Source organism: Streptomyces sp. NPDC094147 (genome assembly GCF_044764265.1).
Lineage (GTDB): Bacteria > Actinomycetota > Actinomycetes > Streptomycetales > Streptomycetaceae > Streptomyces.
The window spans coordinates 223,398-336,539 of record NZ_JBIWHT010000003.1; the positions used below are offsets into that span (position 1 = coordinate 223,398).

Consider the following 113,142-nt stretch of genomic DNA (forward strand, 5'->3'; position numbering starts at 1 on the left):
GTTCAAGGGCAAGCAGTCTCAGGCTGCCTCGCTCTTCCAGGCGCTGCCGTCGAAGTTCGTCCGCACCGCGGAAGCGCTTCGCGTCAAGCTCGCCGAGCAGGGCGGTGCCGAGTAACTCGGCTCGCGCATTGATCGCCGCCCGCTAGGGCGACGGTCGCAGCGGGCCGAACGTACGCCCGCCTACATGTACATCCGGCACCCGCCGAATTAGTGGAAGGATCGCCCATCATGGCGAAGCTCAGCCAGGAAGACCTGCTCGCCCAGTTCGAGGAGATGACCCTCATCGAGCTCTCCGAGTTCGTGAAGGCCTTCGAGGAGAAGTTCGACGTCACCGCCGCCGCGGCCGTCGCCGTTGCCGGCCCCGCCGCCGGTGGCCCGGCCGCCGAGGCCGTCGAGGAGCAGGACGAGTTCGACGTCATCCTCGAGGGTGCTGGCGAGAAGAAGATCCAGGTCATCAAGGTCGTGCGCGAGCTGACCTCCCTGGGTCTGAAGGAGGCCAAGGACCTCGTCGACGGCACCCCGAAGCCGGTCCTCGAGAAGGTCGCCAAGGAGGCCGCGGAGAAGGCTGCCGAGTCCCTCAAGGCCGCCGGCGCCTCCGTCACGGTCAAGTAACACCTCGCGGGTCCACCAAGACCCGCACCCGTCTCGCAGGCGCGCTCGCGCGCCGCTGGACACCGCCAAGGGCGATCACCCATCCGGGTGATCGCCCTTCGGCGTACCCGCGTCGTCTGCCTTGCACGCGGTCCCCCGGGGAGTATGGTGATCTTCGCCGTCTGCTCGGCGATGACGCAGGCACGCGCCCCGCAACGGCTCCCGCGGCGATCTCCGGGGAGCGGAGGGGTCTTGACGAACCGCACGCAGCGCGCAATTCTCAGGACGCGTCGTCACACCGATCCGGATCCGAGGCATGGATCGACGGCGAAGAGGGCAGTACTAATCTGCGTCTGCGCGGCGCACGGCTGACCGAGGTACCGAGGTACTTGAGAAGAGCAATGCGGGTCTCGAAAAATCCGCCCTGGACATCAGTGTGCCGAGTGGCTACACTGTCCCTTTGCGCTGCCTGTTAGCTGTCCCCTGCCCGTCACCAGGGGCATGCCCTCGCCTGAGCATCTTTGATGGAACCGCCCCGACCTGGCCGTCTTCGGTCAAGTCGGGAAACGTCTCTCTCTGTGCCCACGTGGGACCGGTACGCGCGTAGTGAGTCCGAGCCCTCGGAAGGACCCCCTCTTGGCCGCCTCGCGCAACGCCTCGACCGCCAATACGAACAACGGCGCCAGCACCGCCCCGCTGCGCATCTCCTTTGCAAAGATCAAGGAGCCCCTCGAGGTTCCGAACCTTCTTGCGCTGCAGACCGAGAGCTTTGACTGGCTGCTCGGCAATGCCGCTTGGAAGTCTCGGGTCGAGGCCGCTCTCGAGAGTGGACAGGACGTCCCCACCAAGTCCGGTCTGGAGGAGATCTTCGAAGAGATCTCCCCGATCGAGGACTTCTCCGGGTCGATGTCGCTGACCTTCCGCGACCACCGCTTCGAGCCGCCGAAGAACTCGATCGACGAGTGCAAGGAGCGCGACTTCACGTTCGCGGCCCCGCTCTTCGTCACCGCCGAGTTCACCAACAACGAGACCGGCGAGATCAAGTCCCAGACGGTCTTCATGGGCGACTTCCCGCTCATGACCAACAAGGGCACCTTCGTCATCAACGGCACCGAGCGTGTCGTCGTGTCGCAGCTGGTCCGCTCGCCGGGTGTCTACTTCGACTCCAACATCGACAAGACGTCCGACAAGGACATCTTCACGGCCAAGATCATCCCGTCCCGGGGTGCCTGGCTCGAGATGGAGATCGACAAGCGCGACATGGTCGGTGTCCGCATCGACCGCAAGCGCAAGCAGTCCGTCACCGTCCTCCTGAAGGCTCTCGGCTGGACCACCGAGCAGATCCTGGAGGAGTTCGGCGAGTACGAGTCGATGCGCGCCACCCTGGAGAAGGACCACACCCAGGGCCAGGACGACGCGCTGCTCGACATCTACCGCAAGCTGCGTCCGGGCGAGCCGCCGACGCGCGAGGCCGCTCAGACGCTGCTTGAGAACCTCTACTTCAACCCGAAGCGCTACGACCTCGCGAAGGTCGGCCGCTACAAGGTGAACAAGAAGCTCGGCGCGGACGAGCCGCTGGACGCCGGCGTGCTCACCACCGACGACGTCATCGCGACCATCAAGTACCTGGTCAAGCTGCACGCCGGTGAGACCGAGACGGTCGGCGAGTCGGGTCGGAACATCGTCGTCGAGACCGACGACATCGACCACTTCGGCAACCGCCGTCTGCGCAACGTCGGCGAGCTCATCCAGAACCAGGTCCGTACGGGTCTGGCTCGTATGGAGCGCGTCGTGCGTGAGCGCATGACGACCCAGGACGTCGAGGCGATCACGCCGCAGACCCTGATCAACATCCGGCCGGTCGTCGCCTCCATCAAGGAGTTCTTCGGCACCAGCCAGCTGTCGCAGTTCATGGACCAGAACAACCCGCTGTCGGGTCTCACCCACAAGCGCCGTCTGTCGGCGCTCGGCCCGGGTGGTCTCTCGCGTGAGCGGGCCGGCTTCGAGGTCCGTGACGTGCACCCGTCTCACTACGGCCGCATGTGCCCCATTGAGACCCCTGAAGGCCCGAACATCGGTCTGATCGGTTCGCTCGCCTCGTACGGCCGCGTCAACGCGTTCGGCTTCATCGAGACGCCGTACCGCAAGGTCGTCGACGGCCAGGTCACCGACGAGGTCGACTACGTCACCGCCGACGAGGAGGACCGCTTCGTCATCGCGCAGGCCAACGCCGCGCTCAACGACGAGATGCAGTTCACCGAGCCGCGCGTGCTGGTCCGCCGTCGTGGCGGCGAGGTCGACTACGTGCCCGGCACCGAGGTCGACTACATGGACGTCTCGCCGCGCCAGATGGTGTCGGTCGCGACCGCCATGATCCCGTTCCTTGAGCACGACGACGCCAACCGTGCCCTCATGGGCGCGAACATGATGCGTCAGGCCGTGCCGCTGATCACGTCCGAGGCGCCGCTCGTCGGCACCGGCATGGAGTACCGCTGCGCGGTCGACGCCGGTGACGTCATCAAGGCGGAGAAGGCGGGTGTCGTCCAGGAGGTCTCCGCGGACTACATCACCGTCGCCAACGACGACGGCACGTACACCACGTACCGGATCGCCAAGTTCTCCCGCTCCAACCAGGGCACCTCGGTCAACCAGAAGGTTGTCGTGGACGAGGGCGCCCGCGTGATCGAGGGCCAGGTCCTGGCCGACGGTCCCGCCACCCAGCAGGGTGAGATGGCGCTGGGCAAGAACCTGCTCGTGGCGTTCATGCCGTGGGAGGGTCACAACTACGAGGACGCGATCATCCTGTCGCAGCGCCTCGTGCAGGACGACGTCCTCTCCTCGATCCACATCGAGGAGCACGAGGTCGACGCCCGTGACACCAAGCTCGGCCCGGAGGAGATCACCCGGGACATCCCGAACGTCTCCGAGGAGGTCCTCGCCGACCTCGACGAGCGCGGCATCATCCGCATCGGTGCCGAGGTCGTCGCCGGCGACATCCTCGTCGGCAAGGTCACGCCCAAGGGTGAGACCGAGCTGACGCCGGAGGAGCGCCTGCTGCGCGCCATCTTCGGTGAGAAGGCCCGCGAGGTCCGTGACACCTCGCTGAAGGTGCCGCACGGCGAGACCGGCAAGGTCATCGGCGTCCGTGTCTTCGACCGTGAAGAGGGCGACGAGCTGCCGCCGGGTGTGAACCAGCTGGTTCGCGTCTACGTGGCGCAGAAGCGCAAGATCACGGACGGTGACAAGCTCGCCGGCCGCCACGGCAACAAGGGTGTCATCTCCAAGATCCTTCCGATCGAGGACATGCCGTTCCTCGAGGACGGCACCCCGGTCGACATCATCCTCAACCCGCTGGGTGTCCCGTCCCGAATGAACCCGGGACAGGTCCTGGAGATCCACCTCGGCTGGCTCGCCAGCCGCGGCTGGGACGTCTCCGGTCTGGCGGACGACTGGGCCCAGCGGCTCCAGGCGATCGGCGCCGACCAGGTCGCCGCCGGCACCAACGTCGCGACCCCGGTCTTCGACGGCGCCCGCGAGGACGAGATCTCCGGTCTCTTCGAGGCCACGATCCCCAACCGCGACGGCGACCGGCTGGTCCAGCCCTCCGGCAAGGCCCAGCTGTTCGACGGCCGCTCCGGCGAGCCGTTCCCGGACCCGATCTCGGTCGGGTACATGTACATCCTGAAGCTGCACCACCTGGTCGACGACAAGCTGCACGCCCGGTCGACCGGTCCGTACTCGATGATCACCCAGCAGCCGCTGGGTGGTAAGGCCCAGTTCGGTGGCCAGCGCTTCGGTGAGATGGAGGTGTGGGCGCTGGAGGCTTATGGCGCCGCGTACGCCCTCCAGGAGCTGCTGACCATCAAGTCCGACGACGTCACCGGCCGCGTGAAGGTCTACGAGGCGATCGTCAAGGGCGAGAACATCCCTGAGCCCGGCATTCCCGAGTCCTTCAAGGTGCTCATCAAGGAAATGCAGTCGCTCTGCCTCAACGTGGAGGTGCTGTCCTCGGACGGCATGTCCATCGAGATGCGCGACACGGACGAGGACGTCTTCCGCGCTGCGGAGGAGCTCGGTATCGACCTGTCCCGGCGCGAGCCGAGCAGCGTCGAAGAGGTCTGACGGGTCTGGCCGGGGCTCTGCCTGAGCCCCGGTCGTCCCAGGACCCCCCTCAGACCATCTTGAAGAATCGACCCCGAAAGAGGGATTGACGACAAGTGCTCGACGTCAACTTCTTCGACGAGCTGCGGATCGGCCTCGCCACTGCTGACGACATTCGTCAGTGGTCCCACGGTGAGGTCAAGAAGCCGGAGACCATCAACTACCGCACCCTCAAGCCCGAAAAGGACGGACTCTTCTGCGAGAAGATCTTCGGTCCGACCCGGGACTGGGAGTGCTACTGCGGCAAGTACAAGCGCGTCCGCTTCAAGGGCATCATCTGTGAGCGCTGTGGCGTAGAGGTCACGCGTGCCAAGGTGCGCCGCGAGCGGATGGGCCACATCGAGCTTGCCGCTCCCGTGACCCACATCTGGTACTTCAAGGGCGTTCCGTCGCGTCTTGGCTACCTGCTCGACCTCGCGCCGAAGGACCTTGAAAAGGTCATCTACTTCGCCGCGTACATGATCACGTTCGTGGACGAGGAGCGCCGTACGCGCGACCTGCCGTCGCTGGAGGCGCACGTCTCCGTCGAGCGTCAGCAGATCGAGAACCGTCGCGACTCGGACCTCGAAGCCCGCGCCAAGAAGCTTGAGACGGACCTCGCCGAGCTTGAGGCCGAGGGTGCCAAGGCCGACGTGCGCCGCAAGGTGCGCGAGGGTGCCGAGCGCGAGATGAAGCAGCTGCGCGACCGTTCGCAGCGCGAGATCGACCGTCTCGACGAGGTGTGGAGCCGCTTCAAGAACCTCAAGGTCCAGGACCTTGAGGGCGACGAGCTGCTCTACCGCGAGCTGCGTGACCGTTTCGGCACGTACTTCGACGGCTCGATGGGTGCCGCTGCCCTGCAGAAGCGCCTGGAGACCTTCGACCTGGACGAGGAGGCCGAGCGCCTCCGCGAGATCATCCGCACCGGCAAGGGCCAGAAGAAGACCCGTGCGCTCAAGCGCCTCAAGGTCGTCTCCGCGTTCCTGCAGACCAGCAACAGCCCCAAGGGCATGGTGCTCGACTGCGTGCCGGTCATCCCGCCGGACCTGCGTCCGATGGTGCAGCTGGACGGTGGCCGCTTCGCGACCTCCGACCTGAACGACCTGTACCGCCGCGTGATCAACCGCAACAACCGTCTGAAGCGGCTCCTCGACCTCGGCGCTCCCGAGATCATCGTCAACAACGAGAAGCGCATGCTTCAGGAGGCCGTTGACGCGCTCTTCGACAACGGTCGTCGCGGCCGCCCGGTCACGGGCCCCGGCAACCGCCCGCTGAAGTCCCTCAGCGACATGCTGAAGGGCAAGCAGGGTCGATTCCGTCAGAACCTTCTCGGCAAGCGTGTGGACTACTCCGCGCGTTCCGTGATCGTCGTCGGTCCGCAGCTCAAGCTGCACCAGTGCGGTCTGCCCAAGGCCATGGCCCTTGAGCTCTTCAAGCCGTTCGTGATGAAGCGCCTGGTGGACCTGAACCACGCGCAGAACATCAAGTCGGCCAAGCGCATGGTCGAGCGCGGCCGCACCGTGGTGTACGACGTCCTCGAAGAGGTCATCGCCGAGCACCCGGTGCTGCTGAACCGTGCGCCCACCCTGCACCGCCTCGGCATCCAGGCCTTCGAGCCCCAGCTGGTCGAGGGCAAGGCCATCCAGATCCACCCGCTCGTCTGCACCGCGTTCAACGCGGACTTCGACGGTGACCAGATGGCCGTCCACCTGCCGCTCTCCGCGGAGGCGCAGGCCGAGGCCCGCATCCTGATGCTGTCCTCGAACAACATCCTGAAGCCGGCCGACGGTCGTCCCGTCACCATGCCGACCCAGGACATGGTGCTCGGCCTCTTCTTCCTCACCACGGACGAAGAGGAGCGCGAGGTGAAGGGCGCCGGTCGTGCCTTCAACTCGACCGCCGAGGCGATCATGGCGTTCGACGCCCGGGAGCTCTCGCTCCAGGCGAAGGTCGACATCCGCTTCCCGATCGGCACCGTCCCGCCGCGTGGCTGGACCCCGCCGGCCGAGGAGGAGGGCGAGACGACCTGGCAGCAGGGCGACTCGTTCCGGCTGCGTACGTCGCTGGGCCGCGCGCTCTTCAACGAGCTGCTGCCCGAGGACTACCCGTTCGTCGACTACTCGGTGGGCAAGAAGCAGCTCTCCGAGATCGTCAACGACCTCGCCGAGCGCTACCCCAAGGTCATCGTGGCGGCGACGCTCGACAACCTGAAGGCGGCCGGCTTCTACTGGGCGACCCGTTCCGGTGTCACCGTGGCCATCTCCGACGTCGTGGTCCCCGAGGCCAAGAAGGCGATCGTCGCGGGCTACGAGGCGCAGGACGAGAAGGTCCAGAAGCAGTACGAGCGCGGTCTGATCACCAAGGACGAGCGCACGCAGGAGCTCATCGCGATCTGGACCAAGGCGACCAACGAGGTTGCCGAGGCGATGAACGCGAACTTCCCCAAGACGAACCCCATCTTCATGATGGTTGACTCGGGTGCCCGAGGAAACATGATGCAGATGCGTCAGATCGCGGGTATGCGTGGTCTGGTGTCGAACGCGAAGAACGAGACCATCCCGCGTCCGATCAAGGCCTCGTTCCGCGAGGGCCTGACCGTGCTTGAGTACTTCATCTCGACCCACGGTGCCCGTAAGGGTCTCGCCGACACCGCCCTGCGTACCGCCGACTCGGGTTACCTGACCCGTCGTCTGGTGGACGTCTCGCAGGACGTCATCATCCGCGAGGAGGACTGCGGCACCGACCGTGGCCTCAAGCTCAAGATCGCGGAGCGGGGCGCCGACGGCGTGCTGCGCAAGACCGAGGACGTCGAGACCTCCGTCTACGCCCGCATGCTCGCCGAGGACGTCGTCGTCGACGGCAAGGTCATCGCGCCGGCCAACGTGGACCTCGGTGACGTGCTCATCGACGCCCTCGTCGGCGCCGGTGTCGAGGAGGTCAAGACCCGCTCGGTCCTGACCTGCGAGTCCGCGGTCGGCACCTGTGCCTTCTGCTACGGCCGCTCCCTGGCCACCGGCAAGCTGGTCGACATCGGTGAGGCGGTCGGCATCATCGCCGCCCAGTCCATCGGTGAGCCGGGTACCCAGCTGACGATGCGTACCTTCCACACCGGTGGTGTGGCCGGTGACGACATCACGCAGGGTCTGCCGCGTGTCGTCGAGCTCTTCGAGGCCCGTACGCCCAAGGGTGTCGCCCCGATCTCGGAGGCCAAGGGCCGCGTCCGCATCGAGGAGACCGAGAAGACCAAGAAGATCGTCGTCACCCCGGACGACGGCAGCGAGGAGACGGCGTTCCCGATCTCCAAGCGTGCCCGTCTGCTCGTGGGCGAGGGCGACGCGGTCGAGGTGGGCCAGAAGCTCACCGTCGGTGCCACCAACCCGCACGACGTGCTGCGGATCCTCGGTCAGCGCGCGGTCCAGGTCCACCTGGTCGGCGAAGTCCAGAAGGTCTACAACTCGCAGGGCGTGTCGATCCACGACAAGCACATCGAGATCATCATCCGGCAGATGCTGCGCCGAGTGACGATCATCGAGTCCGGCGACGCGGAGCTGCTGCCGGGCGAGCTGGTCGAGCGGTCGAAGTTCGAGACCGAGAACCGTCGTGTGGTCACCGAGGGCGGTCACCCCGCCTCCGGCCGTCCGCAGCTGATGGGTATCACCAAGGCCTCGCTCGCCACCGAGTCGTGGCTGTCGGCGGCGTCCTTCCAGGAGACGACCAGGGTTCTGACGGACGCGGCGATCAACGCCAAGTCCGACTCCCTGATCGGCCTCAAGGAGAACGTCATCATCGGTAAGCTCATCCCGGCCGGTACGGGCCTGTCCCGCTACCGCAACATCCGGGTCGAGCCGACCGAGGAGGCCAAGGCCGCGATGTACTCGGCCGTCGGCTACGACGACATCGACTACTCGCCGTTCGGCACGGGCTCCGGCCAGGCCGTCCCGCTGGAGGACTACGACTACGGTCCGTACAACCAGTAAGGCGTACGTCCACCGAAGGGCGCCCACCCCGCAGCCGCGGGGTGGGCGCCCTTCGGGGTTCTCCGACCCGGCGAGAGGCCGAATGGCCGCCTGCTGAGACGGTTCGTCTCAGCGGCCGGGCCGGAAGGTTATGCGGTGACATGTCCCACTGGGTACGGGGCCCCGTGCGTGGCCATTTGTTTTGACCCAAGTCGATGAGGTAGGTACGCTCAGACCTTGTGCCTGGGGTGTGCCTGGGCTCCGCTGCGTGCCTACGTCCGCAGGGCGAGCTCCTAGACCGGCTACCGCAATCTGCGCCTCTTCTGCCCTCGGGCGGCAGTGTGCAGTATTCGACACACCCGACCGCGTGGGTCGGTGACGTGTTCCAGGTTAGTTTTACTACGGCACACAGAAACCGGAGAAGTAGTGCCTACGATCCAGCAGCTGGTCCGGAAGGGCCGGCAGGACAAGGTCGAGAAGAACAAGACGCCCGCGCTCGAGGGTTCGCCCCAGCGTCGCGGCGTCTGCACGCGTGTGTTCACGACCACCCCGAAGAAGCCGAACTCGGCGCTCCGTAAGGTCGCGCGTGTGCGTCTGACCTCCGGCATCGAGGTCACGGCCTACATCCCGGGTGAGGGACACAACCTGCAGGAGCACTCGATCGTGCTCGTGCGTGGTGGCCGTGTGAAGGACCTGCCGGGTGTTCGCTACAAGATCATCCGCGGTTCGCTCGACACCCAGGGTGTCAAGAACCGCAAGCAGGCCCGCAGCCGCTACGGCGCCAAGAAGGAGAAGTAAGAATGCCTCGTAAGGGCCCCGCCCCGAAGCGCCCGGTCATCATCGACCCGGTCTACAGCTCTCCTCTTGTCACCTCGCTGATCAACAAGATCCTCCTGGACGGCAAGCGCTCCACCGCCGAGCGCATCGTCTACGGCGCCATGGAAGGCCTCCGCGAGAAGACCGGCGCTGACCCGGTCATCACGCTGAAGCGCGCCCTCGAGAACGTCAAGCCGTCCCTCGAGGTCAAGTCCCGCCGTGTCGGTGGCGCCACCTACCAGGTGCCGATCGAGGTCAAGCCCGGTCGCGCCGCCACCCTCTCGCTCCGCTGGATCGTGGGTTACTCCCGCGCCCGCCGTGAGAAGACCATGACCGAACGCCTCATGAACGAGCTGCTCGACGCCTCCAACGGCCTCGGCGCTGCGGTCAAGAAGCGCGAGGACACCCACAAGATGGCCGAGTCCAACAAGGCCTTCGCGCACTACCGCTGGTAGTCGCAACCCACATCGAGACCGAGAGAAGACTGAGCCGATATGGCTACCACTTCACTTGACCTGGCCAAGGTCCGCAACATCGGGATCATGGCTCACATCGACGCGGGCAAGACGACCACCACCGAGCGGATCCTGTTCTACACCGGTGTCTCGTACAAGATCGGTGAGGTCCACGACGGCGCTGCCACGATGGACTGGATGGAGCAGGAGCAGGAGCGCGGCATCACCATCACGTCCGCCGCGACGACCTGCCACTGGCCGCTTGAGGACGTCGACCACACCATCAACATCATCGACACCCCGGGCCACGTGGACTTCACGGTCGAGGTGGAGCGTTCGCTCCGCGTCCTCGACGGTGCCGTCACCGTGTTCGACGGTGTCGCCGGTGTGGAGCCGCAGTCCGAGACGGTCTGGCGTCAGGCCGACCGTTACGGCGTTCCGCGTATCTGCTTCGTCAACAAGCTCGACCGCACCGGCGCCGAGTTCCACCGCTGCGTGGACATGATCGTGGACCGCCTCGGCGCGACCCCGATCGTCATGCAGCTGCCGATCGGTGCCGAGGCCAACTTCGAGGGCGTCGTCGACCTCGTTCGTATGAAGGCTCTTGTCTGGTCCGCCGAGGCCACCAAGGGCGAGATGTACGACGTCGTCGACATCCCGGCCACGCACACCGAGGCCGCTGAGGAGTGGCGCGGCAAGCTGGTCGAGACCGTCGCGGAGAACGACGAAGAGATCATGGAGCTCTTCCTTGAGGGCGTCGAGCCCACCGAGGAGCAGCTGTACGCCGCGGTGCGTCGAATCACCATCGCGTCCGGCAAGGGCGGCGACACCACCGTCACCCCCGTGTTCTGCGGCACCGCGTTCAAGAACAAGGGCGTTCAGCCCCTGCTCGACGCCGTGGTCCGTTACCTGCCTTCCCCCCTGGACGTCGAGGCCATCGAGGGCCACGACGTCAAGGACCCGGAGGCCGTCGTCAAGCGCAAGCCGTCCGACGACGAGCCGCTGGCCGCCCTCGCGTTCAAGATCGCGAGCGACCCGCACCTGGGCAAGCTCACCTTCATCCGGATCTACTCCGGTCGCCTGGAGGCCGGCACCTCGGTGCTGAACTCCGTCAAGGGCAAGAAGGAGCGCATCGGCAAGATCTACCGCATGCACGCGAACAAGCGTGAGGAGATCGAGTCGGTGGGCGCCGGTGACATCGTCGCCGTCATGGGCCTGAAGCAGACCACCACCGGTGAGACGCTGTGCGACGACAAGTCCCCGGTGATCCTGGAGTCCATGGACTTCCCGGCGCCGGTGATCCAGGTCGCCATCGAGCCCAAGTCCAAGGGTGACCAGGAGAAGCTGGGTGTCGCCATCCAGCGTCTCGCGGAGGAGGACCCCTCCTTCCAGGTGCACTCGGACGAGGAGACCGGCCAGACCATCATCGGTGGTATGGGCGAGCTTCACCTCGACGTCCTCGTCGACCGCATGCGTCGCGAGTTCAAGGTCGAGGCGAACGTCGGCAAGCCGCAGGTCGCGTACCGCGAGACGATCCGCAAGACCGTCGAGCGCGTGGACTACACCCACAAGAAGCAGACCGGTGGTACCGGTCAGTTCGCCAAGGTGCAGATCGCGATCGAGCCCATCGAGGGCGGCGAGGCGTCGTACGAGTTCGTGAACAAGGTCACCGGTGGCCGCATCCCCCGGGAGTACATCCCGTCGGTGGACGCGGGTGCGCAGGAGGCCATGCAGTTCGGCATCCTGGCCGGCTACGAGATGACTGGCGTCCGCGTCATCCTTCTCGACGGTGGCTACCACGAGGTCGACTCCTCCGAGCTCGCGTTCAAGATCGCCGGTTCGCAGGCCTTCAAGGAGGCCGCGCGCAAGGCTTCCCCCGTGCTCCTTGAGCCGATGATGGCCGTCGAGGTCGTCACGCCCGAGGACTACATGGGTGAAGTCATCGGTGACATCAACTCCCGCCGTGGCCAGATCCAGGCCATGGAGGAGCGCAGCGGCGCCCGCGTCGTGAAGGGCCTCGTGCCCCTCTCGGAGATGTTCGGCTACGTCGGCGACCTCCGCAGCAAGACCTCGGGTCGCGCAAGCTACTCGATGCAGTTCGACTCCTACGCCGAGGTTCCGCGGAACGTCGCCGAGGAGATCATCGCGAAGGCCAAGGGCGAGTAACTCTTCCGAGTTCACGCTTTAGGCTTGTCACCGGAGCCACTGGGGCATTCGGCGTAAACCATCAGGTTTACGGTGAATGCCCCGGGCCCCGGCATCCCAGCAAAGATCACCTGGCGCCGATGAAGCAAGGCGTACAGAACCACTCCACAGGAGGACTCAGTGGCGAAGGCGAAGTTCGAGCGGACTAAGCCGCACGTCAACATCGGCACCATCGGTCACATTGACCACGGTAAGACGACCCTCACGGCCGCCATTACCAAGGTGCTGCACGACGCGTACCCGGACCTGAACGAGGCCTCGGCCTTCGACCAGATCGACAAGGCTCCTGAGGAGCGCCAGCGCGGTATCACGATCTCGATCGCGCACGTCGAGTACCAGACCGAGTCGCGTCACTACGCCCACGTCGACTGCCCCGGTCACGCGGACTACATCAAGAACATGATCACGGGTGCCGCGCAGATGGACGGCGCGATCCTCGTGGTTGCCGCCACCGACGGCCCGATGCCGCAGACCAAGGAGCACGTGCTCCTGGCCCGCCAGGTCGGCGTTCCGTACATCGTCGTCGCCCTGAACAAGGCCGACATGGTGGACGACGAGGAGATCCTGGAGCTCGTCGAGCTCGAGGTCCGTGAGCTCCTCTCCGAGTACGAGTTCCCGGGCGACGACCTTCCGGTCGTCCAGGTCTCGGCGCTCAAGGCTCTTGAGGGCGACGCCAAGTGGGGCCAGACCGTTCTCGACCTGATGAAGGCCGTCGACGAGTCCATTCCGCAGCCCGAGCGTGACGTCGACAAGCCGTTCCTGATGCCGATCGAGGACGTCTTCACGATCACCGGTCGTGGCACCGTCGTCACTGGTCGTATCGAGCGTGGTGTCCTGAAGGTCAACGAGACCGTCGACATCGTCGGTATCAAGACCGAGAAGACCACCACCACGGTCACCGGCATCGAGATGTTCCGCAAGCTGCTCGACGAGGGCCAGGCCGGTGAGAACGTCGGTCTGCTGCTTCGTGGCATCAAGCGCGAGGACGTCGAGCGCGGCCAGGTCATCATCAAGCCCGGTTCGGTCACGCCGCACACCGAGTTTGAGGCCCAGGCCTACATCCTCTCCAAGGACGAGGGTGGCCGCCACACGCCGTTCTTCAACAACTACCGCCCGCAGTTCTACTTCCGTACCACGGACGTGACCGGCGTCGTTACCCTCCCCGAGGGCACCGAGATGGTCATGCCGGGCGACAACACCGCCATGAACGTCTCGCTGATTCAGCCGGTCGCCATGGAGGAGGGCCTGAAGTTCGCCATCCGTGAGGGTGGTCGGACCGTGGGCGCCGGCCAGGTCGTCAAGATCGTCAAGTAATTACTTGACCGTCTGACCTGGTTGCTCCGCACAGAGCACCAAGAAGAGCCCCGCACCGAAAGGTGCGGGGCTCTTCGTCTTGTACGGGGTCAGGGGCGCCAGGACCAGGGGGCGGCGTCCACCCCGAGTCCCACGGCGAGCGCCCGCCCGTCACGGACGTACAGCGTCGGCAGATCGACGGGCACGACACCCCGCGTCCGCTTCAACACCCGCCCGCCGCTTGCCAGTTGGACGAGCCCCTTCTCGTCCTTGCCCAGCACATGACCGCCGGCGGCACCGACCGGCCCGTACCCGTCGAGCGCGACGGGCGTGGCGGACCGCCCGTCCAGCTGGACGGAGAGGAGGTGCGGGGAGGCGGGGGAGCCGGGGTCCTGGCGGGCCTTCTTCGGGTCGGCCGAGGTGCGGTACAGGAGCTGTACGCCGTCGCCCAGCGGGACCGGGGCCACCGCGTCGACGGCGAGCGGCAGCCGGGACGGGGCGGGGGCGAGCGGCTTGCCGGGGGCGGGCTGGGCCCAGTGGTGCACCGTGTCGGCGCCGGCCGCGAAGACGTGCACGCGCCCGCGTCCGTCCACGACGGTGCTCAGCCCCTCCTGCACGGACTCCCCGCCGAGGTCGCGCCAGGGCGACCAGGCGCCGCCCGCTTCCCGGACGCGGGTGCTGACGCCCCGGTCCGCGTTGCGCACGAAGAGGTGGACGCGCCCGTCCGGCGCGGTGACGGCGACGGGCGGACCGATCCGCCGCCCCCGGTCGTCCCCCCGCTCGGGATTGCCCAGGCCCTTCCAGGCGCCGAACTCCCCACCGGTACGGGTCTGTTCGAGGAGGACGACCTCGCGGGTGTTGGCGCCGCCCCGCCCCTGGAGCGAGGAGAAGCGCAGCGCGAAGAGCAGTTGCCGCCCGTCGGGCAGCGTCGTACCGCCGAGGACCGGAGCGAGCGGCGAACCGCCGAGGTCCTGCGGGGCTCCCCAGCTGTCGTCGGGGTTCCGGCTCCACCGCACGGCCCGCAGCCCGAGCACGCCGTAGGCGGCGTCCTCGGAGACGACCAGCCGGGCGCCGGGATGGCGGTAGTGGGTCGAGCGGACCCACCCCTTCCAGTTGGTGAGCGGCCGGTCACCCCCGACGTTGTAGTCCCCGCAGCCCCCCGGATTCCCGCACTGCCACCCTTTGTCTCCCCCGTACGGAACGAGATGAGCGGCCTTCTCGGCGAGCACCTTCGGGGGGAGGTTCTTGGGCCAGTGCCGGTTGTAGTAGGCGCGGTAGGCGGTGGCGAGGAACGAGTTCCCCCGCTCGGCGTGCCGGATCATCGCGGCCCAGGCGAAGGAGGCGGCGGCGGTGTGGTCGGCGTGATCGGCGTACCCCGGCTGCTCGGAATCGTGCGAGCGCTCGGCGGGGGAGCTGTGCTGGATGTCGGGATCGGGGTCGAGGGTCTGGACGAGCGTGGGGGAGTAGTCCTCCAGGATCCCCGCCAGCACCTCGACCATGTCGTCGTACGTGTACGCCCTGGCCCGGGTGAGCGGGGACCCGGTGGCGATGACGACGGGCAGCTGGAGACTGCGGTCCTGCCAGAGGCTCGGCAGCCCCATCCGGCCGCCGAGCGGGGTGTGCATGGCGGTGTTCAGGAACACCAACTCCACGCTGCGGCCCCGGTGTTGGAGCCGGTTGACCTCGGCGCGGTGCCCGCCGCGCAGCTCGGCGACGGACTTCTGCCACGGGGTGTACTTGTCGAGCCCGAGGATGGTGGCGTACGCCTGCCGGAGCCCTTGGTGCCGGGCGGAGGAGTAGGCGGCCTTGTCGTACACGGGCGGGCTGGTGTCACTCACCACCCGGTTGTCCCCGTTGGCCTCGCCTCCGGTGACGTACACGCTGACGAGCGGAACGCCGGAGTCCAGGGTGTGCTGGGTGTCCGGGTTCATGAAGTACAGGTCGTCGTCGGGGTGCGCGAGGATCTGCAGCAGCAGGGGCTTGCGGGGGGCGGCGAGCGGGGCGACGGAGGCCGCCCGGTCCGCGCGGGCGGGCGAGGGCACGGAGCACCCCGCGACGCCGACGGCGAGGCCGGCGGCGGCCGCGGTCCCGAGAACCGCGCGACGGGTGGGCCTTGGCCTCGCGGGGCCGCTTACGTCGTGCACGTACGTTCCGTCCGCTTCTTTGACGTCCTGCTGGGGGCGGGGGGCATGGGCGATGCTACCGAGGGGGTTGCGGGGCGGGGCGGGGTGGAGGCGGATGCGGGGACTCGGCCGGGATCGTGTGCCCGGCCGGTGCGTGTGTGGTTGCCGTCGCCCGAGCGCGGGGCTGACGGGAGGGACTCCTTGGGCTTGCCGTGGCCAGGCAACTAGCTTGCATTCAGGGGGAGTTGGCGCATGCGAGTGCGGGTGGAGCGGGCGACGGCGCGGGCGATGACGCCGGGTTACTGGCAGGGAGCAGCAGGTAGGCACTGGCGGGGTTCGTCCACCGGGCGGGGGTGGAGGGCGAGGGGCTCCGGGGCGGTCGAGGGGGGCGCGTGGAGGGGCGGTCGAGGAGGCCCGTGGAGGCGTCTCTCTGCACCGTGCGCGGTCGTCCGGGCCGCTCGGGCGCTGGCGGCTGTCCGGGCGGCGGGGCGGGCGCGGGCGCCCTACGGGGGGTCGTGGGCAGGGTCCGTGAAGGTGCCCAGGCCCGGCCCGGATCGCGCATGCCCCGTACCGGATGCGTGAGCGCATGTGACGTGGGGTACGCTTCCCCGCTGCGATTGGCCAGGCCATGGCCCCGTATGGCAGACTGTCGGGGTTGCTCGGTTGAGTGCCGATGCTGCGCGCCTCCCGCCGGGAGGACCGGAAGCGAGTCCCACAGTACTCGTCGCCCCAACTGCCGCTCGCGGCAGCGCTGAGGCGGACGTACGGGAATCTTCCGGGAAGTGTCAGCGGGGTGCCGACCAGGCGCCCGGTGGGTGTTCTGCCCTCGGCTTCGCGGTCCACGGCCCGCATCCCCTTGGTTGGGAAATCCTGATGGGATTTCTGCGTAGAGGGAGTGCGACACGCCCGACCGCGTGGGTCGGAGACAGAGTCGGTAGAACCCCTGGGTTCCAGAGCGTTACGAGACAAAGGACTACTAGGTAGCCATGGCGGGACAGAAGATCCGCATCCGGCTCAAGGCCTACGACCACGAGGTCATCGACTCCTCGGCGAAGAAGATCGTCGAGACGGTGACCCGCACTGGTGCGTCGGTCGCGGGCCCGGTGCCGCTGCCCACTGAGAAGAACGTGTACTGCGTCATCAAGTCGCCGCACAAGTACAAGGACTCGCGCGAGCACTTCGAGATGCGCACGCACAAGCGCCTCATCGACATCCTCGACCCCACGCCGAAGACGGTTGACTCGCTCATGCGCCTCGACCTCCCGGCCGGTGTCGACATCGAGATCAAGCTCTGAGGTGACGACCAAGATGACCAAGAACATCAAGGGCGTCCTGGGCGAGAAGCTCGGCATGACCCAGGTCTGGGACGAGAACAACCGGGTCGTCCCGGTGACCGTCGTCAAGGCTGGGCCGTGTGTCGTGACGCAGGTGCGCACGAACGACGTCGACGGCTACGAGTCGGTTCAGATCGCCTTCGGCGAGATCGACCCGCGCAAGGTGAACAAGCCCCTCAAGGGTCACTTCGCCAAGGCCGACGTGACCCCGCGCCGCCACCTGGTGGAGCTCCGTACCCCTGACGCCAGCGAGTACACGCTGGGCCAGGAGATCACTGCCGACGTGTTCGAGTCCGGCGTCAAGGTCGACGTCACGGGCAAGAGCAAGGGCAAGGGCTTCGCCGGTGTCATGAAGCGTCACAACTTCAAGGGCCTGGGCGCCGGTCACGGCACCCAGCGCAAGCACCGCTCGCCCGGTTCCATCGGTGGCTGCGCCACCCCTGGCCGTGTGTTCAAGGGCCTCCGCATGGCGGGCCGCATGGGCAACGAGCGTGTGACCACCCAGAACCTGACCGTCCACGCTGTTGACGCGGAGAAGGGTCTGCTGCTCATCAAGGGCGCGGTCCCCGGTCCGAACGGCGGCCTCGTCCTGGTCCGTACCGCGGCCAAGGGGGCCTGAGGTAACCGATGAGCACCATTGACATCCTTTCGCCGGCTGGCGACAAGGCCGGGACCGTCGAGCTCCCCGCGGAGATCTTCGACGCGAAGACCAGCGTTCCGCTGATCCACCAGGTCGTTGTCGCACAGCTGGCCGCTGCCCGCCAGGGCACGCACAAGACCAAGACCCGTGGCGAAGTCCGCGGCGGTGGCAAGAAGCCTTACCGCCAGAAGGGCACCGGCCGCGCCCGTCAGGGTTCGACCCGTGCGCCGCAGTTCGCCGGCGGTGGCGTCGTCCACGGCCCGCAGCCGCGTGACTACTCGCAGCGGACCCCGAAGAAGATGAAGGTCGCCGCGCTGCGCGGTGCCCTCTCCGACCGGGCTCGCCACTCCCGCATCCACGTCGTCACCGGCGTGGTCGAGGGAACGGCTTCCACGAAGGCCGCCAAGACGCTGTTCGGCAAGATCTCGGAGCGCAAGAACCTGCTCCTGGTCGTCGACCGCGCCGACGAGGCCGCGTGGCTGTCCGCCCGCAACCTGCCCCAGGTTCACATCCTGGAGCCGGGCCAGCTGAACACGTACGACGTGCTCGTTTCGGACGACGTGGTCTTCACCCAGGCCGCTTTCGAGTCCTTCGTGTCTGGCCCCAAGGCCGCTGAGACCGAAGGGAACGAGGGCTGATGTCCGAGATCACCAGCAAGACCTTCACGGACCCGCGCGACATTCTCGTCAAGCCGGTTGTTTCCGAGAAGAGCTACGCGCTGCTCGACGAGAACAAGTACACGTTCATCGTCAAGCCGGGCTCCAACAAGACCCAGATCAAGCAGGCCGTGGAAGCGGTCTTCTCGGTCAAGGTCACCGGGGTCAACACGATCAACCGCCAGGGCAAGCGCAAGCGCACGAAGACCGGTTTCGGCAAGCGCGCCGACACCAAGCGCGCCATCGTGACCCTTGCTGAGGGCGACCGTATCGACATCTTCGGCCAGGCCTCCTAACGGAGCGCCCTGGTCCGAATATCGGACGAGGACTGAGAAATGGGTATCCGCAAGTACAAGCCGACGACTCCGGGCCGTCGTGGCTCCAGCGTCGCCGACTTCGTCGAGATCACGCGGTCCACGCCGGAGAAGTCGCTGGTCCGCCCCCTGCACAGCAAGGGCGGCCGTAACAACACCGGTCGTGTGACCGTCCGTCACCAGGGCGGTGGCCACAAGCGCGCCTACCGCGTGATCGACTTCCGTCGTCACGACAAGGACGGCGTGCCGGCCAAGGTCGCTCACATCGAGTACGACCCGAACCGCACCGCGCGCATCGCGCTCCTGCACTACGCAGACGGCGAGAAGCGCTACATCATCGCGCCCCGTGGCCTGAGCCAGGGTGACCGCGTTGAGAACGGCCCCGGGGCCGACATCAAGCCGGGCAACAACCTGGCGCTGCGCAACATCCCGGTCGGTACGACCATCCACGCCATCGAGCTGCGTCCCGGCGGCGGCGCGAAGTTCGCCCGCTCCGCGGGTGCTTCGGTGCAGCTGCTGGCGAAGGAGGGCACGATGGCCCACCTTCGTATGCCGTCCGGCGAAATTCGCCTGGTCGACGCCCGCTGCCGCGCCACCATCGGCGAGGTCGGCAACGCCGAGCAGTCGAACATCAACTGGGGCAAGGCCGGCCGCATGCGCTGGAAGGGCGTCCGCCCGACCGTCCGCGGTGTCGCGATGAACCCGGTTGACCACCCGCACGGTGGTGGTGAGGGCAAGACCAGTGGTGGTCGCCACCCGGTCTCCCCGTGGGGTCAGAAGGAGGGTCGTACTCGCTCGCCGAAGAAGGCATCGAGCAAGTACATCGTCCGCCGCCGCAAGACGAACAAGAAGCGCTAGGAGCGGGTTTAGATGCCGCGCAGTCTCAAGAAGGGACCCTTCGTCGACGGACACCTCATCAAGAAGGTGGACGCTCAGAACGAAGCTGGTACCAAGAACGTCATCAAGACCTGGTCCCGTCGCTCGATGATCATCCCGGCCATGCTCGGCCACACGATCGCGGTGCACAACGGCAAGACCCACGTCCCGGTGTTTGTCTCCGAGTCGATGGTCGGCCACAAGCTCGGCGAGTTCTCGCCGACTCGCACCTTCCGCGGCCACGTCAAGGACGACCGGAAGTCGAAGCGCCGCTAACGCGGGGTGGGAACGACTATGACTTACACCGAAGGGACAACCATGGAAGCCAGGGCCCAGGCGCGGTACATCCGCGTCACGCCCATGAAGGCCCGCCGAGTGGTGGACCTTATCCGTGGCATGGATGCCACGGAGGCTCAGGCGGTCCTGCGTTTCGCCCCGCAGGCCGCGAGCGTGCCGGTCGGCAAGGTGCTGGACAGCGCCATTGCCAACGCCGCGCACAACTACGACCACACGGACGCCTCTTCGCTGTTCATCAGCGAGGCGTTTGTGGACGAGGGTCCGACCCTGAAGCGGTTCCGTCCGCGTGCTCAGGGCCGTGCCTACCGGATCCGTAAGCGGACCAGCCACATCACCGTGGTCGTCAGCAGCAAGGAAGGAACCCGGTAATGGGCCAGAAGGTTAACCCGCATGGGTTCCGGCTCGGTATCACCACGGACTTCAAGTCCCGCTGGTACGCCGACAAGCTGTACAAGGACTACGTCAAGGAAGACGTCGCCATCCGTCGGATGATGACGTCCGGCATGGAGCGCGCCGGCATCTCGAAGGTTGAGATCGAGCGCACCCGTGACCGCGTGCGGGTGGACATCCACACCGCGCGTCCCGGCATCGTCATCGGCCGCCGTGGCGCCGAGGCCGACCGCATCCGCGGCGACCTCGAGAAGCTCACGGGCAAGCAGGTCCAGCTGAACATCCTCGAGGTCAAGAACCCCGAGATGGACGCTCAGCTGGTTGCTCAGGCCGTCGCCGAGCAGCTCTCCTCCCGCGTCTCCTTCCGTCGTGCCATGCGCAAGAGCATGCAGGGCACGATGAAGGCCGGCGCCAAGGGCATCAAGATCCAGTGCGGTGGCCGTCTCGGCGGCGCCGAGATGTCCCGCTCGGAGTTCTACCGCGAAGGCCGTGTGCCGCTGCACACCCTGCGCGCGAACATCGACTACGGCTTCTTCGAGGCCAAGACGACCTTCGGCCGCATCGGCGTGAAGGTCTGGATCTACAAGGGCGATGTCAAGAACATCGCCGAGGTTCGCGCCGAGAACGCAGCGGCCCGTGCGGGTAACCGCCCGGCCCGTGGTGGCGCCAACGACCGTCCGGCCGGTGGCCGCGGTGGCCGTGGCGGCGAGCGTGGCGGTCGCGGCCGCAAGCCGCAGCAGGCTGCGCCGGCTGCCGAGGCCCCCAAGGCCGAGGCTCCCGCCGCTGCCGCTCCGGCTGAGAGCACCGGAACGGAGGCCTGACCGACATGCTGATCCCCCGTAGGGTCAAGCACCGCAAGCAGCACCACCCCAAGCGCCGCGGTATGGCCAAGGGTGGTACGACGGTTGCGTTCGGCGAGTACGGCATTCAGGCCCTCACGCCGGCGTACGTGACCAACCGCCAGATCGAGGCGGCTCGTATCGCGATGACCCGCCACATCAAGCGTGGCGGCAAGGTCTGGATCAACATCTACCCGGACCGCCCGCTGACGAAGAAGCCTGCCGAGACCCGCATGGGTTCCGGTAAGGGTTCTCCGGAGTGGTGGGTCGCGAACGTTCACCCGGGCCGGGTGATGTTCGAGCTGTCCTACCCGAACGAGAAGATTGCTCGTGAGGCGCTCACCCGAGCCGCTCACAAGCTCCCGATGAAGTGCCGCATCGTCCGGCGCGAGGCAGGTGAGGCGTGATGTCGGCCGGAACCAAGGCGTCCGAACTGCGCGAGCTGGGTGACGAGGAGCTGCTCAACAAGCTCCGCGAAGCCAAGGAAGAGCTGTTCAACCTCCGCTTCCAGGCGGCGACGGGCCAGCTCGAGAACCACGGTCGGCTCAAGTCCGTCCGTAAGGACATCGCCCGGATCTACACCCTGATGCGCGAGCGCGAGCTGGGCATCGAGACGGTGGAGAGCGTCTGATGAGCGAGAAGAATGTGACTGAGACGACTGAGCAGCGCGGTTTCCGCAAGACCCGTGAGGGTCTGGTCGTCAGCGACAAGATGGACAAGACCGTCGTCGTCGCTGTCGAGGACCGTGTGAAGCACGCGCTGTACGGCAAGGTCATCCGCCGTACCAACAAGCTCAAGGCGCACGACGAGCAGAACGCTGCCGGTGTCGGCGACCGCGTCCTCATCATGGAGACGCGTCCGCTGTCGGCGAGCAAGCGCTGGCGCATCGTCGAGATCCTTGAGAAGGCCAAGTAATTTCTGAGCTTTTCGGCTCAGGACAGTTCCGCCAGGCTCGGTGAGGGGCGCCCCGCGAGGGGCCCCCTCACCGGGAACCGGCAGACGATCAGGAGATAGACGTGATCCAGCAGGAGTCGCGACTGCGCGTCGCCGACAACACTGGTGCGAAGGAAATCCTTTGCATCCGTGTGCTCGGTGGCTCCGGTCGCCGCTACGCGGGTATCGGTGACGTCATCGTCGCCACCGTCAAGGACGCGATCCCCGGTGGCAACGTGAAGAAGGGCGACGTCGTCAAGGCTGTCGTCGTGCGCACCGTCAAGGAGCGTCGTCGTCAGGACGGCTCGTACATCCGCTTCGACGAGAACGCGGCCGTCATCCTCAAGAACGATGGCGACCCCCGCGGCACCCGCATCTTCGGCCCGGTGGGCCGGGAGCTGCGCGAGAAGAAGTTCATGAAGATCATCTCGCTCGCGCCGGAGGTGCTGTAAGCATGAAGATCAAGAAGGGCGACCTGGTTCAGGTCATCACCGGTAAGGACAAGGGCAAGCAGGGCAAGGTCATCGCGGCCTTCCCCCGCGAGGACCGCGTCCTGGTCGAGGGTGTCAACCGGGTCAAGAAGCACACCAAGGCCGGCCAGACCGCTCGCGGTTCGCAGACCGGTGGCATTGTGACGACCGAGGCCCCGATCCACGTGAGCAACGTTCAGCTCGTCGTGGAGAAGGACGGCAACAAGGTCGTTACCCGCGTCGGTTTCCGCTTCGACGACGAGGGCAACAAGATCCGCGTTGCCAAGCGGACGGGTGAGGACATCTGATGGCTACCACCACCACTCCGCGTCTCAAGACGAAGTACCGCGAGGAAATCGCGGGCAAGCTGCGTGAGGAGTTCTCGTACGAGAACGTCATGCAGGTTCCCGGCCTCGTCAAGATCGTGGTCAACATGGGTGTGGGCGACGCCGCCCGCGACTCCAAGCTGATGGACGGCGCGGTTCGCGACCTCACCACGATCACCGGCCAGAAGCCGGCCGTCACCAAGGCCCGCAAGTCGATCGCGCAGTTCAAGCTGCGCGAGGGGCAGCCGATCGGCTGCCACGTCACCCTCCGTGGTGACCGCATGTGGGAGTTCCTGGACCGTACGCTGTCGCTCGCGCTGCCGCGTATCCGTGACTTCCGTGGTCTGTCGCCGAAGCAGTTCGACGGCCGTGGCAACTACACCTTCGGTCTCACCGAGCAGGTCATGTTCCACGAGATCGACCAGGACAAGATCGACCGTACCCGGGGTATGGACATCACCGTGGTCACCACGGCGACCAACGACGACGAGGGCCGCGCGCTCCTTCGTCACCTCGGCTTCCCCTTCAAGGAGGCGTAAGCGAGATGGCGAAGAAGGCTCTGATCGAGAAGGCCGCCCGCAAGCCGAAGTTCGGTGTACGTGCGTACACCCGCTGCCAGCGTTGCGGTCGCCCCCACTCCGTGTACCGCAAGTTCGGCCTGTGCCGCGTGTGCCTCCGTGAGATGGCTCACCGTGGCGAGCTGCCGGGCGTGACCAAGAGCTCCTGGTAATTCCCCGCTGTCCTTAGGGACTTGGGAATTTCCGGACGCTCTCGGTAAGTATCTGGTCGGCGGATGCCCTCCTCCATATGCCGTAGGCTTGTGGGGTTGGGCGTCCGCCGCCCATAACGACTTACTACGCCGTAGGTCCCCGCACCGCACCCGTCCCGCCACTGAGTGGGGAGAGGGATGGCGCATACAGGAAACCGCGGCGAGAGAGGCCGAAGGCCGATTCATGACCATGACTGACCCGATCGCAGACATGCTCACTCGTCTGCGCAACGCTAACTCGGCGTACCACGACACCGTCGTGATGCCGCACAGCAAGATCAAGTCGCACATCGCGGAGATCCTCCAGCAGGAGGGCTTCATCACCGGCTGGAAGGTCGAGGACGCCGAGGTCGGCAAGAACCTCGTCCTCGAGCTGAAGTTCGGGCCGAACCGTGAGCGCTCCATCGCGGGCATCAAGCGGATCTCGAAGCCCGGTCTGCGCGTGTACGCGAAGTCCACCAACCTGCCGAAGGTGCTCGGCGGCCTGGGCGTGGCGATCATCTCCACGTCGCACGGTCTGCTCACCGGTCAGCAGGCAGGCAAGAAGGGCGTAGGTGGGGAAGTCCTCGCCTACGTCTGGTAGTCGGGAACGGAGGAAAAGCTAATGTCGCGAATCGGCAAGCTCCCCATCCAGGTTCCCGCCGGTGTGGACGTCACCATCGATGGCCGTACGGTCCACGTGAAGGGCCCCAAGGGTTCCCTCACGCACGCTGTTGCGGCTCCCATCGAGATCGTGAAGGGTGAGGACGGCGTTCTGAACGTCACCCGCCCCAACGACGAGCGTCAGAACAAGGCCCTGCACGGCCTGTCCCGCACGCTGGTGGCCAACATGATCACCGGTGTGACCCAGGGATACAGCAAGGCGCTCGAGATCAGCGGTGTCGGTTACCGCGTCCAGGCGAAGGGCTCCAACCTGGAGTTCGCGCTGGGCTACAGCCACCCGATCACCGTCGAGGCCCCCGAAGGCATCACCTTCAAGGTCGAGTCGCCCACGAAGCTCAGCGTCGAGGGCATCGACAAGCAGAAGGTCGGCGAGGTCGCCGCCAACATCCGCAAGCTGCGGAAGCCCGACCCGTACAAGGCCAAGGGTGTCAAGTACGCGGGCGAAGTCATCCGCCGCAAGGTCGGAAAGGCTGGTAAGTAAGCCATGGCATACGGTGTGAAGATCGCCAAGGGCGACGCTTACAAGCGTGCGGCCAAGGCCCGCCGCCACATCCGCATCCGCAAGAACGTGTCGGGTACGGCGGAGCGTCCGCGCCTCGTCGTGACGCGTTCCAACCGCAACATCGTTGCTCAGGTCATCGACGACCTCCAGGGTCACACCCTGGTGTCGGCGTCGACCCTGGACGCTTCGATCCGCGGCGGCGAGGGCGACAAGTCCGCGCAGGCCAAGCAGGTCGGTGCCCTGGTCGCTGAGCGCGCCAAGGCCGCCGGCGTCGAGGCCGTCGTGTTCGACCGTGGTGGCAACAGGTACGCCGGGCGCATTGCCGCTCTGGCTGACGCCGCCCGCGAAGCCGGGCTGAAGTTCTAAGCCCCGGTTCCGGGACTAACGGACGTAACAGAGAGAGGTAAATCCAATGGCTGGACCCCAGCGCCGCGGAAGCGGTGCCGGTGGCGGCGAGCGGCGGGACCGGAAGGGTCGCGACGGTGGCGCTGCCGCCGAGAAGACCGCCTACGTTGAGCGCGTTGTCGCGATCAACCGCGTTGCCAAGGTTGTCAAGGGTGGTCGCCGCTTCAGCTTCACCGCGCTGGTCGTGGTGGGCGACGGTGACGGCACCGTAGGTGTCGGTTACGGCAAGGCCAAGGAAGTTCCCGCGGCCATCGCCAAGGGTGTCGAAGAGGCCAAGAAGAACTTCTTCAAGGTCCCGCGCATCCAGGGCACCATCCCGCACCCGATCCAGGGCGAGAAGGCGGCCGGCGTTGTCCTGCTGAAGCCTGCTTCCCCCGGTACCGGTGTTATCGCCGGTGGCCCGGTGCGTGCGGTGCTTGAGTGCGCCGGCGTTCACGACATCCTGTCGAAGTCGCTCGGCTCCGACAACGCGATCAACATCGTGCACGCGACCGTGGCGGCCCTCAAGGGCCTGCAGCGTCCCGAGGAGATCGCGGCTCGCCGTGGTCTGCCCCTCGAGGCCGTCGCCCCCGCGGCTCTGCTTCGTGCACGTGCTGGGGCGGGTGCGTAATGTCCCGTCTCAAGATCACGCAGACGAAGTCGTACATCGGCAGCAAGCAGAACCACCGCGACACCCTGCGTTCGCTCGGCCTCAAGCGCCTGAACGACACGGTTGTCAAGGAGGACCGTCCCGAGTTCCGCGGCATGGTGCACACCGTCCGCCACCTCGTGACGGTTGAGGAGGTCGACTGACATGGCGGAGCAGAACCCGCTGAAGGTCCACAACCTCCGGCCCGCCCCGGGCGCCAAGACCGCCAAGACCCGTGTGGGTCGTGGTGAGGCGTCCAAGGGTAAGACCGCAGGTCGTGGTACCAAGGGCACCAAGGCTCGTTACCAGGTGCCGGAGCGCTTCGAGGGTGGGCAGATGCCCCTCCACATGCGTCTCCCGAAGCTCAAGGGCTTCAAGAACCCGTTCCGCACCGAGTACCAGGTCGTGAACCTGGACAAGCTCGGCGCTCTCTACCCCGAGGGTGGAGAGGTCACGGTGGCCGACCTGGTCGCCAAGGGCGCGGTGCGCAAGAACAGCCTCGTCAAGGTCCTGGGCCAGGGCGAGATCTCCGTGGCGCTGCAGGTTTCGGTTGACGCCGTCTCCGGCTCCGCCAAGGAGAAGATTGCCGCCGCCGGCGGCACCGTCACCGAGCTTGTCTGAGACAGCTTGATGGCTTGAACATCCGACCGGGGGTGCCTCTCATATGGGGCATCCCCGGTTGGTCGTTCCAAGGGGGGCACGGTCGCCGGTAAGGTGGCGTGCACTGTCTAAGTTCCGTGCTGTGTGCCTGGACGGCTCCGGCACGGATTTTTGGCAGATCAAGACCTTCAATCCTTATTCGTCGAACCTCAAGACCGTCACCTCTGACGCACTGCGCGGGGGTCGCAGGAGGCACCGTGCTCACCGCGTTCGCCCAGGCGTTCAAGACGCCTGACCTGCGCAAGAAGCTGCTCTTCACACTCGGCATCATCGTGATCTACCGGCTCGGTACGCATGTGCCGATGCCCGGTGTGAGCTACAAGAACGTGCAGACCTGTGTGGACCAGGCTCAGCAGAACAGCGGTCTGTTCAGCCTGGTGAACATGTTCAGCGGCGGCGCGCTGCTGCAGATCACGATCTTCGCGCTCGGCATCATGCCGTACATCACGGCGAGCATCATTCTGCAGCTGCTGACCGTGGTGATCCCACGCCTTGAAGCCCTCAAGAAGGAGGGTCAGGCGGGTACGGCGAAGATCACGCAGTACACGCGTTATCTGACCGTCGCGCTGGCGATCCTGCAGGGCACCGGTCTTGTGGCCACCGCCCGCAGCGGCGCGCTCTTCAACGGCTGCCAGGTCGCCAGCGAGATCATCCCGAACCGCTCGATCTTCACCACGATCACGATGGTCATCACGATGACCGCCGGTACCGCCGCCGTCATGTGGCTCGGTGAGCTCATCACCGACAAGGGCATCGGCAACGGCATGTCCATCCTGATGTTCATCTCGATCGCCTCCAGCTTCCCGGCCTCCCTGTGGACCATCAAGAAGCAGGGTCACCTGGCAGGCGGTTGGATCGAGTTCGGCACCGTGATCATCGTCGGTCTCGTCATGGTCGGGCTCGTGGTCTTCGTCGAACAGGCCCAGCGGCGCATCCCGGTGCAGTACGCGAAGCGCATGATCGGCCGCCGGTCGTACGGCGGAACCTCGACCTACATCCCGCTGAAGGTCAATCAGGCCGGTGTGATCCCGGTCATCTTCGCCTCGTCGCTGCTCTACATCCCGGCGCTGATCGTCCAGTTCTCGAACTCGACGGCGGGCTGGGCGACCTGGATCAAGGACAACTTGACCAAGGGCGACCATCCTTACTACATCGTGAGCTACTTCCTTCTGATCGTGTTCTTCGCGTTCTTCTACGTGGCGATCTCGTTCAACCCCGAGGAAGTCGCCGACAACATGAAGAAGTATGGTGGCTTCATCCCGGGCATCCGGGCTGGCCGACCGACCGCTGAGTACCTGAGTTACGTACTCAACCGGATCACCTGGCCGGGGTCGCTGTATCTGGGGCTGATCGCGCTCGTACCGACAATGGCGTTGATCATCTTCGGCGGTGTCCAGAGCTTCCCGCTCGGCGGGACGAGCATCCTCATCATCGTGGGTGTGGGTCTGGAAACCGTTAAGCAGATCGAGAGCCAGCTTCAGCAGCGCAATTACGAAGGGTTCCTCCGCTGATGCGAATCGTCCTCGTCGGACCGCCCGGTGCAGGCAAGGGAACGCAGGCCGCGTTCCTTGCCCAGAACCTGGCGATCCCGCACATCTCCACGGGCGACCTCTTCCGTGCCAACATCAGCCAGGGCACGGACCTCGGCAAGCAGGCCAAGGCGTACATGGACGCCGGCAACCTGGTACCGGACGAGGTCACCATCGGGATGGCCAAGGACCGCATGGAAGCGCCGGACGCCGAGAACGGCTTCCTCCTCGACGGCTTCCCGCGCAACGTGGTGCAGGCCGAAGCGCTGGACGAGGTGCTCAAGGCGGACGGCGTGAAGCTGGACGCGGTGCTCGACCTGGAAGTCCCCGAGGACGAGGTCGTCAAGCGGATCGCCGGCCGGCGCATCTGCCGCAACGACAGCTCGCACGTCTTCCACGTGGCGTACAACGCTCCGAAGCAGGACGGCGTCTGCGACAAGTGCGGCGGCGAGCTGTACCAGCGCGGCGACGACACCGAGGACACCGTGCGCAAGCGGCTTGAGGTCTACCACAGCGAGACCGAGCCGATCATCGACTACTACCGTGCGCAGGGGCTGGTCATCACGATCTCCGCGCTCGGCAAGGTGGACGAGGTCACCCAGCGCGCGATGGACGCGCTGCGGCGCGACGCTGCCTAGTCTTACGCTGCTCTGCGGCCGCGGCGCCCCCTTGCGGGGGTGCTGCGGCCGTTTTGCTTGTCCGGGCTGCCGTCGGCCGGGGGCCCCGGACCCCAGCTCCTCAAACGCCGGAGGGGCTCGTACATGTTGCGGTTATCGTTGACGTGCACCCCGTATCCCGTCCCAGAAAGGCGTCAGCCGCAATGGTGGAGATCAAGACCCCGGAGCAGATCGCGAAGATGCGCGAGGCGGGGCTGGTCGTTGCCGCGATCCACGCCGCCACCCGCGAGGCCGCGGTGCCCGGGTCCACGACGAAGGACCTGGACGAGGTCGCCCGCAAGGTGATCGCCGAGCACGGCGCCAAGTCGAACTTCCTGGGGTACGGCGGTTTCCCCGCCACCATCTGCACCTCGGTCAACGAGGTCGTCGTGCACGGCATCCCGGACGACAAGACCGTCCTCAAGGACGGCGACATCATCTCCATCGACGCCGGCGCGATCATCGACGGCTGGCACGGCGACGCCGCGTACACCGCCTTCGTCGGCACCGGCCACGCGCCCGAGCTGATCGAGCTCTCCCGGGTGACCGAGGAGTCGATGTGGGCCGGCCTCGCCGCGGTGAAGAAGGGCAACAAGCTCCTCGACGTCTCGCGCGCGATCGAGTCGTACATCCGCCGTCAGCCGCGCCCCGCGACCGGCAAGTACGGGATCATCGAGGACTACGGGGGCCACGGCATCGGGTCCGAGATGCACATGGACCCGCACCTGCTGAACTACGTCGACAAGCGCCGGCTGCGCGGTCGGCACAACCCGAAGCTGATCCCCGGCTTCTGCCTGGCGATCGAGCCGATGGTCTCGCTGGGCACGCCCCGCACCGAGGTGCTGGAGGACGACTGGACGGTCATCACGACCGACGGGACCTGGTCCTCGCACTGGGAGCACTCCGTGGCGCTGACCGAGGACGGCCCGCTGGTCCTGACCATGCCGGACGGCGGCAAGGCCAAGCTGGCGGAGTTCGGCGTGACGACCGCGCCCGACCCGCTGGCTTAGACACCTGCATCAGGCCGCTTAAGGATCTACGATGGCGGGCAAACTCCCCGGATTCGTCTTTTCGAGTGGCCTGACGTAGACTGATGCGTCGGCTCTCGTGTACCCGTGTGTCCACACACGGCTGCGGGGGTCGATCAAGGTAGCCGATTCGAAAGGCGAAGCGTGGCCAAGAAGCAAGGTGCCATCGAAATCGAGGGCACCGTGATCGAGTCCCTCCCGAACGCCATGTTCAAGGTGGAACTCCAGAACGGTCACAAGGTCCTCGCGCACATCAGCGGCAAGATGCGGATGCACTACATCCGTATCCTCCCGGATGACCGGGTCGTGGTGGAGCTCTCTCCCTACGACCTGACGCGTGGCCGGATCGTCTACCGGTACAAGTAGATCTTGCCCGCGCCGCTTGTTCCAGGCGGCGGTGGCACTGACCCGGAGAACCTGACATCCCATGAAGGTCAAGCCGAGCGTCAAGAAGATCTGCGACAAGTGCAAGGTGATCCGCCGTCACGGCCGGGTCATGGTCATCTGCGACAACCTGCGCCACAAGCAGCGCCAGGGCTGACGCACGCCGACCGACCTGCACTTCGCAGTTCTTCCCGCGACGCGAGCAAAACGTACATACGCAGCACCCACCTGGCCGGTTTCCCCGGCTGGTGACACCTCCGGCGGGGGCCGGGGACCCGAAACGTACCTAGTACGGCGGTCGGGAGTGGTACTGCGGAAGACCCCCGAAAACAACTGGAGCCAGTAAATGGCACGCGTTTCCGGTGTTGACATCCCGCGCGAAAAGCGTGTGGAGATCGCACTCACCTACGTCTTCGGTATCGGGCGCACCCGGTCCAAGGAGATCCTCGCCTCGACGGGCGTGAACCCGAACACCCGCGTTCGTGACCTGGCCGAAGAGGACCTGGTCAAGATCCGCGAGTACGTGGACGCCAACCTCCGCACCGAGGGTGACCTTCGCCGTGAGGTCGCCGCCGACATCCGCCGCAAGGTCGAGATCGGCTGCTACCAGGGTCTGCGCCACCGTCGTGGTCTGCCGGTCCACGGTCAGCGCACCAGCACGAACGCTCGTACCCGCAAGGGCCCGCGTCGCGCCATCGCCGGTAAGAAGAAGCCGGGCAAGAAGTAGTCCACAGCGGACGCTTTTCAGCGGTCTTCGCTGTAGGACCGATCACCTCCCCTCTCCAGCTGGAGTAAGACATGCCCCCCAAGGGTCGTCAGGGCGCTGCCAAGAAGGTGCGCCGCAAGGAAAAGAAGAACGTCGCTCACGGCCACGCGCACATCAAGAGCACGTTCAACAACACCATCGTCTCGATCACGGACCCCTCGGGCAACGTGATCTCCTGGGCGTCCGCCGGCCACGTCGGCTTCAAGGGCTCCCGCAAGTCGACTCCGTTCGCCGCGCAGATGGCCGCCGAGTCGGCCGCCCGCCGCGCGCAGGAGCACGGCATGCGCAAGGTTGACGTCTTCGTCAAGGGCCCGGGTTCGGGTCGCGAGACCGCCATCCGTTCGCTTCAGGCGACCGGTCTTGAGGTCGGCTCCATCCAGGACGTCACCCCCACGCCGCACAACGGCTGCCGCCCGCCCAAGCGCCGCCGCGTCTGACGCACGGCTGCTTGTACAGGTTTTCGGGCGGTACGGCTCTCCGGAGGCGTGCCGCCCGTACCCTTGCAGTACGCAGTACCCAGCAGGGCATCAAATAGTGGGTGCCCATGACTGAAGGATCTCCACATGCTTATCGCTCAGCGCCCTTCGCTGACCGAAGAGGTTGTTGACGAGTACCGCTCGCGGTTCGTCATCGAGCCCCTGGAGCCGGGCTTCGGCTACACGCTCGGCAACTCCCTGCGTCGCACGCTCCTCTCCTCGATCCCCGGTGCCGCTGTCACCAGCATCCGGATCGACGGTGTCCTGCACGAGTTCACCACCGTGCCGGGCGTCAAGGAGGACGTCACCGACCTCATCCTGAACATCAAGCAGCTGGTCGTCTCCTCGGAGCACGACGAGCCGGTCGTGATGTACCTGCGCAAGCAGGGTCCCGGCCTGGTCACCGCTGCCGACATCGCCCCGCCGGCCGGCGTCGAGGTGCACAACCCCGACCTGGTGCTCGCCACGCTCAACGGCAAGGGCAAGCTGGAGATGGAGCTGACCGTCGAGCGCGGTCGCGGCTACGTCTCCGCCGTGCAGAACAAGCAGCTGGGCCAGGAGATCGGCCGTATCCCGGTCGACTCCATCTACTCCCCGGTGCTCAAGGTCACGTACAAGGTCGAGGCGACCCGTGTCGAGCAGCGCACCGACTTCGACAAGCTGATCGTCGACGTCGAGACCAAGCAGGCCATGCGTCCCCGTGACGCCATGGCGTCGGCCGGCAAGACCCTGGTCGAGCTGTTCGGTCTGGCCCGTGAGCTGAACATCGACGCCGAGGGCATCGACATGGGCCCGTCCCCCACGGACGCCGCCCTCGCCGCCGACCTGGCGCTGCCGATCGAGGAGCTTGAGCTCACCGTTCGTTCGTACAACTGCCTCAAGCGTGAGGGCATCCACTCCGTGGGTGAGCTCGTGGCGCGCTCCGAGGCCGACCTGCTCGACATCCGCAACTTCGGTGCGAAGTCGATCGACGAGGTCAAGGCGAAGCTGGCCGGCATGGGCCTGGCCCTCAAGGACAGCCCGCCCGGATTCGACCCGACCGCCGCGGCCGACGCCTTCGGCGCCGACGACGACGCGGACGCCGGGTTCGTCGAGACCGAGCAGTACTAAGAGAATTGCGGGGGGCTCACGCCCCCCGTACCCCCCTCTTGCGACCGCTTGAGGGAACTGACACCGGTACCTGATACGGCCGGTGCAGCACACAAGGAGAAACACCATGCCGCGTCCCGCAAAGGGTGCCCGTCTGGGCGGCAGCGCCGCGCACGAGAAGCTGCTCCTCGCCAACCTGGCGAAGTCGCTCTTCGAGCACGGCCGGATCACGACGACCGAGGCCAAGGCCCGCCGCCTGCGTCCGGTCGCCGAGCGCCTGATCACCAAGGCGAAGAAGGGCGACATCCACAACCGTCGCCTGGTGCTGCAGACGATCACCGACAAGGGCATCGTCCACACCCTCTTCACCGAGATCGCGCCGCGCTTCTCTGAGCGTCCGGGTGGTTACACCCGTATCACCAAGATCGGCAACCGCCGTGGTGACAACGCTCCGATGGCCGTGATCGAGCTGGTCGAGGGCGAGATCGCCAAGAAGGCGACCGTTGCCGAGGCCGAGGCCGCCACCGTGCGCGCCGTCAAGGAGTCCGACGCCAAGGCTGCTGAGGCCGAGGTCGTCGAGGACGCCAAGCCGGCCGACGAGGCGAAGGACGCGTAAGCGTTCTGCAGGCTGGTGAACGGGCCCGTTCCCTTCGGGGGGCGGGCCCGTTCTGCTGTGTGGGTGCTTTGAGAGGATCTGTTACGTGAGTGATGAGGTGGAGCCCGGCCTCGTCCGGGTGCGGCTTGACCTGTCGTATGACGGCAAGGACTTCTCCGGCTGGGCCAAGCAGCCCGGCGGGCGGCGGACCGTCCAGGGCGAGATCGAGGGCGCGCTGCGCACGGTGACGCGCTCGGAGGAGACGTACGACCTGACCGTGGCCGGGCGTACGGACTCCGGGGTGCACGCGCGCGGGCAGGTCGCGCACGTCGACCTCCCCGAGGACGTGTGGGCCGAGCACCGCGAGAAGCTGCTGCGGCGCCTTGCCGGGCGGCTGCCGCACGATGTGCGGATCTGGCGCGTCGCCAAGGCCCCGAACGGTTTCAACGCGCGCTTCTCGGCCGTCTGGCGGCGGTACGCGTACCGGGTGACCGACAACCCGGGCGGTGTCGACCCGCTGTTGCGCGGTCATGTCCTGTGGCACGACTGGGAGTTGGACGTCGAGGCGATGAACGCGGCCTCCGCCGACCTGCTCGGCGAGCACGACTTCGCGGCGTACTGCAAGAAGAGGGAAGGCGCCACCACCATCCGGACGCTCCAGGAGCTTTCCTGGGTGCGCGGGGACGACGGGATCGTCACCGCGACCGTGCGCGCGGACGCGTTCTGCCACAACATGGTGCGCTCGCTGGTCGGGGCGCTGCTGTACGTCGGTGACGGGCACCGGGGTCCCGAGTGGCCCGGCAAGGTCCTCGCGGCGGCGGTGCGCGACTCCTCGGTGCATGTGGTGAAGCCGCACGGGCTCACCCTGGAGGAAGTCGGCTACCCCGCCGACGAGTTCCTCGCCGAGCGCAGCAGGCAGGCGCGGAACATGCGGACCCTGCCGGTTGTTGACGGTGTGTCAGGCGGCGGGGACGGCGGCTGCTGCTGAGGCCTGGTTGCGGCCGCGGGCGACGATCTGGTCGAAGGCGAACTTCGCGAGGTCGTCGCCCGCGGTGAAGACGGCGGCGTCGCCCTGCGTCACGTTCTTTCCGTTGGCGAAGCCCCCGGTCGTGAAGTAGGCATAGCGGCCATAGGCGTTGGTGGTCTGGCGGCAGACCGAGCCGCCCCGGCAGAAGGTGTCCACGCCCGAGCCGGACAGCGAGGCGACGCCGCCCGACGCCTGGTCCTTCGCCTTCTTCGCCTGGACGTCGGTGTCGAAGACCGCGACGCCGACCGTGACGGCGACCCCGTCCTTCGTGTACGTGGCCCGGATGACCTGGCGGCAGCCGTTGTTGTTGAGGACCGGGCCGAGCGCGCCCTGGGTGACCGAGGAGCAGTCGGTGGCCCTGTCGGTGGGGCCCTTGGCGTACACGCCGCTGCCCAGCGTCAGGCTGCTGCCCGGGAAGAGGGTGTCGGCGCTGAGCGGCGCCTTGTCCTTCTTCGCGTCCGCGACGTAGTCGTACGGGTTGGGCGGGGGCGGCGGGGCCACCTTGGAGAACGAGGGCCCCGGCTGGGCGCTGTTGCTGGGCAGCGCCGGGGGAGAGGGCAGCTGGTCGGCGGACTTGCCGTCGTCCTTCGAACCCGCGTTGACGATGACGGCGGCCACCACCGCGACGACCACCGCCGTCGCCACCGTGCCGCCGCCCATGAACAGCCACTTCCGGCGCCGGCTGCGCGCGGCCGACTGGTCGGCGAGCGCCGCCCAGTCGGGTGTCTGCTGGTCCCCCGGGCCCCACGCGGGTCCCCCTTGCCCAAAGCTCATGCCGCGCATCCTAATTCGATTGTTCAGGGGGGCAGGGGCTGGGTGACAATCCGCCCATGGGACATCTAGAGGCTGCACACCTGGAGTACTACCTGCCGGACGGGCGGGTGCTGCTCGGCGACGCGTCGTTCCGGGTGGCGGAGGGCTCGGTGGTGGCCCTGGTCGGCGCCAACGGGGCCGGCAAGACGACGCTGCTGCGGATGATCTCCGGGGAGCTCCAGCCGCACGGCGGCTCGGTGTCCGTGAGCGGTGGACTCGGGGTGATGCCGCAGTTCGTCGGCTCCGTACGCGATGAGCGCACGGTGCGTGACCTGCTGGTCTCCGTCGCCCAGCCGCGGATCCGGGAGGCGGCGGCCGAGGTGGACGCGGCCGAGCACCTGATCATGACGGTGGACGACGAGGCCGCGCAGATGAAGTACGCGCAGGCGCTGAGCGACTGGGCGGAGGCGCGCGGGTACGAGGCCGAGACGGTCTGGGACATGTGCACCATGGCCGCGCTCGGCATGCCCTACGACAAGGCCCAGTTCCGCGAGGTGCGCACGCTCAGCGGCGGCGAGCAGAAGCGGCTGGTGCTGGAGGCGCTGCTGCGCGGGCCGGACGAGGTGCTGCTGCTTGACGAACCGGACAACTATCTGGACGTGCCGGGCAAGCGGTGGCTGGAGGAGCGGCTGCGGGAGACCCGCAAGACCGTGCTGTTCGTCTCGCACGACCGGGAGCTGCTGTCCCGGGCCGCCGAGCGCATCGTGAGCCTGGAGCCGAGCCCGGCCGGTACGGACGTGTGGGTGCACGGCGCCGGATTCGGCACGTACCACGAGGCCCGCCGGGAGCGGTTCGCGCGCTTCGAGGAGCTCAAGCGGCGCTGGGACGAGGAGCACGCGCGGCTGAAGGCGCTGGTGCTGCGGCTGCGCAACCAGGCAGCGATCAGTCCGGACATGGCGTCGCGCTACCACGCGATGCAGACCCGCTTCAAGAAGTTCGAGGAGGCGGGCCCGCCGCCGGAGCCGCCGCGCGAGCAGGAGATCACCATGCGGCTGCGCGGCGGCCGTACCGGTGTACGCGCCCTGACCTGCGAGAACCTTGAGCTGACCGGGCTGATGAAGCCGTTCTCGCTGGAGGTCTTCTACGGCGAGCGGGTCGCGGTCCTCGGCTCCAACGGCTCCGGGAAGTCGCACTTCCTGCGGCTGCTCGCGGGAGATCCGTCGGTCACGCACACCGGGAACTGGAAGCTGGGGGCGCGGGTCGTGCCCGGCCACTTCGCGCAGACCCACGCGCACCCCGAGCTGCTCGGGCGCACGCTGGTCGACATCCTGTGGACCGAGCACGCCAAGGACCGGGGCGCCGCGATGTCGGTGCTGCGGCGGTACGAGCTGGAGCGGCAGGGGGACCAGCCCTTCGAGAAGCTCTCCGGCGGCCAGCAGGCCCGCTTCCAGATCCTGCTCCTGGAGCTGGCCGGCACGACGGCGCTGCTCCTCGACGAGCCGACGGACAACCTGGACCTGGAGTCGGCGGAGGCGCTGCAGGACGGTCTGGAGTCGTACGACGGCACGGTGCTCGCGGTCACCCACGACCGCTGGTTCTCGAAGACGTTCGACCGCTATCTGGTGTTCGGCTCGGACGGCGTCGTACGCGAGACGCCGGAGCCGGTGTGGGACGAGCGCCGGGTGGAGCGGGCCAGGTAGGGCGCCCCGGCCCGTTCGCGGTCACTGCGTTTTGGCAGGTCAGGGCGTGGTGCGGCCGATTCCGGCCCGGTCGGTCCCAGGCGGTTTTGACCCGCCCGGGGGCGCCCGGGTATTCTTCCGTTTTGTTATGCGTATTGGCTTGGTCGTTCTCACGCGAGGGGCCCTTACGTAGGTTCTCTGGAGCAGTTACCAGTGGCTCGCATACGGGCAGCGTCCCCGGCATTGTGAGCCCCAGCTGCATGATCGCTTCAGGGTGCAATGTGTCTGGACCCCATCCACTAAGAAGCGAAGGCTACGAAGTGCGTACGTACAGCCCCAAGCCCGGCGACATCACTCGCCAGTGGCACGTCATTGATGCCCGGGACGTCGTCCTGGGTCGTCTGGCGACCACCGCCGCGAACCTCCTCCGGGGCAAGCACAAGCCCGTCTATGCGCCCCACATGGACATGGGTGACTTCGTCATCATCATCAACGCCGACAAGGTTCACCTGTCCGGCAACAAGAAGACCCAGAAGATGGCCTACCGCCACTCCGGCTACCCGGGCGGTCTCCGTTCGGTGCGCTACGACGACCTCCTGGCGAACAACCCGGAGAAGGCCGTCGAGAAGGCCATCAAGGGCATGATCCCCAAGAACACCCTGGGCCGTCAGATGCTCTCGAAGCTGAAGGTCTACTCGGGCGACCAGCACCCCCACGCTGCCCAGCAGCCGGTGCCGTTCGAGATCACCCAGGTCGCGCAGTAGTTCCGGCCACCCCCTAAGACGTAAAGAAATCTGAGGAGAATCGTGGCCGAGACCACCGTCGAGACCCCGCTTGAGGGCGACGAGACCTACGCCGAAGTGACCACCTTCGAGTCCGAGGTGCCCGTCGAGGGCGAGTACACCTCCGAGTCGCTGGCGTCCCGCTTCGGTGACCCGCAGCCGGCCGCCGGCCTGGGTCGCCGCAAGAACGCCATCGCCCGCGTCCGGATCGTTCCGGGCACCGGCAAGTGGAAGATCAACGGGCGTACGCTTGAGGACTACTTCCCGAACAAGGTCCACCAGCAGGAAGTCAACGAGCCCTTCAAGGTGCTCGAACTCGACAACCGCTACGACGTCATCGCCCGCATCTCGGGTGGCGGCGTGTCCGGTCAGGCCGGCGCCCTGCGCCTCGGCGTGGCCCGCGCGCTGAACGAGGCTGACGTGGACAACAACCGCGGCGCCCTCAAGAAGGCCGGCTTCCTCTCCCGCGACGACCGTGCGGTCGAGCGCAAGAAGGCCGGTCTCAAGAAGGCCCGTAAGGCTCCGCAGTACAGCAAGCGCTAAATCCGCGCCTGCCCGTACGGCTTTCGTTCGCCCCGGCAGCACTTTCCGTGCTGCCGGGGCGTTCGTCTATCACCTGGCACTTTGAGGTTTTCGGAGGACAGACGTGGGACGACTCTTCGGCACGGACGGCGTGCGCGGTGTCGCCAACTCGGATCTGACGGCTGAGCTCGCGCTCGGCCTGTCGGTCGCGGCGGCGCACGTGCTCGCCGAGGCGGGGACCTTTGAGGGGCATCGGCCGACCGCCGTGGTCGGTCGCGACCCCCGCGCGTCGGGAGAGTTCCTGGAGGCCGCGGTCGTCGCGGGCCTCGCGAGCGCGGGCGTGGACGTCCTGCGCGTCGGTGTGCTGCCCACCCCCGCGGTGGCGTACCTCACCGGTGCGCTGGGTGCCGACCTCGGTGTGATGCTCTCGGCCAGCCACAACGCCATGCCGGACAACGGTGTCAAGTTCTTCGCGCGCGGCGGCCACAAGCTCGCCGACGAGCTGGAGGACCGCATCGAGGCGATCTACGAGCAGCACCGCACGGGCGAGCCGTGGGAGCGCCCGACCGGCGCCGGCGTGGGCCGCGTCAGGTCGTACGACGAGGGCTTCGACCGGTACGTCGCCCACCTCATCGGGGTGCTGCCCAACCGCCTCGACGGTCTGAAGGTCGTCCTGGACGAGGCGCACGGCGCGGCCGCGCGGGTCTCGCCGGAGGCGTTCACGCGGGCCGGCGCCGAGATCATCACGATCGGTGCCGAGCCGGACGGGCTCAACATCAACGACGGCTGCGGCTCCACCCACCTCGGCCTCCTGAAGGCGGCCGTCGTGGAGCACGGCGCCGACCTCGGCATCGCGCACGACGGCGACGCCGACCGCTGCCTGGCCGTGGACGGCGCGGGCAACGAGGTCGACGGCGACCAGATCCTCGCGGTGCTCGCCCTCGCCATGCGCGAGGCGGGCACGCTGCGCGGCAACACCGTCGTCGGCACCGTCATGTCCAACCTGGGCTTCAAGATCGCCATGGAGCGCGAGGGCATCGAGCTCGTCCAGACGGGGGTCGGCGACCGCTACGTCCTGGAGTCGATGAAGGAGCACGGGTACGCGCTCGGCGGCGAGCAGTCCGGCCACGTGATCATCCTCGACCACGCGACGACCGGCGACGGCACGCTCACCGGTCTGATGCTGGCCGCCCGGGTCGCCGCGACCCGCCGCTCGCTCGGCGAGCTCGCCGCCGTCATGGAGCGGCTGCCGCAGGTCCTGGTCAACGTCCCCGACGTCGACAAGTCCCGGGTCACCACCTCCGCCGAGCTCGGCGCCGCGGTGGCCGAGGCCGAGCGTGAGCTGGGCGCCACCGGCCGGGTGCTGCTGCGCCCGTCGGGCACCGAGCCGCTGGTCCGCGTCATGGTGGAGGCCGCCGACATCGAGCAGGCCCGCTCGATCGCCGGCCGCCTCGCCGATGTGGTCAAGTCGGCGCTGGGCTGAGGCAGTTGACGCTTTCGCCGGCTCGTCCAGAGTTTCTGGGCGGGCCGGCGAAGGCGTTCCGGACTTCGCCGGGGTGAGCGAGAGCGTCCCCGCGACGGTTCAGAGCTTGCGCAGGGAGATCTTCTGGATCTTGTGATCGGGTCCCTTGCGCACGACGAGCGTCGCCCGCCCGCGGGTGGGCGCCACATTCTCCACCAGGTTGGGCCGGTTGATGGTCCGCCAGGTCGTGCGCGCGTAGTCCAGCGCCTCCTCCTCGGAGACCTGGGTGTACTTGCGGAAGTACGAGAACGGGTTCTGGAACGCGGTCTCGCGCAGCTTGCGGAAGCGGTTGAGGTACCAGGTCTCGATGTCCTCGGTGCGGGCATCGACGTACACGCTGAAGTCGAAGTAGTCGGCGAGGCCGACCCGGGTGCGGCCGTCCTGGCCCGGCAGCGCGGGCTGGAGGACGTTGAGGCCCTCCACGATCAGGATGTCCGGCCGGCGCACCACGAGCCGCTCGTCGGGCACGATGTCGTAGATGAGGTGCGAGTAGACGGGCGCGGTCACCTCGTCCTTGCCCGCCTTGATGTCCGCGACGAACCGGGTCAGGGCCCTGCGGTCGTAGGACTCGGGGAAGCCCTTGCGCGACATCAGGCCGCGGCGCTGGAGCTCGGCCATCGGGTACAGGAAGCCGTCGGTGGTGACCAGCTCCACCCTGGGGTGCTCGGGCCAGCGGGCGAGCAGCGCCTGGAGCAGTCGGGCCACGGTCGACTTGCCGACCGCGACGGAGCCCGCCACCCCTATGACGAACGGGGTGCCGCGCTGGGTGCCGTGCCCGTTGCCCGCGTCGCCCAGGAAGGTGTTGAGCGTGCCGCGCAGATTGGCGGTGGCCTCCACGTACAGGTTGAGCAGCCTCGACAGCGGCAGGTAGATGTCCCGCACCTCGTCGAGGTCGATGACGTCGCCGAGCCCGCGCAGCCGCTCGACCTCGTCGGCGGTCAGCGGCAACGGCGTCTTGTCGCGCAGCGCGCTCCACTCTGCGCGGGTCAGGTCCACGTAGGGAGTCGCCTCCGGCTTGCGGTGGGCGCTCCGTGGCGGCGAAGTGATCACCTCCCCATTGTGGGTGGTGCGGCTCCCGCGTGGGGGGTGGGGTGGGTCACGTGGGGCCAGGGGGCGTCCGGGCACGAAACCGGCCGAAGGGTTCCACGGGGTCCACGGGATGGCCCGGGAAAGCGGTGCCGCGGTCGTAGGCTGCCGCCATGTGCGGAATCGTGGGATATGTAGGCGGGCAGTCGGCGCTCGACGTCGTGGTCGCGGGGCTGAAACGGCTGGAGTACCGCGGATACGACTCGGCGGGTGTCGCGGTGCTCGCGGACGGCGGGCTGGCGGCGGCGAAGAAGGCGGGGAAGCTGGTCAATCTGGAGAAGGCGCTCCTGGAGGCGCCGCTGCCCGCCGGGGGGACCGGCATCGGGCACACCCGGTGGGCCACGCACGGCGGGCCCACCGACGCCAACGCGCATCCGCACCTGGACAACGCGGGGCGGGTCGCGGTCGTACACAACGGGATCATCGAGAACTTCGCCGCGCTGCGGACCGAGCTGGCGGAGCGCGGCCACACACTCGCCTCCGAGACGGACACCGAGGTCGTCGCGCACCTCCTCGCCGAGTGCTACTCCTCTTCCGAGGACCTGGCGGAGGCCATGCGGCAGGTGTGCCGGCGCCTTGAAGGCGCGTTCACGCTGGTCGCGGTGCACGCGGACGAGCCGGACGTCGTGGTGGGCGCGCGGCGCAACTCGCCGCTCGTCGTGGGCGTCGGCGAAGGGGAGTCCTTCCTCGCCTCCGACGTCGCCGCCTTCATCGCGTACACCCGGTCCGCGATCGAACTGGGCCAGGACCAGGTGGTCGAGCTGCGCCGGGACGGGGTGAACGTCACCGACTTCGACGGGGCGCCGGCCGAGACCCGGGCCTACCACGTGGACTGGGACGCCTCGGCCGCCGAGAAGGGCGGCTACGACTACTTCATGCTCAAGGAGATCGCCGAGCAGCCGAAGGCGGTCGCCGACACGCTCCTCGGGCGGATCGACGCGGCGGGCTCGCTGACCCTGGACGAGCTGCGGATCCCCGACGCGGTGCTGCGGGAGGTCGACAAGGTCGTCGTCGTGGCGTGCGGGACGGCGTACCACGCCGGAATGATCGCGAAGCTCGCGATCGAACACTGGACCAGGATTCCGTGCGAAACGGAGCTCGCGAGCGAATTCCGCTACCGCGATCCGATCCTCGATCAGCGCACGCTCGTCATCGCCATCTCGCAGTCCGGCGAGACCATGGACACCCTGATGGCGCTGCGGCACGCCCGCGAACAGGGCGCGAAGGTGCTCGCGATCTGCAACACCAACGGGTCGACGATCCCGCGGGAGTCGGACGCGGTGCTGTACACGCACGCGGGTCCCGAGGTCGCCGTCGCCTCGACCAAGGCCTTCCTCACCCAGCTGGTGGCCTGCTACCTCGTCGCCCTGTACCTGGGTCAGGTGCGCGGCACCAAGTGGGGCGACGAGATCCGGGCCGTCGTGCACGACCTCGCCGAGATCGCCTCCGAGGTCGACCGGGTCCTCGAAACCATGGAGCCCGTACGGGAGTTGGCGCGCTCGCTCGCCGACAAGGACACCGTGCTCTTCCTCGGTCGGCACGTCGGCTACCCGGTCGCGCTCGAAGGCGCGCTCAAGCTCAAGGAGCTGGCGTACATGCACGCCGAGGGGTTCGCGGCGGGCGAGCTCAAGCACGGGCCGATCGCGCTGATCGAGCAGGACCTGCCGGTGGTGGTCGTGGTTCCCTCGCCCCGGGGCCGGTCGGTCCTGCACGACAAGATCGTGTCCAACATCCAGGAGATCCGGGCGCGCGGGGCCCGGACGATCGTGATCGCGGAGGAGGGGGACGAGGCCGTGGTGCCGTACGCCGACCACCTGATCCGGATCCCGGCCACGCCCACGCTGCTCCAGCCGCTGGTGGCGACCGTGCCGCTCCAGGTCTTCGCCTGCGAGCTGGCGACCGCGCGCGGCAACGAGGTGGACCAGCCGCGCAACCTCGCGAAGTCGGTCACCGTCGAATGATCATCGGGGTGGGGATCGACGTGGCGGAGATCGTACGGTTCGAGGAGTCCCTTGAGCGGACCCCGGCGCTGCTCCAACGGCTGTTCGTGGAGCGGGAGTTGATGCTGCCGAGCGGGGAGCGGCGCGGGGCCGCCTCGCTGGCGGTGCGGTTCGCGGCGAAGGAGGCCCTCGCGAAGGCGCTGGGGGCGCCGGGAGGGCTGCACTGGACGGACGCGGAGGTGTACGTCGAGGAGAGCGGGCAGCCGCGGGTGCGGGTGCGGGGGACCGTGGCGGCGCGGGCGGCGGAGCTGGGGGTTCGGCAGTGGCATGTTTCGCTCAGCCATGACGCGGGGGTGGCGTCGGCGGTGGTGATCGCGGAGGGCTGATCTTTCCCCACCCCGCCCCTTCCCGGACAAGGGGCAACTTCCAGCCTCTCCGGCGTTTGAGGAGCGGGGTCTGGGGCGGAGCCCCCAGTTTCGGGAAGGGGCGGGGTGGGGGAGAGTTGGGCCCATGCGTACCGCTTACTCCGTCGGGACAATCCGGGCCGCCGAGGCCGAGCTCATGGGGCGGCTGCCGGAAGGCGCGCTCATGCAGCGGGCCGCCGCCGGGCTGGCCGCGGCCTGCGCCGCCATGCTGGGGCGGGTGTACGGCGCCCGGGTCGTGCTGCTCGTCGGCAGCGGGGACAACGGCGGCGACGCGCTGTACGCGGGGGCCCGCCTCGCCCGCCGCGGCGCCGGAGTCCACGCGGTGCTGCTCGCCCCCGACCGCGCCCACCGGGGCGGCCTCGCCGCGCTGACCCGGGCCGGCGGACGCGTCGCCGACGACCCGTACGAGGTGCTCGCCGTCGCCGACCTCGTACTCGACGGCATCACCGGCATCGGCGGCCACGGCGGCCTGCGTCCCGACGCGGTGCCGGTCGCACGGGCCGCCCGCGGGTCGAACGCGCTGGTGGTCGCCGTCGATCTGCCCAGCGGCGTGGACGCGGGCACCGGCGAGGTGGCCGGCGAGGCGCTGCGGGCCGATGCGACGGTCACGTTCGGGGCGTACAAGCCGGGGCTGCTCATCGACCCCGCGCGGGAGTACGCGGGGGCGGTGCGGCTGATCCCCATCGGGCTCGACCTGCCCTCGGTCCCCGATGTCGAGGCGCTCCAACACGCCGACGTGGCCGACCTGTTGCCGGTTCCGGCGGCCGGGAGCGACAAGTACCGGCGGGGGGTCCTCGGGGTCGTCGCCGGGTCGGCGCGGTATCCCGGCGCGGCGGTCCTCGCGGTGGCCGGGGCGCTGCGGGGCGGCGGCGGGGCCGTGCGGTACGTGGGGCCCGGCGCCGATGCGGTGATCGCGCGTTTCCCGGAGACCCTGGTGTCGGACGGCTCGCCCGCCAAGGCCGGGCGGGTGCAGGCGTGGGTGGTGGGGCCCGGTCTCGGCGAGGAGCCGGGCGTGGCCGAGGTGCTGGCCTCCGACGTGCCGGTGCTGGTGGACGCGGACGGGCTGCGCGGTCTCGATCCGGATGAGGTACGGGCCCGGTCGGCGGCCACCCTGCTCACCCCGCACGCGGGCGAGGCGGCGGCGCTGCTCGGCGTCCCGCGCGAGAAGGTCGAGGCCGAGCGCCTGGCCTCGGTGCGCGAACTGGCCGCCCGGTACGGCGCGACGGTCCTCCTGAAGGGCTCGACCACGCTGGTCGCGGACGCCGAAGGACCGGTCCGGGTCAATCCGACCGGCACCCCCTGGCTGGCCACGGCCGGCAGCGGCGACGTGCTGTCCGGCCTCGCGGGCTCGCTGCTCGCCGCCGGTCTCCACGCGCGGGACGCCGGCTCGGTCGCCGCCTACCTGCACGGCCTCGCGGGCCGCCACGCGGCCCAGGGCGCCCCGACGACGGCGTACGCGGTGGCAGAGGCGCTGCCGGGGGTGTGGCGGGATGTGACGGGGGTCTGACCGCCCCGGGCCCCCGGCCGCGCTCCCACGCTTGGCCCACAGCCGGGTGACATGTGCCGCGCGGCTTCCGCGACACGCCCGGAGCGCGGGGTTCGCTGGGCGCATGACCAAAGGACAAACACGTAAGAAACGTCAGAAATGGGGCGCGCGTGGGCTGGTGCTCGCGGCCGCGCTCGCACTCGGGGCCGCCGCCCCCGCGGCGGACTACCCACTGCCCCCGCCGCCCGGCATCCCCGCACCCCCCGCCCCGCCCGCGCCGGGGGCCGCCGAGACCGTGCCCGCCGATGTGCTGGTGCCCGGGGTGCCGCTCGATCCGAAGGCCGCCCCGCTCGACACCCCCGACCAGGTGCTGCCGCCGCTCGTGTATGAGCCTTCGAGCGCCGAGGACCGGGTCGAACCCGCCGCGGCGCCCGAGGGCGCGGACCGGCTCGTCGAGTACGTGCCGCGGGAGGAGCTCGCGGCCAAGGCCGGCAGCTGCACCACCAGGACCGGGCCCTACCAGCGGCAGGTCGAGCGCTGGCTGGGGCTCAGGGCGGACGGCAGGCAGTCCGCCGCGGACTGCGCCGCGATCCGCAAGTTCCAGCAGGCGCAGGGCATTCAGCCCACCATCGGCTTCGCGGGCCCGGTCACCTGGTCCCGGATGCAGTTCCTGTCGGCGCGCAAGAATCCCAACGCCGCGCACAAGTGCCCCGTCAAGGCGCAGCGGGTGGCCTGTGTGGATCTGACGCGGCAGCTGATGTGGGTGCAGACGGGCCAGAAGGTGACGTTCGGACCGGTCCCGATCCGCAGCGGGCGGGCCGGCCTGCCCACCCGGGCCGGCTGGCACAAGATCTACTGGCGGCACAAGAACCACTGGTCGACGATCTACCACCAGTCCATGCCGTACGCCCAGTTCTTCGACGGCGGCCAGGCCTTCCACGCCATCTACCACAGCGTCTACACCAGCGTCGGCAGCCAGGGCTGTGTGAACCTCAGCGTGTCGGACGCCCACAAGCTCTGGGACGTCCTGCGCAAGGGCGACTCCGTCTATGTGTGGGGGCACCGGGACGGCACCTGAGCGCGTGTGTCCCGCGGCACAATCCGGGTCCCCGTACGCTCTGAGAGACTTGGCGCGATGACCGCGAAGACACAGAACCCCGCCGTGCGCGCCCGCGCCGAGATCGACCTGGGCGCGCTGCGCGCCAACGTGCGTACGCTGCGCGCCTGTTCACCCGGCGCGCAGCTGATGGCCGTGGTGAAGGCGGACGCGTACGGACACGGCGCGGTGCGGTGTGCCAGGGCGGCGCGGCAGGCCGGTGCGGCCTGGACGGGCACCGCCACCCCCCTGGAGGCGCTCGCCCTGCGCGCCGCCGGCATCGACGGCCCGATGCTGTGCTGGCTGTGGACGCCGGGCGGGCCCTGGCGCGAGGCGATCGAGGCGGACATCGACGTCTCGGTCAGCGGGATGTGGGCGCTGCGCGAGGTCACCGACGCGGCCCGCGCCGCCGGGCGCACCGCCAGGATCCAGCTCAAGGCCGACACCGGGCTCGGCCGCAACGGCTGCCAGCCCGCCGACTGGCCGGAACTGGTCCATGCCGCGCTCGCCGCCCCCGAGGTGACGGTCACCGGCCTGTGGTCGCACTTCGCCTGCGCCGACGAGCCGGGGCACCCCTCGATCGCGGCCCAGCTCTCCGTCTTCCAGGAGATGCTCGCGTTCGCCGAGAAGGCGGGCGTCACGCCTCAGGTGCGGCACATCGCCAACTCCCCGGCGACGCTCACGCTCCCCGAGACGCACTTCGACCTCGTACGCACCGGCATCGCGATGTACGGTGTCTCGCCTGCCCCCGAGCTCGGCACCTCGCGGGAGCTCGGACTGCGGCCCGTCATGACGCTCGCGGCCTCGGTGGCGCTGGCCAAGCAGGTTCCGGCGGGTCACGGCGTCAGTTACGGGCATCACTACATCACCGGGAGCGAGACCACCCTCGGCCTCGTCCCGCTCGGATACGCCGACGGCATCCCGCGGCACGCCTCGGGGCGCGGTCCGGTTCTGGTCGGTGGGAAAGTACGTACTGCGGCGGGCCGGATTGCCATGGACCAGTTCGTGGTCGACCTTGAGGGGGACACGGTCGAGCCGGGCGCGGAGGCGATCCTGTTCGGACCGGGCGACCGGGGCGAGCCGACGGCCGAGGACTGGGCCGAAGCCGCGGGCACCATCGGCTACGAGATCGTGACCAGGATCGGTGCACGGGTGCCCCGCGTCTATCTGAATGAGTGTTCCGACGACGAGTAAGAGCGGAGCGGCACGGTGAGCGAGACCAGCACGGGGGACGCCGTCGCATCCGCGGTCCAGGATGCCCAGTCGGCGCTGGGCAACTGGCGCCTGGCGGGCATCGCGGGGGCCGCGATAGGTGTGGTGGCGGCGGGCGCGGCGGCGGGGGTCGCCATAGAGCGGCTCACCGTCGGGCGCGGCATGCGCATGAAGGCGCGCCTGGCGCTCGACGCGGCCGGGCCCTACGGGGCGCTGCGGGGCACGCCGGGCAAGGCGGTCGCCGACGACGGCACCGTCCTGTACTACGAGACCGACGAGGTGGAGCCGGAGGCGGGGTCCAACGGCTCGCGCAGGCGCAGGCTCTTCGGGCGCAAGCCCCCGGCCCCGGTCACCGTGGTGTTCTCGCACGGCTACTGCCTGAGCCAGGACTCCTGGCACTTCCAGCGGGCGGCGCTGCGCGGAGTGATCCGCACGGTGTACTGGGACCAGCGCAGCCACGGCCGCTCCGACCGCGGCAAGGCCCAGCGCGACGGCGTGCCGGTCGACATCGACCAGCTCGGCCGCGACCTGAAGGCCGTCATCGACGCGGCCGCACCGGACGGCCCGCTGGTCCTGGTCGGCCACTCCATGGGCGGCATGACGATCATGGCCCTGGCCGACCAGTACCCCGAGCTGATCCGGGAGCGCGTGGTCGGCGTCGCCTTCGTCGGTACGTCCTCGGGCAAGCTGGGCGAGGTCAACTACGGGCTTCCGGTGGCCGGGGTCAACGCGGTGCGCCGGGTGCTGCCGGGGGTGCTCAAGGCGCTCGGCTCGCAGGCCGAGCTGGTGGAGCGGGGGCGGCGGGCGACGGCCGACCTGTTCGCGGGCATGATCAAGCGCTACTCGTTCTCCTCGAAGGACGTCGACCCGGCGGTCGCCCGGTTCGCCGAGCGGTTGATCGAGAGCACGCCGATCGATGTCGTCGCGGAGTTCTACCCCGCCTTCGCCGAGCACGACAAAGCCGAGGCGCTGGCGGTCTTCGCGGAGGTTCCGGTCCTGGTCCTGGCCGGGGACCGCGATCTGGTCACGCCCAGCTCGCACAGCGAGACCATCGCCGATCTGCTGCCCGACGCGGAGCTGGTCATCGTGCCGGACGGCGGGCACCTGGTGATGCTGGAGCACCCCGAGACGGTCACCGACCGCCTCGCCGACCTCCTGGCCCGGGTCGGCGCGGTCCCGCAGGCCGCTAACGTTGGGACGTATGGAAGCACCGCACAGCAGCCCGGCGGCTGACGCCGGCACCCGCCTCACCCTCAACTCCCCTTCCGAAATGCAGGAGTTGGGCCACCGCATCGCCAAACTGCTCCGCCCCGGCGATCTGGTGATGCTCACCGGCGAGCTCGGCGCGGGCAAGACGACCCTCACCCGCGGCCTCGGCGAGGGCCTCGGCGTCCGGGGCGCCGTGACGTCGCCCACCTTCGTCATCGCCCGGGTCCACCCCTCGCTGGTCGGCGGGCCCGCGCTGGTGCACGTGGACGCGTACCGGCTCGGCGGGGGGCTCGACGAGATGGAGGACCTCGACCTCGACGTGTCGCTGCCCGAGTCCGTGGTGGTCGTGGAGTGGGGCGAGGGCAAGGTCGAGGAGCTCTCCGACGACCGGCTCCAGGTGCTGATCGACCGCGTGGTGGGCGAGACCGACGACGACCGCAGGATCGTCACGATCACCGGGATCGGAGCCCGCTGGACCGGCGCCGGGGTCGAGAGCCTCTGACGACGCGCCGGCGGCGCGACGGGAGGGTGCCGTACATTCCGACAAGACGTCGGCAAAATGTTGCGCGGGTCGCACCAGGCGTGGTCACATGGAGACAGAGACCTGGTTAGGTCTACCTAACCGCGCCTTCTTCCGCAGCCTCAGGAGGCCGCCATGACCGTGCCGGAACGCGAAGCGAAGCCGCAGGCCCCGCGGGGCGTACCGGTGCCGCCCAAGGTGTCGGTACACGATGTGCTCGCCTCGTGCGCCGCTGCCAGCGCGGTGTCGACCCCGCCGCGCGAGAGCGCCCCGCCCGCCGCCGAGGACGACGCCCGCAAGGACGCCGCCTAGCCCATTCGGGTGTACGTCGCCGGTGCCGGGTGCCCGGGGTTACGGGACGACGACGACCTTCGAGTTGACGGTCGCGAACGTCCACATCGCGTTGCCGTCCGCCCGCTTCATGCGGATCCCGCCGGTCTTCCTGTCCGTCTTGGGGCTCGCCGTCGAGCCGTCGACCGCCGCGCTGAAGCCGATCGCCACGTTCTGGACGCTCGCGAACCGCACCACGTGCTCGACCGCGACGCCGTCCGAGCCCGTGACGTTGCCCGAGCGCGAGGTCACGATGTAGGTGCCCGGCTTCGGGCTGATCGTGGACGGCGTGACCGCGAACGTCTTCGGCGTCTTCGTCACACCCATCAGCCACACCCGCTTCGCGCCGAGCGCGTACACGACCCGTACGCCGGTGCCCGAGTCCGCCGGCACCGAGAGGTCCTCCCGGGTGGCGGGCGCCCCCGGGAGTGGCGCGTTCGACGGCTTCGCGGAGGGGGACGCGCTGGTGCCGGGGGCCGCCAGTTCGGCGGCCGGGGGCGCGCTCGCCGAGGCCTGGAAGGCGAGGAAGCCGACCACCGCGAGAGCGGCCACGGTGAGCGCGGCCACGAATCCCGAGCTGCTCCTTGCCACCTGGGCTTCCCCTTTCATACGTACGTGCATGCCTACGGTCATACCTGCGGCTGACGGTAGCAGCAGGTGACGGCTCGGACGGGACGCCGTGCCCCCGGCGCCTTGGTCGTAGGCTGTTCGCGTGCTCTTGCTCGCCGTTGATACCGCCACCCCCGCCGTCACCGTCGCCCTGCACGACGGCACCGCCGTCGTCGCCGAGTCCAGTCAGGTCGACGCCCGCAGGCACGGGGAGCTCCTGCTGCCCGCCGTCGAGCGGGTGCTCACGGAGGCCGGGCTGAAACTCGACGCCGTGACGGACCTGGTCGTCGGGGTCGGCCCCGGCCCCTACACCGGGTTGCGGGTCGGCCTGGTCACCGCCGCGACCTTCGCCTCCGTGCTCGGCGTCCCCGTCCACGGCCTGTGCACCCTGGACGGACTCGCCTACGCCTCCGGCATCGAGGAGCCCTTCGCGGTCGCGACGGACGCGCGCCGCAAGGAGGTCTACTGGGCGAGATACGACGACTTCCGTACGCGCGCGGGCGAGCCCGGGGTCGACCGGCCCGCCGACATCGCGGCCGAGCTGAGCGGCCTGCCCGTCGTGGGCGCGGGCGCCGTGCTCTACCCGGAGGCGTTCCCCGACGCGCGCGGCCCCGAGCACCAGTCGGCGGCGGCGCTCGCGGACCTCGCGGCCCACAAGCTGGCCGAGGGCTCGGCGTTCCTGCCGCCCACCCCTCTCTACCTGCGCCGCCCGGACGCGCAGGTGCCCAAGAACTACAAGGTGGTCACCCCGAAGTGACCTCGTCCCACCCGTCGCCCGACCACCGCCCCTCAACGACGCCGCTTCGCGGCGACCCCCGTCCATCGCTGCGCGAGATGCGCTGGTGGGACATCGCGCCCGTGCTCGACCTCGAACATGACCTGTTCCCCGAGGACGCCTGGTCGGCGGGGATGTTCTGGTCCGAGCTCGCCCATGCGCGCGGGCCCGGCGCCACCCGCCGCTACGTGGTGGCCGAACAGGACGGCCGTCTCGTCGGCTACGCCGGACTCGCCGCGGCCGGCGGGCTCGGCGACGTCCAGACCATCGCCGCCGCCCGCGACCAGTGGGGCACCGGGCTCGGTGCCCGCCTCCTGACCGACCTGCTCAAGCACGCCACCGCCTTCGAGTGCGACGAGGTCCTCCTCGAAGTACGCGTGGACAACACCCGGGCCCAGAAGCTCTACGAGCGCTTCGGCTTCGAGCCCATCGGCTTCAGGCGCGGCTACTACCAGCCGGGCAACGTCGACGCGCTCGTGATGCGACTGACCGTCCAAGGAACAGAAGAGACTGACTGATGGCTGACGAACCGCTCGTACTCGGTATCGAGACCTCCTGCGACGAGACCGGCGTCGGCATCGTGCGCGGGACGACGCTGCTCGCCGACGCCGTGGCCTCCAGCGTGGACACGCACGCCCGGTTCGGCGGCGTGGTCCCCGAGATCGCCTCCCGGGCCCACCTCGAAGCGATGGTGCCGACCATCGAGCGCGCCCTGAAGACCGCCGGGGTCCGTGCGAAGGACCTCGACGGCATCGCGGTCACCGCGGGGCCCGGACTCGCGGGCGCGCTGCTCGTCGGCGTCTCGGCCGCCAAGGCGTACGCGTACGCCCTGAACAAGCCGCTCTACGGGGTCAACCACCTCGCCTCGCACATCTGCGTCGACCAGCTGGAGCACGGGCCGCTGCCCGAGCCGACGATGGCGCTGCTGGTGTCCGGCGGGCACTCCTCGCTGCTGCTCGCCCCCGACATCACCGCCGACGTCCGCCCCATGGGCGCCACCATCGACGACGCGGCGGGCGAGGCCTTCGACAAGATCGCCCGCGTCCTGAACCTCGGCTTCCCCGGCGGCCCGGTCATCGACCGGCTCGCCAAGGAGGGCGATCCGACGGCGATCGCGTTCCCGCGCGGCCTGACCGGCTCGCGCGACCCGGCGTACGACTTCTCCTTCTCCGGCCTGAAGACCTCCGTGGCCCGCTGGATCGAGGCCAAGCGGAACGCGGGCGAGGAGGTGCCGGTGCGCGATGTCGCCGCGTCCTTCCAGGAGGCCGTGGTGGACGTGCTGACCCGCAAGGCCGTACGGGCCTGCAAGGACGAGGGCGTCGACCACCTGATGATCGGCGGCGGGGTCGCCGCCAACTCCCGGCTGCGGGCACTCGCCCAGGAGCGCTGCGAGCGGGCCGGGATCCGGCTGCGGGTGCCGCGCCCCGGCCTGTGCACGGACAACGGCGCGATGGTCGCGGCCCTGGGCGCCGAGATGGTGGCCAGGAACCGGCCCGCGTCGGACTGGGAGCTGTCGGCGGACTCCTCGCTGCCGGTGACCGAGCCGCACGTGCCGGGCGAGGCGCACGCGTCGGGTGGGGCGCACGCGCACTCCCATTCACATGATCACGACCATGTGCACGAGGTCAGCAAGAAGAACCTGTACTCATGACCGTCGCGCTGATGTGGGAGGCGCGGGCCGCCGAGGGGCGCGGCGCCGACCTGCTCGCCTGGGTGCGGGCCCGGCCCGCCGCCGGTTCGCCGCTGCGCCGCGAGATCCTGCGCGCGCCCGGCGACCGGGTCCTCGTCATCACCTGGTGGGACGCGCCCTACGACGCGGAACTGCCCGAACTGCCCGATCCCGAGGGGGAGTTGGTGGCGAGGGCGGTGCACCGCTGGCGCTTCGAGTCGGTGCCCGACGCCGCGGGCGGTGGCTCGGCCGACGGGATGGCTGATCGGCGACTGACCACCGACTGATCATTCAAGGCAACCTTGTGACCGTTTCTGGCATCACACTCTGTGCAGGTGATGGCTGAAAAACGGACATGGGGTTGGCTCGTGCGCAAGAAGGCAGTCGGTGCCGCTCTCTTCGGTCTGCTGATGGTCGCGGGCTGCTCGTCCGGCGGCGGATCGGGCAGCACGCCGTCCGCGTCCGCCCCGTCCGCGGGCGGCAGCGGTACGTCCTCGACGGCATCCCCGGGCGCCGACCCGGCCGGAGCCGAGGCCGCGTACCGCAAGTGGGGGCTCAAGCCGTTCGCCGCACCGCCCGCGCCGCCGGCCGAGAAGCCGGTGAAGGCGAAGCCGGGCGAGGTGCCGGTGGTGAGCGACATCCCCACCCAGGACAAGATCGTCTTCGTGACGTTCGACGACGGGGCCGAGAAGGACCCCAAGTTCGTCGAGATGATGAAGGACCTGAAGGTCCCCTTCACGATGTTCCTGACCGACGACATAATCCGCAGCGACTACGGCTACTTCAAGCCCCTGCAGGAGCTCGGCAACTCCATCGAGAACCACACGCTCTCGCACCCGAACCTGCGCACCCTCGGCGAGGCCGCGCAGAAGAACGAGATCTGCACCCAGCAGAAGAAGCTGGAGAAGGAGTACGGCAAGGCGCCCCGGCTCTTCCGGCCGCCGTACGGCAACTGGAACGAGAACACGCGGACCGCCGCCAAGGCCTGCGACCTCCAGGCGATCGTGCTGTGGCGCGAGTCGATGCAGATCACCAACATGCAGTACCAGCGCGGCGACAAGAAGCTGCACCCCGGCGACATCATCCTGGCGCACTTCCGCGGCCCCAAGGAGCTCAAGGGCGCCTCCATGACGGAGATGACGGCGAACATGCTCCGCCACATCCAGGAGCAGGGCTTCACGGTGGCCCGGCTGGAGGACTACCTCTAGGGGGTGCCGGAGCCGGGCCCGTTCGGGACGGGCCCAGCGGTCGCGGCGCGGGCTCAGTCGAGGTGCGTGGGAGGGTAGACGATCTTGTCCACCTGGCTCGGGACGTAGCTCATGCAGTACCCGTTGCCGCCGTAGTACTGGTCCCCCCACTCAAGGATCTGCTCCCCGGTCTGGCGTCCGACGACGCCGTCGACCTGGACGGCGGAGTCCACGTTGTTCACCTGCTGCTGGAACCAGCGAACCTGGTTGTACGTCGCCTGTCCCCAGTAGCTGTCCTCGGAGACCGTCGGACCCCCGTACGTGCGCGCCACGTCGTTGAGCAGGTGCTGAACGCACCACACACCCGCGCCGGACTCGGTGTACCCGTAGCCGATGTACGAGGCGCCGGTGGAGGCCTGGGCGGTGCCGGTCGTGGCGATGACCGCCAGAGCGGCGGCCGCGCCGAGCGCGCCGATCCTGGCCACACTCTTCTTGATCACTCGTTACCCCTCAACGTAAAAAAACAGCGGCTTCGAGTGGTCGCCCCCGCGACCCCGTCAGCCATAGACATGTGTGCCGGTACCGGGCCCGGGTCCCCCTCCCGGGCCTCGACCACCATCGGGCAAGCGGCGCAGCAGGGGCAACAGTTGACGGCATCCCAGGGACGCGCGGGGACGTCCCACCGCCTTGACCTGCGAAACCGCCGGCGTCCCAGACGGCCGAGATTCCCGCGGGACAGCCGGGGCGCGGGGCCCGGCTCCTCGGGAAATGTTGCTGCCCGGTGTCCGCGGTGATGTGCTGGAACGGCCGGGCCGCAGCGGGCACGCGGCGCTCTCGGGACGGTACCGCGATGAGTTCCGCGGGCGGGGCCGGTCTACCTGTTGATGCCGGGCGCACCGGTCCGGCGACGGCAAGGAGGCCGACGATGTCCGCGAAGATCACCCAGAAGATCACCCCCTTCCTCTGGTTCGACAACCAGGCCGAGGAGGCCGCCCACCACTACGTCGCCATCTTCGGCGGCGACGCGCGGGTCCTGGCGGTCACCCACTACACCGAGTCGACCCCCGGCGAGACCGGCTCCGTCATGACCGTCGAGTTCGAGCTCGCGGGGCAGCGTTTCACCGCCCTCAACGGCGGCCCGCAGTTCTCGTTCACCGAGGCGGTCTCGTTCGCGGTGGCCTGCGACGGCCAGGCCGAGATCGACCGGTTCTGGGCGCGGCTCTCCGAGGGCGGCGAAGAGGGGCCCTGCGGCTGGCTGAAGGACAAGTACGGCCTGTCCTGGCAGATCGTCCCCGACGAGCTGCCCCAGCTGCTCGGCCAGGGTGCGGAGAAGTCCGAGCGGGTCGCCGCGGCCATCATGGGGATGAAGAAGCTGGACCTCCAGGCACTGCGGGACGCCTGAACCGAGTGGCCGGATCCCGCGGCATACCCTGAGGTCGCCGCGGGCGCCGGGCCCGCGCGGGGAGGGGACCATGACAGGGTTCAGCACGCACGTCGCCGGGGTGGAGATACCCGCGGGCCGGGCCGCGGAGGCCGCCCGGACGGTGTGCGCCGAGTACGCCGACGAGGCGCTGCGCCACCACTCGGTACGGTCGTACGTCTTCGGCGCCGCCTATGCGAAGGAGCGCCAACTCGCTTTCGACGCCGAGCTGTTGTACGTCTCGGCGCTCCTGCACGACCTCGCGCTGACCCCGCCCTTCGACAGCCACACCCTGCCCTTCGAGGAGGCCGGCGGCCATCTCGCCAGGGTGTTCACGGACGGGCTCGGCTGGGACACGGCCCGGCGGGACCGGGCGGCCGAGATCATCGTGCTGCACATGCGGGACGACGTGTCACCGGAGCAGGACGTGGAGAGCCACCTCCTCCAGATCGGCACGACCGCCGACGTCTCCGGCGGCGGACTCGGCGCATTCGACGCGGAGTTCACGGCCGAGCTGCTGCGCCACCACCCGCGGGTGGGGTTCTCCGCCGCCTTCGTCGCCCTCTTCCAGGACCAGGCGGTACGCAAGCCGAAGTGCGCGGCGGCCGCCCTGGTCGCGGGCGACTGGGCGGACCGCGTCGCGGCCCATCCGCTGGAACGGGGATGAGGGGGCCGGGCCGCTGGTGAGGGGTGCCTCGGCCTCTCCGGCGCCCGCCGGGGGATCGATCCCGGCCAACCGGCCCGAGCATGACCGAGGCTGGGCGGCGGGCCCCGTTCCGCCCCCGCTAATCTCTGCCGCATGTCGTCCCGCTCGCCGCTGCCGCCGCCCCCGCCTCCGGTAGAGATACGCGCCTGGCGCGACCGCAACGCGCTGCTCGCCGACCGGGCGCAGGTCCTGGACGCCCTGGTCAAGGGGTACTTGGGGGCCGGGCGGCTCGGGCTGCTCTGGCTGTGGGCGGCGCTTTTCGCGCTCGGCTGGTCGCTGGTCGGCACCGCGCTCACCTCCCTCACCGACTTCCTCACCGCGATCGTCGGCGGGGTGTTCCTGGTGCTCGGACTCGGCGTGATGGTCCCCACCGGTATGGCCGTCGGGTTCGGGCTGCGCAAGGACCGCCGGATCCATGAACTCCTGCGCCAATGGGCCGAGTTGGACCGCGATCCGATACTCGACCGCAACCTGCGCAGGCCCGGCCTGAGCCTGGCCTGGCTGCTGCCGTCGGCGGTGCTGTGCGCGGTCGGCCTCGCCGTCTGCCTGGTGCTGCCCGCGACCGCCGACCCGGGCCACGACACGTACGCCCTCGTCATCTACGGCATGGGCCTCGGCCTCATCTGCTGGCTCACCGGCCTGATCGGCGTCGTGAAGGCCGCCGCGCACCGGCGCTGGGTACTGCGCTCGCTGACCGGCGGCGCACCCCGCTGAACCCCGGCCTATCCTGGGGGTGCCGTCGCGGACAGGCGGTGGCGCAACCGGGGGAAGGACGGCCCACATGGCCTGGTACTGGTGGATCCTGATCGTTTTCTGGATGGGCGGCTTCGGCTGGGCGATCGACAACGCCCGCACCGCGCTGCGCACCCGGCACGAGCGGAAGATGGAACGCCTTGAGGCGGCCAAGCAGGAGCGGCTCGCCGTGGAGGCCGCGCACAAGCCGCCGGAGCCGGTCTGCGGCTGCACCCATCACCTCGCCAAGCACGACAAGCAGGGCAAGTGCCACGAGCGGGTCGAGGTCCCGGTCGCCTGGGACGAGAACAAGAAGCCGCTGCGCTTCGAATCGGCCCAGTGCAACTGCCAGCAGTACGTGGGCCCCCAGCCGCTCTCCCAGGTGTACGCGGACGAGCTGACCGACCTCGACTAGGCGCTCCGCGGGAAGCGGCGTTCGCCGGCCGCGGCTCCACCGGACACCCCCTGGTCGCGCGGCACCGGGCGCCCGATCAGCATCGTCGGGGCCCCCGCGACCCGGGTCAGGAAGACCGTGGCCGCGTTCGGGCCCTGGGGCTTCACCTTGCGGCGCACCTCCTCCGGCTCCACGGCCGAGCCGCGCTTCTTCACCGTCAGGACACCCACCTCGCGCTCCCGCAGCAGCGCCTTCAACTTCTTCATGTTGAACGGGAGTTGATCGGTGATCTCGTACGCCGAGGTGTACGGGGACGCGTACGGCTCGTCGCTCGTCACATACGCGATCGTCTCGTCGATCAGCCGGCCGCCGCTCCGTTCCACGATCTCGGCGACCAGATGCGCGCGGATGACGGCGCCGTCCGGCTCGTACAGATAGCGGCCGACCGGGCCCACCGGCGGGGCGGGGAGCGGGCCGGTCGCCGACAGGGCGGCGGCCCCGGGCAGCAGGGTGGCGCGGACCGCGCCCGGCCGCACACCGGTGCCGAACCACAGCACCGCTTCCTTCACATCGCCCCCGTCCGAGATCCACTCGGCCTCGGCCTGCGGCGGGATCGCCTCGTGCGGGATGCCGGGGGCGATCTTCAGGGCGGCGAAGGGGGCTGCGAGGGCCGCCGAAATCGCCCACGAGAGCGGGGGCGAGTACGCCTCCGGGTCGAAGATGCGCCCACCCGTCGCCCGACCACCGCCCCTCACCGACGCGCTTCGCGCGGCCCCTCCTTGTCTGCCGCCTCGCCTCGCCGGGTCCACGAAGACCGCGTCGTACGGGCTCGTGTCGATGTCGGTGACATCCGCGCAGCGCACCTCGATCAGGCCGCCGAGGCCCAGCGCCTCCGCGTTCGCGCGGGCGACGGCCGCCGTCAGCGGGTCGCGGTCGACCGCGAGGACGGAGATTCCGGCCCGCGCAAGGGCCAGCGCGTCGCCGCCGATGCCGCAGCACAGGTCCGCGACGCCGCGCACGCCGCGCGAGGCGAAGATCTCCGCGCGGTGGGCGGCGACCGAGGCGCGGGTCGACTGCTCGACGCCGTTGGGCGTGAAGAACATCCGGTGCGCGTCCACCGCGCCGAACTTCGCCACCGCCCGCTGCCGCAGCCGCGCCTGCCCGAGCGCCGCCGACACCAGCCCCGCGTCGTGCTCGCGGCGCAGCCGGGTGGCGACCGCCAGTTCCTGGGACGGGTCGTACTCCCGCAGCGATGCGAGCAGGGCGCGGCCCTCGCCGGTCAGCAGGAGGGAGAAGGTGTCGAGGTCGTTCACCCCGTCATTGTCGTCCAGCCGCCGTGCCGGTGTGGGCCAGGCGGGCGATGGTGCGCCCGCCTGGCGGTGTCGTACGGCTCGCGGGGGCCCGGCCCTGACAGGATGCGGCGCCATGCGACTAGTAGGACAAAAGGGTAAATCTCTCAGATCCCGCACCGCGGCCGCCTCTGCCGCCGCGGTGCTCGCCGCCGCTCTGCTCGCCTCCGGATGCTCCGCCGAGGACGGCGACACCGGACGGCCGGGAGCCCAGGGCGCCAAAGGCCCCGCCGGCTCCCTCGCCGACTACTCCGAGCAGCTCAGGCGCGCCGAGGACGCCCGGCTGGCGGCGGTCAGGAAGTGGGGGCTCGACAAGCCGCCCCTGCTCGCGCCCGCGCCGCCCGCCGTCAAGCCGAGGATCACCAACCGGAAGGGGTTCGAGACGGACGGGGGCGACTCGCTGCCGCCCGTCTTCACCACCGTGCCGACCAAGGAGAAGATCGTCTTCCTGACGATCGACGACGGCGCGGAGAAGGACCCCCAGTTCCTGAAGATGATGCAGGAACTCCGCATCCCCTACAGCGCGTTCCTCAGCGACTACCTCGTCAAGGACGACCACACGTACTTCCGGAAGATGCAGAGCCTCGGGGTCACGCTCAACAACCACACCCTCAACCACCGCTACATGCCCGCGCTCTCCTACGACGAGCAGCGGCACGAGATCTGCGACCAGCAGGACAAGATCGGCCAGTGGGCGGGCCAGCGGCCCAGGCTGTTCCGGCCGCCGTACGGCAACTACAACGAGGACACCCTGAGGGCCGCCCAGTCCTGCGGGATCCAGGCCGCGCCGCTGTGGGCGGAGGAGGCCTTCACCGACCACATGGAATGGCGCGAGTGGGACCGCGATCTGCACCCCGGCGACATCGTCCTGAGCCACTTCCGCGGGCGCCAGGACTGGAACGGCACGATGGCCGACATGGTCCGGCAGGTGATGAAGGTGATCACCGACAAGGGGTACGCGGTGGCCAGGCTGGAGGACTACGTATGACCGCGGCGGCGGCGCCCGGGAGCCCCGCGAGGATCCGCCGCGGAGGTAGGAGATTGGCACTCCGCTTGACCGAGTGCTAATCACCGTCCTAGTCTCGCTTCTGGCACTCCCCACCGGAGAGTGCCAACACAGCGACGGGCAGGTCCGGCACCCGCGACGACGGATCCACCTGGTCGCCACCCCAAACAGTTAACCCCGTGAGATCTCCGAAGGGGGAGACCGGATCGTGACGACCGCCAGCTCCAAGGTTGCCATCAAGCCGCTCGAGGACCGCATTGTGGTCCAGCCGCTCGACGCCGAGCAGACCACGGCCTCCGGCCTGGTCATTCCGGACACCGCGAAGGAGAAGCCCCAGGAGGGTGCTGTCCTCGCCGTGGGCCCGGGTCGCTTCGAGAACGGCGAGCGCCTGCCGCTCGACGTCCAGGTCGGCGACATCGTGCTGTACAGCAAGTACGGCGGCACCGAGGTGAAGTACAACGGCGACGAGTACCTCGTCCTCTCGGCTCGCGACGTGCTCGCGATCATCGAGAAGTAATTCACCTCGAAGCGAATGCTTTGAGTTCTGCGCCCCTGGTCACCCCGCTGATTGCCGGGCGGCGAGGGGCGCAGTTTCGTTAACCCGAGTTTTCCGAGAGGGCTGAACCGCTCCCATGGCGAAGATCCTGAAGTTCGACGAGGACGCCCGTCGCGCCCTTGAGCGCGGCGTCAACAAGCTTGCCGACACGGTGAAGGTGACGATCGGCCCCAAGGGCCGCAACGTCGTCATCGACAAGAAGTTCGGCGCTCCCACCATCACCAACGACGGTGTCACCATCGCGCGCGAGGTCGAGCTCGACGACCCGTACGAGAACCTGGGCGCCCAGCTCGTCAAGGAGGTGGCGACCAAGACCAACGACATCGCGGGTGACGGCACCACCACCGCGACCGTGCTGGCCCAGGCGCTGGTCCGCGAGGGCCTGCGCAACGTCGCCGCCGGCGCCTCCCCGGCCGCCCTGAAGAAGGGCATCGACGCCGCGGTCAAGGCCGTGTCCGACGAGCTCCTCGCGACCGCCCGTCCGATCGAGGACAAGACCGACATCGCCGCCGTCGCCGCGCTGTCCGCCCAGGACAAGCAGATCGGCGAGCTCATCGCCGAGGCCATGGACAAGGTCGGCAAGGACGGTGTCATCACCGTCGAGGAGTCCAACACCTTCGGTGTCGAGCTTGAGTTCACCGAGGGCATGGCCTTCGACAAGGGCTACCTGTCGCACTACATGGTCACCGACCAGGAGCGTATGGAGGCCGTCCTCGACGACCCGTACATCCTGATCAACCAGGGCAAGATCTCCTCGATCCAGGACCTGCTGCCGCTCCTGGAGAAGGTCATCCAGGCCGGCTCCTCCAAGCCGCTCCTGATCATCGCCGAGGACGTCGAGGGCGAGGCGCTCTCCACCCTGGTCGTCAACAAGATCCGCGGCACGTTCAACGCCGTGGCCGTCAAGGCCCCCGGTTTCGGCGACCGCCGCAAGGCGATGCTCCAGGACATGGCCACCCTCACCGGTGCCACCGTCATCGCCGAAGAGGTCGGCCTCAAGCTGGACCAGGCCGGCCTTGAGGTGCTCGGCACCGCCCGCCGCGTCACCATCACCAAGGACGACACCACCATCGTCGACGGTGGCGGCAACTCCGGTGACGTCGAGGGCCGCATCGTCCAGATCAAGGCCGAGATCGAGGCCACGGACTCCGACTGGGACCGCGAGAAGCTCCAGGAGCGCCTCGCGAAGCTGGCCGGCGGCGTGTGCGTGATCAAGGTCGGCGCCGCCACCGAGGTCGAGCTCAAGGAGCGCAAGCACCGTCTGGAGGACGCCATCTCCGCGACCCGCGCCGCGGTCGAGGAGGGCATCGTCTCCGGTGGTGGCTCCGCCCTGGTGCACGCCGCCAAGATCCTTGAGGGCAACCTCGACAAGACCGGCGACGAGGCCACCGGTGTCGCGGTCGTGCGCCGCGCCGTCGTCGAGCCGCTGCGCTGGATCGCCGAGAACGCCGGCCTGGAGGGCTACGTCATCACCTCCAAGGTGAGCGAGCTGGAGAAGGGCTTCGGCTTCAACGCCGCGACCGGCGAGTACGGCGACCTGGTCAAGGCCGGCGTCATCGACCCGGTCAAGGTCACCCGCTCCGCCCTGGAGAACGCCGCCTCCATCGCCTCGCTGCTCCTGACGACCGAGACCCTGGTCGTCGAGAAGCCGGCCGAGGAAGAGGCCGACGCGGGCCACGGCCACGGTCACGGCCACTCCCACTGACGCACCAAGTCAGCGGCAGTAGTACGTAGTTGAGGCCCGGCACCCCCTTCGGGGGGTGCCGGGCCTCGGCGTTGGTGGACACCCCCTAGGCCGACCGCCCCAGTGACATCGGATGGACCGGATCCGCGAACGGCAGCCCCGCCGCGAAGCGCTCCACCTCGTCCAGGGCCTGATCCGCCATCCGGTGCAGTTCGTTGCCGAGCGAGCCCGCGATGTGCGGGGTCAGCAGGACGTTGGGCAGGTCGTACAACGGGGATTCGCGGGGCGGCAGTTCGGGCTCTGTCACGTCCAGGACCGCGTACAGGCGGCCCGGGAGGAGTTCGCCGAGCAGGGCCGGCTCGTCCACCAGCGAGCCGCGGGCGGTGTTGATCAGCGTGGCACCCGTCGGCATCAGGGACAGCTGGCGGGCGCCGATCATGCGGTGGGTTTCGGGGAGTTGGGGCGCGTGCACGGAGACGACGCCGCTGCGGGCGCACAGCGCGTCCAGGGTCACCTGTTCAACGCCCAGCGCGGCCGCTTCGGTTCCGCTGACGTACGGGTCGTACAGAAGGACCTCGAAATCGAAGGGCCGCAGCAGCTCGATCACCCGGCGGCCGATGCGCGATGCGCCGACCAGGCCTACGGTGCGGCGGTAGTTGCCGGTGTCCTCGCTCTCGCTCAGCCACTCGGGGGCGGTGCGCAGCTCGGCGTAGCGCTGGGCGGAGCGCAGCACGCGCTTGCCCGCGAAGAGGATCGCGGCCAGCGTGTACTCGGCGACCGGCCGAGCGTTCGCCGCCGCCGCGGAGGTCACCGCGATGCCCCGCTCCCAGCAGGCGTCGGTGATGTGGTGCTTGACCGAACCCGCCGCGTGGACCACCGCCCGCAGCCGGGGGGCCGCGGCCAGCACGTCCGCGGTCAGCGGGGGAGCGCCCCAGCAGGTGAGCAGCACCTCGGCCCCGGCGAGGGCGGCGGCGACCGGCCCGGTCGGCGCCGCCAGGTCGTGGGCGACCAGGTACGGGTCGGTACGGGTGAGGGCGGCGAGCCGGGTGCGGTGGCGGTCGGCGAGGACCCGGTCCGCGATGCCGGGGCCCATCGCGAGCAGCAGGGCGGGTCGCCGCGCGACGGCGTTGTCAGTGGTGTGGTGCATGGTGGGACTCGGGCTCCTCACGAGGCGCTGGCGCAAGGGTAACGGGGTGTCCGGGCCGGTCATTTGAGGCTGCCCGCGGCGAGTCCGGCCTTCCAGTGCCGCTGGAGGCAGACGAAGGCGACGATCAGGGGGACGACGGCGAGGAGGGAGCCGGTGACGACGAGCGGGTAGTAGCCGGGCTCGGCGTGGGTGTTGCTGTTCCACGCGTACAGACCGAGGCTCAGCGGGAAGAGCTTCTGGTCGCTCAGCATGACCAGGGGGAGGAAGAAGTTGTTCCAGATCGCGGTGAACTGGAAGAGGAAGACGGTCACGAAGCCCGGCATGACCATGCGCAGACCGATCGACCAGAAGGTGCGCAGCTCGCTCGCGCCGTCGATACGGGCGGCCTCCAGTGCCTCGTCGGGGATGTAGCTCGCGCTGAACACCCGGGACAGATAGACGCCGAACGGGTTGACCAGCACGGGGATCAGCACCGACCAGTACGTGTTGACCAGGCCGACCTTGCCGGCGAGCAGATACATGGGCAGCGCGAGCGCCGTGGTGGGCACGAGCACGCCGAGCAGTACGACGCCGAAGAGCTTCTCCTTGCCCCGGAAGGCGTACTTGTCGAAGGCGTACCCCGCGGCGACGCTGACCAGCGCGCACACCGCGGCGCCACCGCCCGCGTAGAGAAGGGAGTTGAGGTACCAGCGGAAGTAGACGCCGTCGTTGTACGCGGCGAGCTGGGAGAGGTTGTGGCCGAGGTCGAAGCCCTTGAAGGAGAAGGCCTGGCCGGACAGCAGCCCGCCGGTGTCCTTGGCGGCGGCCGTGACCAGCCACACCAGGGGGAAGAGCGTGTAGAGGACGGAGAGCAGCAGCGCGCCGTTGACCGCGGTCCTCGACAGCCAGCGGCTGGGCGCCCGCCGGGCGGTGCCGGTACGCGACGGGGTGCCGGCCCCGGCACGCGCCGCGGTGTCCGGCCCGGCCATGGTCGGGGAGGTCATGCCGTGGCGCCCTTCCGGTTGGCGAGGCGGGTGACGACGAAGGAGAGCAGCGCCGCGGTGAGTGCGAGGAGCACGGCCGAGGCGGCGGCGAGGCCGTAGTCGTTGCGGTTGAACGCGGCGGTGTAGGCGTACATGTTGGGCGTCCAGGTGGTGGTGACCGTGGCGCTGCCGCCCTGGTTGAGGATCAGCGGCTCGGTGAAGAGCTGGAGCGAGCCGATGACGGTGAACAGCGAGACCATGGCCAACGAGGCGCGGATCAGGGGGAGTTTGATGCCGAGCGCGGTGCGCCACTCGCCCGCGCCGTCGACGGTGGCCGCCTCCAGGACGGAGCGGTCGATGGCCTGGAGCGCCGCGTAGAAGATGACCATGTTGTAGCCGAGCCATTCCCACAGCGCGATGTTGACGACGGAGGGGAGCGTGCCGCTGGACGAGAAGAAGCTGAATCCGATGCCGCCGGAGTCCATGGCCCGCACCACGGGGCTGAGTCCGGGGGTGTAGAGGTACACCCAGATCAGCGCGGCGATGATGCCGGGCACGGCGTGCGGCAGGAACAGCGCCAGCTGGAAGAAGCGGCGGGCGCGGGCCAGCGTGGAGTCGAGCAGCAGCGCGAGCGCGAGGGCGCCGCCGACCATCAGCGGGATGTAGACGACGCAGTAGCCGGCGAGCACCCAGAAGCCCTCGCGAAAGGCCCGGTCGCCAAGCGCCGCCGTGTAGTTGTCGAGCCCGCTGAAGACGGACTCGGCGCCGCCGAAGCCCAGCCCCGACTGCTTCTCGGTGAACAGGCTCAGCCAGACCGCGTATCCGATCGGCACCACCGTCACCGCGGTGAACAGTACGAAGAAGGGGGTCAGCAGCACGCCCGCGGCGGCGCCGGTGCGGCTCCGGGCCCCCAGCGGCGCCCCGGGGCCCTTCGTCCTCATCGCGGTCAGCCCTCGACCTTCAGGCCGCGCTTCTTCAGCTCGGTCACCGTGGCGTCGTGGGCGGCCCTGATGGCGTCCGTGATCTTCACCGAGCCGCCGGAGACCTTGCCGAGCTGGTCCTTGAGCGTGGTGTTGGTGGTGCCCATGCTCGGGCCCCAGCCCCAGTTGGAGTTGATCGAGGTGCCCGCGGCGTCGAAGAGCCGGTAGATGTCCTCGCCGGTGTAGAAGCTCGCGTCGAAGGCCTTCTTGGCGGCCGGGCGCAGCGCGATGTCGGCCGGGAAGGCGCTCGACGTACCGGACTTGATGCGGGCCTGGACGCCCTCCTCCGTGGTCGACATCCACTTCGCGAACTCAAGGGCCGCCTCGGTCTTCGTGCTGCCCTTGGTCACGGCCCAGGTGGAGCCGCCGAGCATGCCGCTGGCAGGCTTGCCGTCCCAGGTGGGCACGGGGGCGACGGCCCACTTGCCGCTCTGGTCGGGCAGGGTGCCCTTGAGGACGCCCGCGCCCCAGGAGGCGCCGAGGTAGCCGACGGTGGAGCCGTCCTTGAGGGAGGCCGTCCACTCGGGGCTGAAGGAGACCGCGGTCTGCACCAGCTTGTCGTCGATCAGGCCCTGCCAGTAGTCGGCGACCTTGTTGGTGGCGGCGTCGGTGGTGTTGAGCTTCCAGGTGTCGCCGTCGGCCTTGAACCACTGGGCGCCGGCCTGCCAGACCATCGCCTCGAAGGTGGTCGGGTCGTCCGGGAAGAAGGTGCCGATGCGTGCTTTCGGGTCGGCCGCCTTCGCCTTCTGCGCGGCAGCCTTGAACTCGCCCCAGGTCTTGGGGACTTCGATCCTGTTCTTCTCGAAGAAGTCCTTGCGGTAGAAGTACGCCTGGGGCGCGGCGTCGAAGGGGATCGCCCAGTTCTTGCCGCCGAGCGTGGTCTGCTCGATCGACTGCGGCAGGAACTGCTTCTTCACGTCGTCGGTGACGTACGTGCTGATGTCCTGGAACGAGCCCTGGCTGACGAACTCCGGGAGCATCGGGTACTCGACCGTGACGAGGTCCGGCGCGTTGCCGGCCTTCACCGCGTTGGAGATCTTGGCGTAGCCGCCGGCGTTGCCGGAGGGGATCTCCTCGAACGTCACCCGGATGTTCTTGTGGGACGCGTTGAAGGCGTCCACCACGTCCTTGGTGCCCTTCTGCCAGGCCCAGAACGTGATGGTGACGGGCTTGTCGGCGGTGCCCTTGCCCGCGTCGCCCGACTTGGCGTCCCCGCCACCGCAGGCCGTGAGCGCGGCGAGAGCGGTGGCGGTACCGACGAGGGCGGAGGTCGATCTGGTCCAACTGCGGTTCACGGAAGGGCTCCTGAACGTGAGGGGACGAGGCGATGGCCGCGATCCTTGGCCCAGTTCTGACCGAAGTCAAGAGCGAAAGTTCGATTGATCGAAAAAAGATCAGATCAAGACTGAACGGTCAGCGCCTTCGGTACGGTCTCGGCGGGTGCCCCGCACGAGGAGCGCACGCGCAGCCTCGGCAGCAGGTCGACATGGCGCCGCGGCCCCTCCTCGCGCCCGCCCGAGCCGCCCGCGAACCCCCCGCGCAGCCGCTCGATCAGCAGCTCGGCCGCGTACCGCCCGACCTCGTGCTTGGGCGGGGCGACGGCCGTCAGCGGGATGTCCGCGAGCGCCGCCACCTCGTCGTCGTACGCCACCAGCGCCAGGTCGTCCGGCACCCGTACGCCCAGTTCGGCCAGGCGCTGCACGATCCGGATGGCGTCCACGTCGTTGTGCACCAGCGCCGCCGTGGCCTGCCCGGCCAGGACCGCCGTGCGCAGCGCCTGCACGGCCCGCTCGAACCCGGCCGGGTCCGCCTCGGCCGACACCGAACCGATCGGCGGGAGCGGCGACTTGAGGCCCAGCGCGTCGAGCGCGTACCGGTATCCGGCGCGCACCGCGATCGCGGTGGGACTGTCCGCCCGCGCCACGAGCAGGGGTGTCCGGTGTCCGAGGCCGAGCAGATGGCGCACCGCGATGAGCACGCCGTGGCTGTGGTCGGAGCAGACCCGGTCCAGATCGTCCAGCTCCCGGCCGGGTACCCCGCGCCGTTCGAGCAGCACCGTGGGCACCGGGAGGCCGGCGATCCAGGCGCCGTGCTCGACCGGGTCGTCCGGCTCCTTCCAGCCCGGCGCGATGAGCAGGCCCTCGGCCCCGGCCGCGAGCAGCCCGGCCGCCCGGCCCGCGTCCTCCTGCGGCCGGTAGTCCGAGATCCGCAGGATCAGCCGCGCCCCCGCGGCCGCCGCCGCCTCGTGCGCACCCCTGATGACCTCGGCGAAGTAGTACGTGGCGTTGGGCGCGAGCATGCCGATGACCAGGTCACGGGGGCCGGTGCCGGGCGCTGGCGGGGGAGTGTCCGCGGCACCCGGCCAGGAGACCGAGCCGTGCACCCGGTCGAGGCGCCCCTCGTTGGCCAGCAGCTCCACGTCCCGCCGCACGGTGACGGGCGAGACCCCCAGCTGGGCGGCGAGCTCGGAGACCCGGGCCGAACCGCGCCCGCGCACCAGCTCCAGCAGTCGGTCATGACGTTCAGCAGCACTTTCACGCACGGCGGCAGCCCCTTCGCGGTGTGGTGGCCCGGTGGGCCATGACCCTAGTGCACCGTGATCGAACGATGAGAGTTTCGATCATTCGGTCCGATCCATTGACGTTCGATCAAACAGAGTTCTAAGTTCCCAGAGATTTCGCGGGACCAGGACCCGGCCGGGCCGGGCCGAGCCGGGAGCGGGACCAGGACCAAGCCGGGCCGGCCGACGCCGCCGTCTCCAGGGGAGCATCATGCCCATCGCCTCCGAGAACCGTGAGCTCAGCCCGTACACCGGCTGGACCCGCGAGCACTGGGAGCGGACGGCGGACCAACTCCTCCTGGCGGTACGGCCCCACGCATCGCCCGGCCGAGGACTGATCAACCTGCCGGGCGCCCGGCCCAGCTGGTCGGGCCCGCGCTCGGACGGCCTCGAAGGCTATGCCCGCACCTGGCTGCTTGCCGCGCTCCGTGTGGCCGGCGCCAACGGAGAGGACCCGCACGGCCACCTCGACCGCTACGCCGACGGCCTCGCGGCGGGCACCCAACACCCGCTGCCCACAGGGGAGTTGACGTCGGACGCCCCCGACGCCTGGCCGCTGACCACCCACGTCCGGCAGGCCGTCGTGGAGTCGGCGTCCGTCGCCCTCGGCCTCCGGCTCACCCGCCCCTGGCTGTGGGACAAGCTGGACGACCGCACCCGGCAGCGTGCCGTCGACTGGCTGCTGCCCGCCCTCGGCCCGTCCCCGGTCGACAACAACTGGTGGCTGTTCGGCCTCACCGTCGCCGGTTTCCTCCAGGACGCCGGCATCGAGACCGACCGCGCCGCAGCCACCATCGAACGCGCCCTGGAACGCGTCGACCAGTGGTACCTCGGCGACGGCTGGTACAGCGACGGCCCGAACCGCTCCTTCGACCACTACAACGCCTGGGCCCTGCACTTCTATCCCGTCCTGCACGCCCACCTCGGGGGCGACCAGGAACTCCTGAACCGCTACGGACCACGGCTGCACGCCCAACTCGACGCCCACACCCGCCTGTTCGGGACCGACGGCGCACCCCTGCCGTACGGCCGCTCGCTGACCTACCGCTTCGCCGCCGCGGCCGCGCCCTGGCTCGGCGCACTCACCGGGCACACCCCGCTCACCCCCGGCGCCACCCGCCGGCTGGCCTCGGGCACCCTGAAGTACTTCCTCGACCGGCCCGGGGGTGCCACCGGCCCCGACGGGCTGCTCACCCTGGGCTGGCACGGCCCGTACCCGCCGGTGATCCAGCACTACTCGGGCCCCGCCTCCCCGTACTGGGCGTCCAAGGGCTACCTCGGGCTGCTCCTGCCGCCCGACCATCCCGCGTGGACGGCCGTCGAGGAGCCGCTGCCCGCCGAGACCGAGGACGCCGCCGTCACCCTCGGACCGCCGAACATGCTGATCCAGTCGACGGCCGCGGACGGCCTGGTCCGCCTCCACAACCACGGCAGCAACCAGCACGTGGACGGCGGCGCGGACGAGGACCCCTGCTACTCCCGCTTCGCCTACTCGACCGCGACCGGACCCACCTCGGCGGGCGTGCCCGACAACCACTTCGGCCTGCTGTCACAGGGCGAGTCCACCACCCGGGGCCCCGCCGTCCCGCTCGGCCACGGCCCCGGCTGGGCGGCATCGCTGTCCGAGCCGCACCCGGGCCCGCCCGGTGTGCGGATCGTCTCGGCGACCCTGGTGCACGGACGTGCCGAACTCCGCGCGCACCTGGTCGTCGGGGCCACCCCCGGCACCCCCGTGCGCCAGACCGGCTGGGCCACCACCCCCGGCCGCACCGCACAGCTGCACCCCGTGCACGGCTACGCGGCAGCGGTGAGCCAACTGGCCGCCGGATCAACCCTGTTCGGGCCCGCGTCGGACATCCAGGCCCTCCAGGGAGCGACGAGTACCGAATCCTCGCTGTTCATCGCACTCGCCTCCCTCACCGCGGAACCGGATCCAAGCCCGGTCCGCACCCTCGCCGACATCCAGGTCACCGGTCACACCGTCCAGGTGACCTGGCAGAACGGACCCACCTGCCGGCTCGTGCTCGACTCCAGCTCCCCGACCGTGCGTACGGAGGACAGGTGAGACCTCGCCGCACCGCCGCAGCCCCCGATGTCGGCGCCTATGAGGGGCCGGGCCTCAACCGGCTCACTTGGGGCCGTACTTGCGGCCCGTCCTGGAGGTGATCCCGCCGAGCAGGCCGCGCGGCGCCAGCTTCACCGCGCCCATCAGCGCCTTGTAGCGCGGGTCGGGGATCGACAGCGACTTCCCGCGCGCGAGGTCGCTCAGGGCCGCCGCCACCAGCTTGTCGGCGTCCAGCCACAGCCAGCCCGGGATGTTGTCGGTTCCCATGCCGGCCCGCTGGTGGAACTCGGTGCGTACGAAACCGGGGCACAGCGCCATCAGCCGCACCCCGGACCCGGCGAGGTCCCGGGCCGCGCCCTGGGTGAACTGCACGACCCACGCCTTGGAGGCGCCATAGGTGCCGCGCGGTACGAAGGCGGCGACCGAGGCCACATTGACGACGCCGCCGCGCCCGCGCTCGCGCATCGAGGCGGCCGCCGCCGACGTCAGCCGGAGCACCGCCTCGATGTGCACCTTCACCATGGTCAGCTCGTCGGCCATGGACACGTCCAGATAGCTGCCCTTGTTGCCGAACCCGGCGTTGTTGACCAGGAGATCGACCGGCTGCCTGGGCTGCGAAAGGCGCGCCTCGACCGCGGCGATCCCGTCCTCCGTGGAGAGGTCGGCGGTCAGCACCTCGGCCTCGATGCCGTGCCGGTCGTGCAGCTCGGTGGCCTGCTCGCGCAGCCGCTTGGTGTCCCGGGCCACCAGCACCAGATCATGTCCATCGGCCGCAAGGCGCCGCGCGAACGCGGCGCCGATGCCCGCCGTCGCTCCCGTAATCAGTGCAGTCGTCATACGCGCACGTTAGTGCCCCGTCGGCGGTGCGGTGACCGCCCCCGACCTGCCCCTGACGGGTCTCGACCCCATGAACTGCCCCAATCCCGACAGTTCTTCCGTCGCCGGGCCCGGCGACGTCCGCTACGAGGCCTGCTTGGCCAGGTATTTACGTACGGTCTCGTGCGCCTGGGGCTCCATGGCCTCGCCCGCCGCGAGGGTGCGCGGCAGCAATTCCCGCTCGGTCGTGAACGCCCGGAACCAGAACGAGACCGAGACTTCGTGATCCGGTCGTTCGATCACCTCGATGGCGTCGCCCGCACGGATCTCACCGGGTTCGATCACCCGCAGGTACGCGCCCGGCACGGCCGCCTGTGTGAAGCGCTTGACCCAGCCCTTCTGATCCAGCCAGCCTGCAAACGTACGACAGGGAATACGTCCGGAGGCGACCTCAAGGACCACGTCCCGGCCGATCCGCCAACGCTCGCCGATCCGGGCGCCGTTCACATCGATGCCGTACGTCGTGAGGTTCTCGCCGAACGAGCCGTTCGGCAGTTCGCGGCCGAATTCCTTCGCCCAGACGTCGAGGTCCTCACGGGCGTAGGCGTAGACCGCCTGGTGGTCACCGCCGTGATGGCGCAGGTCGCAGACGTCGTCGCCCTCGACGCCGCTGCCGCCCACGCCCTTGGGTCCCGGAGCGAACACGCGGACCGGTGTGGTCACCGGCCGCTTGTCGATGCCGGTGACGCCGCCCTTGGTGTCGGTGTAGTCGACGGCCGTCGCGCGGCCCAGGTTCACAGACAGAAGCTCCATAAGGGAACGCTAACCGAGCCAAACCCAAAGCTGCGACTGGATTTTCCCTGCGAGATCCAAGATTCGCTTATGCTGAAGGAATGATCGAGGCCCGTCATCTCCGTGTCCTGCGCGCCGTCGCCGCCACCGGTTCCTTCTCGGCGGCCGCCCGCGAGCTGGGCTGCACCCAGCCCGCCGTCAGCCAGCAGATGAAGGCTCTCGAATCCTCCGCGGGCACCCCGCTGCTGATCCGTACCGGCCGCGAGATGCGGCTGACCCAGGCCGGCGAGGTGCTGGTCCGGCACGCCGCCGGCATCCTCGCCGGGCTGACCGCCGCGGAGGAGGAGGTCGCCGCCATCGCGGGCCTGCGGGCCGGCCGGGTGCGCCTGGTCTCCTTCCCCAGCGGATCGTCCACGCTCGTACCGACCGCGCTCGCCGCCCTGCGCGCCGAGCACCCCGGCACCCGGGTCTCGCTGGTCGAGGCCGAGCCGCCGCGCTCGGTGGAGATGCTCCGCGAGGGCGACTGCGACATCGCGCTGGCCTTCCGGTACGGCTCGAACGCCACGGAGTGGGACGACCTGGTGGTGCGTCCACTGCTCGTCGACCGCCTGGTCGGTCTGGTCCCCGAGGGGCACGCGCTGGCCGAGGCGGGCACCGTCGCCATCAAGGACCTGGCCGGTGAGCCGTGGATCGCGGGCTGCCCGCGCTGCCGCCGTCAGCTGGTGGAGGTCTGCGAGGAGTCCGGTTTCACCCCGCGCATCGACTTCGCGACCGACGACTACCCGGCGGTGATCGGCCTGGTCGGGGCCGGGCTCGGCGTCGCGGTGCTGCCGGAGCTCGCGATCGAATCCGTACGGCCCAAGGGTGCGCGGACGGTGAGCGTCGAGCCCGCCGTCGAGCGGGAGATCGTGGCGCTGACCCTGCCCGACCTGGCCCGGGTCCCGGCCGTCGCGGCCACGCTGGACCAGCTGGCCCGAGCCGCCACGCGCGACTAGAGGGCGTCCGATGGATCAGGGGCCGCCCCGGTCATGCTCCGGCGGACACCCCTGAAGGCGGCGCCGATCGGGCGCCGCTTTGCCGACGCCGCTGGCCCAAACGGCGCAGGAACGTTTCTTCTGATCCGGTCCGATCCGGGGCTCCTCAGGTGGGCCCCAGGGTGCCCCCGGTCGGTGCGGCAGCCGTCACCAGGCGGTTGCGCGCCCTGCCCATGAGCTCTTCGCGCTCGTCCTCGGTGAGCCCGCCCCACACCCCGTAGGGCTCTCGTACCGCCAGGGCGTGGGCCGCGCACTGCGCACGCACCGGGCAGCGCATGCACACCTCTTTCGCCGAGCTCTCGCGCGCACTCCGTGCCGCGCCGCGCTCGCCCTCCGGGTGGAAGAAGAGCGAGCTGTCGACCCCACGGCAGGCCGCGAGGAGCTGCCAGTCCCACAGATCGGCGTTCGGTCCGGGAAGGCGGGAGAAATCTGCCATTGCTCTTGTCCCCTTGAAACCGTGCTGAGGCGGATGGGCGGGCCGGTACGGGACGGGTGCGCACGAGGGCTCATCCGAAACGTACGTACCGACGAAGGTACATCTCCTGTGTAAGTAGATGTAAATATGACTCATTGGGAATCTAGTCACAGACACCAGCAAAAGGGAAGAAAAGCCAGCTAAATGGGGCATACCTCAAAAAGTCTGGACGTCTTGCCCGCGAAGCTCTCCTGCGTGCGCGCTTCCTCACGTAGAGTGCCGAAGGTGCCCGTCCGACCCGTAACTCTTTCGAGTGACCATCGTTGAGAGTGCGGAGGCGATTGAAAGAACAAGCGCTCGGGCAGGTGTCCGAGGGCGTCAATCGCACAGGTGACACATGTACCCAGCCTGGAGGCTCAAGGTGACGCGCATCAGCTGCGGAGGGCGGCCATGACATCAGTCCTCGTCTGCGACGACTCCCCGCTTGCCCGCGAGGCGCTCCGCCGCGCGGTTGCGACCGTGCCCGGCGTCGAGCGTGTGACGACGGCGGCCAACGGCGAGGAAGTCCTCCGCCGCTGGGGTGCCGACCGCTCGGACCTGATTCTGATGGACGTACGCATGCCCGGTCTGGGCGGCGTGGAGACCGTCCGCCGGCTGCTGTCCGCGGATCCGGGCGCCCGGATCATCATGCTCACGGTCGCCGAGGACCTCGACGGGGTCGCGCTCGCGGTCGCCGCCGGAGCCCGCGGCTATCTGCACAAGGACGCCTCGCGCGCCGAACTGCGGGCGACCGTCACCCAGGCGCTCGCCGACCCGACCTGGCGGCTCGCCCCGCGCAGACTGCGGTCGGCCGAGATGGGCGCCGCGCCGACCCTCACCGCGCGTGAGATCCAGGTGCTCGAAGGCATGAGCCACGGCCGTTCCAACGCCGAGATCGGCCGTGAGCTGTTCCTGTCCGAGGACACGGTCAAGACGCATGCCCGGCGGCTGTTCAAGAAGCTCGGCGCGTCGGACCGGGCGCATGCCGTGGCGCTCGGTTTCCGCTGGGGTCTGGTGCGCTGACGGCGCTTGCACAGCCGGTCGGAGCCCCGTCCGCCGTTGGGCGGACGGGCCCGGTCGCCCCGCGAACGGCAGCAGTAGGTGTTGCTTCCGCCGCGATGCCGCATCCTTGTAGGTGTGGAGTTCCTCGGGGACAGGTCGGTCGAGCGGGAGGGGGGTGCAGGGGATGAGTTCCGGCGCACCCGCTCATAACGCTTCGGTGCACAACTACGGACGCGGTGCCACGGACAGGACGACGCCGGGGCACCATGGATCGATGCGGGACGACGAGGCTGCGGCCCACGGGGTCATCGGTGGACTCGTTCACCGTGCGGTCGACGGCGACGAGCAGGCCACGCACGATCTCCTCGCGCATGTTCACCCGCTCGCGCTGCGCTACTGCCGCACCCGGCTGAACCGCCTTCCGGGTGATGCTCGCCACTTCGTCGAGGATCTCGCCCAGGAAGTCTGCGTCGCCGTGCTGATGGCGCTGCCGCGCTACCGCGACACCGGGCGGCCCTTCGAGGCCTTCGTCTTCGCCATCGCCTCGCACAAGGTCGCCGACCTCCAGCGGGCCGCGATGCGCCACCCCGGGTCGACGGCCGTGCCGTCCGACGAGATGCCGGAGCGGCCCGACGACTCGCTCGGCCCCGAGGAGCGCGCCCTGCTCAGCAGCGACGCGGCATGGGCCAAGAAGCTGCTCGCCAACCTGCCGGAGAACCAGCGCGAGCTCCTGGTGCTGCGGGTCGCCGTCGGCCTCACCGCCGAGGAGACCGGGCAGATGCTGGGGATGTCACCGGGTGCGGTCCGAGTGGCCCAGCACCGCGCGCTGAGCAGGCTGCGGGCACTCGCGGAGCAGTAGGCGCGCCCTATGTGCCCACGGGGAATGCGAAACCCGTGCGAACCTACAAAGAATCTCGATGATCTTGCTCGTGGAATGAGACACCCGCACAGCCCGTTAGCATGGACATCCGCACCGATCAAGGCCATGGGGAAGGTGTCATGACTGCAAACGTCGACGGAGTGCCCGAGAAATTCGCGACGCTCGGGCTGACATACGACGACGTGCTGCTGCTGCCGGGCGCGTCCGACATGGCGCCCGACCAGATCGACACCTCTTCGTACCTCTCGAAGAACGTCAAGGTGAACGTTCCGCTGCTCTCCGCGGCCATGGACAAGGTCACCGAGGCGCGGATGGCCATCGCCATGGCCCGCCAGGGCGGCGCGGGCGTACTGCACCGCAACCTCTCCATCGAGGACCAGGCCAACCAGGTCGACCTGGTGAAGCGCTCCGAGTCCGGCATGGTCACCGACCCGATCACGGTGCACCCGGACGCGACGCTGCGCGAGGCCGACGAGCTGTGCGCCAAGTTCCGCATCAGCGGTGTCCCGGTGACCGACCCGGCGGGCAAGCTGCTCGGCATCGTCACCAACCGCGACATGGCCTTCGAGTCGGACCGCAGCCGCCAGGTGCGCGAGGTCATGACTCCGATGCCGCTGGTCACCGGCAAGGTCGGCATCTCCGGCGTGGACGCCATGGAGCTGCTGCGCCGCCACAAGATCGAGAAGCTGCCGCTCGTCGACGACCAGGGCATCCTCAAGGGCCTCATCACGGTCAAGGACTTCGTCAAGGCCGAGAAGTACCCCAGCGCCGCCAAGGACAAGGACGGCCGGCTGCTCGTCGGCGCCGCCGTCGGTGTCGCGGGCGACGCCTACGAGCGCGCCCAGGCGCTGATCGCCGCCGGTGTCGACTTCATCGTCGTGGACACCGCGCACGGCCACTCCCGCCTGGTCGGCGACATGGTCGCCAAGATCAAGTCGAACTCCTCGGGCGTCGACGTCATCGGCGGCAACATCGCCACCCGTGACGGCGCCCAGGCGCTCATCGACTCGGGCGTCGACGGCATCAAGGTCGGCGTCGGCCCCGGCTCCATCTGCACGACCCGCGTCGTCGCCGGCATCGGCGTCCCGCAGGTCACCGCGATCTACGAGGCCTCGCTCGCCGCCAAGGCCGCGGGCGTCCCGGTCATCGGCGACGGCGGTCTGCAGTACTCCGGCGACATCGCCAAGGCCCTGGTCGCGGGCGCCGACACGGTGATGCTGGGCTCGCTGCTCGCGGGCTGCGAGGAGTCCCCGGGCGAGCTGCTCTTCATCAACGGCAAGCAGTTCAAGTCGTACCGCGGCATGGGCTCCCTCGGCGCCATGCAGTCCCGGGGCGAGCAGCGCTCGTTCTCCAAGGACCGGTACTTCCAGGAAGCCGTGTCCACCGACGACAAGCTGATCCCGGAAGGCATCGAGGGCCAGGTGCCCTACCGCGGCCCGCTCTCCGCGGTCGTCCACCAGCTCGTCGGCGGTCTGCGCCAGTCGATGTTCTACGTCGGCGGCCGCACCGTACCCGAGCTTCAGCAGAACGGCCGGTTCGTCCGGATCACCTCGGCGGGCCTCAAGGAGAGCCACCCGCACGACATCCAGATGACGGTCGAAGCGCCGAACTACAACAGGCGCTGACACCCGCAGAGCGCCCGAGGGCCGGTCCCGGAGTTCCCGGGGCCGCCCCTCGGACGTATGTCGGGGATACTGGGGCATGCAGACGTAGAGGGAAAGGCCCACACAACGTGACTGAGATCGAGATCGGGCGCGGCAAGCGCGGCCGCAGGGCGTACGCGTTCGACGACATCGCCATCGTCCCGAGCCGGCGCACCCGGGACCCGAAGGAGGTCTCGATCGCCTGGCAGATCGACGCCTACCGTTTTGAACTGCCCTTCCTGGCCGCCCCCATGGACTCCGTGGTCTCGCCGCAGACGGCGATCCGCATCGGCGAGCTCGGCGGCCTCGGCGTGCTGAACCTCGAAGGCCTGTGGACCCGGTACGAGGACCCGCAGCCGCTGCTCGACGAGGTCGCCGAGCTGGACGAGGCCGCCGCGACCCGGCGCCTCCAGGAGATCTACGCGGCCCCGATCAAGGAAGAACTGATCGGCCGGCGCATCAAGGAGGTGCGCGACTCCGGTGTCGTCACCGCCGCCGCGCTCTCCCCGCAGCGCACCGCCCAGTTTTCCAAGGCCGTCGTGGACGCGGGCGTCGACATCTTCGTCATCCGCGGCACCACCGTCTCGGCCGAGCACGTCTCCGGCGCGGCCGAGCCGCTCAACCTGAAGCAGTTCATCTACGAGCTGGACGTCCCGGTCATCGTCGGCGGCTGCGCCACGTACACCGCGGCCCTGCACCTGATGCGCACCGGTGCGGCCGGCGTCCTGGTGGGCTTCGGCGGCGGCGCCGCGCACACCACCCGCAACGTCCTGGGCATCCAGGTCCCGATGGCCACCGCCGTCGCCGATGTCGCCGCGGCCCGCCGCGACTACATGGACGAGTCCGGCGGCCGGTACGTGCACGTCATCGCGGACGGCGGTGTCGGCTGGTCCGGCGACATCCCCAAGGCCGTCGCCTGCGGCGCCGACGCGGTGATGATCGGCTCTCCGCTGGCCCGCGCCACCGACGCGCCGGGCCGCGGCCACCACTGGGGCATGGAGGCCGTCCACGAGGACGTGCCGCGCGGCAAGCTCGTCGACCTGGGCATCGTCGGCACCACGGAGGAGATCCTCACCGGTCCCTCGCACACCCCGGACGGTTCGATGAACCTGTTCGGCGCCCTGCGCCGCTCGATGGCGACGACCGGCTACAGCGAGCTCAAGGAGTTCCAGCGGGTCGAGGTCACGGTGGCGGACGCGCAGCACAAGCGCTGAGGTCAGGCACGCGGAAGAGGCCCGGATCGTGTGGCGATCCGGGCCCCTTCCGCGTGCGGTTTCGTGCGGTTTCGTACGGCTCCTCAGGCGGAGTTGGGGTGGACCGTCGATTGGCGGCGCCACGACGTCGGGCTCCAGGCGCGCCTGAAGTCCGGGCGCAGTTGGGGGAGATCATGCCGGGGATGACGTATCGCGGTGACGACATCGGACGCCGGCTGGCCCGTCGGCAACGCGACTTCGGCCGGCTCGACGAAGTGCAGCAGAAGCGACTCGCCGCGCTCGGCGTGCAACCGGCCGCACAGGCCCGTAAGGCGTCGGCGTCCGCCGGTGCGAAGACCGGGGCGGCGCGGAGTGTGGAGGCGCTCACGCGGGGCTTGGCGGCTCTTTGACCGGGGCTGGGGAGAGTCGTTGAGCCCGGGGCATATGGAGAGTGCACGAGGGGCCCGAGGTCTGACCATTCACAGCTCCGGGACCCGGGCACGCTCAAGAACGCGCAGGCCGGGCCGGGGCACCGGACCTGCGCGTCCATACCGGTGGCGTCCGCGGTCAAGACGTTCGCTTCTGTAGGTCCGTCGGTCTGTAGTCCGTCGGCGGACAGCGGGCGCACCAGCCCCCACCACTGCCCACAGCCCGGCCTCCTGCCCGGCCCTGGCGGGGCGCGCGGAGACGCTGCGGGGCGCGCTTCTGGCTGCTGCCCGGCCCCGTATCCGCCAGACAGGCCGGGGGCGCAGGGAGGTCCAGCCTGGACCCGTCAGCGGCTGGCTGCGCCTCGTCCCGTCAACGACTGCATGACCGAACGGTCACCCATGGCCGCAACAGCCACCGACGGCAACGATTTACATGGAGGCGCCTTCCGCATCGGGCTGCGAGCCCTCAAGGGGAAAGGGGCCGGGCGGGTGGCCGGCCATCAGCAGGCCAGCGAGGTGAGTGTTGGCCCGAATGAGGGCAATTGGTGACGTGTTGTGCATGTTCCTCGTTCCAAGGGGCGGCAGGTTTCCCCCATGGCGGGCCTGTCACCCCTCGCTGATCCACCGAATCGGAGCACAACCGTGATCAAGCAGATCCTCGCCGGAGCGGCATTCGCCACCGCTGCAACGATGGCCGTCGCCGCACCCGCCTCGGCCAACACGGCACCCCCGGCCCAGCCCCCCAAGACCCCCACCAACGCGCTCCAGAGCATCCTCGCCACCGCTACCGCCAAGGGCCCGACCACGAGCGGCACCGGCACCGGCTGCAACTGCGGCACCGGCAGCAGCACCGGCAACGGCGCCGTGAGCGGCATCACCGGCACCGTGAGCAGCGTCACTGGCACTGGCACTGGCACTGGCACCGGCACTGGTACGGGCGCTGGTACTGGCACCGGCACCGGCCCCGTGAGCGGCATCACCGGCACCGTGAGCAGCATCACCGGCACCGGCACCGGCACCGGCACCGGCACTGGCACTGGCGCCGTCACCGGCAACGGTGCCATGGGCGGCACCGGTGCCATGGGCGGCAGCGGCGCCTCGGACTTCAGTACCCGCAACGGCGACACCGTCATCACGGGCGAAGACGGAGACGGAGCGGGCGGCATCCTCAACACCTACGGCGCCTCGCTCGTGAACGTCGACGGACGCTGCCTGGTGCCGCTGCCCGAGGGCGAGGGCATCGGCGGACACGGCCTCGGTGGCCCCAAGGCCGCATGCAACCTCGCACCCGTCGACCAGTACCAGGCCCCGCAGAAGCTGCTCTGACATCCCATCGACCGCCCCTTGTACCGCCCGTAGCGTCCAGCGGGAGCAGCGCACCGTCGTCCCGCGCCGGCACACCGGACAGACCGTCATCGACGGCCAGGGCCATCACGTACGGCTTGTTGCGGTGGGTCTCCAACCAGAGGACCCACCGCGACGAACTGAACGAACAGTGGCTCGCACAGCTCGCCGAGCCCGGCATCGACTGGGCATAGGAAGCCGGGGGCCTGCGGAGCGTCGTTGAACCAGGCGATCGATGAAGTGCACGAAGGGCCCCGGGGCAGGACATCCCCCGGGGCCCTTTCGCGCGCAATGCCCCCGGTCGGACGGAATTTGCTGTGCGGCCCGTGCGGCGTGGCGGGCGGGCCGATACGGACGTCGTGCACGGCCTGGTGGACGATGGCTCGCATCGCGTCCGCATCCACAACCCGGCCGCCGCTCCGGGCCGGGACAGCCAGGCGCCGGGTAATACACGTCCGCGACCTGGTCAACACGGCCGGCAACAGCCAGAAGAGCCCGCTGGGACAGCCCGAAGCCGACCGCCACCGCCATGTCCGCGCTGTCGCCACTGCCGAGGGCTGTCTCGCGTGCGGGACGGCGCGCTCCGCGTCGAGCGGCAGCGCCTCCAGTCCGGCCCGGTCGGGCTTCCGGAGGCGGGCAAGTCGCGGCGCGTGGTCCCGGTCGGCGAGGTCGTCATCGACGCTGTCCTCGCGCATCTCGCCGTACGGGCCTCGAAGGAGTGGCTGTTCACGACGGAGGAGGGGGCGCCCCTCAACTACCGTCGCTGGAGGGCCGGATGGAACTGTGCCCGCAAGGCGCTCCAGGCGGCGGAGGGCACGGCGGCCGGGCGCGAGGGCCGCAAGCCCGTCACGCTGCCGCACATTTGACGCACGACCTGCGGCACTTCCTCGCCTCCGCCCTCATCGCCGGCGGGGCAGGCGTCAAGCAGGTCCAGCTCGTTCTCGGCCATGCATCCGAGTCATCACCTTGCGGACCTGTGCGCACCTCTGGCCGGGAAAAGAAGACCGCACCCGGGCCGTCAATGGACGCCGTTCTCGGCGGCCTGCGGACCGGGTGCGGACCAGTGGCCGACTCGACCCGCGAAAGTGCAGGTCAGACGGCCCAGACGGAGATCAGGCCTTCTTGGCGCCCGAGAAGGAGGCCACGGCGGCGATCGCGAAGAAGAGGAAGGTGAGCGGGTCGACGCCTGCCTTCCAGGCCTCGTTCAGGAGGCCGAAGTGCTGGAAGAACATCTCCGAAACGGTCAGCGGGAGCTCCTTGGAGGCGATGATCGCCTCGCCGAGGAGCTGGCCGAAGTAGACGGCGACCAGTGAGAGCACCGCGCCGAGAACGGGCAGGGCGGGGCTGCGGCCGCCCGCCTTGCCGGCGGCGAAGCCGATCAGGAAGCCGACGCCCACGGCCGCGTAGCCGATCTCGTGCTTGGTGGCGCCGATGATCGCACCGTAGATGCCCGCGGTGACGACGGCGGCGACGATCGCGGCGATCAGTCCGAGCGCGAAGTTTTCCCGCACCGGAGCGGCCGGCGGAGCCATCGGGGCCATCGGGTAGCCGAAGGCTCCCTGCGGCTGCTGGGTCTGGCCGAACGGGCCGGGCTGCTGGCCGGGCTGCTGGACCTGGCCGAACTGGCCCGGCTGCTGGCCCGGCTGCTGTGGCGGCGGAAAGGGCTGGCTCATCTTCGTGTTCCCCCCTGAAACATGGACAAGCGCACGAATGTGCGATTGAGCGGCCCCGAAGATTAGCAGCCCGTAGCGCCGGCGTCATAAGAAATATGTAAGGCCCTGAATCAGAGCCGGTGGGCGGCTCCGGCCGGGGTCGCGCCGCGGGTGTCCAGAAGGAGCTGTGCCTTGACGGCGAGACCCTGGAGGTCATACGTGCGGTGGTGCTGGAGCAGCACCGTCAGATCGGCGTGGGCGGCCGCCTCGTACAGCGAGTCCGCGCGCGGAACCGGCTGGTCGCGCACCCGCCAGGTGGGCACGTGCGGATCGTGGTACGTGATCTGCGCGCCCAGGTCCAGCAGCCGGCCGGCGATCTCGTGGGCGGGGGAGCCCTCCTGGTCGGCCGAGTCCGGCTTGTAGGTGACGCCGAGCAGGAGGACGCGGGCGCCGCGGGCCGACTTGCCGTGCTCGTTGAGGAGCGTGGTGGAGCGCTGGATGACGTAGCTCGGCATGTGCGCGTTGATCTCGCGGGCCAGGCCGACCATGCGCAGGCCCGCGTACGGGAGCGGGGCCGGGTCGAGCGGGATGCCGTGGCCGCCGACTCCAGGGCCCGGCCGGAACGCCTGGAAGCCGAACGGCTTGGTCTCCGAACAGCGGATGACATCCCAGAGATCGACGCCCATGTCGTGGCAGAGCACGGCCATTTCGTTGACCAGGGCGATGTTGACGTGCCGGAAGTTGGTTTCGAGGAGGTGGGACATCTCGGCCTCGCGCAGGCCCCGGGCGCGGACCACCTTGTCGGTGAGCCGGCCGTAGAACGCGGCGGCCGATTCGGTGCAGGCGGGGGTGAGGCCGCCGATGACCTTGGGGATGGCCGCGTATCCGTGGGTGCGGTTGCCGGGGTCGATGCGGCTGGGCGAACAGGCGAGGTGGAAGTCGCGCCCGGCCCGCAGGCCCGAACCCTCTTCGAGGAGCGGGCGCAGGAACTCCTCGGTGGTGCCGGGGTGTCCGGGCGACTCCAGGATGACGGTGGTGTGCGGGCGCAGCCGCCCGGCGAGCGCTCGGGCCGCTTCGGCGACGGCGCCGAGGTCGAGGGTGCGGTCGGCGGCGAGGCGGGTGGGCGCGCAGATGACGGCGGTACGGACCCGGCCGAGCTCGGCGGGGTCGGTGGCGGTCCGGAAGCCCCCCGAGAGCATCCGGCGCAGATCGGCGGGGGTGAGCGAGCCGTCGACCGGGGTGCGTCCCGCGGTGAGTTCCGCGACGGCGTGCGGATCCGTGTCGTGGCCGACGGTCTGGATGCCGGCGGCGACGGCGGCTTGGGCGAGCGGCAGGCCCAGGTGGCCGAGTCCGATGACGGCGAGGTCTGCGGGCATGTGGCCGTCCTTTCCCTTAGCCGGAGGGGACATGGAGCGCAAGCCCTGTGGACAGAACGGGCGTGCGGAATGTCAGACTAGGAGGAAATATGACTGATTTGCGGCATTGTGGGGGTGAGGCAGCGCGAGTGTTGTCCACAGGCGGTGGCCGATGTCGGTGGTCCCGTCCAGAATCGAGGTTGTGAGCCAGACCACCCGGTCTGCGGAACCACCCCGATCAACGGGAGGCAAGCCGTGAGGACAGCGACACTGGGACCCGAGCAGCGCGCACACGCACTCGCCGCCATGGCCGAGCGCGAGCTGGACGTGCTGGTCGTGGGCGCGGGGGTGGTCGGCGCGGGCACGGCCCTCGATGCGGCGACCCGGGGCCTGGCCACCGGTCTGGTCGAGGCGCGGGACTGGGCATCGGGCACATCGAGCCGCTCCAGCAAGCTGATCCACGGCGGGCTGCGCTATCTGGAGATGCTCGACTTCGCCCTCGTGCGCGAAGCGCTCAAGGAGCGCGGCCTGCTTCTGGGACGTCTTGCCCCGCACCTGGTGAAGCCGGTGCCGTTCCTCTACCCGTTGCAGCACAAGGGGTGGGAGCGGCTCTATGCCGGATCGGGCGTGGCGCTCTACGACGCGATGTCGGTGTCGTCCGGGCACGGCAGAGGTCTGCCGACGCACCGTCACCTGAGCCGTCGCCACGCGCTGCGCGTCGCCCCCGCATTGAAGAAGGACGCGCTGGTGGGGGCCTTGCAGTACTACGACGCGCAGATGGACGACGCCCGATATGTGACCACCCTGGTGCGCACCGCCGCCTCGTACGGCGCACACGTCGCCAACCGGGCCCGCGTGGTGGGCTTCCTGCGCGAGGGCGAACGCGTTGTCGGTGCCAGGGTGCAGGATGGAGAGGCGGGCGGGGAGTACGAGGTCCGCGCCAAGCAGGTCGTCAACGCGACCGGGGTGTGGACCGACGACACCCAGGCGCTGATCGGAGAGAGGGGGCAGTTCCATGTACGGGCCTCGAAGGGCATCCACCTGGTGGTGCCCAAGGACCGGATCCACTCGAATACCGGGCTGATCCTGCGGACCGAGAAGTCCGTGCTGTTCGTCATCCCCTGGGGCCGGCACTGGATCATCGGCACCACCGACACCGACTGGGATCTCGACAAGGCGCACCCGGCCGCGTCCAGCGCCGACATCGACTACCTCCTGGAACATGTCAACTCGGTCCTCGCGGTGCCTCTGACCAGGGACGACGTCCAAGGTGTGTACGCCGGTCTGCGACCGCTGCTCGCCGGGGAGTCGGACGCCACCAGCAAGCTCTCGCGCGAGCACACGGTCGCGCACCCGGTGCCGGGGCTCGTGGTCGTGGCGGGCGGCAAGTACACGACGTACCGGGTGATGGCGAAGGACGCCGTCGACGAGGCGGTGCACGCGCTCGACCAGCGGGTGGCGGCCTGCGTCACCGAGGACATCCCGCTGCTCGGTGCCGAGGGGTACCGGGCGCTGTGGAACGCCAGGGCCAGGATCGCGGCCAGGACCGGGCTCCATGTGGTGCGCGTGGAGCACCTGTTGAACCGGTACGGCTCGATGGCCGAGGACCTGCTTGAGCTGATCACCGCCGATCCCTCGCTCGGCGAGCCGCTCGGCGCGGCGGACGACTACCTGCGCGCGGAAGTCGTCTACGCCGCCTCGCACGAGGGCGCCCGCCACCTCGACGACGTGCTGACCCGGCGGACCCGGATCTCGATCGAGACCTTCGACCGGGGGACGCGCTCGGCCAGGGAGTGCGCGGAGTTGATGGCGCCGGTGCTCGGCTGGGACAACAAGCAGATCGAGAAGGAGGTGGAGCATTACGAGAAGCGGGTGGAGGCCGAGCGGGAGTCGCAGCGCCAGCCGGACGACCTGACGGCGGACGCGGCCCGCCTCGGGGCGCCGGACATCGCACCGGTCTAGGGGGCGACCGCCCGGGGGAGCCGGGGGCGGGGCGGCGCTGGGCAGAACTCGGCGTCGAGCAGGGCGAGTTCGAGGGAAGGCTGGGTGAGGCCGTCGGTGTTGATGCGGAAGACGGCGGTGTGGCGGCCGTCCGGGGTGGCCGCGGCGCGGACGTAGCTGCCGGAGATGCGGCCGTTGTGGCCCCACACGGTCAGGCCGCAGGAGAGCCGCGCGGGATAGATGCCGAGGGCGTAAATGCCCTGGGCGGCGGTGGTGCTGAGCAGTTCGCGCTGCTGGGCCGCGGGCAGCAGCGCGCCGCGCAGCAGGGCCGCGTAGAAGCGGCTGAGATCGGCGAGGGTCGAGATCAGCTCGCCGGACGCGCCCGCCTGGCGCGGGTCGAGTTCGGTGACGTCCTTGCCGTCGGGGGCGTAGGCGCGGCCGTGCGGATCGGGGAGCGTGCTGCGGGCGCCCGGGAAGGAGGTGCCGGTGAGACGGAGCGGGGTGATGATGCGGCGTTCGGCCTCGGTGGCGTAACTGCGGCCGGTGACCTGCTGGATGACCAGGCCGAGCAGGACGTAGTCGGTGTTGGAGTAGGCGTACCTGCCGGGGTGCCCGGGGGAGTGGGCGAGGGCGGTGCGGATCGCTTCGGAGGGGGTGAGTGGAACCGGAACGGTGGTGTCCGCCGTGTAGTTGAAGAGACCGCTGGTGTGGGAGAGCAGGGAGCGCAGGGTGAGGTGGCGGCCGTCGTTGCCATGCCCGCGCACCAGGCCGGGCAGATACCGGTCCACGGTGTCGTCCAGGGCGAGCCGGTGCTCGGCGGCCAGCTGGAGGACGACGGTGGCCACGAACGTCTTGGTGATGCTGCCCGCCCGGAAGCGGTCGTCGCGGCCGAGGCCGGAACCGGCGGTGCGGTACCGGGTGCCCGACGGATCCTCGGCGAGCAGCGCGGCTGCCGGGGCGCCTGCGGCGGTGACCAGCCGGGCGAGTGCGGTGTGCGAGGGGGAAGGGGTCGGCTCGCCGGGCAGCGGGGTCGTGCCGAGGGCGCACAGGGCCGTGGCCAGCGGCGCGACGAGCAGCGCCCGGAGCGTCGGCATGGCGGGCTTCCCTTCTTCGGAGCCATCTTGGCGGACGGCGGACCCGGGACCATCACCGGTCCCGGCGTGAGGGACAATGGGGGCTCTGCCAGGGCGGGTTACGGGCCTCGTGCGGACGCCGAGTTCGAGAACGGCTCCGATGCGGGTCGGCACCCGGCAGGACAAAGCAGGTCGGAGCGGTGAGCCGGGCCGCCTCCATGAGGGCAGGTCGCGGCAGGCCGCGGGCCGAGGCCGGCGCGGGCGAAGATCAGGAATCGCAGAGGGGACGCATGTCGGAGGCGGAGCAGTCGCGGGAACCCCAGCGGGACGAGCGACAGGAACCGGGGGCGTCGTCGGCGCCCGCAGAATCTGCCTTGGGCGAGGCGGGCACGGGGGCTGGGCGGCGCCCGGCGGCCAAGGCTGACGCCGCCGCCCCGGCCGACCGGGCGGACAAGCCTGCTCCCAAGTCCGGCGAGGGCGCGGCTTCGGACACCGGTAAGGCGGACCGGGCCTCCGTCGCCGAGCGCGCGGATACCGGTGCCGGGAAGGGTGCCGCTGCGGCCAAGTCCGGTGCGGGGTCGGCGGAGGCGAAGCCCGGCGCGGGCGAGGCCAAGTCCGGTACTCCTACGACGGGTGCGAAGCGGGATGCCGCCGCCCCGAAGCCCAAGCCGGACCCCCGGACCGCGGGGGCCAAGCCGGGTGCTGGTGCGTCTGACACGAAGCCTGCCGGCACGGCTGACGTGAAGCCCGATGACAAGGGTGCCGAGTCGAAGCCTGCTGCCAAGGCTGACGCGAAGCCGGTTGACATGGCCGCCGAGCCCAAGCCCGCTGCCAAGGCTGACGCCAAGCCCGCTGACACGGCTGGCGAGTCCAAGGCTGACGCCAAGCCTTCTACCGGGGCCGCCGAGTCCACCCCTGCTGCCAAGTCCGCCGAGCCCAAGCCTGTTGCCAAGGGCGACGCCAAGCCCGGTTCCAACGCCGGCGAGTCCAAGTCGGGGTCTGCGGCTGCCGAGGCCGAGCCCGTTGGCGTGGGCGTGGGGGGCAAGCGGGATGGGCTGCAGGTTGCCCGGGGTGGGGAAGGGCGGTTGCTCGCTGGGCGGTATCGGCTCGGCGGGGTGCTCGGGCGGGGCGGGATGGGGACCGTCTGGCGGGCCGTGGACGAGACGCTCGGCCGGACCGTCGCCGTGAAGGAACTGCGGTTCCCCTCCAGCATCGACGACGAGGAGAAGCGCCGGCTCATCACGCGCACCCTGCGCGAGGCCAAGGCGATCGCCCGGATCCGCAACACCGCCGCGGTGACCGTCTACGACGTCGTGGACGAGGACGACCGGCCCTGGATCGTCATGGAGCTGGTCGAGGGCAAGTCCCTCGCCGAAGCGGTGCGCGAGGACGGCACGCTGACGCCCCGAAGAGCCGCCGAGGTGGGGCTCGCGATCCTCGACGTATTGCGTTCCGCACACCGGGAAGGCATCCTGCACCGCGACGTCAAGCCGTCCAACGTGCTGATCGCCGAGGACGGACGGGTCGTGCTGACCGACTTCGGCATCGCGCAGGTGGAGGGCGACCCCTCCATCACCTCCACCGGCATGCTCGTCGGCGCGCCCTCGTACATCTCGCCCGAGCGGGCCCGCGGCCACAAGCCCGGCCCCGCCGCCGACCTCTGGTCGCTGGGCGGGCTGCTGTACGCGAGTGTGGAAGGCGTGCCGCCGTACGACAAGGGCTCGGCGATCGCGACGCTGACCGCGGTGATGACCGAACCGGTCGACCCGCCCAAGAACGCGGGGCCGTTGCTGGAGCAGGTCATCTACGGTCTGCTCGCCAAGGACCCGGCGCAGCGGCTCGACAATGCCGCCGCGCGCAAGCTGCTCACCGAGGTGGTGAACGCCCCGGACCGGCCGGCCGCCGCGCCCGAGCCGGAGTCGCCCGAGGCGACCCGGGTGGTTCCGCTGCCGCCGATCCCCGGCGAGCCGAAGAGCGACGCGACCGTCGACCGGATGCGGGGCGCGCTCAAGTCCGTACGCAACGCGGCAGCCGAGGCGAAGGCCTCGGCCAAGGAGAAGGCGCAGGGCGTCAAGGAGGCGCGGGACGTCCGCACGAAGGCGGTGCCCGTGCGGCCGAAGTCGGCTTCGCCGTCGGGTCCGGCCGCGCCGCCGCGCGCCCCGCTCACCGATGTCGTGCCGCGCCGCACCCTCGTGATCATCGCGGTCGTGGCGGCGCTCGCCGTGCTCGGCACGGTGCTCGCCGTCGCGTTCAGCGGAGGAGACGATTCCGCAGGCAAGCCCCAGGGCGGCAAGGCCGTGTCCAGCGGGCCCGCCACCGGAGGCTCACCGGCGAGCAGCAAGAGCGGGTCCGGCGGCAAGAACGGGACCGGCGGCGAGCAGTCCTCCGGCGGGAACTCGCCGTCGGGCAACGGCTCCCCGGCGACGGCCGGACAGGGCGACGGCACGAGCGGCGACGGCAAGACCGGCGACAGCAGCGGTGGCGGCACCGGTAACGGCGACGGCAGCAAGGGCGGTGCGGCGGGCACTCCGGCCACCACCCCGTACCACCACAGCCAGGGCTTCACCATAGGCCTGCCCGCGGGCTGGTCGTACAAGTCGACCGACGACGCGGGCGCCCGCTTCACCGGCCCCAACGGGCAGCGCCTCCTGATCGGCTGGACCGACACTCCCAAAGCGAACCCGGTGGCGGACTGGATGAGCCAGGAGTCGTCCATGACGAGGCCCGGCTACAAGCGAGTCAGGATAGCCGGGGTGGATTACCGGGGCTGGCCCGCCGCCGACTGGGAATTCACCTACAACGACAGCTCAGCGAAGTACCACTCGGTGGACCGGGGATTCGTCGTCAGCACCAGCCAGGGCTACGGAATCATGTTCTCGGCCAAGGACGAGGACTGGGCGAAGCCGGAGACCCAGCAGACGCTGGCCGCGCTCTTCGCCACCTTCCAGCCCAGCTGACCCGCCCGTGGCCCGGGGGGCTGCCCCGCCCGGGAAACGGGTATCCCCCGGACGTGATGCGGCGGGGCCACGTATCGTGAGAGTTCGCGGACCGTACGCAGCCGCACATGGCCGGTAACCGACCGGAATTGACGGATTGTGGCGAGGCTGCGGGGCTGATGAGGTCCGGGGGAACAGCGCGCTGTGGGGAGGCGTCGTGGACGACTACGCGGGCCGGGTGCTCGCCGGCCGCTATCGGCTGCCGCTGCCCTCCGAAGACGCGTACGAACAGGCCGATACGCGCGCCTTCGACACGTACAGCGGGCAGGAAGTCCTGGTGCGCCAGGTGCCGTTGCCGGAGGTCGTCGACGCGGAGGTGCTCGACGGCGACGACGGCTCCGGGGACGGGTACGGGACGCCCGACGCCTATATGAGCGGGGGCGGATACGGTGCCGCGCCCGGCTACGGACGGACCACCCGCAAGCCCGCCGAGCCCGCCGTGCGCCGGGCCGTCGAGGCGGCGCAGGCCGCCGCGCAGATCCCCGACCACCCCCGGCTGGACCAGGTCTTCGACGTGTTCGCGGAGGACGGTTCGCTGTGGATCGTCAGCGAACTCGTCGCCGCGCGCCCGCTGTCGGCGCTGCTCGCCGAGCGGCCGATGAACCCGTTCCGCGCGGCGGAGGTCGCCTCCGACGTGCTGACCGCGCTGCGGGTGCTGCACGCGCACGGCTGGACGCATCGCAACATCACCGCCCGTACGGTGTTGATATGCGACGACGGGCGGGTCGTGCTGACCGGGCTCGCGGTCGGGGCGGCGGAGGAGGCGCTGTGCGGGTACGTCACCGTGCCGCTCCCGCCGGACAGCGACGGCTTCGACGAGACGCTGCCGTACGCCGCTTCGGCGCCGGAACCCGAGCCGGACCCGGAGCGGGACCCCGAGCCGGAACCGCGGCCCGCGCCGCCCGGGGCCGGAGCGCGGGCCGGGGTGATCGCCGCGTACCGGGCGGGCGCCAGGGCCGCGGCGCGCACGGGTGCGGACGGCTCGCTTCCGGTCCAGCGCCCGGCGCCGGACCTCGCGCCCCCCGCCTCGGCCGAGTCCCCCGCCTCGCCCGAACAGGGCGCCCAGGCCGGGCTGGAAGGAACATGGACCGGCCCCGACGGCTCCGGCGACCAGGGCATCTACGACCCCGTACGCGGTGTGCGAGTGCCGAGCGGGGCCGCCGCGAGCCCGTACGCCGAGGACGAGGGCCCCGACTCCGGCCGCACCCGCCGCCAGTACGACCCGGTGACCGGCCGCTGGGTCCCCCGGCCCGCACCGCGCCAGCCCAATGCCGACGGCCCCAACTCCCAGCGCACTCAAGGGAATTCGGAACCGAGCCACTCCGCGCTGCCGGCCGCAGGGACGGGCCCCGACGCCCGCACTCCCGCACTGCCGCCGGCCCCCCGGACCCCCGCGCTGCCGCCCGGTTTCCGGGCCGACGCCTTCCGTGCCGACTCCCAGCGTCGGCCGCACCCCAGCACCCCGCTGCCCACCCCGGCCGAAGACCGGACGGCCGCACGGGAAGAGGGCCGCAGGGCCGCACAGGGATGGGGCATAGCGCGGGAACAGTCGCCCGCACTGGCCCGGACCCACGACTCCTTGCCCGTTCCGGCCCGGGAGCAGGCGCCCGCCCCCTACCGCGGCCCCGCCACCCGCCTGGCCGCCGAGCGGGCCCGGCACACCCGGATGGTCGTCGTCGGGGCCGTCACCGAGCGGTGGGCGCCCGAGCAGGGCGGGCCCATACACGAGAACTGGCGGCTCGCGCCGCCCATCGGGCCCGCCACCGACCTCTGGGCGCTCGGGGCGCTGCTGTTCCGCGCGGTGCAGGGCCATGCCCCGTACCCCGAGGAGAGCGCGGCCGATCTCGTGCAGATGGTGTGCGGGGAGCCGCCCGCGTTCGCCGAGGAGTGCGGGCCGCTGCGGCCCGTCGTCGAGTCGCTGCTGCGCCAGGACCCCACCGAGCGGCCGGAGTTCGAGGAACTGCGCGGCTGGCTGCGCTCGCTGGTGCGTTCGGCGCCGGAGCCGGAGGCGGGCACCCGCATCGCCGCGCCGATGGTGCCCGACGCCAAGCGGCTGCCCGTGCTGCGCCGCCGGGGCGAACTCGTACGGCGCAGACGGCGATCCGCCGCCCCTCCCGTCGAGCACGGGCGGCACCGGCAGCACCGGCCCGCGCCGCAGAGCGGGAGGCCCAGATCGCTCGGCCGGCTGCTGCTGGTGCTGGTCCTCGTGCTGCTGTCCGCGGCGATCGCGTACGCCGTGCTGTTCATGCCCAAGTCGGGCTCCGCGCAGAACACCGGCAGCGCCACCCCGCCGCACTCGTCAGCGCAGGCGAGCCCCGGTCCGCAGCCCGGGGGCAGCGCCCAGGTGCCCGCGCACGGAGGCACCCCGCCCTCCCGGCAGACGCAGACCACCGGCGGCGACGGGTCGAGCCCCGGCCCGGTCGCCGGTTACGCCGTGCGCAACGACGCCGAAGGCTTCCAGGTCGGCGTCGACAAGAGCTGGCAGCGGCAGTCGATGAACGATGCCGGGCAAGTCCGTTATGTCGGAGGTGACTTCACGCTGATCGTCGTTCCCGGGCGGGACTCGGTGAAGGACAACGGCTCCGATCCGCTGGTCTACCAGGCGGACAAGGAGCGCGAACTCCAGCCCTTCCGGGACTCCAGCTGGTCCACGTCGAGCGGCCTGCGGCGGATCGATGTGGGGCAGCGGTCCATGGCCGAGGGGCAGTTCACCTGGCGGGACAGCAGCGGGATGCAGGTGTACGTCCGTAATCTGGCCATGATCATCAATGGCCGATATCACGTGGTCCAGGTCATCGGTCCGGAGGCGCAGCGCGACAAGGTCACGGAAATATATGGGCAGGCGACCGGCTCCTACCGGTCCACCCGCTGACCTCCCGTCACTCTGCGCAGTCCCCGAAATCGCCCTGACCGCACGGGAATCGGCGGTTTTGCGCGGTGCCCGGCAGGGGCGAAAGACCTGATCATCGCGGGACCAACGGTCCGTATGGTCACGGTTGGGTGCCCCGAGGTTCCCTGGCTGGATTCCGCTCCGTAACCTGACCCCGTAGGAAAGGTCTGGCCGGGCGGGGGACGTGGAAAACACTCACAGCACGAGCGGCTCCGGGGCGGGGCTGCTGCTAGCCGGGCGCTATCGGCTCGGGGACGCGATAGGCCGCGGCGGCATGGGCAAGGTCTGGCGCGCCCACGACGAGCTCCTGCACCGCACCGTGGCCGTCAAGGAACTCACCGCGGCCCTGTACGTGTCCGAGGCCGACCGGGTGGTGCTGCACGCGCGCACCCAGAAGGAGGCCCGCGCCGCCGCCCGCATCACCCACCCCGGCGTCGTCACCGTCCACGACGTGCTCGACCACGACAACCGCCCGTGGATCGTCATGCAGTACGTCGACGGGCCCTCGCTCGCCGACGCCGTCAAGGCCGCCGAAGGCCACCGCATCGACGCGCGCGAGGCCGCCCGCATAGGGCTCCACGTCCTCGGCGCGCTGCGCGCCGCGCACTCCGCCGGCGTACTGCACCGCGACGTGAAGCCCGGCAACGTGCTGCTCGCCAGCGACGGCCGGGTGCTGCTCACCGACTTCGGGATCGCCGCCATCGAGGGCGACGTCACCATCACCAAGACCGGCGAACTCGTCGGCTCCATCGACTACCTGGCGCCCGAGCGGGTCCAGGGCGCCCACCCCGGCCCCGCCTCCGACCTGTGGTCGCTCGGCGCCACCCTGTACGCCGCGGTGCAGGGCGAATCGCCGTTCCGCCGGGACTCGCCGATCTCCACCATGCAGGCCGTGGTGGCCGAGGAGCCGCCGCCGCCGGACCGGGCCGGGCCGCTGGCCCCCGTCATCGTCGCGCTGCTGCGCAAGAAGCCGGAGGAGCGGCCCTCGGCCGAGGAGACCGAGCGGATGTTCCTCGACGCGATGGAGGGGCGTACGTCCAAGTCGGCGCAGGCCTATGTGCCGACCCGTCGGCTGTCCGAGGCGGAGCTGCGGTCGGCGGCCGCGTCGGAGACCGGGCCCACCGGGCTCGACCCGGCCCCGCGGCCGCAGACCGCGCCCGCGCCGCCCGCGCCGGTGCCCGCCGCCCGTCCGGCGCGCCGGGGGCGCTGGCGGACCGTGGCGCTGGTGCTCGCGCTGGCCGCGGCGATCGGGGTGGGTGCCGGATACGCGTTCATGAAGTACCAGGAGGGCCAGGGCGGTTCGGGCGCCGACTCGGGGGCCTCCGGTGCGAGCGGTACTCCGGAGGCCGGCCACCAGCCGAGCGGCGGCGACCCGTCGGTGCCGGACGGCTGGCAGCGGGTCAAGGACCCGACCGGCTTCAGCCTGCTCGTGCCCAAGGGCTGGCGGCGCCAGATGGACGGCGCCGAGATCGACTACACCCCGGACAACGGCAAGCACCGCATCCGCATCAGCGCCACCAAGGTGCCGGACTTCGAGAACCCGTACATGCACATGCTCAACATGGAGAAGTCGCTCAAGGACCGGCTGCCCCAGTACAAGCGGGTCACCCTGCACGGCAACAACTTCCGGGACCAGGTGAAGTCCTCGCTCTGGGAGTTCACGTACGTGGAGAAGGTGGACTTCCCCGGCAAGCGGCACGCGATCGACCAGATGTACTACGCGGATGGCGGCAGGCCCGAGTACGCGATCTACATGTCGGGTCCCGAGGACGACTGGGCCACCACCCGCCAGCAGTTCGACACGGTCCTGCAGGGCTGGCAGCCGAAACCCGCGACCGGCGGCTGACCGGGGTTTTCCGGCCTCTCGCGAACACCGCCGGAGCCCGGCCGGGGTGCGGCATGATGGCCCCCTGAACGTGTGCGGGGAGATCGAGGGGGAACCCGGTGCCCACAGCAGACCAGGATCCGAGAGATCCCCGGGAACAGCTCAACTCCCGTCTGATCGCGGGACGTTACCGCCTGCGCGACCGGCTCGGCCGGGGCGGGATGGGCACGGTGTGGCGCGCGGACGACGAACTCCTCGGCCGCCAGGTCGCCGTCAAGGAACTGCACCCCGAGGGCGGCGCGCCCGCCACGGCCGCGCTGCGCGAGGCCCGCGCGGTCGCCCAGATCAAGCACCCGCACGTGATCGTCGTCCACGACGTCGTGGAGGAGTTCCCCGAAGGGGCGGCGGGCAGGGGACGTTCGTACATCGTGATGGAACTGGTCGACGGCGGCTCGCTCGCCGACCGGCTCGCCTCGGCCGGGCCCGTGGCTGTCGGAGAGGCCGCACGCATGGGGATCGCGCTCCTCGGCGCCCTCGCGACCGCGCACGCCCGGGGCGTGCTGCATCGCGACCTCAAGCCCGCCAACGTGCTCATCGAGGAGGGCACCGGGCGGGTCGTGCTCACCGACTTCGGGATCGCCCAGGTGCCGGGCACCTCGACCATCAGCGAGGAGGGCGCGTTCGTCGGCTCGCCCGAATACACCGCGCCGGAGCGGATGCAGGGCGCGAGCGCCGGGCCCGAGTCGGACCTGTGGTCGCTCGGCGCGCTGCTGTGCGCGGCGCTGAGCGGCGAATCCCCCTTCCACCGCGACTCGTTGGGCGGGGTCCTGCACGCCGTCGTCCTGGACGAGATCCGTCCGCCGCGGGCCGCGGGCCCGCTGCTCCCGGTCGTCCGCGGCCTCCTGGAGCGCGATCCGGAGCACCGCCTCGGCGCGGTGGAGGCGGAGTCGCTGCTGCGCACCTTCGCCGCGACGGGCAGCACCCCGAGGCCGCGCTACGTGCCGACCGAGCGCGTCGCGCAGCCGCCTGCGACACCCCAGGTGCCCGCCACGCCGCTCGCCCCGGCGGTTCCTGCCGTCCGGCCGTGGCAGGCGCGGAGCGTGCTGGTCGGGGCCGCCCTGGTGATCGTGCTGGCCGGGGCGGGCGCGGCCGTCGCGGTCTTCGCACTCGGCGATGCGGAAACGGTCGACGGCTCGGTGCGGCAGACCGCGCCGAGCGCGAACGCGGCCCCGCCGTACGCGTCCTGGCGACCGCCCCCGCCGCCCCCGCCACCACCCCGGCAGGCCCCGCCGCCGGTGCCCGACGGATACCGGTTCGTGCGCGACCCGGACGGCTTCGGCCTCGCGCTGCCCGACGGATACGTCCGTACGACCGACACACAGCGCGTCTTCTACACCTCGGCGGACGGCGCGCAGCGGATCGGCATCCGCACGCAGAACTCGGTGTCCGGCGGCCCGCTCGCGGTGATGCGCGCCTCGGCCGCCAACGGGCCGACCAGCAACCCCGGTTACCGCGACGGCAAGGTCACCGCGACCACCCACCGCGGCAACGACGCGGCGCTGTGGGAGTTCACCTGGGACGGCTTCACCAAGGCCGAGGGCGCCCGGCACACCTACGACCTGTGCTGGGACGAGTACGGGCGGATGTACGACGTGTGGGTCTCGGCACCGGTCGGCCGCCTGGACGAGGCGAAGCGGAACTTCGACACGGCCCTCGACTCCTTCGTCCCCGGGCCCTGACGTTCCTCCGGCCGCCGAAGGGCCCGCCTCTGTCACGGGTGTGCATCTGCACATCCGTCGATGTGGCACCGTGCGCCACAGTTCGTCAGGATGTGGACATGACGAACGATGGGGGACGGGCGAACGAGCCCACCAGCTACGGCCTGCGGCCCCCGGAGCCCGCTCCGGTACCGCCGCAGACCTCGTACGAGCCGACGCAGCAGCATCACCAGCAGAAGGAGACGGCAGCGGCGGCCGACGGCACCGGACGGCTGATCGGCGGCCGCTACCGGCTGGTCGGCCGGCTCGGGCACGGCGGCATGGGCACGGTCTGGCGGGCGCGCGACGAGGTCGTCGACCGCGAGGTGGCGGTCAAGGAGCCGCGCCTCCCGGACCACTTGGGCGACCGCGAGCGCGCCAACGTCCATCTGCGCATGCAGCGCGAGGCCCGCGCCGCCGCCCGCATCGACCACCCGTCGGTGGTCACCGTGCACGACGTGGTGATGGAGGACGGCAGGCCGTGGATCGTGATGGAGCTCGTACGCGGCCAGTCGCTCGCCGACCGGCTCCAGGAGGGCACCCTCGACGTCCGCGAGGCGTCCAGGATCGGGCTCGCGGTGCTCGGCGCGCTCGGTGCCGCCCACGAGGCGGGCGTACTGCACCGTGACGTCAAGCCGGACAACGTGCTGCTCGGCCGCGGCGACCGGGTCGTGCTCACCGACTTCGGCATCGCCCAGGTCGAGGGCGAGCAGGGCCTGACCGAGACCGGCGCCTTCGTCGGCTCGCCCGAATTCATCGCCCCGGAACGGGTGTTGGGGCAGCGGCCGGGCCCCGAGTCCGACCTGTGGTCGCTCGGCGTCGTCCTGTACGCGGCGGTCGAGGGCATGTCGCCCTACCGCCGCAGCAACACCCCCGCCACCCTCCAGGCGGTGCTCTCCGCCGAACCGCAGATGCCCGCCCGGGGCTCCGGCGCGTTCGGCACCCTCGTCATGCAGCTCCTGCGCAAGGACCCGGCGGCCAGGCCGACCGCCGCCGAGATCCGGGCGGTCCTGGAACCGGTGGCCAATCCGGCGCCGGCCGCGCTCGCGGCGACCCGGCTGTTCGCGGGCGAGTCGGCGCCGAACGGCGGGAGCCGCTGGGTGCCGCCGGTGCTCGTCGGCAACCGGGCGGCCCAGTACGGGCTCGGCGGCGGGCTGCTCGCGGTGGCGGTCGTGCTCGCGCTGGTCCTGGCCGATCCGTTCGGCGGCGGCGGGCTTCCGGCCGGCTGGCAGGTCCGGCCGGAAAACGAGGTGCTGCACGCGGACATGGCGGTCCCCGAGGACTACGCGCGCAGCCAGGGCAACGACGGCAACAACGTCACCTACGCGGACCCGAGCGCGGTGTTCAGGATCTACGCCGACCGGCTCGACCCGGCCACCGACAGGGCCAACCAGCCCTACAAGACACTGCCCGCGGACCCCGCCGCCTGGAAGACGTACTACGAGAAGGGCGGCCAGAACGGCACCGAGTTCAAGGACGGCAAGGTGACCACCAAGACGGTGCGGCACCAGGGCAAGAACGCGTACGACGTCGTCACCGACTACACGCCGCTGTCCTCCTCCGACCCCAATCCGACCCGCTACCGCTACCACGAGCTGCTCGTGCCCGGGAAGGGCAGCGGCTACTGGCGGCTGCGGGTCTCGATGCCGGCGGCGGGCAAGGCGGCGAAGGACGGCGAGGCGCTGTTCAGCCAGGTCGCCGACGGGCTCAAGATCCACGATCTGTAGGCCGGGAACGGAGCCGGACCGGGATCCGTCACACCCCCGCGTACCGGGCGCTGTGATGGATCCCAGTCCGTTCCGCTTGCGGGAGTTGACCGGGTCCGGGCAGTCGTGAGCGGCTGATCAGCGGTTATGCGGCCAGCGATCGCTGGCATGGTTACCGGGGGTCCGAAAACCCATTACCGACGGGTACCGAAAGTGCCCGGCCGGGCATACCCTCGCCCCATGACGGACTCGCAGGCCTCGCCCACGACCACCCTCAAGCCCGCCGGCACCAACCCGGTCGCCCCGGCCCCCGCAGGCGCGCGCACCGCCGCCGACGTGGTCACCGGCCAGCTGGTCGCCCAGCTCACCCGGGGCGTGGTCGGCTCCGGCCGGACCGCCAACCACACCCCGTTCACCGGGGAGAAGCTGGCCGAGCTGCCCGAGTCCACGCCCGAGGACGTCGCCGAGGCCTTCGCGCGCGCCCGCACCGCGCAGCCCGCGTGGGCCGCGACCCCGGTCCGGGCCCGCGCCGCCGTGCTGCTCCGCTTCCACGACCTCGTACTCGCCCGCCAGGCCGAGGTGCTCGACCTGATCCAGCTGGAGACCGGCAAGGCGCGGCTGCACGCGCACGAAGAGGTGCAGGCCGTCGCCGTCGCCGCCCGCCACTACGGGCGCAAGGCCCCCGCCTATCTGAAGCCCAAGCGGCACACGGGAGTTGTGCCCACCCTGACCAAGGTCACCGAGCTGCGCCAGCCGCGCGGGGTGGTCGGGCAGATCGCGCCCTGGAACTACCCCTTCGAGCTGTCGATCGGCGACGCGCTGCCCGCGTTCGTGTCCGGCAACGCGGTCGTGATGAAGCCCGACACCGAGACCGCGCTGACCGCCCTGTGGGCGCGCGACCTGCTGATCGAGGCGGGGCTTCCGGCCGAGGTCTTCCAGGTCGTCCTCGGGGACGGACCGGTCGTCGGCCCGGAGGTCGTCCGGCACGCCGACTACGTCTCCTTCACCGGCTCGACCCGCACCGGCCGCGAGGTCGCTCAGGGCGCGGCGGCCCGACTCGTGGGCGTGTCACTGGAGTTGGGCGGCAAGAACGCCATGCTCGTACTGCACGACGCCGACATCGAGAAGGCGTCCGCGGGCGCCGTCCGCGCCTGCTTCTCCTCCGCCGGGCAGCTCTGCATATCGATCGAGCGACTGTACGTTCACGAGTCGGTCGCCGACGCCTTCCTTGAGCGATTCGCCGCACGCACGAAGGCGATGCGGCTCGGTCGCTCGCTCGCTTACGGTGCGGACATGGGCTCGCTGGTCGGCGAGCGCCAGTTGGAGACCGTCACCCGGCACGTCGAAGAGGCCGTCGCCAAGGGCGCCAAGCTCATCGCGGGCGGCGTCGCCCGCCCCGACATCGGCCCCCTCTTCTACGAGCCCACCATCCTCGACGGCGTCGAGGCCCCGATGGCGGTGTGCGGCGAGGAGACCTTCGGCCCGGTCGTCTCCGTCTACCGCTTCACGGACGAGGACGAGGTCGTCGAGCAGGCCAACGCCACCGCGTACGGCCTCAACTCCTCGGTGTGGACGAGGGATTCGCGCCGCGGCCACCAGGTGGCGGCGAAGCTGCGCACCGGCACGGTGAACATCAACGAGGGGTACGCCCCCGCGTACGGCAGCGTCCAGTCGCCGATGGGCGGCATGAAGGACTCCGGGCTCGGCCGCCGGCACGGCTCCGAGGGCATCCTCAAGTACACCGAGGCCCAGACCGTCGCCCAGCAGCGGCTCATCCCGCTGGCCCCGTCCTTCGGCATGGACGACGAGAAGTACGCGGCCTTCATGACCCGCAGCCTGAAGGCGATGAAGGCCCTGCGCCTGCGCTGACGCCCGCCGAGCCCCGTCCGTTTCGCACCCGTTCGATGCGAGGAGAGCCATGTCCCAGGTACCCCCTGCCCGGAATCCGGACGAGGACGGCACGTACGACTACGACGTCGTCGTGGTCGGCTCGGGCTTCGGCGGCTCGGTGACCGCGCTCCGGCTCACCGAGAAGGGCTACCGGGTCGGCGTCCTGGAGGCGGGCCGCCGCTTCACTCCGGCCACCCTGCCCAAGAACTCCTGGGACCTCAAGAACTACCTGTGGGCGCCCAGGCTCGGCATGTACGGCATCCAGCGCATCCACCTGCTCGGCAATGTGATGGTGCTGGCGGGCGCCGGGGTCGGCGGCGGCTCCCTGAACTACGCCAACACCCTGTACGTGCCGCCGAAGCAGTTCTTCGAGGACCCGCAGTGGAAGGACATCACCGACTGGCAGGAGGAACTGAAGCCGTACTACGACCAGGCACGGCGCATGCTCGGGGTCCGGCTCAACCCGACGATGACGCCCTCCGACGTCCACCTCAAGGCCGCAGCCCGGCGCATGGGGGTCGGCGACACCTTCCACATGGCGCCGGTCGGCGTCTTCTTCGGCGACGGCAAGGACGCGGACGGTACGTCAAAGGCCAAGCCCGGCACGGCAGTTGACGATCCGTACTTCGGCGGCGCGGGCCCGTCCCGCACGGCGTGCACCGAGTGCGGCGAGTGCATGACGGGCTGCCGGCACGGCGCGAAGAACACCCTGAACGAGAACTACCTCTACCTCGCCGAGAAGGCGGGCGCCGTGGTCCACCCCATGACGACCGTCGTCTCGGTGACCGACGACTCCCGGGGCGGCTTCGCCGTCGCGACCCTGCCGACCGACCGCAAGAACTCCGCGGGCCGGCTCTTCACGGCGCGCCGCGTCGTCATCGCCGCCGGCACCTACGGCACCCAGACCCTGCTGCACCGCATGAAGGCGGGCGGTCAACTCCCGTATGTCTCCCGGCGGTTGGGCGAGCTGACCCGGACCAACTCGGAGGCGCTGGTCGGCGCGCAGACCAACAACCGCCGCTACCGCAAGCAGCACGGCGCGCCCAGGGTCGACTTCACCCGGGGCGTCGCCATCACCTCCTCGATCCACCCGGACGAGAACACCCACATCGAGCCGGTCCGCTACGGCAAGGGCTCGAACGCGATGGGCGGCATGTCGATCCTCCAGGTGCCCTACGGAGCCAACCGGGTGCGGAACTGGCTCGGCAACGCGGCGAAGCACCCCCTGCTCCTCGCGCGTTCGATCAACAACCACCGCTGGTCCGAGCGGACGATCATCGGTCTGGTCATGCAGTCGCTCGACAATTCGCTCACGACCCATCTGAAGCCGGACGGCGTCGGCAAGGGCCTGCTGACCGCCGAACAGGGCCACGGCGCGCCCAACCCCAAGCAGATCAGGGCGGCTTCGGAGGGGGCGGCGGCGATCGCCGCGGAGATCAACGGCTTCGCGGGCTCCAACGTCGGTGAGCTCATGGGCACCCCGCTCACCGCGCACTTCCTGGGCGGCTGCGCGATCGGCGACTCGGCCGAGACCGGCGTGATCGACCCGTATCACCGGCTGTACGGGCACCCCGGCATCTCGGTGGTGGACGGCGCGGCCGTCTCGGCGAACCTGGGCGTGAACCCGTCCCTGACGATCACCGCGCAGGCCGAGCGCGCCATGTCCTTCTGGCCCAACAAGGGCGAGGAGGACCCCCGCCCGGCACCCGGTGCGGCCTACCGCCGGCTCGCCCCGGTCGAGCCGAAGACCCCGGCGGTCCCGGCCGAGGCGTTCGGCGCCCTGCGGCTGCCGTTCCTGGGCATGCCGACGGTCCCGCCGAAGGAGCGCTGAGCGCTCCGCCGGACGTGCGGTCAGGACACGGCAAGAGGCGCTGCACCCCCCTCCGAGTGCAGCGCCTCTCACGTACGGAGCCTGGTGGAGCCCCGCCGAAGTGCACAGACCACGGGCGAGGCTGTTGGTTCCGCATGCATGACCTGCGGCTGCTGTGAATGGTTGTCCTGGCTTCACGCAATCCTTATGTGATCCACACCACTGCTTCACCGTGGCAACCATCGCCGGGCGCTGCCTGTCGAACCCCTGCCGCGGCCGCCCGTGCCGCACAGGACATGTCAAGGGGGGCCCAGTGAGGGACAAGCCGCCGATCCCGGACGAGCCGTCGGGCGACGCCTCGCTGCCGGACGAGATCTGGGAGCGGTTCGCAGGCGACACCGAGCAGGACATCCGGGCGTCCGCGCCCAAGGAGCCCTCGGCGCGGGCCCGGATGGTGACCGAGCGGCTGCGCAGGGAGCAGGAGGCCGCCGAGCGTGCCGTCCGCGCGGACAAGGGCAGGCGCACGAGCAGGTGGCGCGGCTCCGTGGCCCGCAAGGGCAGGCAGCGCGGCACCGAGCCGGCCGGCTGGCGGACCGGCCCCGCCTGGCAGGAAATGAACGGGCGGGCCGCCCGCCGGCGCCGCATGGGGGGCGTGCTCGGCATCCTGGGCTGCGCCGTGCTGCTGCTCGTCGCGCTGAACCCGTCCCGCGCGCTGTCCCTGCTCTTCGGCGGCGACTCCTCCGACGGCAGGGCGGCGGCCCAGCTGCCGCCGGAGACCGCCGCGCCCACCGCGGCACCGGCCTCGGTCGACCCGGACCTGCCCACCCTCAAGGAGCCCTTCCGCGGCTCGCCCGCGCTCCAGTACGCGGACGGCGCCGCCGGGATCGAGGTGCCCGAGGCCACCGCCGTCGGCGGGCTCTCCAAGGAGCAGGTGGCCGCGGCCCTGAACAGCACCCGCGCCCTCCTGATCGATGCCGACCTCGCCCCGGCGACCCTGCGCGGCGACCGACCCGAGGCCGCCCTCGGGCTCATCGACCCCGAGGAGAAGGAGGTGGTGGACCGCCTCAACGCCTCCTTGGCCAAGCCGGACAAGAAGAACGACCCGCTGCAATTCTTCACGCGCTTCAACCCCAAGGAGGTCGTGCCCGTCGGAGACGTGGTCAAGACCCGCGGCCGGATGACGTTCACCAAGGACGACCGGGGCGGGGTCGTCGTGCACGCCGACTACACCTTCGTCTACCCGCTGAAGCAGGCCGCGCCCGGCTCGGAGACGGTGGCCCGCACGATCGTGCGCCGCGTCCTCGACGTCGAGGCGTCCGACCCCTCCGACAAGGAGACCACCGCCGGGAAGCTCTGGGTCGTCAGCTACGACGAGAACTTCGGCAACACGGGGTGCGGGGACAGCGACGGCTATATGCACCCCCGGTTCCGCGACACCGCCGCGTCGGGCCCCACCCCGAGCGGCTCCCCGGTCGACCCGTACGACCGCAGGGAGCTGAGCACCGACCGTTCGGGGGGCTGCCACCTCGCCAGCCGCACGTAGCTTCGGAGCCGTACGCGGCAGCCAGGCGAAGGGCCCCGTGGCCGTCCCGTACAGCGATGTGTACGGGCGGCCGACGGGGCCCTGGGCCGTCGGCACCGGCGTCAGGGCAGCGTCGGTGCCGCGGGGCGGCGCCGGGGGGTGCGCCGCTGGACTGTGCGCCCGGGTGGCCGCCCCGGCGCACACGGGGCGCGCGAGTGGTGTCGACCATTGGCAACGGGCTGGTGCGGTACGGGACTTGTCATTGCATCGTGCTGGACGGGCCGCGCCCGGCGCAACCGTTCGGACCGGATGCGGCCGGCCCCGGGCGTCCCCGGAACCGACCGCCCTTATGGGGTGACCGGGCTGCTGTCCCCTGCCGACCGGTCACGCACACTGGGACGAGGTCCCACGACGCACTTGAGGTGCGTCACACGCCCCAGCGGAGCCACGCGTGGTTTTTTCGGGCCCGCCCCTGGCTGGCGCGGACACCCCACCAACGAAGCCGTGCCGGGGGCGGTCACGGTGCCGTACGGGTGAGGAGCGCCCGAACTCAGATACGGCCGCGGCACAGCTCCAGCACCGTCATCGCAAGCGCGGTGCCGGGCTTGCCCAGGGCGTCGCGGAAGTGGGCCAGGACCTCCATCTCGCGGTTCAGATTGACCCGGCGGCCGCCGGAGGCGATCCGGGACTCCTGGATGACGGCCGAGACGGCCATGCGTTCCTGGATGAGACCGATGATGCGGTCGTCGAGCGCGTCGATGCGCTCCCGCGCACCGGTGATCACCGCCGCGGCCTCGTCGGTGCGGGCGCCGGTCTTCTCGGTGACGGACACGGGGACGGACATGGGGACGGACATGGGGGGCTCCTTCTGAGGATGGTGCGCCCCGGAGCGGCAAGGACCGGAAACCGCAGAGCGCCCCGGGCCTTGTCGGCCCGGGGCGCTCTGGGAAGTTCGTCTGTCAGTCGCTCAAGCAGCAGAACCAACGGACCCATGGCGTCCGGCGGGCCGGGTGCCATAGGTAAAGACGAAGGTCAGGTGCTCGCGCATGGGCACAGTATGGACCGGGGCCCCGAGCGCGGGCCAATCCGGGTTCGGATGGTGAGACGAACCCGGACCCGGCCGCCCCGGTAGAATCGACAAATACCGACCCCCTCCCACCGCCGGAAGGCCGCCACCCGTGCCAGCAGCACCCTCCGCAGCCGCGCCCGACAGCAACCCGGACGTCGTCCTGGTTGTCGACTTCGGCGCGCAGTACGCCCAGCTCATCGCCCGCCGCGTCCGCGAGGCCCGGGTCTACAGCGAGATCGTCCCGAGCTCCATGCCCGTGGCCGAGATGCTGGCCAAGGACCCGAAGGCGATCATCCTCTCCGGCGGCCCCTCCTCCGTGTACGCGGAGGGCGCCCCGCGCCTGGACCGCGCGATCTTCGAGGCCGGGGTGCCGGTCTTCGGCATGTGCTACGGCTTCCAGCTGATGGCGACGACGCTGGGCGGCACGGTCGACGACAACGGCGCCCGCGAGTACGGCCGCACCCCGCTGACCGTCTCCAAGACCGGCTCCACGCTCTTCGAGGGCAGCCCGGCCGAGCAGTCGGTGTGGATGTCGCACGGCGACGCCTGCTCCGCCGCCCCCGAGGGCTTCACGGTGACGGCCTCCACCGACGTCGTACCGGTGGCCGCCTTCGAGAACGACGAGAAGAAGCTGTACGGCGTCCAGTACCACCCCGAGGTGCTGCACTCCACGCACGGCCAGCAGATCCTGGAGCACTTCCTCTACCGCGGCGCGGGCATCGAGCCCACCTGGACGACGCACAACGTGGTCGAGGAGCAGGTCGCCCTCATCCGCGAGCAGGTCGGCACCAAGCGCGCCATCTGCGGCCTGTCCGGCGGCGTGGACTCCGCGGTCGCCGCGGCCCTCGTACAGAAGGCCATCGGCTCCCAGCTGACCTGCGTGTACGTCGACCACGGCCTGATGCGCAAGGGCGAGACCGAGCAGGTCGAGAAGGACTTCGTGGCCGCCACCGGCGTCCAGCTGAAGGTCGTCGACGCGCAGGAGCGGTTCCTCACCGCGCTGGCCGGCGTCTCGGACCCGGAGACCAAGCGGAAGATCATCGGCCGCGAGTTCATCCGCGTCTTCGAGCAGGCCCAGGCCGAGATCGTGGCCGAGGGCGCGGCGGACGGCGAGGAGGTCGCCTTCCTCGTCCAGGGCACCCTGTACCCGGACGTCGTGGAGTCCGGCGGCGGCACCGGCACCGCGAACATCAAGTCGCACCACAACGTGGGCGGCCTCCCCGAGGACCTGGAGTTCCAGCTCGTCGAGCCGCTGCGCAAGCTGTTCAAGGACGAGGTCCGCATGGTCGGCCAGGAGCTCGGCCTGCCGGACGAGATCGTCCACCGCCAGCCGTTCCCGGGCCCCGGCCTCGGCATCCGCATCGTCGGCGAGGTCACCAAGGACCGCCTCGACCTGCTGCGCGAGGCCGACGCGATCGCCCGCGAGGAGCTGACCGCGGCCGGGCTCGACCGCGAGATCTGGCAGTGCCCGGTCGTGCTGCTCGCCGACGTGCGCTCGGTGGGCGTCCAGGGCGACGGCCGCACCTACGGCCACCCGATCGTGCTGCGCCCGGTCTCCTCCGAGGACGCCATGACGGCGGACTGGACGCGGATGCCGTACGACGTGCTCGCGAAGATCTCGACGCGCATCACCAACGAGGTCGCCGATGTGAACCGGGTGGTCCTCGACGTGACGAGCAAGCCGCCGGGCACGATCGAGTGGGAGTGAGCTGAGCGGCTGCCCTCTTCGCCGACGCGGAGCTGAGCCGCCGCCGGGCACCATCGCGTGGGAGCAGCACCCACCGCGACGACGGCGCCGCCCCGACCGGGGCGGCGCCGTTCGTCGTTGCCGCAGGACTCTGTTCACCTGCGGTGACGCGAGGTAGCTTCCGGCCATGACTGAGACGCCCGAGCCGATACCGGTTGACCAGCTGCGGTTCGATCTGCCGCCCGTGCACGACAGCCCCGCCGAGGAGCGGCAGTACCGCAAGGAGCGGCTCGCGGGGGCGCTGAGACTCTTCGCGCGGTTCGGCTACGAGGAAGGCGTGTCGGGCCATGTCACCGCGCGCGACCCGGAGTTGGCGGACTGCTACTGGGTGAACCCGTTCGGGGTGCCCTTCGCGCACGTGACCGCGGGCGAGCTGATCCTGGTCAACGGGGACGGCCAGGTGGTGCGGGGCGACCGCCACGTCAACCAGGCCGCGTTCACCGTGCACGCCCAGGTGCACCGGGCCCGCCCCGAGGCCGTCGCCGTCGTCCACACGCACTCGACGTACGGGCGGGCGCTCGCGGCACTGGGCGACTTCGTGGAGCCGTACACGCAGGAGGCCTGCGCGTTCTTCGAGGACCACGCGGTGTACGACGCCTACACCGGGGTGGTGGTCGACGCGGAGGAGGGGCGGCGGATCGCGGCCGCGCTCGCCTCGTACAAGGCGGTGATCCTGCGCAACCACGGGCTGCTCACCGTCGGGGACTCGGTGGACGCGGCGGCCTGGTGGTTCATCTCGATGGAGCGGTGCGCGCGGGTGCAGCTCGCGGCGCGGGCGGCCGGGAAGCCCGTGCTCATCGAGCGGCGGGACGCGGTGGCGACCAGGGACCAACTGGGCAGCGACCTGGTGGCGTGGATCAACTACCAGCCGATGTGGCGCCTGATCAGCCGGGCCGAGCCCGAACTCCTGTCGTAGTACGTCAATTTGATGGTGCGTCAATCACCCGCAGGCCCCGCAGCGCGGGACCGGGGAGCGGCTTTCGTACGGAACAATTCCCTGACGGCTCAAGGGGTTTGAGGCGCAGGGATGGAGTTCTCGTGGCGGTGCAGGAGGCTCGGCAATGCGGCGGCGACTGCGCGCACGGCGCGCGGGACGGGCACCGGCGCGCGGTGGCGGCGTTCCTCGCCAAACGGGACGAGCTCGCCGCGGGCGAAGGGCTGCCGGCCGCCGTCGCGCACTCCGCCGGGGCGTCCCGGCAGTGGGTCTCGGACGAACTGACCCAGTCCGCGCGGGCGGTCGCCGAACACGACCGGGAGGCGGGCCGGACCTGGCCCGAGCGGGTGTGGCGCGCGAGCGTCACGGTGATCTGGGCCGGGGTTCTCGGCTTCGCCCTCGCCGAGGCGTCCACGGCGATCGGAACGGGGTGGACCGCGGCGCGCACGGCGGGGCTCCTGTCCGTGCTCGCCGTGGCGGTCGGGCTGACGGCGGCGGCGTATCTGCACCGCGCGCGGGGCGGCCTCCTCGCACCCGTACTGGGTGAGGACAACCGCCTCTCGACCTCGCGGGCGGTCGCGGTGACGTGGGTCCTGTTCGCGGTCGTCGCGGCCCTGGTCCTCGCGCTGCGACTGGCCGGGGCGTCGGGGCCCGCCGAGCGCGAGACGGTCTTACGCGGCCTCGAACTGTCCAGGGTCGGCGGCCTGTTGACGGCTCTGTTCCTCACCTCGGAGATCGCGGTGGTCGTCCGCCGGGTGGTGACGGTACGCGTCCACGGGCGGCGACTGCAGAAGGTGCGGGCCGACCGGCCGCGCGGGGCCGACCTGCTGACCGACGACTCGGGGCGGGGCAGCTTCGCGGACGTGCAGTACGTGGCGGTGAGCGTGGTGGCGGTGGTGTTCGCGGCCGTACGCCTGGCCCGCCGCCCGGATCAACTCCCGGATCTGCCTTGGGGGTTGGCGGTGCTGGTCGCCGTCTCGGCGGCGACGTACTTCGCGGGGAAGTACGCGGAGGGCGGCCGTCCGGTGATCCTGTCCGTGGTACGCGCCCGGGAGGCGGGCGACCTGGACGCGCCCATCCGCACCGGGGACGACATCGAGATCCGGGGCGCCGGATTCGTCCCGCCGGGCGCGGGCACACCGGACCGGCTCGCCCGGATGGTGGTCCGCATCGGCGCGGTCCACGTCCACGTCCCCCTGATCCCCGTCCCGGGCGGCTTCGCGAACCCGACGGACGGGGTGCTGACGGTGCCGGTGCCGGTGGATGTCGAGGCGGGGCGGGTGGAGGTCCGGGTGATTACGGCGGCGGGCGTGGAGACGGAGGGGGTGGTGGTGGAGGTGGGGGAGTAGCGGCGGAGTCCCTCAGGGAGTCCGGGGCCGAGCCCCAGGGTGGCGGAATGAGACACCCGTTCCCCCCGTCCGTATCGTCTGGTGAGAGCCGAATCGGATGGAGGCGGGATCAGCCATGGCACATGGACATGCGACCAGGGTGCGGACCGGTGTGGACCAGGCCCGGGGCCGGCGGGACACGGCCCGCAGGTACGCGCTGCTGCCGCTGCGGATCTTCCTCGGCGTGACGTTCGTCTACGCCGGCCTCGACAAGCTCACGGACAGCGCGTTCTTCCACGCGACCGGCACCGGATCCATCGGCGAGCTCATGCAGGGCGTGCGGAACACCTCCGCGATCCCCGCCCTCGTGGACCTCGCCCTGAAGAGCCCGCCCGGGTTCGGGTACGCCATCGCGTTCGGCGAGCTGGCCGTCGGCATCGGCACCCTGCTCGGCCTGTTCGGGCGGCTCGCCGCACTGGGCGGCGCGCTCATCTCGCTCTCCCTGTGGCTCACGGTGAGCTGGCAGACCACCCCGTACTACTACGGCAACGACCTGGCCTACTTGATGGCCTGGCTGCCGCTCGTACTGGCCGGGACGCCGCTGCTGTCCGCGGACGCGCTCCTGGCCAGGCGGCGCCGCCTGCGCACCCCGTAGTCGATCCAGCCCGCGAGCCCCGCGAGCCCGAGACCGCCGCACACCAGCGGGACCGCGGTGTAGGGCGGGATGTGCCAGCGCCCGGCCGCGTCGCCCGCGAACAGCACGGCGGTGGCGATCAGCGCGAGCCCCGCGACGAGCCGGCCGGGGCGGAATTCATGACGCAGCACGGTCCACCTCCGCCTGGCCGACGCCGACCTTGAGTTCGAGTTCGAGGGTGCCGGCCGGCTTGGCACCGGCGGGCGGCGGCAGTGTGGTGGTCCGCTTCTGGTCCGGCGACACGTGGATGTCGTCCGGCCGCTCGCTGGGCAGCTGGATGTCGCCGACACCCACGTCGATGGTCAGCTTCACCGTCACGTCCTTCGGTACGACGACCCTCGCCTTGCCCGCGCCGACCTCCGCGCGGGTCGTCAGGGTCCGGCCCTGCGGCACGGCGACCCGGCTCAGGTCCAGGGTGGCGACGCCCGTGCCGAGGCGGTAGTCCGGCCGCACCTCGCTGATCGCGGCGGGCGTCCAGCCGGTGCGCACCCAGTGCGAGTCGATCGACTTGGGCAGCGCCGCCGACCCGGCGAGCAGCGCCGCCGTGAGCACCGCCAGGAAGAGCGTGCCGGTGCCCGTACGCCCCAGGAACGAGCTGAGGATCAGGCCGAGCCCGAACACCCCGAGCGCGGCCGCGAACCCGATCTCCAGGCCGGTGCCCAGCGGCTGGTGGCGCCAGGCGCCGCCGAACCCGGCACCGAAGGCGAGCAGCGCGGCGAGGAAGAGGAGCCCGCCGATGGAACGCGGCCCCCGGCTCTCCCGTACCGCCGCCTTCGCGGCCTTGCGCGCCTTGGGGGCCGGGGCCGCCGCGGCGTCCGCAGGACCCCACAGATAGCCGCTGCCGCTCGGTCCGGTGGTGCCGTCCTTGACGATCGGGTCCCGCCACCAGGACGGCGGGGACGGCGCGGGCGGCGCCTTCGTCTCGGGCGGCGCGTCCGCGACGGCCTGCGCCGCGACCGGGTCGAGCGGGACGTCGGCGGGCGCGGTGGAGCGCCGCTGCGACCAGACGGCGGCGCCCGCGAGCAGCAGCGTGAGCAGCACGCCGAACGTCATCACCCCGCCGCTCTGCAGCATCGTGAGGAAGATCCCGCAGCCGGCGAGCGCCATCAGCACGGCGACCAGCGAGGCGCCCTCCACCCGGCCGGTGAGCAGCCGGCGCGCCTCGCTCTCGTCCTCCCCTTCGAGCGGCACGAGCAGCCAGGCGAAACCGTAGATGACCAGGCCGAGGCCGCCGGTGACGGACAGCACACCGAGCGCGATCCGGAAGATCACCGGGTCGATGTCGCAGTACCGGCCGAGGCCCCCGCAGACTCCGCCGATGACCTTGTTGCGTCCGCTGCGGCGCAGCTGCGGGGCCTCGGGGACCGGATCGGGCGGCGCGAGGGGCGTCTCGGTCGGCTGGTTCATACGTACATGGTGACGGGCGCCCACCGCCCCCGGCACCCGCCCCGACCCTGGCCTCTCCCTGATTTCACCCCTCAAGGGGCGGCCCCGCTCGGGGACGCGTGGGGGCGAACCCTGATGCCCGGGGGCGTACGCACGTGTGACGATCGGGGCATGCCAGTCGCCACCCCCCGCCTGTCGCCGCCCGAGGCCGACGAAGTGCCGGTCCGCAAGCTGTACCGCTCCGCCGAGGGGCGGATGCTCGGCGGGGTCGCGCGCGGGCTCGCCGGGCACCTCGGTCTGCCGGTGGTGTGGGTGCGGATCGTGTTCCTTGGGCTGCTCACGATCAACGGCCTGGGGGCGCTGCTGTACGCGGCGTTCTGGTTCGTGGTGCCGCTCGGCCGCGGCGGCACGGCCGAGCGGCACTCCGCGTTCGAGGTCAGCCCGGACGGCCGGCGCAGGCTGCGCAAGCCGGACAAGGGGCAGATCGTCGCGCTGATCGCGCTGGTCTTCGGTGCCGCGATCTTCGCCTCCAAGGTGGACGTCGGCGGCTGGGCCAATCCGTACGTCTTCCCCACCTTCCTGATCGGGGTCGGCGTCATCCTGGTGTGGCGCCAGGCCGACAACACGCGCCGGGCCCGCTGGACCGAGGGCGCCCGCCGCAGCGGGCTGCTCCTGTGGGCCCGGGGCCTGGCCGGGGTGGCCCTGGTCGGCACCGGACTGACCGGCTTCGTGGTGGTCAACGGCTCGGCGGCGCAGCTCGGCAACGTACTGACGGCGGCGATCGCGGTGCTCGCGGGCATCGCGCTGCTCGCCGGGCCCTACCTCGTCCGCATGACGCAGGACCTGTCCGAGGAGCGCCTGATGCGCATCCGGGCCCAGGAGCGGGCCGAAGTCGCCGCGCACGTACACGACTCGGTGCTGCACACCCTGACCCTGATCCAGCGCAACGCGGAGAACGTCGGCGAGGTGCGGCGCCTGGCCCGCGCCCAGGAACGGGAGTTGCGCGCCTGGCTGTACAAGCCGGAGGGCACCGGGCGCGAGGAGGAACCCCAGACGCTGGCCGAGGCCGTGAAGAAGGCGGCGGCCGAGGTCGAGGACAAGCACGGCGTCCCCATCGAGGTGGTCGTCGTCGGCGACTGCCCGCTGGACGACGGTCTGACCGCACAGATGCAGGCCGCGCGCGAGGCGATGGTGAACGCGGCCAAGTACGGTGGCGAGGGCGGCGCCGTCCAGGTGTACGCGGAGGTCGAGGGCCGCACGGTCTTCGTCTCCGTACGGGACCGGGGCCCCGGATTCGATCCGGACGCGGTACCCGGTGACCGGATGGGCGTACGAGAATCAATCATCGGCCGGATGCAGCGCAACGGCGGTACGGCGAGGCTGCGTTCGGTGCCCGGCGGGGGCACCGAGGTCGAGCTGGAGATGGAGAGGGCAGAGGGATGACCGAGGAAACGACAGACCGCCACGTCAGGGTGGTGCTCGTCGACGACCACCGGATGTTCCGCACCGGAGTCCAGGCGGAGATCGGCCAGACCGGGACCACGGGCGTCGAGGTGGTCGGCGAGGCGGCCGACGTCGACCAGGCGGTCACCGTCATCACCGCGACCCGGCCCGAGGTCGTGCTGCTCGACGTGCACCTGCCCGGCGGCGGCGGTGTCGAGGTGCTGCGCCGCTCGGCGGCCATGATGGCCGCCGCCGAGAACCCGGTCCGCTTCCTCGCGCTGTCCGTCTCGGACGCGGCGGAGGACGTGATCGGCGTGATCCGCGGGGGTGCCCGCGGCTACGTCACCAAGACGATCACCGGCGCCGACCTGGTCGACTCGATCTTCCGGGTGCAGGACGGCGACGCGGTGTTCTCGCCGCGCCTGGCGGGCTTCGTCCTGGACGCCTTCGCCTCCACGGACGCGCCGCCGGTGGACGAGGACATGGACCGGCTCACCCAGCGCGAGCGCGAGGTGCTGCGGCTGATCGCCCGGGGCTACGCCTACAAGGAGATCGCCAAGCAGCTGTTCATCTCCGTGAAGACGGTCGAGTCGCATGTCTCCGCGGTGCTGCGCAAGCTCCAGCTCTCCAACCGCCACGAGCTGACCCGCTGGGCGACGGCCCGCCGTCTCGTCTGACCGCTGCGGCGCGATGCCATGGCTTTACCTGCGTAAAACCATGGCAAAACCGGCAACCCGGACGCGCACATGTCACTCTTGCCCAACGTGATGAGCCTGACCGGAACTCCCTTCTTCGTTACCGCGATCGCGGTGGCGGCGCTCGCCGTTCTGGTGCCGCTGTTCGTCTGGCACAAGGTCGGCGGGCCGACCGTGGTGCGCGGCGCCGTACGGCTCTTCATGGTGCTCGTCGCCCAGGCCTCGGCGGTCCTCGTGGTGTTCGTCGCCGTCAACAACGCGAACGGCCTCTACGACACCTGGGGTGATCTTCTCGGCACCGACAGCCATGTCGGCGCCGCGCCCGATCTGGGTGTCGACGGCACCGGCGGGCACAGCATCGCCAAGGAGCCGCGGATCAAGCAGGCCTTCGCGCCGGTCGACGACTCCAGGCTGGGGCCGGGCGTCCGGATGACGCAGCTGACCGGCCGGGTGTCCGGGGCGGACGGCGAGGTGTACGTGTGGCTGCCGCCGCAGTACGACGAACCGGCGTACAAGGCCAAGGACTTCCCCGTGGTGGAGCTGCTGCCGGGCTACCCCGGCTCGGCCAAGGACTGGTTCACCAACCTCGATACCGCCGGTCAGCTCCAGCCGCTGATGGAGAAGGGCGAGGTCAAGCCGTTCATCCTGGTCGCGCCGCGCACCTCGCTGCTCGCCGGGCAGGACACCGGCTGCGCCAATGTGCCGGGCGTCGTCAACGCCGACACCTGGCTGAGCGTGGACGTCCGCAAGATGGTCACCGACAACTTCCGGGCCACCGACCGCGCCGACGGCTGGGCCGTCGCCGGGATATCGGCCGGCGCGCACTGCGCGGCCAAACTCGCCGTCGAGCACCCCGACCGCTACCGCGCGGGCGTCGCGCTGTCCGGCTACAACGACCCCGCCGCCGAGTCCGACTCGATCACCGCGAGCGACCCGGTCCTGCGCCGCGAGACCAACCCGCTGTGGATACTCGCCCACGCCAAGCACCCCCCGCGCACCTCGCTCTTCCTCACCGGCCAGCCGGGCGACGGTTTCGAGGACGCCCTCGCCCTGCGCAAGGCCGCGAAGCCGCCCACCAGGGTGTGGGTGCAGCAGACCGACGGCGGCCACCTGAACGTGGTGTGGAAGCCGCTCGTCCCGGAGGTCTTCCGCTGGCTCTCCTCCCAGCTCACCGGCGTCCAGGACGCGAAGGGCGGCCTGAGCCCGGACGGCGGCACCGCCGACGCCGCGGTGATCCAGGCCACGGGCCACCGGTGATCCGGGCCACGGGCAAGCGGCGACGGGCCCGACCTGGCGGCGATGCCGCGCGCCCACCGCGCCGGCGTGATGGCTCCGGCGGCCAGTGCCTCCTCCCGTACCGACTCGACCGTCGCGATGAAGGTGTTCCGCGTGAAGCCGTCCACCAGTCCCGGCCGAGCAGCGCGTTCCCGCCCGCCGCCCGCTGGAGGCGGACCTCCCAGCACAGAGCACGCGGTGTCATCACTTGGTAAAACGCTGGTAAAGGGGGCAACTGGTGTTCGCGGGCGGCCCTCTTGCGGGGCGTGATGAGCCTGACCGGTACCCCCTTCCTCGTGGTCGCGATCCTCGCGGCCGCGGTGGCCCTGCTGCTGCCCCTCGTCCTGTGGACCAGGATCGGCGGCCCTGCCGCCGTGCGGTGGGTGTCGCGGCTCCTCATGCTGGGCTTCGCCCAGGTCACCGCGATCCTCGTGGTCTTCCTCTTCGTCAACAACGCCAACGGCCTGTACGACACCTGGGGCGACCTCCTCGGCGGCGGCAACCACGTCAACGCGGCCCCGGACCTGGGCCCCGACGGCACCGGCGGCCGCAACGCCGCCTCCGCGCCCAAGGTGAAGCAGAAGTTCGAGCCGTACACGAGCAAGGTCGGCAAGGGCGTGCTGAAGACCACGCTCAAGGGGCAGGTCTCCGGTGTCGAGGGCGATGTGGCGGTGTGGCTGCCGCCGCAGTACAACGACCCGGCGTACAAGGACAAGACCTTCCCCGTGGTCGAGCTGCTGCCCGGCTACCCGGGGTCGATAGGCGCCTGGTTCGGCACGCTGAAGGTGCAGGAGCAGCTCACGCCGATGATGGAGAAGGGCGAGGTCGCGCCGTTCATCCTGGTCTCGCCGCGCACCACCCTCCTGGGCGGCAAGGACACCGGCTGCGCCAATGTGCCGGGCGTCGTCAACGCCGACAGCTGGCTGAGCGTGGACGTCCGCAAGATGGTCACCGACAACTTCCGGGCCGACCCCGGCGCCGACGGCTGGGCCGTCGCCGGATACTCCGCGGGCGCCCACTGCGCGGCCAAGCTGGCGATAGAGCACCCCGACCGCTACCGCGCGGGAGTGGACCTCTCCGGCTACAACGACCCGGCGGCCGAGCGCGACTCGATCACGGCGAAGGATCCGAAGCTGCGCGAGGAGACCAACCCGCTGTGGATCCTGACGCACGCCAAGACCCCGCCGCGCGTCTCGCTGTTCGTCTCCGGTGAGCAGACCGACGGCTACAACGACGGGGTGGCCCTGAAGAAGGCCGCCAAGGCGCCGACCTCGGTCACCGTGCTGAAGCTCAACGGCGGCGGCCACGCCAGCGCGGTCTGGAAGACCCAGGTGCCGGACGTCTTCCGCTGGCTGACCAAGGAGATGGGCGCGGGCGCGAAGGTCGTTCCCGAGGCAGGTATCTGACGCATCGTCAGGAACTTACGCGGGCCGGACCGCCCCCGCGAACGGCATCTGGTCGACCGGCGCGATCCGTACCGGCGCCCCCGGGTGCGGGGCGTGGATCATCTGGCCGCCGCCGATGTACAGCCCGACGTGGCTGATCCCGGAGTAGAAGAACACCAGGTCGCCCGGGGCGAGTTCGGAGCGCGTGACCCGCGTGCCGGAGTTGATCTGGGTGTACGTGGTCCGCGGCAGCTCCACGCCGGCCGAGCGCCAGGCGGCCTGGGTCAGGCCCGAGCAGTCGAAGGACGAGGGCCCCGTCGAGCCCCACACATACGGTTTGCCGAGCGCGCTGTAGGCGAAGGCGACGGCCGCCGCGGCGCGTGCGGTGGGGGCCGCGACCGGCCCGCGCGGCGCGTCGGCGGACCGGCCGGCCCGGGTGTCCCCGGAGGCCGCGGCGGGATCCTCGTACGCGGCCCGCTCCGGCGCGGTGAGCTGGGCGAGCAGTGCCTCGGCCGCGGTGATCTTCGACTGGATGCCGCTCTTCTGCCGCCGCAGCGTGGACTGCTGGCCGCGCAGCTCGGTGAGCTTTCCGTCGGCGGTGGAGTGCAGCCGGTCCAGCTCCGCGAGCTGCTTGCGCACACCCGTCACGGCGGCCGCGGTCCGGTCCCCGGTCCGCTCCGCGAACGCGGCGTTGTCCAGGTACCGCTGCGGGTCGGAGGAGAGCATCAGCTGAAGCTCCGGGGCGACCGCGCCGCTGCGGTACTGGGCGGCCGCGAGCGACCCCAGCGCATTGCGCGCGCTGTTGAGCTGATCGGTCTTGCGGGCGGCCTCGTCCCGCAGCTCGCTCAGCGAGCGCTCGGTCGCATCCGCCTTCTCCTTCGTCCCGTCGTACGCCTCCGTCGCGACCTCCGCGTCGTGGTACAGCTGGTCGACCTTGGCCTTGACCTGCGCCGGGGTGAGCTTCGGCTCCGCGTGCCCGGACCCCTCGA

At 70.2% G+C, this 113,142-nt stretch carries 109 protein-coding genes and 1 pseudogene (2 of these 110 running past the window's edge); 89 read left to right on the plus strand and 21 right to left on the minus strand.

The window, feature by feature from the left end:
• The 8 genes from rplJ to tuf form a co-directional block, all read left to right on the plus strand.
• On the plus strand, positions 1-115 hold the final stretch of the coding sequence (rplJ, locus tag ACIQ8J_RS08450; protein WP_328310989.1) for a 50S ribosomal protein L10. The gene continues 416 nt to the left of window position 1, outside the view; 115 of the gene's 531 nt are visible here — the last part of the coding sequence; the start codon falls outside the window, past its left edge; it ends in the stop codon at positions 113-115.
• A gap of 113 nt (positions 116-228) precedes the next feature.
• Positions 229-612, plus strand: coding sequence for a 50S ribosomal protein L7/L12 (gene rplL / locus ACIQ8J_RS08455; RefSeq protein WP_189963090.1), 384 nt, complete (start codon positions 229-231; stop codon positions 610-612).
• 615 nt (positions 613-1,227) lie between these two features.
• Positions 1,228-4,713: a DNA-directed RNA polymerase subunit beta gene (rpoB, locus tag ACIQ8J_RS08460; protein WP_403268323.1), complete on the plus strand. Its 3,486-nt coding sequence runs from the start codon at positions 1,228-1,230 to the stop codon at positions 4,711-4,713.
• 95 nt (positions 4,714-4,808) lie between these two features.
• Positions 4,809-8,708 (plus strand): DNA-directed RNA polymerase subunit beta', encoded by a 3,900-nt coding sequence (locus ACIQ8J_RS08465; RefSeq protein ID WP_403268326.1) that lies wholly within the window; start codon positions 4,809-4,811, stop codon positions 8,706-8,708.
• 405 nt (positions 8,709-9,113) lie between these two features.
• A complete protein-coding gene (rpsL, locus tag ACIQ8J_RS08470) occupies positions 9,114-9,485 on the plus strand; it encodes a 30S ribosomal protein S12 (protein ID WP_003948652.1) in 372 nt (123 codons plus the stop codon).
• Between the two features lie 2 nt (positions 9,486-9,487).
• Positions 9,488-9,958, plus strand: coding sequence for a 30S ribosomal protein S7 (gene rpsG / locus ACIQ8J_RS08475; RefSeq protein ID WP_014154599.1), 471 nt, complete (start codon positions 9,488-9,490; stop codon positions 9,956-9,958).
• 39 nt (positions 9,959-9,997) lie between these two features.
• On the plus strand, positions 9,998-12,124 hold the full coding sequence (gene fusA, locus ACIQ8J_RS08480) for an elongation factor G (protein ID WP_403268330.1): 2,127 nt from the start codon (positions 9,998-10,000) through the stop codon (positions 12,122-12,124).
• A gap of 159 nt (positions 12,125-12,283) precedes the next feature.
• Entirely contained in the window at positions 12,284-13,477 is a 1,194-nt protein-coding gene (gene tuf / locus ACIQ8J_RS08485; RefSeq protein WP_403268333.1) for an elongation factor Tu, read from the plus strand.
• Positions 13,478-13,566: 89 nt separating this feature from the next.
• Here tuf and ACIQ8J_RS08490 read toward each other — a convergent pair whose 3' ends face one another.
• Positions 13,567-15,600, minus strand: a complete 2,034-nt coding sequence (locus tag ACIQ8J_RS08490) for a PIG-L family deacetylase (protein ID WP_403268336.1) — start codon at positions 15,598-15,600, stop codon at positions 13,567-13,569.
• Positions 15,601-16,565: 965 nt separating this feature from the next.
• On the opposite strand from ACIQ8J_RS08490, the gene rpsJ reads away from it, so the two are divergent.
• From rpsJ to truA, 31 genes are all read left to right on the plus strand, one after another.
• A complete protein-coding gene (rpsJ, locus tag ACIQ8J_RS08495; protein ID WP_003948644.1) occupies positions 16,566-16,874 on the plus strand; it encodes a 30S ribosomal protein S10 in 309 nt (102 codons plus the stop codon).
• Between the two features lie 13 nt (positions 16,875-16,887).
• Entirely contained in the window at positions 16,888-17,532 is a 645-nt protein-coding gene (gene rplC / locus ACIQ8J_RS08500; RefSeq protein ID WP_403268339.1) for a 50S ribosomal protein L3, read from the plus strand.
• A gap of 8 nt (positions 17,533-17,540) precedes the next feature.
• The gene (gene rplD, locus ACIQ8J_RS08505) at positions 17,541-18,191 is read left to right on the plus strand and encodes a 50S ribosomal protein L4 (RefSeq protein WP_403268342.1); all 651 of its coding nucleotides are present in this window, start codon (positions 17,541-17,543) and stop codon (positions 18,189-18,191) included.
• Positions 18,191-18,505: a 50S ribosomal protein L23 gene (gene rplW / locus ACIQ8J_RS08510; RefSeq protein WP_403268344.1), complete on the plus strand. Its 315-nt coding sequence runs from the start codon at positions 18,191-18,193 to the stop codon at positions 18,503-18,505. The genes rplD and rplW overlap by 1 nt, the downstream gene beginning before the upstream one ends.
• Positions 18,506-18,544: 39 nt before the next feature.
• Complete coding sequence (gene rplB, locus ACIQ8J_RS08515; RefSeq protein WP_114037186.1) at positions 18,545-19,381, plus strand: 50S ribosomal protein L2; 837 nt, start codon at positions 18,545-18,547, stop codon at positions 19,379-19,381.
• A gap of 12 nt (positions 19,382-19,393) precedes the next feature.
• Complete coding sequence (rpsS, locus tag ACIQ8J_RS08520) at positions 19,394-19,675, plus strand: 30S ribosomal protein S19 (RefSeq protein ID WP_053727608.1); 282 nt, start codon at positions 19,394-19,396, stop codon at positions 19,673-19,675.
• 42 nt (positions 19,676-19,717) lie between these two features.
• Entirely contained in the window at positions 19,718-20,065 is a 348-nt protein-coding gene (gene rplV, locus ACIQ8J_RS08525; RefSeq protein WP_030359020.1) for a 50S ribosomal protein L22, read from the plus strand.
• Positions 20,065-20,907: a 30S ribosomal protein S3 gene (gene rpsC, locus ACIQ8J_RS08530; RefSeq protein ID WP_053727609.1), complete on the plus strand. Its 843-nt coding sequence runs from the start codon at positions 20,065-20,067 to the stop codon at positions 20,905-20,907. The genes rplV and rpsC overlap by 1 nt, the downstream gene beginning before the upstream one ends.
• 5 nt (positions 20,908-20,912) lie before the next feature.
• Positions 20,913-21,332 (plus strand): 50S ribosomal protein L16, encoded by a 420-nt coding sequence (gene rplP, locus ACIQ8J_RS08535; RefSeq protein WP_053727610.1) that lies wholly within the window; start codon positions 20,913-20,915, stop codon positions 21,330-21,332.
• The gene (rpmC, locus tag ACIQ8J_RS08540; protein WP_015610729.1) at positions 21,332-21,556 is read left to right on the plus strand and encodes a 50S ribosomal protein L29; all 225 of its coding nucleotides are present in this window, start codon (positions 21,332-21,334) and stop codon (positions 21,554-21,556) included. The genes rplP and rpmC overlap by 1 nt, the downstream gene beginning before the upstream one ends.
• The gene (rpsQ, locus tag ACIQ8J_RS08545) at positions 21,556-21,840 is read left to right on the plus strand and encodes a 30S ribosomal protein S17 (protein ID WP_008739702.1); all 285 of its coding nucleotides are present in this window, start codon (positions 21,556-21,558) and stop codon (positions 21,838-21,840) included. The genes rpmC and rpsQ overlap by 1 nt, the downstream gene beginning before the upstream one ends.
• A gap of 101 nt (positions 21,841-21,941) precedes the next feature.
• Entirely contained in the window at positions 21,942-22,310 is a 369-nt protein-coding gene (gene rplN / locus ACIQ8J_RS08550) for a 50S ribosomal protein L14 (protein ID WP_053727611.1), read from the plus strand.
• A gap of 2 nt (positions 22,311-22,312) precedes the next feature.
• A complete protein-coding gene (gene rplX, locus ACIQ8J_RS08555; protein WP_053727612.1) occupies positions 22,313-22,636 on the plus strand; it encodes a 50S ribosomal protein L24 in 324 nt (107 codons plus the stop codon).
• Positions 22,636-23,193, plus strand: coding sequence for a 50S ribosomal protein L5 (gene rplE / locus ACIQ8J_RS08560; protein WP_053727613.1), 558 nt, complete (start codon positions 22,636-22,638; stop codon positions 23,191-23,193). The genes rplX and rplE overlap by 1 nt, the downstream gene beginning before the upstream one ends.
• A gap of 5 nt (positions 23,194-23,198) precedes the next feature.
• Complete coding sequence (locus ACIQ8J_RS08565) at positions 23,199-23,384, plus strand: type Z 30S ribosomal protein S14 (protein WP_399057766.1); 186 nt, start codon at positions 23,199-23,201, stop codon at positions 23,382-23,384.
• Between the two features lie 223 nt (positions 23,385-23,607).
• Positions 23,608-24,006 carry a 30S ribosomal protein S8 gene (gene rpsH / locus ACIQ8J_RS08570; RefSeq protein ID WP_067163170.1) on the plus strand — a complete coding sequence of 133 codons (399 nt, stop codon included), beginning with the start codon at positions 23,608-23,610 and terminating at the stop codon, positions 24,004-24,006.
• Positions 24,007-24,027: 21 nt separating this feature from the next.
• Positions 24,028-24,567, plus strand: coding sequence for a 50S ribosomal protein L6 (rplF, locus tag ACIQ8J_RS08575; protein WP_393134571.1), 540 nt, complete (start codon positions 24,028-24,030; stop codon positions 24,565-24,567).
• Between the two features lie 3 nt (positions 24,568-24,570).
• On the plus strand, positions 24,571-24,954 hold the full coding sequence (gene rplR / locus ACIQ8J_RS08580) for a 50S ribosomal protein L18 (RefSeq protein ID WP_403268352.1): 384 nt from the start codon (positions 24,571-24,573) through the stop codon (positions 24,952-24,954).
• A 46-nt stretch (positions 24,955-25,000) separates the two neighbouring features.
• Positions 25,001-25,603 carry a 30S ribosomal protein S5 gene (rpsE, locus tag ACIQ8J_RS08585; protein ID WP_053727616.1) on the plus strand — a complete coding sequence of 201 codons (603 nt, stop codon included), beginning with the start codon at positions 25,001-25,003 and terminating at the stop codon, positions 25,601-25,603.
• On the plus strand, positions 25,603-25,785 hold the full coding sequence (gene rpmD / locus ACIQ8J_RS08590) for a 50S ribosomal protein L30 (protein ID WP_393134569.1): 183 nt from the start codon (positions 25,603-25,605) through the stop codon (positions 25,783-25,785). The genes rpsE and rpmD overlap by 1 nt, the downstream gene beginning before the upstream one ends.
• Position 25,786: 1 nt before the next feature.
• Entirely contained in the window at positions 25,787-26,242 is a 456-nt protein-coding gene (rplO, locus tag ACIQ8J_RS08595) for a 50S ribosomal protein L15 (protein WP_403268355.1), read from the plus strand.
• Positions 26,243-26,478: 236 nt separating this feature from the next.
• A complete protein-coding gene (gene secY, locus ACIQ8J_RS08600; RefSeq protein ID WP_403268845.1) occupies positions 26,479-27,792 on the plus strand; it encodes a preprotein translocase subunit SecY in 1,314 nt (437 codons plus the stop codon).
• On the plus strand, positions 27,792-28,448 hold the full coding sequence (locus ACIQ8J_RS08605) for an adenylate kinase (protein WP_399057776.1): 657 nt from the start codon (positions 27,792-27,794) through the stop codon (positions 28,446-28,448). The genes secY and ACIQ8J_RS08605 overlap by 1 nt, the downstream gene beginning before the upstream one ends.
• Positions 28,449-28,630: 182 nt before the next feature.
• Positions 28,631-29,476: a type I methionyl aminopeptidase gene (gene map, locus ACIQ8J_RS08610; protein ID WP_403268358.1), complete on the plus strand. Its 846-nt coding sequence runs from the start codon at positions 28,631-28,633 to the stop codon at positions 29,474-29,476.
• Between the two features lie 162 nt (positions 29,477-29,638).
• Complete coding sequence (gene infA / locus ACIQ8J_RS08615) at positions 29,639-29,860, plus strand: translation initiation factor IF-1 (RefSeq protein WP_003956442.1); 222 nt, start codon at positions 29,639-29,641, stop codon at positions 29,858-29,860.
• A 61-nt stretch (positions 29,861-29,921) separates the two neighbouring features.
• The gene (rpmJ, locus tag ACIQ8J_RS08620) at positions 29,922-30,035 is read left to right on the plus strand and encodes a 50S ribosomal protein L36 (RefSeq protein WP_003956441.1); all 114 of its coding nucleotides are present in this window, start codon (positions 29,922-29,924) and stop codon (positions 30,033-30,035) included.
• Positions 30,036-30,224: 189 nt separating this feature from the next.
• A complete protein-coding gene (gene rpsM / locus ACIQ8J_RS08625; protein ID WP_053727621.1) occupies positions 30,225-30,605 on the plus strand; it encodes a 30S ribosomal protein S13 in 381 nt (126 codons plus the stop codon).
• 71 nt (positions 30,606-30,676) lie between these two features.
• Positions 30,677-31,081 (plus strand): 30S ribosomal protein S11, encoded by a 405-nt coding sequence (gene rpsK, locus ACIQ8J_RS08630; RefSeq protein ID WP_003956432.1) that lies wholly within the window; start codon positions 30,677-30,679, stop codon positions 31,079-31,081.
• 126 nt (positions 31,082-31,207) lie between these two features.
• Entirely contained in the window at positions 31,208-32,230 is a 1,023-nt protein-coding gene (locus tag ACIQ8J_RS08635; protein ID WP_010473911.1) for a DNA-directed RNA polymerase subunit alpha, read from the plus strand.
• Positions 32,231-32,336: 106 nt separating this feature from the next.
• Positions 32,337-32,825: a 50S ribosomal protein L17 gene (gene rplQ, locus ACIQ8J_RS08640; RefSeq protein WP_403268362.1), complete on the plus strand. Its 489-nt coding sequence runs from the start codon at positions 32,337-32,339 to the stop codon at positions 32,823-32,825.
• An 85-nt stretch (positions 32,826-32,910) separates the two neighbouring features.
• Positions 32,911-33,792: a tRNA pseudouridine(38-40) synthase TruA gene (gene truA, locus ACIQ8J_RS08645; RefSeq protein WP_403268364.1), complete on the plus strand. Its 882-nt coding sequence runs from the start codon at positions 32,911-32,913 to the stop codon at positions 33,790-33,792.
• On the opposite strand, the gene ACIQ8J_RS08650 is transcribed toward truA, so the two are convergent.
• Positions 33,763-34,605, minus strand: a complete 843-nt coding sequence (locus ACIQ8J_RS08650; protein ID WP_403268367.1) for a hypothetical protein — start codon at positions 34,603-34,605, stop codon at positions 33,763-33,765. The two genes, truA and ACIQ8J_RS08650, sit on opposite strands and share 30 nt — an antisense overlap.
• A gap of 56 nt (positions 34,606-34,661) precedes the next feature.
• Between ACIQ8J_RS08650 and ACIQ8J_RS08655 the strand changes: the two genes are divergently transcribed.
• The 4 genes from ACIQ8J_RS08655 (at position 34,662) to glmM (ending at position 39,050) form a co-directional block, all read left to right on the plus strand.
• Positions 34,662-36,284 (plus strand): ABC-F family ATP-binding cassette domain-containing protein, encoded by a 1,623-nt coding sequence (locus ACIQ8J_RS08655; protein WP_403268369.1) that lies wholly within the window; start codon positions 34,662-34,664, stop codon positions 36,282-36,284.
• Between the two features lie 299 nt (positions 36,285-36,583).
• Positions 36,584-37,027: a 50S ribosomal protein L13 gene (gene rplM / locus ACIQ8J_RS08660; protein WP_053727625.1), complete on the plus strand. Its 444-nt coding sequence runs from the start codon at positions 36,584-36,586 to the stop codon at positions 37,025-37,027.
• 42 nt (positions 37,028-37,069) lie between these two features.
• On the plus strand, positions 37,070-37,588 hold the full coding sequence (gene rpsI / locus ACIQ8J_RS08665) for a 30S ribosomal protein S9 (RefSeq protein ID WP_399055857.1): 519 nt from the start codon (positions 37,070-37,072) through the stop codon (positions 37,586-37,588).
• A gap of 103 nt (positions 37,589-37,691) precedes the next feature.
• Positions 37,692-39,050: a phosphoglucosamine mutase gene (glmM, locus tag ACIQ8J_RS08670; protein ID WP_403268372.1), complete on the plus strand. Its 1,359-nt coding sequence runs from the start codon at positions 37,692-37,694 to the stop codon at positions 39,048-39,050.
• Between the two features lie 99 nt (positions 39,051-39,149).
• On the opposite strand, the gene coaA is transcribed toward glmM, so the two are convergent.
• Positions 39,150-40,139 carry a type I pantothenate kinase gene (coaA, locus tag ACIQ8J_RS08675; RefSeq protein WP_403268375.1) on the minus strand — a complete coding sequence of 330 codons (990 nt, stop codon included), beginning with the start codon at positions 40,137-40,139 and terminating at the stop codon, positions 39,150-39,152.
• 149 nt (positions 40,140-40,288) lie between these two features.
• On the opposite strand from coaA, the gene glmS reads away from it, so the two are divergent.
• From glmS to ACIQ8J_RS08715, 8 genes are all read left to right on the plus strand, one after another.
• A complete protein-coding gene (glmS, locus tag ACIQ8J_RS08680; protein ID WP_403268378.1) occupies positions 40,289-42,136 on the plus strand; it encodes a glutamine--fructose-6-phosphate transaminase (isomerizing) in 1,848 nt (615 codons plus the stop codon).
• Positions 42,133-42,501 carry a holo-ACP synthase gene (locus tag ACIQ8J_RS08685; RefSeq protein ID WP_403268380.1) on the plus strand — a complete coding sequence of 123 codons (369 nt, stop codon included), beginning with the start codon at positions 42,133-42,135 and terminating at the stop codon, positions 42,499-42,501. Before glmS ends, ACIQ8J_RS08685 begins: the two co-directional genes overlap by 4 nt.
• A gap of 124 nt (positions 42,502-42,625) precedes the next feature.
• Entirely contained in the window at positions 42,626-44,047 is a 1,422-nt protein-coding gene (locus ACIQ8J_RS08690) for an NAD(P)H-hydrate dehydratase (protein WP_403268383.1), read from the plus strand.
• A 103-nt stretch (positions 44,048-44,150) separates the two neighbouring features.
• A complete protein-coding gene (locus tag ACIQ8J_RS08695) occupies positions 44,151-45,104 on the plus strand; it encodes a L,D-transpeptidase family protein (RefSeq protein ID WP_403268386.1) in 954 nt (317 codons plus the stop codon).
• Between the two features lie 57 nt (positions 45,105-45,161).
• Positions 45,162-46,316 carry an alanine racemase gene (alr, locus tag ACIQ8J_RS08700; protein ID WP_403268389.1) on the plus strand — a complete coding sequence of 385 codons (1,155 nt, stop codon included), beginning with the start codon at positions 45,162-45,164 and terminating at the stop codon, positions 46,314-46,316.
• Positions 46,317-46,331: 15 nt separating this feature from the next.
• On the plus strand, positions 46,332-47,567 hold the full coding sequence (locus tag ACIQ8J_RS08705) for an alpha/beta fold hydrolase (RefSeq protein ID WP_403268392.1): 1,236 nt from the start codon (positions 46,332-46,334) through the stop codon (positions 47,565-47,567).
• Positions 47,536-48,045, plus strand: a complete 510-nt coding sequence (gene tsaE / locus ACIQ8J_RS08710) for a tRNA (adenosine(37)-N6)-threonylcarbamoyltransferase complex ATPase subunit type 1 TsaE (protein WP_403268395.1) — start codon at positions 47,536-47,538, stop codon at positions 48,043-48,045. The genes ACIQ8J_RS08705 and tsaE overlap by 32 nt, the downstream gene beginning before the upstream one ends.
• 153 nt (positions 48,046-48,198) lie before the next feature.
• Positions 48,199-48,375 (plus strand): hypothetical protein, encoded by a 177-nt coding sequence (locus ACIQ8J_RS08715; RefSeq protein ID WP_403268397.1) that lies wholly within the window; start codon positions 48,199-48,201, stop codon positions 48,373-48,375.
• Between the two features lie 39 nt (positions 48,376-48,414).
• Here the strand turns inward: ACIQ8J_RS08715 and ACIQ8J_RS08720 are convergent, their stop codons facing one another.
• A complete protein-coding gene (locus tag ACIQ8J_RS08720) occupies positions 48,415-49,014 on the minus strand; it encodes a hypothetical protein (RefSeq protein ID WP_403268400.1) in 600 nt (199 codons plus the stop codon).
• A 91-nt stretch (positions 49,015-49,105) separates the two neighbouring features.
• Between ACIQ8J_RS08720 and tsaB the strand changes: the two genes are divergently transcribed.
• The 5 genes from tsaB to ACIQ8J_RS08745 all read left to right on the plus strand — a co-directional run bounded on the left by tsaB (position 49,106) and on the right by ACIQ8J_RS08745 (position 52,654).
• The gene (gene tsaB / locus ACIQ8J_RS08725; RefSeq protein WP_403268403.1) at positions 49,106-49,759 is read left to right on the plus strand and encodes a tRNA (adenosine(37)-N6)-threonylcarbamoyltransferase complex dimerization subunit type 1 TsaB; all 654 of its coding nucleotides are present in this window, start codon (positions 49,106-49,108) and stop codon (positions 49,757-49,759) included.
• Positions 49,760-49,836: 77 nt separating this feature from the next.
• Entirely contained in the window at positions 49,837-50,295 is a 459-nt protein-coding gene (gene rimI, locus ACIQ8J_RS08730; RefSeq protein ID WP_403268847.1) for a ribosomal protein S18-alanine N-acetyltransferase, read from the plus strand.
• On the plus strand, positions 50,295-51,428 hold the full coding sequence (tsaD, locus tag ACIQ8J_RS08735) for a tRNA (adenosine(37)-N6)-threonylcarbamoyltransferase complex transferase subunit TsaD (protein WP_403268405.1): 1,134 nt from the start codon (positions 50,295-50,297) through the stop codon (positions 51,426-51,428). The genes rimI and tsaD overlap by 1 nt, the downstream gene beginning before the upstream one ends.
• On the plus strand, positions 51,425-51,733 hold the full coding sequence (locus ACIQ8J_RS08740) for a hypothetical protein (RefSeq protein WP_403268408.1): 309 nt from the start codon (positions 51,425-51,427) through the stop codon (positions 51,731-51,733). Before tsaD ends, ACIQ8J_RS08740 begins: the two co-directional genes overlap by 4 nt.
• Before the next feature lie 123 nt (positions 51,734-51,856).
• Complete coding sequence (locus tag ACIQ8J_RS08745) at positions 51,857-52,654, plus strand: polysaccharide deacetylase family protein (RefSeq protein WP_403268849.1); 798 nt, start codon at positions 51,857-51,859, stop codon at positions 52,652-52,654.
• 53 nt (positions 52,655-52,707) lie between these two features.
• Here the strand turns inward: ACIQ8J_RS08745 and ACIQ8J_RS08750 are convergent, their stop codons facing one another.
• A complete protein-coding gene (locus ACIQ8J_RS08750; RefSeq protein ID WP_403268411.1) occupies positions 52,708-53,133 on the minus strand; it encodes a peptidoglycan-binding protein in 426 nt (141 codons plus the stop codon).
• 425 nt (positions 53,134-53,558) lie between these two features.
• On the opposite strand from ACIQ8J_RS08750, the gene ACIQ8J_RS08755 reads away from it, so the two are divergent.
• The 4 genes from ACIQ8J_RS08755 (at position 53,559) to ACIQ8J_RS08770 (ending at position 55,906) form a co-directional block, all read left to right on the plus strand.
• Entirely contained in the window at positions 53,559-54,035 is a 477-nt protein-coding gene (locus ACIQ8J_RS08755; protein WP_403268414.1) for a VOC family protein, read from the plus strand.
• Positions 54,036-54,105: 70 nt separating this feature from the next.
• Complete coding sequence (locus ACIQ8J_RS08760) at positions 54,106-54,720, plus strand: HD domain-containing protein (RefSeq protein ID WP_403268417.1); 615 nt, start codon at positions 54,106-54,108, stop codon at positions 54,718-54,720.
• Positions 54,721-54,852: 132 nt separating this feature from the next.
• Positions 54,853-55,473, plus strand: a complete 621-nt coding sequence (locus ACIQ8J_RS08765; protein ID WP_403268420.1) for a hypothetical protein — start codon at positions 54,853-54,855, stop codon at positions 55,471-55,473.
• A gap of 67 nt (positions 55,474-55,540) precedes the next feature.
• Complete coding sequence (locus tag ACIQ8J_RS08770) at positions 55,541-55,906, plus strand: hypothetical protein (protein WP_403268423.1); 366 nt, start codon at positions 55,541-55,543, stop codon at positions 55,904-55,906.
• On the opposite strand, the gene ACIQ8J_RS08775 is transcribed toward ACIQ8J_RS08770, so the two are convergent.
• Positions 55,903-57,312, minus strand: coding sequence for a methyltransferase domain-containing protein (locus tag ACIQ8J_RS08775; protein ID WP_403268425.1), 1,410 nt, complete (start codon positions 57,310-57,312; stop codon positions 55,903-55,905). The two genes, ACIQ8J_RS08770 and ACIQ8J_RS08775, sit on opposite strands and share 4 nt — an antisense overlap.
• On the opposite strand from ACIQ8J_RS08775, the gene ACIQ8J_RS08780 reads away from it, so the two are divergent.
• From ACIQ8J_RS08780 to groL, 3 genes are all read left to right on the plus strand, one after another.
• Positions 57,311-58,222, plus strand: a complete 912-nt coding sequence (locus ACIQ8J_RS08780; protein ID WP_403268427.1) for a polysaccharide deacetylase family protein — start codon at positions 57,311-57,313, stop codon at positions 58,220-58,222. The genes ACIQ8J_RS08775 and ACIQ8J_RS08780 overlap by 2 nt on opposite strands.
• A gap of 226 nt (positions 58,223-58,448) precedes the next feature.
• On the plus strand, positions 58,449-58,757 hold the full coding sequence (groES, locus tag ACIQ8J_RS08785; RefSeq protein ID WP_381101379.1) for a co-chaperone GroES: 309 nt from the start codon (positions 58,449-58,451) through the stop codon (positions 58,755-58,757).
• Positions 58,758-58,872: 115 nt separating this feature from the next.
• Entirely contained in the window at positions 58,873-60,501 is a 1,629-nt protein-coding gene (gene groL, locus ACIQ8J_RS08790; RefSeq protein WP_403268430.1) for a chaperonin GroEL, read from the plus strand.
• Positions 60,502-60,586: 85 nt separating this feature from the next.
• Here the strand turns inward: groL and ACIQ8J_RS08795 are convergent, their stop codons facing one another.
• The 5 genes from ACIQ8J_RS08795 to ACIQ8J_RS08815 form a co-directional block, all read right to left on the minus strand.
• Positions 60,587-61,627 carry a hydroxyacid dehydrogenase gene (locus ACIQ8J_RS08795; RefSeq protein WP_403268432.1) on the minus strand — a complete coding sequence of 347 codons (1,041 nt, stop codon included), beginning with the start codon at positions 61,625-61,627 and terminating at the stop codon, positions 60,587-60,589.
• A 59-nt stretch (positions 61,628-61,686) separates the two neighbouring features.
• A complete protein-coding gene (locus tag ACIQ8J_RS08800) occupies positions 61,687-62,610 on the minus strand; it encodes a carbohydrate ABC transporter permease (protein WP_403268435.1) in 924 nt (307 codons plus the stop codon).
• A complete protein-coding gene (locus ACIQ8J_RS08805; protein WP_403268438.1) occupies positions 62,607-63,530 on the minus strand; it encodes a carbohydrate ABC transporter permease in 924 nt (307 codons plus the stop codon). Before ACIQ8J_RS08805 ends, ACIQ8J_RS08800 begins: the two co-directional genes overlap by 4 nt.
• A 5-nt stretch (positions 63,531-63,535) precedes the next feature.
• The gene (locus tag ACIQ8J_RS08810) at positions 63,536-64,864 is read right to left on the minus strand and encodes an ABC transporter substrate-binding protein (RefSeq protein WP_403268441.1); all 1,329 of its coding nucleotides are present in this window, start codon (positions 64,862-64,864) and stop codon (positions 63,536-63,538) included.
• 104 nt (positions 64,865-64,968) lie between these two features.
• Positions 64,969-66,111, minus strand: coding sequence for a substrate-binding domain-containing protein (locus ACIQ8J_RS08815; protein WP_403268444.1), 1,143 nt, complete (start codon positions 66,109-66,111; stop codon positions 64,969-64,971).
• Positions 66,112-66,340: 229 nt separating this feature from the next.
• On the opposite strand from ACIQ8J_RS08815, the gene ACIQ8J_RS08820 reads away from it, so the two are divergent.
• Positions 66,341-68,194, plus strand: a complete 1,854-nt coding sequence (locus tag ACIQ8J_RS08820; protein ID WP_403268447.1) for a DUF2264 domain-containing protein — start codon at positions 66,341-66,343, stop codon at positions 68,192-68,194.
• A gap of 63 nt (positions 68,195-68,257) precedes the next feature.
• Here the strand turns inward: ACIQ8J_RS08820 and ACIQ8J_RS08825 are convergent, their stop codons facing one another.
• Entirely contained in the window at positions 68,258-69,031 is a 774-nt protein-coding gene (locus ACIQ8J_RS08825) for an SDR family NAD(P)-dependent oxidoreductase (RefSeq protein WP_403268449.1), read from the minus strand.
• A gap of 123 nt (positions 69,032-69,154) precedes the next feature.
• Positions 69,155-69,823 (minus strand): MOSC domain-containing protein, encoded by a 669-nt coding sequence (locus tag ACIQ8J_RS08830; RefSeq protein WP_403268451.1) that lies wholly within the window; start codon positions 69,821-69,823, stop codon positions 69,155-69,157.
• An 80-nt stretch (positions 69,824-69,903) separates the two neighbouring features.
• Here ACIQ8J_RS08830 and ACIQ8J_RS08835 point away from each other — a divergent pair, with 80 nt between their 5' ends.
• A complete protein-coding gene (locus tag ACIQ8J_RS08835; RefSeq protein WP_403268454.1) occupies positions 69,904-70,797 on the plus strand; it encodes a LysR family transcriptional regulator in 894 nt (297 codons plus the stop codon).
• A gap of 145 nt (positions 70,798-70,942) precedes the next feature.
• On the opposite strand, the gene ACIQ8J_RS08840 is transcribed toward ACIQ8J_RS08835, so the two are convergent.
• Entirely contained in the window at positions 70,943-71,272 is a 330-nt protein-coding gene (locus ACIQ8J_RS08840; RefSeq protein WP_403268457.1) for a WhiB family transcriptional regulator, read from the minus strand.
• Positions 71,273-71,701: 429 nt separating this feature from the next.
• Between ACIQ8J_RS08840 and ACIQ8J_RS08845 the strand changes: the two genes are divergently transcribed.
• The 7 genes and pseudogenes from ACIQ8J_RS08845 to ACIQ8J_RS08875 form a co-directional block, all read left to right on the plus strand.
• Positions 71,702-72,313: a response regulator transcription factor gene (locus ACIQ8J_RS08845; RefSeq protein ID WP_003948568.1), complete on the plus strand. Its 612-nt coding sequence runs from the start codon at positions 71,702-71,704 to the stop codon at positions 72,311-72,313.
• 253 nt (positions 72,314-72,566) lie between these two features.
• The gene (locus ACIQ8J_RS08850; protein ID WP_403268459.1) at positions 72,567-73,151 is read left to right on the plus strand and encodes a sigma-70 family RNA polymerase sigma factor; all 585 of its coding nucleotides are present in this window, start codon (positions 72,567-72,569) and stop codon (positions 73,149-73,151) included.
• Between the two features lie 140 nt (positions 73,152-73,291).
• Complete coding sequence (gene guaB / locus ACIQ8J_RS08855) at positions 73,292-74,797, plus strand: IMP dehydrogenase (protein ID WP_403268462.1); 1,506 nt, start codon at positions 73,292-73,294, stop codon at positions 74,795-74,797.
• 107 nt (positions 74,798-74,904) lie between these two features.
• On the plus strand, positions 74,905-76,029 hold the full coding sequence (locus ACIQ8J_RS08860; protein WP_403268465.1) for a GuaB3 family IMP dehydrogenase-related protein: 1,125 nt from the start codon (positions 74,905-74,907) through the stop codon (positions 76,027-76,029).
• 182 nt (positions 76,030-76,211) lie between these two features.
• Positions 76,212-76,418, plus strand: coding sequence for a hypothetical protein (locus ACIQ8J_RS08865; RefSeq protein WP_403268467.1), 207 nt, complete (start codon positions 76,212-76,214; stop codon positions 76,416-76,418).
• A 660-nt stretch (positions 76,419-77,078) separates the two neighbouring features.
• A complete protein-coding gene (locus ACIQ8J_RS08870) occupies positions 77,079-77,762 on the plus strand; it encodes a hypothetical protein (protein ID WP_403268470.1) in 684 nt (227 codons plus the stop codon).
• Between the two features lie 593 nt (positions 77,763-78,355).
• Positions 78,356-78,882: pseudogene (locus ACIQ8J_RS08875) on the plus strand (tyrosine-type recombinase/integrase); the annotation flags it as partial.
• 10 nt (positions 78,883-78,892) lie between these two features.
• Here ACIQ8J_RS08875 and ACIQ8J_RS08880 read toward each other — a convergent pair.
• Together ACIQ8J_RS08880 and ACIQ8J_RS08885 are read right to left on the minus strand one after the other, a co-directional pair.
• Entirely contained in the window at positions 78,893-79,453 is a 561-nt protein-coding gene (locus tag ACIQ8J_RS08880) for a hypothetical protein (protein ID WP_403268473.1), read from the minus strand.
• 110 nt (positions 79,454-79,563) lie between these two features.
• Positions 79,564-80,808, minus strand: a complete 1,245-nt coding sequence (locus tag ACIQ8J_RS08885) for a nucleotide sugar dehydrogenase (protein WP_403268476.1) — start codon at positions 80,806-80,808, stop codon at positions 79,564-79,566.
• 234 nt (positions 80,809-81,042) lie between these two features.
• Here ACIQ8J_RS08885 and ACIQ8J_RS08890 point away from each other — a divergent pair, with 234 nt between their 5' ends.
• The gene (locus tag ACIQ8J_RS08890) at positions 81,043-82,749 is read left to right on the plus strand and encodes a glycerol-3-phosphate dehydrogenase/oxidase (protein WP_403268479.1); all 1,707 of its coding nucleotides are present in this window, start codon (positions 81,043-81,045) and stop codon (positions 82,747-82,749) included.
• Here ACIQ8J_RS08890 and ACIQ8J_RS08895 read toward each other — a convergent pair.
• The gene (locus ACIQ8J_RS08895; RefSeq protein WP_403268482.1) at positions 82,746-83,822 is read right to left on the minus strand and encodes a serine hydrolase domain-containing protein; all 1,077 of its coding nucleotides are present in this window, start codon (positions 83,820-83,822) and stop codon (positions 82,746-82,748) included. The genes ACIQ8J_RS08890 and ACIQ8J_RS08895 overlap by 4 nt on opposite strands.
• Before the next feature lie 269 nt (positions 83,823-84,091).
• Between ACIQ8J_RS08895 and ACIQ8J_RS08900 the strand changes: the two genes are divergently transcribed.
• From ACIQ8J_RS08900 to ACIQ8J_RS08935, 8 genes are all read left to right on the plus strand, one after another.
• Positions 84,092-86,758 carry a protein kinase gene (locus tag ACIQ8J_RS08900; RefSeq protein ID WP_403268485.1) on the plus strand — a complete coding sequence of 889 codons (2,667 nt, stop codon included), beginning with the start codon at positions 84,092-84,094 and terminating at the stop codon, positions 86,756-86,758.
• Between the two features lie 196 nt (positions 86,759-86,954).
• Positions 86,955-89,669: a protein kinase gene (locus ACIQ8J_RS08905; RefSeq protein ID WP_403268487.1), complete on the plus strand. Its 2,715-nt coding sequence runs from the start codon at positions 86,955-86,957 to the stop codon at positions 89,667-89,669.
• 202 nt (positions 89,670-89,871) lie between these two features.
• On the plus strand, positions 89,872-91,533 hold the full coding sequence (locus ACIQ8J_RS08910; protein WP_403268490.1) for a serine/threonine-protein kinase: 1,662 nt from the start codon (positions 89,872-89,874) through the stop codon (positions 91,531-91,533).
• Between the two features lie 98 nt (positions 91,534-91,631).
• The gene (locus ACIQ8J_RS08915; protein ID WP_403268493.1) at positions 91,632-93,251 is read left to right on the plus strand and encodes a serine/threonine-protein kinase; all 1,620 of its coding nucleotides are present in this window, start codon (positions 91,632-91,634) and stop codon (positions 93,249-93,251) included.
• Positions 93,252-93,349: 98 nt separating this feature from the next.
• Positions 93,350-94,996: a serine/threonine-protein kinase gene (locus ACIQ8J_RS08920; RefSeq protein ID WP_403268496.1), complete on the plus strand. Its 1,647-nt coding sequence runs from the start codon at positions 93,350-93,352 to the stop codon at positions 94,994-94,996.
• A 219-nt stretch (positions 94,997-95,215) separates the two neighbouring features.
• Positions 95,216-96,844 (plus strand): succinic semialdehyde dehydrogenase, encoded by a 1,629-nt coding sequence (locus tag ACIQ8J_RS08925; RefSeq protein ID WP_403268499.1) that lies wholly within the window; start codon positions 95,216-95,218, stop codon positions 96,842-96,844.
• A 49-nt stretch (positions 96,845-96,893) separates the two neighbouring features.
• Complete coding sequence (locus tag ACIQ8J_RS08930) at positions 96,894-98,696, plus strand: GMC oxidoreductase (protein ID WP_403268502.1); 1,803 nt, start codon at positions 96,894-96,896, stop codon at positions 98,694-98,696.
• 292 nt (positions 98,697-98,988) lie between these two features.
• Entirely contained in the window at positions 98,989-100,218 is a 1,230-nt protein-coding gene (locus ACIQ8J_RS08935) for a hypothetical protein (protein ID WP_403268505.1), read from the plus strand.
• 529 nt (positions 100,219-100,747) lie between these two features.
• Here the strand turns inward: ACIQ8J_RS08935 and ACIQ8J_RS08940 are convergent.
• On the minus strand, positions 100,748-101,053 hold the full coding sequence (locus tag ACIQ8J_RS08940; RefSeq protein WP_403268508.1) for a chorismate mutase: 306 nt from the start codon (positions 101,051-101,053) through the stop codon (positions 100,748-100,750).
• A 322-nt stretch (positions 101,054-101,375) separates the two neighbouring features.
• On the opposite strand from ACIQ8J_RS08940, the gene guaA reads away from it, so the two are divergent.
• The 4 genes from guaA (at position 101,376) to ACIQ8J_RS08960 (ending at position 105,930) form a co-directional block, all read left to right on the plus strand.
• Positions 101,376-102,974 (plus strand): glutamine-hydrolyzing GMP synthase, encoded by a 1,599-nt coding sequence (gene guaA, locus ACIQ8J_RS08945; RefSeq protein WP_403268510.1) that lies wholly within the window; start codon positions 101,376-101,378, stop codon positions 102,972-102,974.
• A gap of 166 nt (positions 102,975-103,140) precedes the next feature.
• Positions 103,141-103,929 (plus strand): class II aldolase/adducin family protein, encoded by a 789-nt coding sequence (locus ACIQ8J_RS08950; protein WP_403268513.1) that lies wholly within the window; start codon positions 103,141-103,143, stop codon positions 103,927-103,929.
• Positions 103,930-104,051: 122 nt separating this feature from the next.
• Entirely contained in the window at positions 104,052-105,296 is a 1,245-nt protein-coding gene (locus ACIQ8J_RS08955) for a hypothetical protein (RefSeq protein ID WP_403268515.1), read from the plus strand.
• 115 nt (positions 105,297-105,411) lie between these two features.
• A complete protein-coding gene (locus tag ACIQ8J_RS08960) occupies positions 105,412-105,930 on the plus strand; it encodes a DoxX family protein (protein ID WP_403268518.1) in 519 nt (172 codons plus the stop codon).
• Here ACIQ8J_RS08960 and ACIQ8J_RS08965 read toward each other — a convergent pair.
• A complete protein-coding gene (locus tag ACIQ8J_RS08965; protein ID WP_403268520.1) occupies positions 105,834-106,100 on the minus strand; it encodes a hypothetical protein in 267 nt (88 codons plus the stop codon). The genes ACIQ8J_RS08960 and ACIQ8J_RS08965 overlap by 97 nt on opposite strands.
• On the minus strand, positions 106,087-107,376 hold the full coding sequence (locus ACIQ8J_RS08970) for a PspC domain-containing protein (protein ID WP_403268522.1): 1,290 nt from the start codon (positions 107,374-107,376) through the stop codon (positions 106,087-106,089). The genes ACIQ8J_RS08965 and ACIQ8J_RS08970 overlap by 14 nt, the downstream gene beginning before the upstream one ends.
• A gap of 150 nt (positions 107,377-107,526) precedes the next feature.
• Between ACIQ8J_RS08970 and ACIQ8J_RS08975 the strand changes: the two genes are divergently transcribed.
• The 4 genes from ACIQ8J_RS08975 (at position 107,527) to ACIQ8J_RS08990 (ending at position 112,174) form a co-directional block, all read left to right on the plus strand.
• On the plus strand, positions 107,527-108,798 hold the full coding sequence (locus tag ACIQ8J_RS08975) for a PspC domain-containing protein (protein ID WP_403268524.1): 1,272 nt from the start codon (positions 107,527-107,529) through the stop codon (positions 108,796-108,798).
• On the plus strand, positions 108,795-109,475 hold the full coding sequence (locus ACIQ8J_RS08980; RefSeq protein WP_403268527.1) for a LuxR C-terminal-related transcriptional regulator: 681 nt from the start codon (positions 108,795-108,797) through the stop codon (positions 109,473-109,475). The genes ACIQ8J_RS08975 and ACIQ8J_RS08980 overlap by 4 nt, the downstream gene beginning before the upstream one ends.
• A 90-nt stretch (positions 109,476-109,565) precedes the next feature.
• Positions 109,566-110,750, plus strand: a complete 1,185-nt coding sequence (locus ACIQ8J_RS08985; RefSeq protein WP_403268852.1) for an alpha/beta hydrolase — start codon at positions 109,566-109,568, stop codon at positions 110,748-110,750.
• Positions 110,751-111,037: 287 nt separating this feature from the next.
• Positions 111,038-112,174 carry an alpha/beta hydrolase gene (locus ACIQ8J_RS08990; protein ID WP_403268529.1) on the plus strand — a complete coding sequence of 379 codons (1,137 nt, stop codon included), beginning with the start codon at positions 111,038-111,040 and terminating at the stop codon, positions 112,172-112,174.
• Positions 112,175-112,189: 15 nt separating this feature from the next.
• On the opposite strand, the gene ACIQ8J_RS08995 is transcribed toward ACIQ8J_RS08990, so the two are convergent.
• Positions 112,190-113,142, minus strand: the 3' portion of a protein-coding gene (locus ACIQ8J_RS08995) for an NlpC/P60 family protein (protein WP_403268532.1). Its footprint extends 100 nt past the window's final position; the window shows 953 of its 1,053 coding nt (coding positions 101-1,053); the start codon falls outside the window, past its right edge; the stop codon is at positions 112,190-112,192.

What these genes read in the sequence shown, in the direction of transcription:
- rplB (WP_114037186.1), top strand. Translation starts at nt 18,545, where the DNA reads ATGGGTATCCGCAAGTACAAGCCGACGACTCCGGGCCGTCGTGGCTCC.
- rplL (WP_189963090.1), top strand. Translation starts at nt 229, where the DNA reads ATGGCGAAGCTCAGCCAGGAAGACCTGCTCGCCCAGTTCGAGGAGATG.
- rplV (WP_030359020.1), top strand. Translation starts at nt 19,718, where the DNA reads ATGGAAGCCAGGGCCCAGGCGCGGTACATCCGCGTCACGCCCATGAAG.
- rpsJ (WP_003948644.1), top strand. Translation starts at nt 16,566, where the DNA reads ATGGCGGGACAGAAGATCCGCATCCGGCTCAAGGCCTACGACCACGAG.
- map (WP_403268358.1), top strand. Translation starts at nt 28,631, where the DNA reads ATGGTGGAGATCAAGACCCCGGAGCAGATCGCGAAGATGCGCGAGGCG.
- ACIQ8J_RS08850 (WP_403268459.1), top strand. Translation starts at nt 72,567, where the DNA reads ATGCGGGACGACGAGGCTGCGGCCCACGGGGTCATCGGTGGACTCGTT.
- ACIQ8J_RS08840 (WP_403268457.1), bottom strand. Translation starts at nt 71,272, where the DNA reads ATGGCAGATTTCTCCCGCCTTCCCGGACCGAACGCCGATCTGTGGGAC.
- ACIQ8J_RS08715 (WP_403268397.1), top strand. Translation starts at nt 48,199, where the DNA reads ATGACCGTGCCGGAACGCGAAGCGAAGCCGCAGGCCCCGCGGGGCGTA.
- rplP (WP_053727610.1), top strand. Translation starts at nt 20,913, where the DNA reads ATGCTGATCCCCCGTAGGGTCAAGCACCGCAAGCAGCACCACCCCAAG.
- rpsH (WP_067163170.1), top strand. Translation starts at nt 23,608, where the DNA reads ATGACCATGACTGACCCGATCGCAGACATGCTCACTCGTCTGCGCAAC.
- ACIQ8J_RS08960 (WP_403268518.1), top strand. Translation starts at nt 105,412, where the DNA reads ATGGCACATGGACATGCGACCAGGGTGCGGACCGGTGTGGACCAGGCC.
- ACIQ8J_RS08980 (WP_403268527.1), top strand. Translation starts at nt 108,795, where the DNA reads ATGACCGAGGAAACGACAGACCGCCACGTCAGGGTGGTGCTCGTCGAC.
- ACIQ8J_RS08900 (WP_403268485.1), top strand. Translation starts at nt 84,092, where the DNA reads ATGTCGGAGGCGGAGCAGTCGCGGGAACCCCAGCGGGACGAGCGACAG.
- rpmD (WP_393134569.1), top strand. Translation starts at nt 25,603, where the DNA reads ATGTCCCGTCTCAAGATCACGCAGACGAAGTCGTACATCGGCAGCAAG.
- rplF (WP_393134571.1), top strand. Translation starts at nt 24,028, where the DNA reads ATGTCGCGAATCGGCAAGCTCCCCATCCAGGTTCCCGCCGGTGTGGAC.
- rpsS (WP_053727608.1), top strand. Translation starts at nt 19,394, where the DNA reads ATGCCGCGCAGTCTCAAGAAGGGACCCTTCGTCGACGGACACCTCATC.
- groL (WP_403268430.1), top strand. Translation starts at nt 58,873, where the DNA reads ATGGCGAAGATCCTGAAGTTCGACGAGGACGCCCGTCGCGCCCTTGAG.
- ACIQ8J_RS08800 (WP_403268435.1), bottom strand. Translation starts at nt 62,610, where the DNA reads ATGACCTCCCCGACCATGGCCGGGCCGGACACCGCGGCGCGTGCCGGG.
- ACIQ8J_RS08635 (WP_010473911.1), top strand. Translation starts at nt 31,208, where the DNA reads ATGCTTATCGCTCAGCGCCCTTCGCTGACCGAAGAGGTTGTTGACGAG.
- rplD (WP_403268342.1), top strand. Translation starts at nt 17,541, where the DNA reads ATGAGCACCATTGACATCCTTTCGCCGGCTGGCGACAAGGCCGGGACC.
- rimI (WP_403268847.1), top strand. Translation starts at nt 49,837, where the DNA reads ATGCGCTGGTGGGACATCGCGCCCGTGCTCGACCTCGAACATGACCTG.
- ACIQ8J_RS08825 (WP_403268449.1), bottom strand. Translation starts at nt 69,031, where the DNA reads ATGACGACTGCACTGATTACGGGAGCGACGGCGGGCATCGGCGCCGCG.
- ACIQ8J_RS08720 (WP_403268400.1), bottom strand. Translation starts at nt 49,014, where the DNA reads ATGCACGTACGTATGAAAGGGGAAGCCCAGGTGGCAAGGAGCAGCTCG.
- ACIQ8J_RS08695 (WP_403268386.1), top strand. Translation starts at nt 44,151, where the DNA reads ATGACCAAAGGACAAACACGTAAGAAACGTCAGAAATGGGGCGCGCGT.
- rpmC (WP_015610729.1), top strand. Translation starts at nt 21,332, where the DNA reads ATGTCGGCCGGAACCAAGGCGTCCGAACTGCGCGAGCTGGGTGACGAG.
- rpsM (WP_053727621.1), top strand. Translation starts at nt 30,225, where the DNA reads ATGGCACGCGTTTCCGGTGTTGACATCCCGCGCGAAAAGCGTGTGGAG.
- rplW (WP_403268344.1), top strand. Translation starts at nt 18,191, where the DNA reads ATGTCCGAGATCACCAGCAAGACCTTCACGGACCCGCGCGACATTCTC.
- ACIQ8J_RS08780 (WP_403268427.1), top strand. Translation starts at nt 57,311, where the DNA reads ATGCGACTAGTAGGACAAAAGGGTAAATCTCTCAGATCCCGCACCGCG.
- rpsG (WP_014154599.1), top strand. Translation starts at nt 9,488, where the DNA reads ATGCCTCGTAAGGGCCCCGCCCCGAAGCGCCCGGTCATCATCGACCCG.
- ACIQ8J_RS08950 (WP_403268513.1), top strand. Translation starts at nt 103,141, where the DNA reads ATGACTGAGACGCCCGAGCCGATACCGGTTGACCAGCTGCGGTTCGAT.
- ACIQ8J_RS08655 (WP_403268369.1), top strand. Translation starts at nt 34,662, where the DNA reads ATGGGACATCTAGAGGCTGCACACCTGGAGTACTACCTGCCGGACGGG.
- ACIQ8J_RS08865 (WP_403268467.1), top strand. Translation starts at nt 76,212, where the DNA reads ATGACGTATCGCGGTGACGACATCGGACGCCGGCTGGCCCGTCGGCAA.
- ACIQ8J_RS08795 (WP_403268432.1), bottom strand. Translation starts at nt 61,627, where the DNA reads ATGCACCACACCACTGACAACGCCGTCGCGCGGCGACCCGCCCTGCTG.
- rplR (WP_403268352.1), top strand. Translation starts at nt 24,571, where the DNA reads ATGGCATACGGTGTGAAGATCGCCAAGGGCGACGCTTACAAGCGTGCG.
- ACIQ8J_RS08970 (WP_403268522.1), bottom strand. Translation starts at nt 107,376, where the DNA reads ATGAACCAGCCGACCGAGACGCCCCTCGCGCCGCCCGATCCGGTCCCC.
- alr (WP_403268389.1), top strand. Translation starts at nt 45,162, where the DNA reads ATGACCGCGAAGACACAGAACCCCGCCGTGCGCGCCCGCGCCGAGATC.
- rpsC (WP_053727609.1), top strand. Translation starts at nt 20,065, where the DNA reads ATGGGCCAGAAGGTTAACCCGCATGGGTTCCGGCTCGGTATCACCACG.
- ACIQ8J_RS08990 (WP_403268529.1), top strand. Translation starts at nt 111,038, where the DNA reads ATGAGCCTGACCGGTACCCCCTTCCTCGTGGTCGCGATCCTCGCGGCC.
- glmS (WP_403268378.1), top strand. Translation starts at nt 40,289, where the DNA reads ATGTGCGGAATCGTGGGATATGTAGGCGGGCAGTCGGCGCTCGACGTC.
- ACIQ8J_RS08690 (WP_403268383.1), top strand. Translation starts at nt 42,626, where the DNA reads ATGCGTACCGCTTACTCCGTCGGGACAATCCGGGCCGCCGAGGCCGAG.
- ACIQ8J_RS08930 (WP_403268502.1), top strand. Translation starts at nt 96,894, where the DNA reads ATGTCCCAGGTACCCCCTGCCCGGAATCCGGACGAGGACGGCACGTAC.
- ACIQ8J_RS08805 (WP_403268438.1), bottom strand. Translation starts at nt 63,530, where the DNA reads ATGAGGACGAAGGGCCCCGGGGCGCCGCTGGGGGCCCGGAGCCGCACC.
- ACIQ8J_RS08755 (WP_403268414.1), top strand. Translation starts at nt 53,559, where the DNA reads ATGTCCGCGAAGATCACCCAGAAGATCACCCCCTTCCTCTGGTTCGAC.
- guaB (WP_403268462.1), top strand. Translation starts at nt 73,292, where the DNA reads ATGACTGCAAACGTCGACGGAGTGCCCGAGAAATTCGCGACGCTCGGG.
- ACIQ8J_RS08885 (WP_403268476.1), bottom strand. Translation starts at nt 80,808, where the DNA reads ATGCCCGCAGACCTCGCCGTCATCGGACTCGGCCACCTGGGCCTGCCG.
- ACIQ8J_RS08920 (WP_403268496.1), top strand. Translation starts at nt 93,350, where the DNA reads ATGACGAACGATGGGGGACGGGCGAACGAGCCCACCAGCTACGGCCTG.
- rpsK (WP_003956432.1), top strand. Translation starts at nt 30,677, where the DNA reads ATGCCCCCCAAGGGTCGTCAGGGCGCTGCCAAGAAGGTGCGCCGCAAG.
- ACIQ8J_RS08895 (WP_403268482.1), bottom strand. Translation starts at nt 83,822, where the DNA reads ATGCCGACGCTCCGGGCGCTGCTCGTCGCGCCGCTGGCCACGGCCCTG.
- ACIQ8J_RS08830 (WP_403268451.1), bottom strand. Translation starts at nt 69,823, where the DNA reads ATGGAGCTTCTGTCTGTGAACCTGGGCCGCGCGACGGCCGTCGACTAC.
- ACIQ8J_RS08765 (WP_403268420.1), top strand. Translation starts at nt 54,853, where the DNA reads ATGTCGTCCCGCTCGCCGCTGCCGCCGCCCCCGCCTCCGGTAGAGATA.
- rpsQ (WP_008739702.1), top strand. Translation starts at nt 21,556, where the DNA reads ATGAGCGAGAAGAATGTGACTGAGACGACTGAGCAGCGCGGTTTCCGC.
- rplX (WP_053727612.1), top strand. Translation starts at nt 22,313, where the DNA reads ATGAAGATCAAGAAGGGCGACCTGGTTCAGGTCATCACCGGTAAGGAC.
- rplE (WP_053727613.1), top strand. Translation starts at nt 22,636, where the DNA reads ATGGCTACCACCACCACTCCGCGTCTCAAGACGAAGTACCGCGAGGAA.
- rplC (WP_403268339.1), top strand. Translation starts at nt 16,888, where the DNA reads ATGACCAAGAACATCAAGGGCGTCCTGGGCGAGAAGCTCGGCATGACC.
- ACIQ8J_RS08940 (WP_403268508.1), bottom strand. Translation starts at nt 101,053, where the DNA reads ATGTCCGTCCCCATGTCCGTCCCCGTGTCCGTCACCGAGAAGACCGGC.
- ACIQ8J_RS08760 (WP_403268417.1), top strand. Translation starts at nt 54,106, where the DNA reads ATGACAGGGTTCAGCACGCACGTCGCCGGGGTGGAGATACCCGCGGGC.
- tsaE (WP_403268395.1), top strand. Translation starts at nt 47,536, where the DNA reads ATGGAAGCACCGCACAGCAGCCCGGCGGCTGACGCCGGCACCCGCCTC.
- ACIQ8J_RS08745 (WP_403268849.1), top strand. Translation starts at nt 51,857, where the DNA reads ATGGTCGCGGGCTGCTCGTCCGGCGGCGGATCGGGCAGCACGCCGTCC.
- tsaD (WP_403268405.1), top strand. Translation starts at nt 50,295, where the DNA reads ATGGCTGACGAACCGCTCGTACTCGGTATCGAGACCTCCTGCGACGAG.
- ACIQ8J_RS08770 (WP_403268423.1), top strand. Translation starts at nt 55,541, where the DNA reads ATGGCCTGGTACTGGTGGATCCTGATCGTTTTCTGGATGGGCGGCTTC.
- ACIQ8J_RS08565 (WP_399057766.1), top strand. Translation starts at nt 23,199, where the DNA reads ATGGCGAAGAAGGCTCTGATCGAGAAGGCCGCCCGCAAGCCGAAGTTC.
- ACIQ8J_RS08845 (WP_003948568.1), top strand. Translation starts at nt 71,702, where the DNA reads ATGACATCAGTCCTCGTCTGCGACGACTCCCCGCTTGCCCGCGAGGCG.
- ACIQ8J_RS08835 (WP_403268454.1), top strand. Translation starts at nt 69,904, where the DNA reads ATGATCGAGGCCCGTCATCTCCGTGTCCTGCGCGCCGTCGCCGCCACC.
- ACIQ8J_RS08775 (WP_403268425.1), bottom strand. Translation starts at nt 57,312, where the DNA reads ATGGCGCCGCATCCTGTCAGGGCCGGGCCCCCGCGAGCCGTACGACAC.
- fusA (WP_403268330.1), top strand. Translation starts at nt 9,998, where the DNA reads ATGGCTACCACTTCACTTGACCTGGCCAAGGTCCGCAACATCGGGATC.
- ACIQ8J_RS08740 (WP_403268408.1), top strand. Translation starts at nt 51,425, where the DNA reads ATGACCGTCGCGCTGATGTGGGAGGCGCGGGCCGCCGAGGGGCGCGGC.
- rpmJ (WP_003956441.1), top strand. Translation starts at nt 29,922, where the DNA reads ATGAAGGTCAAGCCGAGCGTCAAGAAGATCTGCGACAAGTGCAAGGTG.
- ACIQ8J_RS08880 (WP_403268473.1), bottom strand. Translation starts at nt 79,453, where the DNA reads ATGAGCCAGCCCTTTCCGCCGCCACAGCAGCCGGGCCAGCAGCCGGGC.
- ACIQ8J_RS08685 (WP_403268380.1), top strand. Translation starts at nt 42,133, where the DNA reads ATGATCATCGGGGTGGGGATCGACGTGGCGGAGATCGTACGGTTCGAG.
- ACIQ8J_RS08650 (WP_403268367.1), bottom strand. Translation starts at nt 34,605, where the DNA reads ATGAGCTTTGGGCAAGGGGGACCCGCGTGGGGCCCGGGGGACCAGCAG.
- ACIQ8J_RS08985 (WP_403268852.1), top strand. Translation starts at nt 109,566, where the DNA reads ATGAGCCTGACCGGAACTCCCTTCTTCGTTACCGCGATCGCGGTGGCG.
- ACIQ8J_RS08975 (WP_403268524.1), top strand. Translation starts at nt 107,527, where the DNA reads ATGCCAGTCGCCACCCCCCGCCTGTCGCCGCCCGAGGCCGACGAAGTG.
- rpsE (WP_053727616.1), top strand. Translation starts at nt 25,001, where the DNA reads ATGGCTGGACCCCAGCGCCGCGGAAGCGGTGCCGGTGGCGGCGAGCGG.
- ACIQ8J_RS08925 (WP_403268499.1), top strand. Translation starts at nt 95,216, where the DNA reads ATGACGGACTCGCAGGCCTCGCCCACGACCACCCTCAAGCCCGCCGGC.
- ACIQ8J_RS08820 (WP_403268447.1), top strand. Translation starts at nt 66,341, where the DNA reads ATGCCCATCGCCTCCGAGAACCGTGAGCTCAGCCCGTACACCGGCTGG.
- rplO (WP_403268355.1), top strand. Translation starts at nt 25,787, where the DNA reads ATGGCGGAGCAGAACCCGCTGAAGGTCCACAACCTCCGGCCCGCCCCG.
- rplQ (WP_403268362.1), top strand. Translation starts at nt 32,337, where the DNA reads ATGCCGCGTCCCGCAAAGGGTGCCCGTCTGGGCGGCAGCGCCGCGCAC.
- ACIQ8J_RS08605 (WP_399057776.1), top strand. Translation starts at nt 27,792, where the DNA reads ATGCGAATCGTCCTCGTCGGACCGCCCGGTGCAGGCAAGGGAACGCAG.